General features: G+C 71.7%; 82 protein-coding genes (2 of these 82 cut by a window edge). 56 read left to right on the plus strand and 26 right to left on the minus strand.

The genetic code is table 11. The features are described from left to right. Positions 1–1,113: the 5' portion of an APC family permease gene (locus ABIA38_RS00760; RefSeq protein ID WP_424636356.1), read on the minus strand. The gene continues 303 nt to the left of window position 1, outside the view; the window shows 1,113 of its 1,416 coding nt (coding positions 1–1,113); its start codon is at positions 1,111–1,113; its stop codon lies beyond the left edge, outside the window. 237 nt (positions 1,114–1,350) lie between these two features. After that, positions 1,351–1,959, minus strand: a complete 609-nt coding sequence (locus ABIA38_RS00765) for a phosphatase PAP2 family protein (RefSeq protein WP_424636357.1) — start codon at positions 1,957–1,959, stop codon at positions 1,351–1,353. A 550-nt stretch (positions 1,960–2,509) separates the two neighbouring features. Between ABIA38_RS00765 and ABIA38_RS00770 the strand changes: the two genes are divergently transcribed. After that, on the plus strand, positions 2,510–2,956 hold the full coding sequence (locus tag ABIA38_RS00770; RefSeq protein ID WP_424636358.1) for an anti-sigma factor antagonist: 447 nt from the start codon (positions 2,510–2,512) through the stop codon (positions 2,954–2,956). Between the two features lie 151 nt (positions 2,957–3,107). On the opposite strand, the gene gabT is transcribed toward ABIA38_RS00770, so the two are convergent. Further along, positions 3,108–4,463 (minus strand): 4-aminobutyrate--2-oxoglutarate transaminase, encoded by a 1,356-nt coding sequence (gene gabT / locus ABIA38_RS00775; RefSeq protein ID WP_424636359.1) that lies wholly within the window; start codon positions 4,461–4,463, stop codon positions 3,108–3,110. 256 nt (positions 4,464–4,719) lie between these two features. On the opposite strand from gabT, the gene ABIA38_RS00780 reads away from it, so the two are divergent. From ABIA38_RS00780 to ABIA38_RS00830, 11 genes are all read left to right on the plus strand, one after another. Continuing rightward, positions 4,720–7,095, plus strand: a complete 2,376-nt coding sequence (locus tag ABIA38_RS00780) for a hypothetical protein (protein ID WP_424636360.1) — start codon at positions 4,720–4,722, stop codon at positions 7,093–7,095. Positions 7,096–7,139: 44 nt separating this feature from the next. After that, positions 7,140–8,660, plus strand: a complete 1,521-nt coding sequence (locus tag ABIA38_RS00785) for a PucR family transcriptional regulator (protein ID WP_424636361.1) — start codon at positions 7,140–7,142, stop codon at positions 8,658–8,660. Between the two features lie 107 nt (positions 8,661–8,767). Further along, on the plus strand, positions 8,768–10,210 hold the full coding sequence (locus ABIA38_RS00790; RefSeq protein ID WP_424636362.1) for an aldehyde dehydrogenase family protein: 1,443 nt from the start codon (positions 8,768–8,770) through the stop codon (positions 10,208–10,210). 177 nt (positions 10,211–10,387) lie between these two features. Next, positions 10,388–12,313: an acyl-CoA dehydrogenase family protein gene (locus ABIA38_RS00795; RefSeq protein ID WP_424636363.1), complete on the plus strand. Its 1,926-nt coding sequence runs from the start codon at positions 10,388–10,390 to the stop codon at positions 12,311–12,313. Between the two features lie 128 nt (positions 12,314–12,441). After that, positions 12,442–13,704 (plus strand): 1-deoxy-D-xylulose-5-phosphate reductoisomerase, encoded by a 1,263-nt coding sequence (gene dxr / locus ABIA38_RS00800; protein ID WP_424636364.1) that lies wholly within the window; start codon positions 12,442–12,444, stop codon positions 13,702–13,704. A gap of 8 nt (positions 13,705–13,712) precedes the next feature. Then, positions 13,713–15,002 (plus strand): M50 family metallopeptidase, encoded by a 1,290-nt coding sequence (locus tag ABIA38_RS00805; protein ID WP_424636748.1) that lies wholly within the window; start codon positions 13,713–13,715, stop codon positions 15,000–15,002. 151 nt (positions 15,003–15,153) lie between these two features. Further along, on the plus strand, positions 15,154–16,311 hold the full coding sequence (ispG, locus tag ABIA38_RS00810) for a flavodoxin-dependent (E)-4-hydroxy-3-methylbut-2-enyl-diphosphate synthase (protein WP_424636365.1): 1,158 nt from the start codon (positions 15,154–15,156) through the stop codon (positions 16,309–16,311). A 171-nt stretch (positions 16,312–16,482) separates the two neighbouring features. After that, positions 16,483–17,928, plus strand: a complete 1,446-nt coding sequence (locus ABIA38_RS00815) for an alpha/beta hydrolase (protein ID WP_424636366.1) — start codon at positions 16,483–16,485, stop codon at positions 17,926–17,928. Continuing rightward, a complete protein-coding gene (locus ABIA38_RS00820) occupies positions 17,925–19,418 on the plus strand; it encodes an alpha/beta hydrolase (protein ID WP_424636367.1) in 1,494 nt (497 codons plus the stop codon). Before ABIA38_RS00815 ends, ABIA38_RS00820 begins: the two co-directional genes overlap by 4 nt. A gap of 113 nt (positions 19,419–19,531) precedes the next feature. Beyond that, on the plus strand, positions 19,532–20,389 hold the full coding sequence (locus ABIA38_RS00825; protein ID WP_424636368.1) for a GNAT family N-acetyltransferase: 858 nt from the start codon (positions 19,532–19,534) through the stop codon (positions 20,387–20,389). Between the two features lie 37 nt (positions 20,390–20,426). After that, complete coding sequence (locus ABIA38_RS00830; protein WP_424636369.1) at positions 20,427–20,954, plus strand: GNAT family N-acetyltransferase; 528 nt, start codon at positions 20,427–20,429, stop codon at positions 20,952–20,954. A gap of 339 nt (positions 20,955–21,293) precedes the next feature. Here the strand turns inward: ABIA38_RS00830 and ABIA38_RS00835 are convergent, their stop codons facing one another. The 3 genes from ABIA38_RS00835 to ABIA38_RS00845 are packed head-to-tail and all read right to left on the minus strand — an operon-like array spanning position 21,294 to position 23,160. After that, a complete protein-coding gene (locus ABIA38_RS00835) occupies positions 21,294–22,211 on the minus strand; it encodes an aminoglycoside phosphotransferase family protein (protein ID WP_424636370.1) in 918 nt (305 codons plus the stop codon). After that, the gene (locus ABIA38_RS00840; RefSeq protein ID WP_424636371.1) at positions 22,208–22,693 is read right to left on the minus strand and encodes a ferritin-like domain-containing protein; all 486 of its coding nucleotides are present in this window, start codon (positions 22,691–22,693) and stop codon (positions 22,208–22,210) included. The genes ABIA38_RS00835 and ABIA38_RS00840 overlap by 4 nt, the downstream gene beginning before the upstream one ends. Continuing rightward, a complete protein-coding gene (locus ABIA38_RS00845; RefSeq protein WP_424636372.1) occupies positions 22,690–23,160 on the minus strand; it encodes a hypothetical protein in 471 nt (156 codons plus the stop codon). The genes ABIA38_RS00840 and ABIA38_RS00845 overlap by 4 nt, the downstream gene beginning before the upstream one ends. 222 nt (positions 23,161–23,382) lie before the next feature. Between ABIA38_RS00845 and rimP the strand changes: the two genes are divergently transcribed. The 9 genes from rimP (at position 23,383) to ABIA38_RS00890 (ending at position 32,839) form a co-directional block, all read left to right on the plus strand. After that, on the plus strand, positions 23,383–23,934 hold the full coding sequence (rimP, locus tag ABIA38_RS00850) for a ribosome maturation factor RimP (protein WP_424636373.1): 552 nt from the start codon (positions 23,383–23,385) through the stop codon (positions 23,932–23,934). Positions 23,935–23,937: 3 nt separating this feature from the next. Then, entirely contained in the window at positions 23,938–24,960 is a 1,023-nt protein-coding gene (gene nusA / locus ABIA38_RS00855; RefSeq protein WP_424636374.1) for a transcription termination factor NusA, read from the plus strand. 8 nt (positions 24,961–24,968) lie between these two features. After that, complete coding sequence (locus ABIA38_RS00860) at positions 24,969–25,337, plus strand: YlxR family protein (protein WP_424636749.1); 369 nt, start codon at positions 24,969–24,971, stop codon at positions 25,335–25,337. 98 nt (positions 25,338–25,435) lie between these two features. Then, the gene (gene infB, locus ABIA38_RS00865) at positions 25,436–28,624 is read left to right on the plus strand and encodes a translation initiation factor IF-2 (RefSeq protein WP_424636375.1); all 3,189 of its coding nucleotides are present in this window, start codon (positions 25,436–25,438) and stop codon (positions 28,622–28,624) included. A 222-nt stretch (positions 28,625–28,846) separates the two neighbouring features. Then, entirely contained in the window at positions 28,847–29,140 is a 294-nt protein-coding gene (locus ABIA38_RS00870) for a DUF503 domain-containing protein (RefSeq protein ID WP_424636376.1), read from the plus strand. A 124-nt stretch (positions 29,141–29,264) separates the two neighbouring features. Beyond that, on the plus strand, positions 29,265–29,756 hold the full coding sequence (gene rbfA, locus ABIA38_RS00875) for a 30S ribosome-binding factor RbfA (RefSeq protein ID WP_424636377.1): 492 nt from the start codon (positions 29,265–29,267) through the stop codon (positions 29,754–29,756). Next, positions 29,753–30,883 (plus strand): DHH family phosphoesterase, encoded by a 1,131-nt coding sequence (locus tag ABIA38_RS00880; RefSeq protein ID WP_424636378.1) that lies wholly within the window; start codon positions 29,753–29,755, stop codon positions 30,881–30,883. Before rbfA ends, ABIA38_RS00880 begins: the two co-directional genes overlap by 4 nt. Then, positions 30,880–31,773 (plus strand): tRNA pseudouridine(55) synthase TruB, encoded by an 894-nt coding sequence (truB, locus tag ABIA38_RS00885; RefSeq protein ID WP_424636379.1) that lies wholly within the window; start codon positions 30,880–30,882, stop codon positions 31,771–31,773. The genes ABIA38_RS00880 and truB overlap by 4 nt, the downstream gene beginning before the upstream one ends. A 115-nt stretch (positions 31,774–31,888) precedes the next feature. Next, positions 31,889–32,839 (plus strand): bifunctional riboflavin kinase/FAD synthetase, encoded by a 951-nt coding sequence (locus ABIA38_RS00890; protein WP_424636380.1) that lies wholly within the window; start codon positions 31,889–31,891, stop codon positions 32,837–32,839. A 73-nt stretch (positions 32,840–32,912) separates the two neighbouring features. Here ABIA38_RS00890 and ABIA38_RS00895 read toward each other — a convergent pair whose 3' ends face one another. The 3 genes from ABIA38_RS00895 to eccE form a co-directional block, all read right to left on the minus strand. Continuing rightward, complete coding sequence (locus ABIA38_RS00895; RefSeq protein ID WP_424636381.1) at positions 32,913–37,037, minus strand: AAA family ATPase; 4,125 nt, start codon at positions 37,035–37,037, stop codon at positions 32,913–32,915. A 181-nt stretch (positions 37,038–37,218) separates the two neighbouring features. Continuing rightward, complete coding sequence (locus tag ABIA38_RS00900; protein ID WP_424636382.1) at positions 37,219–38,058, minus strand: hypothetical protein; 840 nt, start codon at positions 38,056–38,058, stop codon at positions 37,219–37,221. A gap of 40 nt (positions 38,059–38,098) precedes the next feature. Beyond that, positions 38,099–39,379 (minus strand): type VII secretion protein EccE, encoded by a 1,281-nt coding sequence (gene eccE / locus ABIA38_RS00905; RefSeq protein ID WP_424636383.1) that lies wholly within the window; start codon positions 39,377–39,379, stop codon positions 38,099–38,101. Between the two features lie 168 nt (positions 39,380–39,547). Here eccE and eccB point away from each other — a divergent pair, with 168 nt between their 5' ends. The 7 genes from eccB (at position 39,548) to ABIA38_RS00940 (ending at position 47,450) form a co-directional block, all read left to right on the plus strand. Beyond that, on the plus strand, positions 39,548–41,026 hold the full coding sequence (gene eccB / locus ABIA38_RS00910; RefSeq protein WP_424636384.1) for a type VII secretion protein EccB: 1,479 nt from the start codon (positions 39,548–39,550) through the stop codon (positions 41,024–41,026). Positions 41,027–41,301: 275 nt separating this feature from the next. Next, on the plus strand, positions 41,302–41,607 hold the full coding sequence (locus ABIA38_RS00915; protein ID WP_424636385.1) for a WXG100 family type VII secretion target: 306 nt from the start codon (positions 41,302–41,304) through the stop codon (positions 41,605–41,607). A gap of 115 nt (positions 41,608–41,722) precedes the next feature. Continuing rightward, positions 41,723–42,010, plus strand: coding sequence for a WXG100 family type VII secretion target (locus ABIA38_RS00920; RefSeq protein ID WP_424636386.1), 288 nt, complete (start codon positions 41,723–41,725; stop codon positions 42,008–42,010). Between the two features lie 298 nt (positions 42,011–42,308). Beyond that, on the plus strand, positions 42,309–43,559 hold the full coding sequence (mycP, locus tag ABIA38_RS00925; protein WP_424636387.1) for a type VII secretion-associated serine protease mycosin: 1,251 nt from the start codon (positions 42,309–42,311) through the stop codon (positions 43,557–43,559). Positions 43,560–43,686: 127 nt separating this feature from the next. After that, complete coding sequence (locus tag ABIA38_RS00930) at positions 43,687–44,166, plus strand: hypothetical protein (protein WP_424636388.1); 480 nt, start codon at positions 43,687–43,689, stop codon at positions 44,164–44,166. After that, positions 44,163–46,304, plus strand: coding sequence for a hypothetical protein (locus ABIA38_RS00935; RefSeq protein ID WP_424636389.1), 2,142 nt, complete (start codon positions 44,163–44,165; stop codon positions 46,302–46,304). The genes ABIA38_RS00930 and ABIA38_RS00935 overlap by 4 nt, the downstream gene beginning before the upstream one ends. Positions 46,305–46,376: 72 nt before the next feature. Continuing rightward, positions 46,377–47,450, plus strand: coding sequence for a hypothetical protein (locus ABIA38_RS00940; protein ID WP_424636390.1), 1,074 nt, complete (start codon positions 46,377–46,379; stop codon positions 47,448–47,450). A gap of 4 nt (positions 47,451–47,454) precedes the next feature. On the opposite strand, the gene ABIA38_RS00945 is transcribed toward ABIA38_RS00940, so the two are convergent. From ABIA38_RS00945 to eccCa, 3 genes are all read right to left on the minus strand, one after another. Beyond that, complete coding sequence (locus ABIA38_RS00945; protein WP_424636391.1) at positions 47,455–48,690, minus strand: S8 family serine peptidase; 1,236 nt, start codon at positions 48,688–48,690, stop codon at positions 47,455–47,457. Between the two features lie 1,713 nt (positions 48,691–50,403). Further along, a complete protein-coding gene (locus tag ABIA38_RS00950; protein ID WP_424636392.1) occupies positions 50,404–50,799 on the minus strand; it encodes a hypothetical protein in 396 nt (131 codons plus the stop codon). A gap of 215 nt (positions 50,800–51,014) precedes the next feature. Then, positions 51,015–54,965 (minus strand): type VII secretion protein EccCa, encoded by a 3,951-nt coding sequence (gene eccCa / locus ABIA38_RS00955; RefSeq protein WP_424636393.1) that lies wholly within the window; start codon positions 54,963–54,965, stop codon positions 51,015–51,017. A 274-nt stretch (positions 54,966–55,239) separates the two neighbouring features. Here eccCa and eccD point away from each other — a divergent pair, with 274 nt between their 5' ends. The 6 genes from eccD (at position 55,240) to ABIA38_RS00985 (ending at position 62,223) form a co-directional block, all read left to right on the plus strand. Continuing rightward, complete coding sequence (eccD, locus tag ABIA38_RS00960) at positions 55,240–56,640, plus strand: type VII secretion integral membrane protein EccD (protein ID WP_424636394.1); 1,401 nt, start codon at positions 55,240–55,242, stop codon at positions 56,638–56,640. A 144-nt stretch (positions 56,641–56,784) separates the two neighbouring features. After that, entirely contained in the window at positions 56,785–57,072 is a 288-nt protein-coding gene (rpsO, locus tag ABIA38_RS00965) for a 30S ribosomal protein S15 (protein WP_424636395.1), read from the plus strand. A gap of 298 nt (positions 57,073–57,370) precedes the next feature. Beyond that, positions 57,371–59,593, plus strand: coding sequence for a polyribonucleotide nucleotidyltransferase (locus tag ABIA38_RS00970; protein WP_424636396.1), 2,223 nt, complete (start codon positions 57,371–57,373; stop codon positions 59,591–59,593). Next, entirely contained in the window at positions 59,590–60,951 is a 1,362-nt protein-coding gene (locus tag ABIA38_RS00975) for a M16 family metallopeptidase (protein ID WP_424636397.1), read from the plus strand. Before ABIA38_RS00970 ends, ABIA38_RS00975 begins: the two co-directional genes overlap by 4 nt. Positions 60,952–61,006: 55 nt before the next feature. Then, positions 61,007–61,759, plus strand: coding sequence for a 4-hydroxy-tetrahydrodipicolinate reductase (gene dapB, locus ABIA38_RS00980; protein ID WP_424636398.1), 753 nt, complete (start codon positions 61,007–61,009; stop codon positions 61,757–61,759). Positions 61,760–61,764: 5 nt separating this feature from the next. After that, positions 61,765–62,223, plus strand: a complete 459-nt coding sequence (locus ABIA38_RS00985; RefSeq protein ID WP_424636399.1) for a hypothetical protein — start codon at positions 61,765–61,767, stop codon at positions 62,221–62,223. A 27-nt stretch (positions 62,224–62,250) separates the two neighbouring features. On the opposite strand, the gene ABIA38_RS00990 is transcribed toward ABIA38_RS00985, so the two are convergent. Together ABIA38_RS00990 and ABIA38_RS00995 are read right to left on the minus strand one after the other, a co-directional pair. Next, positions 62,251–62,925, minus strand: coding sequence for a TetR/AcrR family transcriptional regulator (locus tag ABIA38_RS00990; RefSeq protein WP_424636400.1), 675 nt, complete (start codon positions 62,923–62,925; stop codon positions 62,251–62,253). 90 nt (positions 62,926–63,015) lie between these two features. Continuing rightward, positions 63,016–63,561, minus strand: coding sequence for an N-acetyltransferase family protein (locus tag ABIA38_RS00995; RefSeq protein WP_424636401.1), 546 nt, complete (start codon positions 63,559–63,561; stop codon positions 63,016–63,018). Between the two features lie 175 nt (positions 63,562–63,736). On the opposite strand from ABIA38_RS00995, the gene ABIA38_RS01000 reads away from it, so the two are divergent. From ABIA38_RS01000 to ABIA38_RS01030, 7 genes are all read left to right on the plus strand, one after another. Beyond that, positions 63,737–64,468 carry a hypothetical protein gene (locus tag ABIA38_RS01000; protein ID WP_424636402.1) on the plus strand — a complete coding sequence of 244 codons (732 nt, stop codon included), beginning with the start codon at positions 63,737–63,739 and terminating at the stop codon, positions 64,466–64,468. A gap of 49 nt (positions 64,469–64,517) precedes the next feature. Further along, positions 64,518–65,261 carry an FAD-dependent thymidylate synthase gene (gene thyX, locus ABIA38_RS01005; protein WP_424636403.1) on the plus strand — a complete coding sequence of 248 codons (744 nt, stop codon included), beginning with the start codon at positions 64,518–64,520 and terminating at the stop codon, positions 65,259–65,261. Between the two features lie 289 nt (positions 65,262–65,550). Then, on the plus strand, positions 65,551–66,450 hold the full coding sequence (gene dapA / locus ABIA38_RS01010) for a 4-hydroxy-tetrahydrodipicolinate synthase (RefSeq protein WP_424636404.1): 900 nt from the start codon (positions 65,551–65,553) through the stop codon (positions 66,448–66,450). A gap of 127 nt (positions 66,451–66,577) precedes the next feature. Next, positions 66,578–68,266 (plus strand): ribonuclease J, encoded by a 1,689-nt coding sequence (locus tag ABIA38_RS01015; protein ID WP_424636405.1) that lies wholly within the window; start codon positions 66,578–66,580, stop codon positions 68,264–68,266. Between the two features lie 626 nt (positions 68,267–68,892). Beyond that, a complete protein-coding gene (locus tag ABIA38_RS01020) occupies positions 68,893–69,210 on the plus strand; it encodes a peptidoglycan-binding domain-containing protein (protein WP_424636406.1) in 318 nt (105 codons plus the stop codon). Between the two features lie 194 nt (positions 69,211–69,404). Next, positions 69,405–70,325, plus strand: a complete 921-nt coding sequence (locus tag ABIA38_RS01025; protein WP_424636407.1) for a type IV toxin-antitoxin system AbiEi family antitoxin domain-containing protein — start codon at positions 69,405–69,407, stop codon at positions 70,323–70,325. An 18-nt stretch (positions 70,326–70,343) separates the two neighbouring features. After that, positions 70,344–70,862 carry a GNAT family N-acetyltransferase gene (locus ABIA38_RS01030; RefSeq protein WP_424636408.1) on the plus strand — a complete coding sequence of 173 codons (519 nt, stop codon included), beginning with the start codon at positions 70,344–70,346 and terminating at the stop codon, positions 70,860–70,862. 681 nt (positions 70,863–71,543) lie between these two features. Here the strand turns inward: ABIA38_RS01030 and ABIA38_RS01035 are convergent. After that, entirely contained in the window at positions 71,544–74,066 is a 2,523-nt protein-coding gene (locus ABIA38_RS01035; RefSeq protein WP_424636409.1) for a SpoIIE family protein phosphatase, read from the minus strand. A gap of 319 nt (positions 74,067–74,385) precedes the next feature. Here ABIA38_RS01035 and ABIA38_RS01040 point away from each other — a divergent pair, with 319 nt between their 5' ends. The 8 genes from ABIA38_RS01040 (at position 74,386) to ABIA38_RS01075 (ending at position 89,273) form a co-directional block, all read left to right on the plus strand. After that, positions 74,386–80,079 carry a HAMP domain-containing protein gene (locus ABIA38_RS01040; RefSeq protein ID WP_424636410.1) on the plus strand — a complete coding sequence of 1,898 codons (5,694 nt, stop codon included), beginning with the start codon at positions 74,386–74,388 and terminating at the stop codon, positions 80,077–80,079. Between the two features lie 374 nt (positions 80,080–80,453). Further along, positions 80,454–81,146, plus strand: coding sequence for a response regulator (locus ABIA38_RS01045; protein WP_424636411.1), 693 nt, complete (start codon positions 80,454–80,456; stop codon positions 81,144–81,146). A 554-nt stretch (positions 81,147–81,700) separates the two neighbouring features. Then, positions 81,701–84,223 (plus strand): DNA translocase FtsK, encoded by a 2,523-nt coding sequence (locus tag ABIA38_RS01050; protein ID WP_424636412.1) that lies wholly within the window; start codon positions 81,701–81,703, stop codon positions 84,221–84,223. A gap of 57 nt (positions 84,224–84,280) precedes the next feature. Further along, positions 84,281–85,072 (plus strand): helix-turn-helix domain-containing protein, encoded by a 792-nt coding sequence (locus tag ABIA38_RS01055; RefSeq protein WP_424636413.1) that lies wholly within the window; start codon positions 84,281–84,283, stop codon positions 85,070–85,072. Positions 85,073–85,153: 81 nt separating this feature from the next. Then, the gene (rimO, locus tag ABIA38_RS01060; protein ID WP_424636414.1) at positions 85,154–86,653 is read left to right on the plus strand and encodes a 30S ribosomal protein S12 methylthiotransferase RimO; all 1,500 of its coding nucleotides are present in this window, start codon (positions 85,154–85,156) and stop codon (positions 86,651–86,653) included. Then, positions 86,650–87,324, plus strand: coding sequence for a CDP-diacylglycerol--glycerol-3-phosphate 3-phosphatidyltransferase (gene pgsA / locus ABIA38_RS01065; protein WP_424636415.1), 675 nt, complete (start codon positions 86,650–86,652; stop codon positions 87,322–87,324). The genes rimO and pgsA overlap by 4 nt, the downstream gene beginning before the upstream one ends. Before the next feature lie 37 nt (positions 87,325–87,361). Then, positions 87,362–88,639 (plus strand): CinA family nicotinamide mononucleotide deamidase-related protein, encoded by a 1,278-nt coding sequence (locus ABIA38_RS01070; protein ID WP_424636416.1) that lies wholly within the window; start codon positions 87,362–87,364, stop codon positions 88,637–88,639. A 244-nt stretch (positions 88,640–88,883) separates the two neighbouring features. Continuing rightward, complete coding sequence (locus ABIA38_RS01075; RefSeq protein WP_424636417.1) at positions 88,884–89,273, plus strand: helix-turn-helix domain-containing protein; 390 nt, start codon at positions 88,884–88,886, stop codon at positions 89,271–89,273. Between the two features lie 222 nt (positions 89,274–89,495). Here the strand turns inward: ABIA38_RS01075 and ABIA38_RS01080 are convergent, their stop codons facing one another. From ABIA38_RS01080 to ABIA38_RS01095, 4 genes are all read right to left on the minus strand, one after another. Continuing rightward, entirely contained in the window at positions 89,496–90,293 is a 798-nt protein-coding gene (locus tag ABIA38_RS01080; protein ID WP_424636418.1) for an SDR family NAD(P)-dependent oxidoreductase, read from the minus strand. 93 nt (positions 90,294–90,386) lie between these two features. Next, the gene (locus ABIA38_RS01085) at positions 90,387–90,854 is read right to left on the minus strand and encodes a hypothetical protein (RefSeq protein ID WP_424636419.1); all 468 of its coding nucleotides are present in this window, start codon (positions 90,852–90,854) and stop codon (positions 90,387–90,389) included. 243 nt (positions 90,855–91,097) lie between these two features. After that, positions 91,098–91,919, minus strand: a complete 822-nt coding sequence (locus ABIA38_RS01090) for a DNA-formamidopyrimidine glycosylase family protein (RefSeq protein ID WP_424636420.1) — start codon at positions 91,917–91,919, stop codon at positions 91,098–91,100. Positions 91,920–92,265: 346 nt separating this feature from the next. After that, positions 92,266–96,870 (minus strand): ATP-dependent helicase, encoded by a 4,605-nt coding sequence (locus tag ABIA38_RS01095; RefSeq protein WP_424636421.1) that lies wholly within the window; start codon positions 96,868–96,870, stop codon positions 92,266–92,268. 92 nt (positions 96,871–96,962) lie between these two features. On the opposite strand from ABIA38_RS01095, the gene ABIA38_RS01100 reads away from it, so the two are divergent. Further along, a complete protein-coding gene (locus tag ABIA38_RS01100) occupies positions 96,963–97,160 on the plus strand; it encodes a DUF3046 domain-containing protein (RefSeq protein ID WP_424636422.1) in 198 nt (65 codons plus the stop codon). A 51-nt stretch (positions 97,161–97,211) separates the two neighbouring features. Here ABIA38_RS01100 and ABIA38_RS01105 read toward each other — a convergent pair whose 3' ends face one another. Together ABIA38_RS01105 and panB are read right to left on the minus strand one after the other, a co-directional pair. Next, positions 97,212–98,018, minus strand: coding sequence for a site-2 protease family protein (locus tag ABIA38_RS01105; RefSeq protein ID WP_424636423.1), 807 nt, complete (start codon positions 98,016–98,018; stop codon positions 97,212–97,214). Between the two features lie 67 nt (positions 98,019–98,085). After that, the gene (gene panB, locus ABIA38_RS01110; RefSeq protein WP_424636424.1) at positions 98,086–98,967 is read right to left on the minus strand and encodes a 3-methyl-2-oxobutanoate hydroxymethyltransferase; all 882 of its coding nucleotides are present in this window, start codon (positions 98,965–98,967) and stop codon (positions 98,086–98,088) included. Positions 98,968–99,173: 206 nt separating this feature from the next. On the opposite strand from panB, the gene ABIA38_RS01115 reads away from it, so the two are divergent. The 3 genes from ABIA38_RS01115 to ABIA38_RS01125 all read left to right on the plus strand — a co-directional run bounded on the left by ABIA38_RS01115 (position 99,174) and on the right by ABIA38_RS01125 (position 102,653). Beyond that, positions 99,174–100,802 carry an MFS transporter gene (locus ABIA38_RS01115; RefSeq protein WP_424636425.1) on the plus strand — a complete coding sequence of 543 codons (1,629 nt, stop codon included), beginning with the start codon at positions 99,174–99,176 and terminating at the stop codon, positions 100,800–100,802. A 2-nt stretch (positions 100,803–100,804) separates the two neighbouring features. Further along, positions 100,805–101,473 (plus strand): TetR/AcrR family transcriptional regulator, encoded by a 669-nt coding sequence (locus ABIA38_RS01120; protein ID WP_424636426.1) that lies wholly within the window; start codon positions 100,805–100,807, stop codon positions 101,471–101,473. 121 nt (positions 101,474–101,594) lie between these two features. Then, positions 101,595–102,653: an endonuclease/exonuclease/phosphatase family protein gene (locus tag ABIA38_RS01125; RefSeq protein WP_424636427.1), complete on the plus strand. Its 1,059-nt coding sequence runs from the start codon at positions 101,595–101,597 to the stop codon at positions 102,651–102,653. 61 nt (positions 102,654–102,714) lie between these two features. Here ABIA38_RS01125 and ABIA38_RS01130 read toward each other — a convergent pair whose 3' ends face one another. Then, complete coding sequence (locus tag ABIA38_RS01130) at positions 102,715–104,481, minus strand: NAD+ synthase (protein ID WP_424636428.1); 1,767 nt, start codon at positions 104,479–104,481, stop codon at positions 102,715–102,717. Between the two features lie 515 nt (positions 104,482–104,996). Between ABIA38_RS01130 and ABIA38_RS01135 the strand changes: the two genes are divergently transcribed. After that, positions 104,997–106,358, plus strand: coding sequence for a glutamine synthetase family protein (locus ABIA38_RS01135; RefSeq protein WP_424636429.1), 1,362 nt, complete (start codon positions 104,997–104,999; stop codon positions 106,356–106,358). Between the two features lie 97 nt (positions 106,359–106,455). Here ABIA38_RS01135 and ABIA38_RS01140 read toward each other — a convergent pair whose 3' ends face one another. After that, a complete protein-coding gene (locus ABIA38_RS01140) occupies positions 106,456–107,082 on the minus strand; it encodes a TetR/AcrR family transcriptional regulator (protein WP_424636430.1) in 627 nt (208 codons plus the stop codon). 251 nt (positions 107,083–107,333) lie between these two features. Here ABIA38_RS01140 and ABIA38_RS01145 point away from each other — a divergent pair, with 251 nt between their 5' ends. Further along, positions 107,334–110,342, plus strand: coding sequence for a bifunctional [glutamine synthetase] adenylyltransferase/[glutamine synthetase]-adenylyl-L-tyrosine phosphorylase (locus tag ABIA38_RS01145; protein ID WP_424636750.1), 3,009 nt, complete (start codon positions 107,334–107,336; stop codon positions 110,340–110,342). Here the strand turns inward: ABIA38_RS01145 and ABIA38_RS01150 are convergent. Together ABIA38_RS01150 and ABIA38_RS01155 are read right to left on the minus strand one after the other, a co-directional pair. Continuing rightward, a complete protein-coding gene (locus tag ABIA38_RS01150) occupies positions 110,306–111,205 on the minus strand; it encodes a phosphatase PAP2 family protein (protein WP_424636431.1) in 900 nt (299 codons plus the stop codon). The two genes, ABIA38_RS01145 and ABIA38_RS01150, sit on opposite strands and share 37 nt — an antisense overlap. 265 nt (positions 111,206–111,470) lie before the next feature. Then, positions 111,471–112,910: an MFS transporter gene (locus ABIA38_RS01155; protein ID WP_424636432.1), complete on the minus strand. Its 1,440-nt coding sequence runs from the start codon at positions 112,908–112,910 to the stop codon at positions 111,471–111,473. A gap of 266 nt (positions 112,911–113,176) precedes the next feature. Between ABIA38_RS01155 and ABIA38_RS01160 the strand changes: the two genes are divergently transcribed. Beyond that, positions 113,177–114,430: an NAD(P)/FAD-dependent oxidoreductase gene (locus tag ABIA38_RS01160; RefSeq protein WP_424636433.1), complete on the plus strand. Its 1,254-nt coding sequence runs from the start codon at positions 113,177–113,179 to the stop codon at positions 114,428–114,430. A 277-nt stretch (positions 114,431–114,707) separates the two neighbouring features. Here the strand turns inward: ABIA38_RS01160 and ABIA38_RS01165 are convergent, their stop codons facing one another. Beyond that, positions 114,708–115,343 carry the 3' portion of a regulator gene (locus tag ABIA38_RS01165; protein WP_424636434.1) on the minus strand. Its footprint extends 735 nt past the window's final position, so 636 of the gene's 1,371 nt are visible here — the last part of the coding sequence; the start codon falls outside the window, past its right edge — the gene reads right to left on this strand; the stop codon is at positions 114,708–114,710.

Raw genomic sequence — 115,343 nt, forward strand, 5'->3', positions numbered from 1 at the left:
GTTCACGAAGCAAAGGAGCGCGCCGGGCACGCCGACCACCAGCGTGGACACCCACGGCGAACCGAACCGGTTCACCTTGCCGAAGGCCCGGTTGATCGGCTCGGGCCAGGCCCGGTCGCGGGCCGAGGCGTAGACCACGCGCGAGTTCTGGATCACCATGACCACGCCCGCGTTGATGATCGCCAGCGCGATGCACAGGCCGATGAAGGTGGCCATGCCGTGGTTGGACCAGCCCTCGACCAGACCGAGGATGTCGCCGTTTGCCAGCGTCGCCTGGTCCGGGGCGCCCAGCGAGATGGCGATGGTCGGCACGATCAGGATCACGCCGCCCAGGCCCAGGGTCCACAACACCGTGCGGGAGACCGTGCGACGCGGGTTCTCCATCTCCTCGGCCAGGTAGACCGCGGTGGAGAAACCCTGGAGGGCGAACAGCGCGCCCGCCATGCCGGCGATCAGCACGCCCATCTTGAGTGGGTCGGTGGTGTTGGCGGCGGCGTCCGCGACCACTTCGGGCTTGATCAGCGTCGAGGTGGACTGGTGCACGTTGGCGAAGCCGAGGAAGGCGACGATCGCCGCGGCGACCACCTCCAGGGCCAGGAAGACGCCGGTCACCCAGGCGTTGGCGCGCAGGTCCAGCAGACCCATGACGGTGGCCAGGATCATCACCGCGGCGCCGGCCCACATGGTGTCGATCGTGGCGATCGAGGTCAGATACTCGGCGGTGCCAAGGGCGATGATCGGCGGCACGATCATCACCACGATGGTGGCGATGATGAAGACCAGCCAACCCATGAAGCGGCCCATCAGCGTGCCGACCATGGCGTATTCGCCGCCGGCGCTGGGGATCAGGGTGCCCAGTTCGGAGTAACAGAACGCCACGCCGACACACAGCACGGCGGCCACGACCAGGGCCAGCGCGGTACCGGACCCCAGGTCCTGGAACATCCCCGGCACGATCACGAACAGGGAGGACGCGGGGGTCAGACACGAGAGCGTGAGCAGCGTGCCGCCGACGACGCCGATGGATCGTTTGAGCGGTGCGGGCCCGCCGGCGGGGTCGAGGGTGACTGGAGTCAGGGTCCCGGACGGCGGTGGGGTGGTTTCTACAGCCATGTGCGCTACCTCTGCGGGACAGCGGGGTGCGGTTATCGCCTCCGGGACGGATGGTGAGCCGTTCGCACGTTCCGAACGGTGCGGCGTAATACAAACGCCCGTTTGATCACGCGTCAAGATCCCGTTAGCAACTGATTCCGTAGGTTGTGCGCCCAGATTTCACCGAATAACGCTTCAAGCTGGCATCTGATGGCGCGTAATCCGCAGACCGAGCTGCGGGAAAAGTTCTCCGGCCGTTCACCTGGCGAGCCGGCACCGGTCGGCGTCGTCGGACCGGTCGACCCAACCGCGCCGGCGGTGGTCCAGGACCCGGGCCGCCGCGCCCAGCACGATCCCGCACAGTGCCCATGCCGCCAGTACGTCGGCCAACCAGTGGTAGTCGCACCACATCAGCGCGAACCCGATCGCGGCGCACAGCACCACCGCGGTACGCGTACACAGCCGCCGGGTCCGAGCCGAGCCGACACGCCCGAGGAGGAGTGCGGCCATCCCGTAGCAGATCGTCGAGGTGGCGCTGTGGCCCGAGGGGAAGAAGCCCCACTGGTCGGCGGGCAGCGGTGACCCGCTCGGCCCGGTTCGGCCGATCAGGTCCTTCCCGGCGATCACCGCGATCATCACCACGAGCACCGCGCCGGCCGCGATCGCGAGCGGAGCCACGCGTCGCGCACGCCAGGCGGCGAACAGTGCGGCCGCGGTGAGCGCGAGCCCGGCGGGCAGCGGGCCGCCCAGGTCGGCGAGGAAGTGCATCGGCGCGTCCAGCCACGCCGTCGTGGACGCCCCGGCGAGCTCGCGCATCCCGTCCCGCACCGTCCGATCCAGCACGATCGACGGCCCGCTTTCGGCCACCACCTGGATGGTCAGTGTGATCAGCGCGATGGCGAGAATCAGCGGCGCTGCGAGGTTGCGCGTGTACTGTGAGTGAACAGACCACCGCCCCGGAACGGGGGGCGTTGTCCCGGGGCGGCCACCGGCTTGCTCAGGGCCGGTGTCGGAGGAAGGTCTGTGCATCTCACTCGAAGATACGTGGAGAGTGGGTCCACGAGTTCCCGACTCGCGACCTGTGCACAAACCCTGCACACGTTCTCCACGGTCTGGAAGGTGGGACATACACGCTGTACGTTGGAGCTTCGAAAGGTGTGAGCGGGGTCACAGCGGGTGTCGCGTGAGTCCGACCGCCCCCGAGGGTCCAACTGCGTGGAGAACATCCGTAAGCAGGGCAAATCGACGGCGGGCCGAGTGACGTGGCATTGACGCAATGTCGTCGATCGCCCCTCTGCTGTCAGCACGCAAAGGTAGGGTTGGCCAGGTGGTTGAAGAGTCCGATTACTCGACATACCGCGTGCCGTGCATCCCGGCCCCTGCGGGGAGCGGGCGCGTCCGCCGGAGCGCGACTCCGGTGGTTTCCAAGGGCGTCAAGGCGGGCGGTGCCGTGTTCGATTCCTCGGTGGAACCCCGGCCGGGTCGGGGCGCGGGTGCGATGGGCGTGGTCCTGACCAGCGACCGCCAGCTTCGCGTCGTGCGCACGACCCGACCGCGCGGCCTCCGGTTGGCGGGCGAGATCGACCTGGCCAACGTGGACCTGGTGCGCCGCGTGCTCGCCTCCGCCGCCCGTGACGGCGGCGACATCCGGGTGGACGTGAGCAAGCTCGTCTTCATCGACGTCGCCGGGCTGCGGGTGTTCGTCGACCAGGCCGGCACGCTGTCCCGGCGTGGCGGTCGGTTGATCCTGGTCGGCGCGAGCCGGCAGATGTCGCGCGTGCTCGCCCTGTGCGGGTGGGACGTGGTCCCGGGCCTGAGCCTGGTCGAGCGGATCGCCCCGGCACCGCGCCGCCCGCGGCTCTGAGCGTCGCGCCTGCGCCGTCGAACGGCGGCGCTTTTCGGCCGAACCCGCCGGCCGACCGGCCGAACTCGATGGATTCCGCAAAACGCCGAGCCCCGGCCGACGGAGTGATCCGTCGGCCGGGGCTCGTGGTGTCGCGGGTCTCGCGCGTGCGTCAGATCGAGGCGGTGAACGCCTGCTCGAGCACGTCGAGCCCCTCGACCAGCAGGTGCTCGGGGATCACCAGCGGCGGCAGGAAGCGCAGCACGTTGCCGTAGGTGCCGGCGGTCAGCACCAGCAGGCCCTGCGCGTGGCACGCCTTGGCCACCGCGCCGGCCAGCTCCGGGTTCGGCTCCTTGGAGCCGGGCTTGACCAGTTCGATCGCGATCATCGCGCCGCGCCCGCGGACCTCGCCGATCTCGGCGAACTTCTCGCTCATCGTGCCCAGTCGGCCGAGCATGATCTCGCCGATCCGGCGGGCCGCGCCGTTGAGGTCGAGCGCCCGCATCGTCTCGATCGCGCCGAGCGCCGCGGCGCACGCGACCGGGTTGCCGCCGTACGTGCCGCCCAGACCACCCGCGTGGGCGGCATCCATGATCTCGGCGCGCCCGGTGACCGCGGCCAGCGGCAGGCCGCCCGCGATGCCCTTGGCGGTGGTGATCAGGTCCGGCACGATGCCCTCGTCGTCGCACGCGAACCACTGGCCGGTGCGGCAGAAGCCGGTCTGGATCTCGTCCGCGACGAAGACGATGCCGTTCGCCTTGCAGAACTCCACGATCCTGGGCAGGAAGCCCTTGGCCGGCTCGATGAACCCGCCCTCGCCCAGGATCGGCTCGATCACCACGGCGGCCACGTTGTGCGCGCCGATCTGCTTGGTGATCATGTCGATCGCCTGCGCGGCGGCCTCCTCGGCGCAGTTGTCCGCACCGGTCAGCCAGCGGTAGGGGTAGGCGACCGGGACCCGGTAGACCTCGGGGGCGAACGGGCCGAACGACTCCTTGTACGGCATGTTCTTCGCGGTCAGCGCCATGGTCAGGTTGGTCCGACCGTGGTAGCCGTGGTCGAACACCACGACCGCGGGGCGCTTGGTGTGCGCGCGGGCGATCTTGACCGCGTTCTCCACCGCCTCGGCGCCCGAGTTGAACAGCGCGGTGCGCTTCTCGTGGTCGCCCGGGGTCAGCTCGTTGAGTTGCTCGGCGACGGCCACGTAGGACTCGTACGGGGTCACCATGAAGCAGGTGTGGGTGAACCGCTGAAGCTGCTCGGAGGCGCGGCGCACGACGCCCTCGGCCGAGTTGCCGACGCTGGTCACCGCGATGCCGGAGCCGAAGTCGATCAGCGAGTTGTCGTCCACGTCGACGACCACGCCGCCGCCCGCCTGGGTCACGAAGACCGGCAGGGTGGTGCTGACGCCGCGCGCGACCGCCGCGTTGCGACGCGTCATCAGCTCGGTCGACTTCGGGCCGGGGATGGCGGTGACGAGCCGGCGCTCCTGCGGGAGCGAGGGCCCACCGGGCTGCGAAGCGCCCATGCTGGTCTCCTGTGGGTCGAGGCGGGGGTTCGCGGTGGCACCGCGGTCCTATCGGCAGGCTAGGCGCCGGGCCGCCGGCCCCGCACGCGCCGCATCGGTTAATCACCCGGTTGCTTGTGTCCGGGATGGACAAATGCCGATCGGGCAGAACTTCTCCGAAACCGATCGCGGACTCGCGCCGAAATGATCATCACGACGGCCGGTCCGGCGCCTACATTGAGTGCGGTCGCAGGGCGTGGTTGCGGGAGGACGTGACGTGGACGTGGAACGGCCGGATTCCCCGGCGTCGCCGGCTGTCGAGGACGCGTACTACCCGCCCGATCCCCGGGATCGGGACGAGCCGTGGGCGGGGCGGGGCCGGGCCGCCGGGACCCGGGTGCCCGCGCCCGCCAAGGCCCGGCGCGGCGTCGACCCCGACGGCTTCGATCTGCGCGGCTGGCTGCGCGGCCCGCGCCACCGCGAGGCGCCCGGGGTGTACGGCTACGGCCGCGACGAGCGGGCGATCAAGCTGCTCGCGGCCGAGCGCGAGGCGCGCACCCGACCCGAGGCGGCGCTGGTGCGCCGCGCGGTGTTGTGGCTGCTGATCGGCGTGCTGAGCCTGAACTGGGTGATCATGGCCTACGTCTGGCTGGTCCGGCAGATCGTGCCGACGTTCCTGTGGCCGCTGCTGTTCAACAACCTGCTCTACGTGGTGCTGCTCGTACTGTTCGGCTACCTCGGCCGCTGGCACGAGATCGCCTGGCCGTTCCTGCGCCCGTGGTGGCATCGGCTGGACCGGCGGGCCGAGCTCAACGGCCGGCCGCGCCCCGAACAGTGGCGCCGGGCCGCGCTGTTCCTGGTGCTCGGCTTCGTCGCCTGGATCGTGCTGATGCGGCCGTTCGTCGCCCTGCTGCTGCTGATCTTCCCGCGCGGACTGCTGCACGACGGGCAGTGGCTGGTCCGGCTCGTCTACAACGGCGCCTTCCTCTACGGCGCCGCGGTGCTCGGCCGCTGGGACGCGGTGGTCCGGCCGTACGCCCGCACACCCGACGCACACGCGGTGCCCGAGGACGAGGAGATCCCGGTCGCCGACGCCGAGTTGTGGCCCGAACTGCGCGCGGCCGGGCAACACGAGGCCGCCGACCTGCTCGACGACGAGGTGGCCGCGGGTCGCCTGCGGGACGTGGACTACCTGCGGCTGCGCCGGGTCCTGGAGGCCGGCGACCGCGACCGCGAGTATCTGGCCGACGTCGCCGACGAGATCGCCGACCACGGCGCCGCCGCGTGTCGGCACGGCTCCGGGCAGCGCGACGTGCGGCCCCGGCGGGCCGAACACGACCTGCTGACCGGTCAGGTCCGGATCGGCACCGGCACCGACCATCCACGGAATCCGGCCCTCTACCGGGACACCGCGTTCGCGCTGGATCCGGACGTGCTGGGCGCCTCGATGCTGGTGGTCGGCGCGGCCCGGGCCGGCGAGCCCGGCCGACTGCTCGATCCGGTGGTCGAGGCGATGAGCCTGCGCGCGCTCACCGGCACCGCGTCGCTGGTGGTGATCGACGCCAAGGGCGACGAGTTCGTGCGGCCCGGCGGCTACGACCGCGAGGTGATCGTCGGCGACCCGAACTCGCCCTGGGGCCTGGACCTCTACGGCGGCGCCGGTTCGCCCGAGGACGCCGCCGACCGACTCGCCGCCGCCGCGCTGCCCCCGAACGCGATCGGCCTGGGCGAGGCGGCGGGCAACGCGCTGCGCCAGGTGCTCGGCGCCCACGTGGCCGGGCACGGCCGCTATCCCGAGGTCGGCACCCTGCTCGATCTGCTCGACGGTGCCGAACACGCGCTGGAGGCCCTGGCGGAGGCGCTGCGCGCCGCCGATCGGTACACCGAGCACGAGCGCGCGCTGCGCATGCTGGCCCGCGGCGACGACGACGCGCGGATGCTGGTACAGCGCCTCGCCGTGCTCGAACGACCCGGGGTGGCCGAGCTGTTCCGCGCCGACCGGGAACGCTTCGCGGCCGGCGACATCGACCGGCCGCTGCGGGTGCGGATCGCGCTCAACGAGGCCGCGCACCCCGAGGCGGCCCGGCTGATCGGCCGGCTTGTGCTGTCCCAGTTCGTCCAGGCGATGGCCACCCCCCGGCGCGAACGCGGCCCGCGCAAGGTGTTCGCCTGCCTGGTCGCCGACGACGCGGGGCGCCTGGTGGACGACTACGTGGCCAAGGGTCTGCAGTGGGCCCGCAACCGCCGGGCCGGTCTGGTGCTCTCGGTCCGCTCGCTGGACGACGTGCCCGCCGCGCTGCGGCACACCGTGTTCGCCGCGGCCGGTTGCAAGGCGGTGGTTCCGGGCGCGTCCCGGGCCGACGCCGAACTGTTCGCCGAACACTGGGGGATGACCAAGGAGCAGGAGCAGTCGATCACCATGGGCACGCCCGAGGGCGGCCTGGTCAAGCGGCTGCGCTACTCGGTGCTGGGCACGCTGTTCGGCGAGAAGGCCAGCGGGCGCTCCGAGCGGGTGACCACGCGTACCGTCGAGCGCTACCGCTGGTCTCCGGCGGAGATCACCGGCGACCTGCCCACCCACCACGCCGTGGTCAGCCTGACCACCCGAAAGGGCGAGCGGACCCGTCCCGTGCTGATCGATCTCGGCCACTGAGTCAGACTGGAGCCCTCTCCCACTCCAGTTTGGACAACGCCGACATGCCGCCCACCCTCGCCTCCCTGGTCCGCGCGCCCGCCCTCGACCTGCGGGTGCTCGCCGGCAAGGGCGGGCTCGACCGCGAGGTGCGGTGGGTGCACACCAGCGAACTCGCCGATCCCACGCCCTATCTGGAGGGCGGCGAACTGCTGCTGACCACCGGGATGAAGCTCGGCCGCAACAACGCCGAACGCCGCGCCTACGTCGAGCGGCTCGCCGCGGCCGAGGTGGCCGGACTCGGCATCGGGGTGGGGCTGACCCTGGACCGGGTGCCCGCGGTGATCGTCGAGACCGCCGAGGCGCACGGCTTCCCGGTGTTCGAGGTGCCGCGCCCGACGCCGTTCATCGCGATCAGCAAGGTGGTCTCCTCGGCGCTGGCGGCCGAGCAGTACGAGACGGTGACCACGGGCTTCGCGGTCCAGCAGGAGTTGACCCGGGCCGCCGCCGGGCGCGACGGCGCCGCGACGCTGATCCGCCGGCTGGCCGCCCGGCTCGACGGCTGGGCCGCGCTCTACGCCGCCGACGGCACGCTGCGCCAGGTGGCGCCGGCGGCGGCCAGGTCGCGCACCGACGCGCTGCGCGCCGACATCGACAAGCTGCGCGGGTTGCCCGCGCCGTCCTCGGCATCGCTGCAGGAGGACGAGGACGACGGGCGGATCGTGGTCCAGTCGCTCGGCGCCGAGCGGCGGATCAGCGGTTTCCTGGCGGTGGGCATCGACCGGCCGGCGCGCACCGCCGACCGGCAGACCCTGGCCACTGCGGCCTCGCTGCTCACCCTGGCCCTGGAGCAGTCCCGGGCCGGTGCCGACGCGGGTGCCCGGATGCGTACCGCGCTGTTGCGCCTGCTGCTCACCGGCGAACGGGCCACGCCCGCCGAACTGGCCCACGACATCGCGGCCGACCTGCCGCCGGGTCCGTGGCGGCTGGTGGTGGCCACCGGGCCCGAGCCGGTGGTGACCGCGTTCGCCGAGCGGCTGTGCGCGCGGGCGGTCCGGGCCGGCACCCCCGCGCTGGTCGGCGACCTCGGCGGGGCCACGGTCCTGGTGTTGCCGCAGTCGGTCGAGCCGGTCGAGCCGGTGGACCTGCCCGGACTGGTCGCGGGCGTGTCCGGTGCGGTCGAGCCGGCCGCCGCGGTGGCCGGCTACCGGCAGGCACTGGGCGCGCACGCGGTGGGGCTGCGCTCGGAGAAGACGCTGACCGTGCACGGGCGCGACGCCGGCGGGCTGCTGCCGCTCCTGGACGGGGACGCGGTGCACGCGTGGGCCGAGCAGTTGCTCGCGCCGCTGCGCGCGCACGACGCGGGCGGTCGGGGGGACCTGGTCGGCTCGCTGCGCGCGTGGTTGGCCCGACACGGGCAGTGGGACGCGGCGGCCGGCGACCTGGGGGTGCACCGACACACGCTGCGCTATCGGATTCGCCGGGCCGAGGAGATCCTCGGTCGTACCCTGGACGATCCGGACACCCGTGCGGAACTGTGGTTCGCACTGCGCGACCCGAACGACGCGGCCGAGGACAAGTCGTAGCGGCGGCGTGGGCCGATTGGCCGAGATGGACAAAAACGCGAACGGGCGATCGACGTACCGTTGAGTCACCGGGAACATCGGCGCCCGTTGACGGAGAAGGAGCAGCAGTGACCACCACCCACGCGTTCTGGCTGGCAGGCCGACAGGCCGGCGGCGAGACGTCCTTCGATGTCACCAACTCGTACGACGGCCGGCTCGTCGGCCGCGTCTTCGAGCCCACCGACGCGCAGATCGAGGAGGCCGTGGCCGCGGCGCACGCCGTCGCGCACGAGTTCGCCGGGCTGCCCGCCTACCGGCGCGCCGCCGCCCTGGACCACGTCGCCAAGCGGCTCGCCGAGCGGTCCGAGGAGATCGCCCGGCTGATCACCGCGGAGAACGGCAAGCCGATCAAGTGGGCGCGCGGCGAGGTCGGCCGCGCGGTATCGGTGTTCCGCTGGGCCGCCGAGGAGGCCCGCCGGTTCAACGGCGAGGGCATGCGGCTCGACACCGACGCGGGCGGCACCGGCCGCTACGCGCTGGTCCGCCGGATCCCCAAGGGTGTGGTGCTCGGCATCGCGCCGTTCAACTTCCCGCTCAACCTGGTCGCGCACAAGGTCGCCCCCGCGATCGCGGTCGGCGCGCCGATCATCCTCAAGCCCGCGCCCGCCACCCCGCTGTCCGCACTCGTGCTCGGCGAGATCCTGGCCGAGACCGACCTGCCGGCCGGCTCCTGGAGCGTGCTGCCGGTGCCCAACGACCGGATGCCGGCGCTGGTGAAGGACGAGCGGCTGCCGGTCATCTCGTTCACCGGCTCGGGCCCGGTGGGCTGGAGCATCATGGACTCGGTGCCGCGCAAGCACGTCACCCTCGAACTGGGCGGCAACGCCGCCGCGGTGGTGCTCGCCGACTGGTCCGCCGAGGCCGACCTGGAGTGGGCCGCGCAGCGGATCGCGACGTTCTCCAACTACCAGGGCGGCCAGTCCTGCATCTCGGTGCAGCGGGTGATCGCCGACGCGAGCGTGTACGACCGCCTGGTGGAGAAGATCGTGGCCAAGGTGGCCGCGCAGGTCACCGGCGACCCCGAGGACGACACGGTCGACGTCGGCCCGCTGGTCAGCGTGGCCGCCGCCGAGCGGGTGCAGTCGTGGGTGGACGAGGCGGTGCGGGCCGGCGCCAAGGTGCTCACCGGCGGCACCCGGGACGGGGCGAACTACGCGCCGACGGTGCTCAGCGAGGTCCCGGCCGGCGTCACCATCGCCTGCGAGGAGGTCTTCGGCCCGGTGCTCACGCTGACCCGGGTGGACGACACGGACGCCGCGTTCGCCGCGGTCAACGACTCCGAGTTCGGCCTCCAGGCGGGCGTGTTCACCCGCGACATCCAGACCGCCTTCCGGGCCCAGCGCGAACTGGAGGTGGGCGGCGTGATCATCGGCGACGCCCCGTCCTACCGCGCCGACCAGATGCCCTACGGCGGCGCCAAGAACTCCGGCGTCGGCCGCGAGGGCGTCACCTACGCGATGACCGACTTCACGTACGAGCGCGTGATGGTGCTCACGGGCCTCGACCTGTAGACACCCGTCAGACGAAGGGCCCGGCCGGCTGGGGTGATGCCGCCGGGCCCTTTCGTATGTGTGCGGTCGGGTTCTCTGGACAAATGGGTGTCACCCGGCATTCAGTGGACGTGCACGGGCAGGTAACACCGATCGGTAACAACGTCGGTTCCGCCGCGAGTCCGCGAGGAGTTCGTCATGCCCCCTGTCAGCGAACGCGAAGCGCGCAAGGTCGCCGAGGAAGCGCGCGAGCGGGACTGGGACAAGCCCAGTTTCGCCAAGGAGCTGTTCCTCGGGCGTTTTCGACTCGATCTGGTCCATCCGCACCCGGAGGCCGACGCCGAGGAGGTCCGGCGGGGCGAGGACTTCCTGGCGATCCTGCGCGAGTTCCTCGCCACCCGGGTGGACCCCGCCGTGATCGAGCGCGACGCCCGGATCCCGGACGAGGTGATCAAGGGGCTCGCCGAGATCGGCGCGCTGGGGATGAAGATCGACACCGAGTACGGCGGCCTGGGGCTCAGCCAGCTCTACTACAACAAGGCGCTCGTCCTGGTCGGTTCGGTGAACGCGGCGCTCGGCGCGCTGCTGTCCGCGCACCAGTCGATCGGCGTGCCGCAACCGGTCAAGATGTTCGGCACCGACGCGCAGAAGCGCGAGTTCCTGCCGCGCTGCGTGCGTGAGGTCAGCGCGTTCCTGCTCACCGAGCCGGACGTCGGCTCGGACCCGGCCCGACTGGCCACCGCCGCGGTACCCACCGAGGACGGCGAGGCGTACGTCCTGGACGGCGTCAAGTTGTGGACCACGAACGGTGTGGTGGCCGGGCTGCTCGTGGTGATGGCCCGGGTGCCAAAAGCCGAGGGCCGCCGTGGCGGGATCACCGCGTTCGTCGTGGACGCGGACAGCCCCGGGATCACCGTCGAACACCGCAACGCGTTCATGGGCCTGCGCGGCATCGAGAACGGCGTCACCCGCTTCCACCGGGTCCGGGTGCCCGTCGCGAACCGGATCGGCGCCGAGGGCGCGGGCCTGAAGATCGCGCTGACCACGCTCAACACCGGCCGGCTCTCGCTGCCCGCGATGTGCGTCGGCGCCGCCAAGTGGTCCCTGAAGATCGCCCGCGAATGGGCCGGCGAACGTGAGCAGTGGGGGCGGCCGATCGCCGGCCACGAGGCGGTCGCGGGCAAGGTCGCCTATATCGCGGCCAGTGCGTTCGCACTGGAGGCGGTCCTGGAACTGACCGCCCGGATGGCCGACGAGGACCGGCGCGACATCCGGATCGAGGCCGCGCTGGCGAAGCTGTACGCCTCGGAAGTGGGTTGGACGGTCAGCGACGAACTGGTCCAGATCCGGGGCGGTCGCGGCTACGAGACCGCCGCGTCGTTGCGCGCCCGCGGCGAACGTGGGGTGCCCGCCGAGCAGATGTTGCGGGACATGCGGATCAACCGGATCTTCGAGGGCTCGACCGAGATCATGCACCTGCTGATCGCGCGCGAGGCGGTGGACGCCCACCTGGCCGTGGCCGGCGACATCATCGACCCCGAGGCCGACCTCAAGGCCAAGGGCAAGGCCGCCGCCGACGCCGGCGTCTTCTATGCCAAGTGGCTGCCCAAGCTGGTCGCCGGCAAGGGCCAAGTGCCGACGTCCTACCGGGAGTTCGCCCCGGCCGGCGGGCCGAGCCTGGCCGCGCACCTGCGCTTCGTCGAGCGTTCCTCGCGTCGCCTGGCCCGCTCCACCTTCTACGGGATGGCCCGCTGGCAGGGCGCGATGGAGCGCAAGCAGGGCTTCCTCGGCCGGATCGTGGACATCGGCGCCGAGCTGTTCGCGATGAGCGCGGTGTGCGTGCGGGCCGACATGTTGCGCCGCCGCGAGGCGGAGCAGGGGCGGGCCGCGTACGAACTCGCCGACCTGTTCTGCCGGCAGGCCCAGATCCGGGTGGAGGAGTTGTTCGGCCGGTTGTGGACCAACACCGACACGTTGGACGTCAAGGCCGTGGCCGGCGTGCTGGCGGGCCGCTACCTGTGGCTGGAGGACGGCATCCTGGACCCGTCCACCGACGGCCCGTGGATCGCCGACGCGACCCCCGGCCCCTCCAAGCTGGACAACGTGCACCGACCGGTCGGCTGAGCGGCCCCGGGCCGGCGGGCGCACGTCCGCCGGCCCGGCCGCCGGCCCGCCCGGATCCGCGGCGAGATACCGCGGGCGATCGGTCGACCCGGGCTCGGGGCGTGGTCGGCGCGGGCCACAATGGAGGGATGGACTCCCTGGCCGATCCGTACGCGCCGTTCGCCGCCCCCGACCAGTCGACCACCCGGCGGGACATCATCCTGCTCGGCTCCACCGGGTCGATCGGCACCCAGACCGTCGACGTGGTGCGCGCCCACCCCGAGCTGTTCAAGATCGTCGGCCTGTCCGCCGGCGGCGGCCGGGTCGACGAACTCGCCCGGCAGGCGCTCGAACTGGCCGTCGAGACGGTCGCGGTGGCCAGGGCCTCCGTCGCGCAGGACCTGCAACTGGCCTTCTACGCCGAGGCGCAGCGACGCGGCTATGCCAAGGGGGAGTACAAGCTGCCGCGCATCCTGGCCGGCCCCACCGCGGCCACCGAGCTGGCCGCGTACCCGTGCGACGTGGTGCTCAACGGCATCACCGGCTCGATCGGCCTGGCCCCCACCCTCGCCGCGCTCACCGCCGGTCGCACCCTCGCGCTGGCCAACAAGGAGTCGCTGATCGTCGGCGGCCCGCTGGTCAAGGCGATCGCCGAACCCGGCCAGATCGTCCCGGTCGACTCCGAGCACTCCGCGCTGATCCAGGCGCTGCGCGGCGGCCGGGCCGATCAGGTCAAGCGCCTGGTGGTGACCGCCAGCGGCGGCCCGTTCCGCGGCCGCCGCCGCGCCGACCTGGTCGACGTCACGCCCAAGGAGGCTGCGGCCCACCCCACCTGGGACATGGGCCCGGTGATCACGATCAACTCGGCGACCCTGGTCAACAAGGGCCTGGAGGTGATCGAGGCACACCTGCTCTACGACATCCCCTTCGACCGGATCGACGTGGTGGTGCACCCGCAGTCGATCGTGCACTCGATGGTCGAGTTCGTCGACGGCTCGACCCTGGCCCAGGCCTCGCCGCCGGACATGCGGCTGCCGATCGCGCTCGGCCTGTCCTGGCCGGACCGGGTGCCGAACGTGGCGGCCGGCTGCGACTGGACCAAGGCGGCCACGTGGGAGTTCTTCCCGCTGGACCACGAAGCGTTCCCCGCGGTCGGGCTCGCGTGTGCCGCGGGCCGCGCCGGCGGCACCGCGCCGGCCGTGTTCAACGCGGCCAACGAGGAGTGTGTCGACGCGTTCATCGCGGGACACCTGAAGTTCAACGGCATCACCGACACGGTCGCCGCCGTCGTGAGCGAACATGATGTACGTGGGGACGGCAACCGGCTGACCCTGGAGGACGTCCTCGACGCGGAGGACTGGGCGCGCCGACGGGCACGCGAGATCATCGCCCACGGAGGAGAACCCCGTTGACCCTGTTCATGACGATCCTCGGCATCGTCGTCTTTGTCGTGGGCCTGCTGTTCTCCATCGCCTGGCACGAGGCGGGCCACCTGATCACGGGCAAGATGTTCGGCGTCCGGGTGCCGCAGTACATGGTCGGCTTCGGCAAGACGTTGTGGTCGAAGAAGATCGGTGAGACCGAATACGGCATCAAGGCCGTGCCCGCCGGCGGCTACTGCCGACTGATCGGGATGTTCCCGCCGGACGCGGACGGCCGGATCCAGGCGCGCAGCACCTCGCCCTGGCGCAGCATGATCGAGGACGCCCGGGAGGCCTCCTACGAGGAGGTCGGGCCGGGCGACGAGAACCGGCTGTTCTACCAGCGCAAGCCCTGGCAGCGGACCATCATCATGCTGGCCGGGCCGTTCATGAACCTGATCCTGGCGATCGTGCTGTTCGCGGTGTTCCTGATGGGCTTCGGGATCAGCCAGACCACCACGACCGTCTCCTCGGTGTCCGAGTGTGTGGTCCGGGCCGACGCCAAGACCGACAAGTGCGGGCCGGACAACCCGGCCGCCCCGGGCAAGGCGGCGGGCCTGCTGCCGGGCGACAAGATCGTGTCCTTCAACGGCACCGCGGTGCACGACTACGACAAGCTCCAGGACCTGATCCGCAAGTCGTCGGGCCAGGTCGCGCTCGTGGTCGAGCGGGCGGGCCGGGAACTCCCCCTCAACGCGGTGCTGGCCCGCAACCAGGTGGCCAAGCTGGACGCCAACCACGTGCCGATCAAGGGCGAATACGTGGAGACCGGCTTCCTCGGCATCTCGCCCGCGCGCGGCATCGAGCGGCAGAGCGCGTCCCAGTCGGTCGGCTACATGACCGACATGGTCGACAACGCGTTCCACAGTCTGCTGCGCATCCCGCAGAAGGTGCCCGCGCTGTGGGGCGCCGCCTTCCAGGGCGACAAGCGCGACCAGGACTCCCCGGTCGGCGTGGTCGGCGCGGCCCGGGTCGGTGGCGAGGTCGCCGCGCTCGACGTGCCCGCGTCGCAGCGGGTGGGCCTGATGGTCTTCATCATCGCCGGCTTCAACCTGTCGCTGTTCCTGTTCAACATGCTCCCGCTGCTCCCGCTGGACGGCGGGCACGTGGTCGGCGCGTGGTGGGAGTCGCTGCGCCGGATGTTCGCGAACCTGCGCAAGCGGCCGGACCCGGGTCCGTTCGACGTGGCCCGGCTGATGCCGGTCGCCTACGTGGTGGCCACGATCTTCATCGCCTTCACCGTCCTGGTGCTGATCGCCGACCTGTTCAACCCGGTCAAGATCAGCTGACACCGCGCCCGACGACGTGCCGTGCCGACCCGCCTTGTGTCGATCGGGCAACAGGTGGGTCGGCACGAGGGTACGGGCGCGTCCGCACCGGTGGGTGGTGGCGTAACTTTGAGGGCGACCTACCCGCCGAACCCACGGGACTCAAGCGAACATGACCGCGATCCAGCTCGGAATGCCGTCCGTACCTGCCCGGCTCCTCACGCCGCGCCGCAAGTCACGGCAGATCATGGTCGGCAACGTGGCCGTCGGCGGAGACGCCCCGGTGTCGGTGCAGTCCATGACCACCACCCTGACCTCCGACGTCAACGCCACGCTTCAGCAGATCGCCGAGCTGACCGCCTCCGGCTGTCAGATCGTCCGGGTCGCGGTGCCCTCCCAGGACGACGCCGACGCGCTGCCCGCGATCGCGCGCAAGTCGCAGATCCCGGTGATCGCGGACATCCACTTCCAGCCGAAGTACGTCTTCGCCGCGATCGACGCGGGCTGCGCCGCGGTCCGGGTCAACCCGGGCAACATCAAGCAGTTCGACGACAAGATCGCCGAGATCGCCAAGGCCGCCTCCGCCGCCGGCACCCCGATCCGGATCGGCGTCAACGCCGGCTCGCTGGACAAGCGACTGCTCGCCAAGCACGGCAAGGCCACCCCCGAGGCGCTGGTGGAGTCCGCGCTGTGGGAGTGCTCGCTGTTCGAGGAGCACGACTTCCGGGACATCAAGATCTCGGTCAAGCACAACGACCCCGTCGTGATGATCGAGGCGTACCGGCTGCTCGCCGAGCGCTGCGACTACCCGCTGCACCTGGGCGTCACCGAGGCCGGCCCTTCGTTCCAGGGCACGATCAAGTCCTCGGTCGCGTTCGGCGCGCTGCTTTCGCAGGGCATCGGCGACACCATCCGGGTCTCGCTCTCCGCCCCGCCGGTCGAGGAGATCAAGGTCGGCAACCAGATCCTGGAGTCGCTGGGGCTGCGGCAGCGCGGCCTGGAGATCGTCTCCTGCCCGTCCTGCGGCCGGGCCCAGGTGGACGTGTACAAGCTGGCCGAGCAGGTCACCGCGGGCCTGGACGGGCTCACGGTGCCGCTGCGGGTGGCGGTGATGGGCTGCGTCGTCAACGGTCCCGGCGAGGCCCGCGAGGCGGACCTGGGCGTGGCGTCCGGCAACGGCAAGGGCCAGATCTTCGTCAAGGGCGAGGTGATCAAGACCGTGCCCGAGTCGAAGATCGTCGAGACGCTGATCGAGGAAGCCCTCAAACTGGCCGAGCAGATGCAGGCGGACGGCGTGCTCAGCGGCGAGCCGATCGTCGACGTCTCCTGAACATCTCCCGAGCCTTTCCCCGGCTCGGCTCGGGCCCGGTCGGCGGCCGACCGGATCAATCCACTCGCCCACGCGGGTGACAATGTGTTGATGCGCCCCCACCCCGGGTGATCCGCCCCGATCATCGAGACACATGATCGGGGCATCGCCCCCGGGGGAGGGGCGCCGCACGTGGGACGCATCGTGGGGACCGCACTGGCCGTCATCGGCGTGATCTTGGGCACCGCAGCGGGACCCACGACCGGCCCTGATCCGGGCGATCGGCCGCCGGCCCGGGTGTCGCCGGGCATCGGATGGGGTGCCTGCCCCGCCGACGTGGCCGCCCCCGGACTGCGCTGCGGGACGCTGGCCGTGCCGGTCGACCAGGCCCGCCCCGACGGGCCCACCACCACGCTGGGCCTGTCGCTCGCGCGGGCGACCGGGCCCCGGCGCGGCACGATCGTGGTCAACCCGGGCGGCCCGGGCGGCGGTGGGATGTGGCTGGCCGACCAGGTCCACCGGGCGCTGCCGGAACAGGTGCGCCGGCAATACGACATCGTCGGCGTCGACCCGCGCGGCAACCACCACAGCGATCCCATCTCGTGCGTCGACCCGAGCTTCGACCGGGCGCCCAGGCCGGACCCGGTGCCCGCCACGCCGCAGGACGAACAACGCCTGGTCGAACGTGCCCGCGGTTACGCGCAGGGCTGCGCCGAGCGGGCCGGCGAACTGCTGCCGCACCTGGGCACGTTGGAGAACGCGCGCGACCTCGACCTGGTGCGCGCCGCGCTCGGCGAAACCCGGATCTCCTTCATCGGCTGGTCGTACGGCACCTATCTGGGCGCGGTCTACGGGCAGTTGTTCCCCGAGCGGGTCGACCGGATGATCCTGGACAGCATCGTCGACCCGAGCCCGGAGCAGGTCTGGTACGGGTCCAACCTGCGCCAGGACATCGCCTTCCAGGGCCGCTGGCGGGACTTCGTCGCGGCCTCGGGCGCGGACCTGGACGAGGTCTTCACCCGCGCGCTCGCCGGCGTCCGGGCGCATCCCGCCGGAGGTCGGGTGGGACCGGCCGAGTTGTCCGACATCGCCACCCGGGCGCTCTACAGCTCCTCGGGCTGGCCGCGCCTCGCCGACGCGCTGCGCGCCTACGACCGGCACGATCAGGACCCGCTGGTCGCGTTGTTCGCGCCGCCGACCGCGCGCGACGCCAACGGGGCGGCGATCTACACCGCGATCGAATGCCACGACGGGCCGTGGCCGCGCGACTGGTCGGTCTGGGACCGCGACACCCGGGCGACGGACCGGATCGCCCCGCTGACCACCTGGACCAACACGTGGCTCAACGCGCCCTGCGCGTTCTGGCCGGTGCCGGCCCGGGCACCGGTCCGGATCGACGGACACGAGCTGCCGCCCGTACTGCTGATCCAGGGCACCCGCGATCCCGCGACCCCGCCCGCCGGCGCGCACGCGCTGCATCGTGCGCTGCCCTCGTCACACCTGATCAGCGTGCTCGGCGAGGGTGACCACGGGATCCTCGCCTTCCAGCCCAACGCCTGCGTGCTGACCGCCGCAGCGGCCTACCTGACCGACGGCACGCTTCCGGCGGGCCGCGACACCACCTGCGAGGCAACGTGACCCGCACCGTCCGTGTCCTGCTGGCCGGGGTGTTGACCGCCGCCGTGCTCACCGCCGCCGCCCCCGCCCGCGCGGGCACCGAGGCGATCGGCTGGGGCACCTGTCCGAAGGGCACCGCGCCGGGGGAGCGGTGCGGCACGATCGACGCGCCGCTCGACCACGCCCGCCCGGCGGGCCCGCGGATTCGGGTCGGCGTCTCGAAGGTCGCCGCGACCGGGACCAGGGCCGAGTACCAGGGCCTGCTGATGGTCAACTTCGGCGGCCCCGGCGCCTCTTCGGTCGGCTCGATGGCGGCCCTTGCCGGCGGCCTGCCCGAGCGGGTGCGCCGGGCCTACGACGTGATCGGCTTCGACCTGCGCGGGCGCGGCACCAGTACGCGCGTGGTGTGCACCGACCCGGAGACCTTCGGCCGCGGGCCCAAGCCCGATCCGGCCCGGCCCGGCAGTCGGGCCGCGCACCTGGCCGCGACCCGCGCGTTCGCCGACGGCTGCCGGGCGTCCGCCGCCGAATTGTTGCCCCACCTGACCACCCGCGACATCGCGCGCGACCTCGACCTGGTCCGGGCCGCGTTCGGCGCGGATCGACTGAGCATCCTGGGCTACTCGTACGGCACCTACCTGGCCGCGGTCTACGGCCAACTCTTCCCGCATCGGGTGCACCGGATGCTCCTGGACAGCGTGGTCGACCCGACCCGGGTCTGGTACGGGACCGGCTTCCTACAGGCCCGCGCCTTCCACGCACGGCAACTCGACTGGGCGGGCTGGGCGGCGGACCGCGCCGAGCGCTACCACCTGGGCGGCACCGCGGCGCAGGTGCTGGCGACCTGGGACCGGGCGCGCGCCGCACTCGCCGCGACTCCGGCGGGCGGGGTGTTCGGCGGCGTCGAGTTGGATCAGTACACGATCGGCAAGCTCTACACCGAGCGGGACTGGCCGACCCTGTCCCGCGCGCTCGCCGACTATGTGTCGGGCGATCCGGCCGCGCTGCTCAAGGCCCGGCGGGTGGCGACCGCCGAGGAGGTCAACTTCGAGTCGGTGTTCCAGACCGTCTCCTGCGCGGACGCGCCGTTCCCGGCCGACGAGGCCGTCTTCGAGCGGGACATGATCGACCTGCGGCTGCGCTACGGCGCGCTCGGCGCGGCGATCGCCTCGCCCGGCGCGTGTCTGTACCTGCAGACCAACACCGCGCCGCCGACCCGGATCGACGGCGCCGGGCTGCCCGGCGTGCTGCTGATGCAGTCGGTCGGCGACCCGGCCACGCCCTACGACGGGGCACTGCGGATGCATGCCGCGCTGCCGTCCTCGCGGCTGCTGACGGTGCGCGGCAACGGGAACCACGGGCACTACCTGGTCGACGGGCCGTGTGTGGACGATTCGGGCACCGCGTACCTGGTCGACGGCACCCTGCCGGCGACCGACACGGAGTGCGCGGCCCGCCCGCCGGCGAACCCGGATCCGCGCCGCGAGCAGGTGATGCGCCCGGGGCGGTGAGCCGGCCGCGGCCCGCCCGGCGAACCGGTCGGCTCCCGGGCGGCGCGCGAGGCTTGGACCTGCATAGGGTGGTGCCGCGATAACTGGCATTTCCCCAAGGTCCGCCTGATGGCATGGTGAGGCACGTGCTGAGCTCGGTTTCCACCAAAGTCCTGGACGGGACCGACCTGTCCGCCGTCCAGGCGCTGCTCGACCGCGATCCGGTCACCAACGTCTTCGTCGCGTCCCGGGTCCGCCTCGCCGGCGTCGATCCGTGGCGACTGGGCGGCGAGCTGTGGGGCTATTACCGGGACGGCCTGCTCACGTCGCTGTGCTACGCGGGCGCCAACCTGGTCCCGGTCGAGGCCGGCCCCGACGCGATACGTTCCTTCGCCGAGCGGGCCCGGCGCCAGGGTCGGCGCTGCTCGTCGATCGTCGGCCCGGCCGAGGCGGCGGCCGATCTGTGGCGTCTGCTGGAGCCGGTGTGGGGGCCGGCCCGCGACATCCGGCCGGTCCAGCCGCTGATGGTGGCCACCGAGCCGGCCCGCGAGGTGCCGGCGGATCCGCTGGTGCGCCGGGTGCGGCCGGACGAACTGGATCTGGTGATGCCCGCGTGTGTGGCGATGTTCACCGAGGAGGTGGGCATCTCGCCGCTGATCGGCGACGGCGGCACGCTCTACCGCGCGAGGGTGGCCGAACTGATCGCGGGCGGGCGCGCGTTCGCCCGGATCGAGGACGGCAAGGTGGTGTTCAAGGCGGAGATCGGCGCGGTCACTCGGCATGCCTGTCAGATCCAGGGCGTGTGGGTGGCGCCGGAGCGGCGCGGCGAGGGGTTGTCCGAGATCGGCATGGCGGCGGTGTTGCGGCACGCGTTGACCGAGGTGGCGCCGGTGGCCAGCCTTTACGTGAACAGCTACAACAATCCCGCGCGGGCGGCCTATCGGCGGGTCGGGTTCGCCGAGACCGGCGCGTTCATGAGCGTGCTGTTCTGATGGGCGACGAGGACACCCCGATGGAGTGCGTGTGCTGATGGAGTGGACGTGCCGGGTCGTCGATCTCGCCGAGTACGCGGACGAGGCGGTCGAGGTCCAGGCGTATGCGTTCGGCCTCGCCGACGACGAGATCGCGGTCCGGCAGCGGATAATGCGCCGGCACGCGACCTTCGCCGGGGTGCGGTCGCTGGGCGCGTTCGACGGCGGTGGTCGGCTGGTCGGCTTCGGCTACGGCTATCCGAACCTGACCGACCAGTGGTGGAGCCTGGTGATCGAGCCGCACCTGGCCCGGGCGGGCCATCGGGCCTGGCTCGACGCGTCGTTCGTGGTCGGCGAACTGCATGTGCTGCCGCGCTGGCAGGGGCACGGGATCGGCCGCACGCTGATCAGGCTGCTGTGCCAGGGCCAGGACCGGGCGCACATCCTGCTGTCCGCCCTCGACGAACAGACCCCGGCCCGCCGCCTCTACCGCGGCCTGGGCTTCGTCGACCTGGCCCACCCGGTCCTGTTCCCCGGCAACGACCGCCCGTACACGGTGATGGGCGCCGTCCTGCCGTTCGCCTGAGCGACGGGCGGCCGGCCGGCCGGGGGCTCGGGACGGTGCTCGGCGCCGGACCCGGGACGGCGTAGGTCGGGGCGCCCACGGGCGGGGGTCCGGCCGAGTGCCGACGGAGTGTGTGCGCGGGTGGGGGATTGGTGGGTGGGGTGCGCGACGGCCGCTCCGCGAGGGACGCGGGTCCACTTCCGCCGGTTGCCCATCGGCGGCCGTGCATCGGCTCGATGCCGACGATCGGCGGGCGGCCGGGTTCGGGAGGATCGGCTTCCCCACGGGCGGCGGGTCCGTGCCGCTCGGGGTGCCCGTCGGCGGGCGGCAGGGGTGGGCGCGGCCGGTCCGCGTGGGGGTTCAGGTCAGCCATTCGGCAACGGACAGCAGGTCCGGGCCGGATGGGTCGTCGACGGACAGGCACCACAGGCCCAGGGACAGGGATTGGATCAGGGCCCAGCCGCGCACTCGTTCCGGGTCCAGGTCGAGGGCCTCGGCCAGCCACGTGACCCGGCGGCGGATCAGCGCCTGGGGGCGGGTTTCGGCCACCACCGTGGCCATCCGGTCGCGGACCAACGGGCCCAGGTCGAAGGCCCGTTCGCCGAGCATCGGCCTCGGGTCGATGGCCAGCCACTTGGCCCGGTCGCCGGCCAACACGTTGCCGTGGTGGCAGTCGGTGTGCAGGACCACCACCTCCGGCTGTGACGCGGCCAACTCGCGGCACAGCGCGACCGCCTCGTCCACCAGCGACTCGGCACACGGACCGGCCAGCTCGGCGTACCGGCGCGGGATCGATTCGCCCCAGTGTTCGGCGCGCTGGGCGACCGGCTCGATCGGGCAGTCGGCGGGCGGCGGCACCCACAACCGGCGGACCACCTCGGCGGCCTCCAGCATCGCCCGGTCCTCGGCCAACGAACGCAGCGAGACGTCCGGATGCAGCCGCTCCAACAACAGCGCGCCGTGCTCGGGATCCGCGTCGAGCAGCCGCACCGCCCCGGCGCCCCGCCACAGGTCGAGGGCGGTCGCCTCGTGCGCTGTGTAGCGGTCGATCCAGCCCAGCTTGAGCGTGGCCGGTGTCCCGTCCGCGCGCCGCACCAGGAAGGTCAGGCTCAGCGCGCCGCCGGGAATGATCGGCCGCTCCACGGTCAGCTCCCACCGCCGGACATACTCGCCGACCGCGTCCGGCAGCCCGGCCAGCCACCGGCGCGCGGGCTCCTCGCCGCACCAGCGCTGTGCGGTCCGGGTCAATCGCTCCGGTACCTCGACCCGATCGCTCACGTACGGCCCCCCGCCGTCGGTGTCCCCGAGGCGCCCGCCTCGGGCAGCCCCGGGAACGGCGTGCTGGCGCCCCGCCAGCGCACCGCCCACACCGCGCTCTCGCGCAGCCAGTTCGCCGCGTCCTCGCGCAGCGGCGCCCCGGCGGCGGCCACCAACGCGCCCAGGTGCAGCGCGACGCCCTCCTCCAGGAACACCGCGAGCCGCGTCGCGTCGGCCGGCGTGTCCACCGGGAACGGAATCGTGTACGCGGGCGCCGCCGCGGGCGCGATCGCGCCCCGATCGGCGATCAACCGGCCGATCGCATCGCGCCGGGCCCGATGTGTGTCCAGCGCGGTGCGCGCCTGGGTACGCGCCGCCCCGGTCAGCCGCCCGCCCGCGACGCCGTAGCCGTAGACGGCCGCGTGCTCCGCGTCCAACGCGTCGCGCAAAGCCTTGACCTCGGGGGTGGCCGGCCCGGACGGGGTCGGCCGGGACGTGCTCACGATGTGCTCCGAAACAGTTGGGCGTGACCGGCCAGACACGCCGCCGTGGCGGCCAGTCGGCGGGCCAGGTCGGGGGAGAGCAGCGGCAACCCGGTCAGTCGTTCGTCCGAGGCCTGCTGCGCCCAGTCGGCGATCGTGCCGGCCGCGGCGGCCGGGTCCTCCGGCGCGCTGCCCGGGGGCGGCGCGGGGTGCGTCGCGCCCCCGGCGAACGCGGTCAGGTGTTGGCGCAGTTCGACCCCCAACGGCCGGATCCGCTCGGCCAGTTGCGGGTGCCGTGCGGCGACCGCGTCATAGCGCGCCAACAACGCCCCGGTCGCCGCGTAGGCCCGTTCGCGGGCCGCGTCGTCCGCCTTGCGCCGCCCCTGGTCCGAGCCCCCGCCGTCGTCGCAACCGGCGACCGCGGCGCCGATCGTCGCCACGGCCACGGCGCCGAGGACGGCCCGTCGCGTCGGCCCCGCGTCGCGCATGCGTCCCGCTCCTGAACCTCGTCCGTGATGTCCGTTGCCGGCCTCTGGCCGTGTCGGACGCTATCGCATATGCGGGCGTGCGGACCTCGGCCGGACATCCGGCGTACGCCGGGCGGACGTGCGCGAGATGGGCTCCGGACCGGATACTGTTGTCCTTCCCCGACCCGCCCCGGCGGTCGACGCACCTGAGACAACAGCACACGCAGCCGAGGAGTCACCCGGATGAGCACCACCACGTTGGACCGGCTGCGGGACATGCTGGAGCCAGTGGTATCGACGGTGGGCGTGGATCTCGAGGATCTCTCCCTGACCCCCGCGGGCAAGCGGCGGGTGTTGCGCGTGATGGTGGCCGCCGACGACGGCGTCGACCTGGACAAGGTCGCCGAGGTCAGCCGGGCCGTCTCGGACGTGTTGGACCCGAGCGACGTACTGGGCGGCCTGCCCTATCTGCTGGAAGTCACCACCCCCGGTGTGGACCGCCCGCTCACCCACGAGCGGCACTGGCGCCGCGCCGCCGATCGGCTGGTGCTGGTGCAACTGCACGACGGCACCTCGGTGACCGGCCGGATCGGCGCGAGCGACGCCGAGGGCGTGGATCTGGACGTGGACGGCAAGCCGCTGCGGCTGGCCTACGACACGGTGGCCACGGCGGTGGTGCAGGTCGAGTTCAACCGCAAGAGCGCCGACCCGACGGCGGGCGCGGACCACGAGGACACCGGTGTCGAGCCCGACACCGACGACGAGAACGACGACACCATGGACGAGGAGGCGTAGGACGTGGACATCGACATGAGCGCCCTGCGCGGGCTCGAGCGCGAGAAAGAGATCAGGTTCGACCTCCTGGTCGAGGCCATCGAATCGGCCCTGTTGATCGCATACCACCGCACCGAGGGCAGCCTGCCCAAGGCGCGCGTGGAGCTGGACCGGTCCACCGGGCACGTCACCGTGTGGGCGACCGAGACCGACGAGGCCGGACAGCGCGTTCGCGAGTTCGACGACACCCCGGACGATTTCGGGCGGATCGCGGCGACCACCGCCAAGCAGGTGATTCTCCAGCGGCTGCGCGATGCCGAGGAGGAGATCACGTTCGGCGAGTTCGCCGGCCGTGAGGGCGAGATCGTCGCCGGTGTGGTCCAGCAGGGCAAGGACAACCGCAACGTCCTGGTGGACCTGGGCCGGATCGAGGCGATCCTGCCGCCCCAGGAGCAGGTACCGGGCGAGAAGTACGCGCACGGGATGCGGCTGCGCTGCTATGTCGTACAGGTGCGGCGTGGGCCCAAGGGGCCGTCCATCACGCTCTCGCGCACCCACCCCAACCTGGTGCGGAAGCTGTTCGCGCTGGAGGTCCCGGAGATCGCCGACGGCAGCGTCGAGATCGCCGCGATCGCCCGCGAGGCCGGCCACCGCTCCAAGATCGCCGTCTACTCCACGCGCGCCGGGCTCAACCCCAAGGGCGCGTGCATCGGGCCGATGGGCGCGCGCGTGCGGGCCGTGATGGCCGAGTTGAACGGCGAGAAGATCGACATCGTCGACTGGTCGGACGACCCCGCGCGGATGGTGGCCAACGCGCTGTCGCCGGCGCGGGTGAGCAAGGTCGAGGTCGTGGACCTGGCCGCGCGCTCCGCCCGGGTGACGGTGCCCGACTACCAGCTCTCGCTGGCGATCGGCAAGGAGGGGCAGAATGCCCGACTTGCCGCGCGATTGACCGGATGGCGCATCGACATCCGGCCGGACACCGAGACCGGTGAATCGGAGGACCGGGGACGGTCGGCCGAACCGGGTCGCGGTGAGGAGCGGTAGACTTGAACATGTCTGGTCGCAGGCGTGCCCGAGCATGCCCTCGTACAAGGTCGGAAAAGCGGGAAATCGCCGCTTCTCCGTGCCGGACCTGCGTGGGTTGTCGGCAACGTGCGGCCAAGGCCGACCTATTGCGGGTCGTGGCGGTGGGGGGCAGTTGTGTCCCCGACCCCCGCGGCCGAATGCCCGGGCGGGGAGCGCATCTGCATCCCGATCCGGAGTGCCTGGCCCAGGCGGAGCGTCGCAAGGCGTTCGTTCGGGCTTTGCGCGTGCCGGGGCCGCTGGACTCGGCACCACTGCGTGCTTTTTTGAGCGGTGATGGGTTGTCAGAGGTCGGTCGGACAGGTCCAGCGAAGCAGTACCTCGCGAGTCGGAAGTAGGTCGAGATTGCGATGAGCACTCGATGAGTACGCGATGAGTACAGACATGCGGTAGTGACGGTCCGGCGGACGACCAACCCCGGACCAGAAGGAGCGACGTGGCAAAGGTCCGGGTATACGAACTCGCCAAGGAGTTCGGAGTCGAGAGCAAGGTCGTCATGGCCAAGCTCCAAGAACTCGGTGAGTTCGTTCGTTCGGCGTCCTCGACGATCGAGGCGCCGGTTGTTCGCAAACTGACGGAAGCACTCAAGACGGAAGGCGGGCCCGCCCGCCGGCCCCAGCGTCCCGCGCCCACCGGCGCGCCGCAGGGTGCCACCCCCAACAACACGCAGGGCGCCACCGCGCGTCCCGCCCCCGCTCCGGGCCCGCGCCCGGCGGGTGCGCCGACTCCGGGCCCGCGCCCGGCGCCGCGCCCGGCCCCCCAGGGCAGCACCGCCCCGCCCGTGGTGCCGGCCGTGCCGGCCGCGGAGGCGGCTCCGGCCGCCCCGCGTCAGGCGGAGCGTCCCGCCGCGCAGTCGGGCCCGCGCCCGGCCGGCGCGCCGGCGCCCGGTCCGCGCCCGGCGGCGCGTCCCGGCGATCGTGGTCCGGCCGAGCGTGGCCAGGGCGACCGCGGTCCGGCCGAGCGCGGTCCGCGTGCGGACCGTCCGGCGGCGGCCTCCGGCGGTCCCTCGGCGGGCAGCCGTCCGGGTCCGCGTCCGGCCGGTGCCGGTCAGGGCGGCCCCGGTGGTCGTCCCGAGCGCGGCGACCGTCCCGAGCGGGGCGAGCGTCCGTCCGGTCCGCGTACCGGTGGTGCTCCCGCCGGTGGCGGCGCACGTCCCGGTGGTCCCGGTCAGGGTGGTGCCCCCCGTCCGGGTGGCCAGCGTCCGGCCGGCCCGCGTCCGGGCAACAACCCGTTCACCTCGGGCAGCACCGGCATGCCGCGGCCCCAGGCCGCCGGCGGCGCCGGTCGTCCCACCCCCGGCGGCATGCCGCCGCGTCCGCAGGGTCCGTCGGCCGGTGGCCCGCGTCCCGGCGGTTCGGGTGGCCCCGCAGGCCCCCGTCCGGGCGGTAGCGCAGGCCCCGGTGGCCCGCGTCCCAACCCGGGCATGATGCCCAACCGTCCGGCGCCCGCCCGTGGCCCGGGTGGTCCCGGTCGTCCCGGCGGTGCGCCCGGTCGTCCCGGCGGTCCCGGTGGCGGCGGCGGTCGTCCGGCGGGTGCCGGCGGCGGCGGTGGCGGTCGTCCCGGCGGTGGCGGTGGCGGCTTCGGCGGTCCCCGTCCCGGTGGCGGTGGCGGCGGCGCTCCGGGTCGTCCCGGTGGCGGCGGCGGCTTCGCCGGTCGTCCCGGCGGCGGCGGTCGTGGCGGCCCCGGTGGTCGCGGCGGCACGCAGGGCGCGTTCGGTCGTCCCGGTGGGCGTCCGGGCCGCGCGCGCAAGTCGAAGCGTCAGCGTCGTCAAGAGTTCGACAACATGCAGGCTCCGTCCGCCGGTGGCGTGATGGCTCCTCGCGGCAACGGGCGCGTCGTCCGGCTGTCGCGCGGTGCCTCGCTCACCGACTTCGCGGAGAAGATCAACGCGAACCCCGCGGCACTGGTCCAGATCATGTTCAACCTGGGCTCGCTGCTCACCTCGACCCAGTCGGTCAGTGACGCGGAACTGCAGATCCTGGCCGGCGAGCTCGACTTCGTGATCCAGATCGTCTCCCCCGAGGAGGAGGACCGCGAGCTGCTCGAGTCCTTCGACCTCGAATGGGGCGAGGACGAGGGCGACGAGGACGACCTCGAGGCCCGTCCGCCGGTGGTCACCGTCATGGGTCACGTCGACCACGGCAAGACCCGCCTGCTGGACGCGATCCGCAAGACGAACGTGATCGCGGGCGAGGCCGGTGGCATCACCCAGCACATCGGTGCCTACCAGGTCGCGACCACGGTCAACGACATCGACCGCAAGATCACCCTGATCGACACCCCCGGTCACGAGGCGTTCACCGCCATGCGTGCCCGCGGTGCCAAGTCGACGGACATCGCGATCCTCGTGGTCGCGGCGGACGACGGCGTGAAGCCGCAGACGATCGAGGCGCTCAACCACGCGCAGGCGGCCGGTGTGCCGATCGTGGTCGCGGTCAACAAGATCGACAAGGAAGGCGCGGACCCGACCAAGGTCCGCGGCCAGCTCACCGAATACGGGCTCGTGGCCGAGGAGTACGGCGGCGACACCATGTTCGTCGACATCTCGGCGAAGCAGGGCCTGGGCATCGACGAGCTGCTCGAGGCGGTCGTCCTGACCGCGGACGCGGCGCTGGAACTCACCGCCAACCCGCACCAGGAGGCCCAGGGCATCGCGATCGAGGGTCACCTCGACAAGGGCCGCGGCCCCGTCGCGACCGTCCTGGTCCAGCGCGGCACGCTGCGCATCGGCGACGCGATCGTGGTCGGCGAGGCGTACGGCCGGGTCCGCGCGATGATCGACGAGAACGGCAACAACCTCACCGAGGCCGCGCCGTCCCGTCCGGTCATGGTGCTGGGTCTGACCGCGGTCCCGGGTGCCGGTGACAACTTCCTCGTGGTCGAGGAGGAGCGCACCGCGCGCCAGATCGCCGAGAAGCGGGCGGCTCGGGAGCGCAACGCGCTGCTGGCCCGTCGCTCGAAGCGGATCTCGCTCGAGGACCTCGACCTGGCCCTCAAGGCCGGCGAGATGCAGCAGCTCAACCTCATCCTCAAGGGCGACGGCTCCGGTTCGGTGGAGGCGTTGGAGGACGCGCTGCTCAACCTGGACGTCGGCGACGAGGTCGAGCTGCGGATCATCGACCGCGGTGTCGGTGCGATCACCGAGTCCAACGTCAACCTGGCGATGGCCTCGGACGCGATCATCATCGGCTTCAACGTGCGGCCCGAGGGTCGCGCGCGGACGATGGCGGACCGCGAGGGCGTCGACATTCGCTTCTACTCGGTGATCTACCAGGCCATCGAGGAGATCGAAGCCGCGCTCAAGGGCATGCTCAAGCCCGAGTTCGAAGAGGTCCAGCTGGGCACGGCGCAGATCCGCGCGGTGTTCCGCTCCTCCAAGCTCGGCAACATCGCGGGCTGCATGGTCACCGGCGGGACGATCAAGCGCAACACCAAGGCGCGGATCATCCGGCAGGGGTCGGTCGTCGCCGACAACCTCAACGTCGAGGGCCTGCGTCGGGAGAAGGACGATGTCACCGAGGTCCGCGAGGGCTTCGAGTGCGGTATCAACCTCGGTTCGTTCAACGACATCAAGGTCGAGGACATCATCGAGACGTTCGAGATGCGGGAGAAGCCGCGAGGCTGACCCGATGGGTCGAACGGTTCGAACCGCTCGAATCGCGAGATGACGCGACGGATCCGCCCGGTGCACACCGGGCGGATCCGCCGTCTCGCAGTTGGTGGAAACTGTTCGGATTTTCGGTGGGACCAGTGGTATCCGGGCCGCGACGTGTGAGCCCGGCTCTTTTCGTCGGCGGCCCCGGTGGCCCCGACCCGAGGCCTCCCGGGCCGGCCAGGCCCGTCGCCTATGTTTGTGGGAACCATCAGCCTCGATGTGCTGTTCGGCGATGTGCACTCGTTGAAGGAAAAACGATCGTTGATCCGCCCCATCCTGGCGGACCTTCAGCGCAAGAATGCCGTTGCCGCCGCCGAGGTGGAGCATCAGGATTTGCATCGGCGCAGCGTGATCGGCATCGCGGTGGTCTCCGCGACCGTCGAGCGGTGCGCCGAGGTATTGGACAGCTGTGAACGGCTGGTCGCCGGCCGGCCCGAGTTGGAACTGCTCTCCACACGCCGCAGGGTGTACGGGGACGACGACTGACCGGGTGCCGAACGGCGACCCGTCGCGCAGCCGAGGAAACATCAAGAACGAGAGCGGCTCCCGCGTCCGGTGCTCCCGGGCACGGGGGATCCCGCCGAAATGCCGAGCAATCGCAGGAGGATCAGTGGCCGACACCGCGCGGGCGCGCAAACTCGCGGACCGTATCCAGGTTGTGGTCGCGGAGACCTTGGAGCGCCGGATCAAGGACCCGCGTCTGGGGTTCGTGACGATCACCGCCGCACGAGTGACCGGTGACCTCCGTGAGGCGACCGTGTTCTACACGGTCTACGGCGACGAGACCGAGCGCGCGGCGACCGCCGCCGCGCTGGAGAGCGCCAAGGGCGTGCTCCGCAGTGAGGTGGGCCGCCAGACCGGCGTGCGACACACGCCGTCGCTGACGTTCATCGCCGACGCCCTTCCGGACAACGCCAAACTCATCGACGATCTCCTCGCCCGGGCGCAGCAGGCCGATGCGGCGGTACGCTCAACCGCCGCGGGCGCCGGCTACGCCGGTGACGCGGACCCCTATCGGACCCCGGCCGCGGCCTCCGACGACTCCGACGACGAGCCGGAGGCGGAGACCGGGGCGGACACACAGGAGGGCGGCCGACCTTGACACCAGGCGTGGCGGCGGACCGGGAGCCCGACCCGGCCGCGGGAGTGCGCGCGCGGGCCGGTGCCGGCCGCGACGCGCGGGCAGGGTCGCCGACCGCGCCGGGTGCGGCCGACTGGGACGAGGCGGTGCGCCTGCTCCTCGCGGCCGAGGACATCACCTTGCTGGCGCACGTCAGCCCCGACGGCGACGCGCTCGGTTCGGCGCTCGCCGTCGGGTTGGCGCTGCGCGAACTGGGCCGCACGGTCCGGGTCTCCTACGGCGACGACCCCCTGGTGGTGCCGTCCTCGCTGGAGTTCCTGCCCGGCCAGGAACTGCTCGTGGCGCACACCGAGGTGCCCGAGGAGCCGGAACTGGTGGCCGTCTTCGACGCGGCCGGCGCCGCTCGGCTGGGCCTGCTCGAGGCTAGGGCCAGGGCGGCCCGGACCCTGCTGGTGGTCGACCACCACGCCTCCAACACGCGCTTCGGCACACACCACCTGATCGACGTACTGGCGCCGGCGACCGCGGTGCTCGCCGACGAGCTGATCACCCGGCTCGGCGCGACGCTGACCGCCGACATCGCCACCGCGCTGTACACCGGCCTGGTCACCGACACCGGTTCGTTCAAGTACGTGGGGACCACCCCCGAGACGCACACCTTCGCGGCCCGGCTGATGGCCACCGGGATACGCCACGATCTGATCCAGCGGGCGATCTGGGACACCTGCCGGTTCGGCTACCTCAAGGTGCTCGCCGGGGCGCTGGCCGGGGCCCGGCTCGACGCCGACGCGGCGGGCGGCCTGGGGCTGGTGTCCACCGTGGTCACCCGCGCCGAGCGGGCCGCGCACGGGATCCGCCTGGACGAGATCGAGGGCGTGATCGACGTGGTCCGCAAGAGCGGCGAGGCCGAGGTCGCGCTGGTGCTCAAGGAGGACGACGACGGCGCGCTGCGCGCCTCCGCGCGTTCCAAGGGCGCGGTGGACCTGGGTCGCGTCTGTGCGGCCTTCGGCGGCGGCGGACACGCCTTCGCGGCCGGATTCACCGCATACGATCCACCGGCCGAGGTGGTGGCCCGATTCCGGGACCTCCTCGCCGACGCACTACTGCCGGTCGCTCCGGCGCACGCAACCCCGGGAGACGACGCGTGAAGCGCCGCAACGCAGGACCCCCACCGCCCGACGGCCTGGTCATCGTGGACAAGCCGGCCGGACTCACCTCGCACGACGTGGTCGGCCGGCTGCGCCGGATCGCGGGCACCCGCCGGGTGGGCCACGCCGGCACGCTGGACCCGATGGCCACCGGCGTGCTGGTGATCGGCATCGAGAAGGCCACCCGTCTGCTGGGTCATCTCGCGCTCACCGAGAAGGAGTACGAGGGGACCATCCGCCTCGGGCAGCGCACCGTCACCGACGACGCCGAGGGCGAGATCACCGAGAGCGGGCCGGCCGGGCAGGTGACCGACGCGGCCATCGCGGCGGGCGTCGCCGAGCTGACCGGGCCGATCCTGCAGGTGCCCTCGAAGGTGTCGGCGATCAAGATCGACGGCAAGCGCTCCTACTCGCGCGTGCGCGCCGGCGAGGAGTTCGAGCTGGCCGCCCGCCCGGTCACCGTCTCCACGTTCGAGGTACTCGCCACGCGGCGCGCGGGCGAGCTGATCGACCTGGACGTACGGGTGACCTGTTCGTCCGGCACCTACATCCGCGCGCTGGCCCGGGACCTGGGCGCCGGGCTCGGCGTCGGCGGTCACCTGACCGCGCTGCGGCGCACCCGGGTGGGGCCGTACGCGCTGGATCGGGCGCACACGCTCGAACAACTGGAGGAGTCCTTCGGCGTGCTGCCGATCGCCGAGGCGGCCGAGGCGGCCTTCCCGCGCCGCGAGGTCACCGAGGACCAGGCCCGCGCGGTCTCGCACGGCGGCCGGCTGCCGGCCGACGACAGCGAGGGGCCGGTGGGCGTGTTCGGCCCGGACGGGACCTTCCTGGCCCTGGTGGAGAACCGGCAGGGTGTGGCCCGACCGCTCGCGGTGTTCGTGGGCTGAGCCCGGGCGCGGCACGCGGGGGTGATCGTCGCCACGGCGGGGTCGCGGTCGAGGGAGCGCCCGTACGTGGGAGGCTGGACCCGCGACACGTCACGAAGAACGAGGAGCGGTTACGGTGCAGCGTTGGCGGGGCTTGGAGGACGTCCCCAGCGATTGGGGACGCTCCGTCGTCACGATCGGGTCCTATGACGGTGTGCACCGCGGGCACCAGCGGACGATCGGCCGGGCGGTCGAGCTCGGTCGCGAGCGTGGTCTGCCGGTGGTCGTGGTCACGTTCGACCCGCACCCCAGCGAGGTGGTCCGCCCGGGCAGCCATCCGCCCCTGCTCACGCCGCACCATCGGCGCGCGCAGCTGATGGCGGAACTGGGCGTGGACGCGGTCCTGGTCCTGCCGTTCACGCTGGAATTCTCCCGACAGAGCGCGGCGGACTTCGTTCGGCAGGTCCTGGTGGACACGCTGCGCGCGGCCGTCGTGGTCGAGGGGCGCAATTTCCGATTCGGCCACAAGGCGACGGGCAACGTCGCGCTCTTGGAGGAGTTGGGCGTGGCGAACGACTTCACCGTCGTCGAGCCGGAGCTGTTCGTCTCCGGCGAGGTGACCTTCTCGTCCACGGTGGTCCGGGCCCGGGTCGCCGAGGGCGCGGTCGCGGGCGCGGCCGAACTGCTCGGCCGGCCGCACCGGGTCGAGGGCGTGGTGGTGCGCGGCGATCAGCGCGGGCGCGAACTCGGCTATCCGACGGCCAATCTGGAGGTGCTCCCGTACACGGCGGTTCCGGCCGACGGGGTGTACGCGGGTTGGCTGGTGATCGAGGGCGAGCGGCTGCCGGCGGCGATCTCGATCGGGACCAACCCGACCTTCGACGGCACCGAGCGGCGGGTCGAGGCATACGCCCTTGACCGCACGGATCTGGATCTGTACGGGATGCACGTCGCGGTGGACTTCCTGGAATACCTGCGCGGGACCGAGCGGTTCGACTCGATCGACGGTCTGCTCGACCAGATGGCGCGTGATGTGAAGCGGGCTCGGGAGCTGATCGACGCGGCGGAGGCCGAGGCCAGGGGCTGACGCTGCCGAGTTTTTTTGGACGGAACTGCCAAGGGCCGCCCCGGAATTGCTTCCGGGGCGGCCCTTCGGCGGGTCAGCCCTGGTGCGGGGGCTGCCAGTCGCCCGGTGGGGGCTGCTGGTAGTAGGGCTGTTGGGGCTGGGGTTGTTGCGGGTGTTGTGGCTGCTGCGGCTGCGGCTGCGGTTGGTGTGGCTGCTGCGGCTGCTGTGGGTTCGGTTGGTATTGCGGTGGCTGTTGTTGGTGTTGCTGTTGTTGCTGTTGCTGGGGGTACGGCTGCTGTTGCGGGTAGGGCTGCGGTTGGCCCTGGGCGGGTCCGCCGTAGTACGGCTGTTGTGGCTGCTGTTGGTATTGCGGCTGCCACTGCTGCTGTTGGTCGGCCGGCTGGGTGCGGTGGAAGTCCTCGGCGACCAGGGCGGCCAGTTCGAAGTACGCCTCGCGGGTCTTGGGGCGCATCATGTCCAGGTCCAACTCGGCACCCGCGGACAGGTGTTCGTCGAACGGGACGACCACGACCGCGCGGCAGCGGGTTTCGAAGTGGGCCACGATGTCCTCGGTCTTGACCATCTTGCCGGTCTCCCGGACACCGGAGATCACCGTGATGCTGTTCGCCACCAGGTCGGCGTAGCCGTGTGCGACCAGCCAGTCGAGGGTGGTGCTCGCGCTGGTCGCGCCGTCCACGCTGGGCGTGCTGATCACGATCAACTGGTGGGCCAGGTCCAGCACTCCGCGCATCGCGCTGTAGAGCAGGCCGGTGCCCGAGTCGGTCAGGATGATCGGGTATTGCTTGCCCAGCAGGTCGATCACCGAGCGGTAGTCGTCGTCGTTGAACGTGGTCGACACCGCCGGGTCCACGTCGTTGGCCAGGATCTCCAGGCCGCTGGAGGACTGTGAGGTGAATCGCCGGATGTCCATGTAACTGTGCACGTGGGCCATCGAGTTGACCAGGTCGCGGATGGTCGCGCCGGTCTCCCGACGCACCCGGCGGCCGAGCGTGCCGGCGTCCGGGTTGGCGTCGATCGCGATCACCCGGTCCTGCCGCTCGATGGCCAGGGTGGAACCGAGCGCGGTGGTGGTCGTGGTCTTGCCGACGCCGCCCTTGAGGCTGATCACCGCGATCCGGTAGCAGCCCAGGACGGGTGTGCGGATCCGGTCCAGGCGTTCGGCCCGACGGGCGTCGGCGGACTTGCCGCCGAGTCGGAAGCGCGGGGTCTGCCGGCGCGGCTGCGGTTGTTTGCGCAGCAGCCGGTCGCTGGTCAGTTCGACGGCGGCGGTGTAGCCGAGCGGGGCGCCGCCGACGGTACGGGCGGGGGCGCCGCCGTCGGGGGACCAGGCCTGCTGCGGCTGGGGGTTGCCCTGGGGCGGGGTGCCCGGGTGGTAGTGCGGGGCGGCCTGGTCGGGTGCGGCCGCGGGCGCCTGGGCCGCGTAGGGGTTGGCGGGGTCGGCGGGTGCGGGTTGGCCCGGCTGCCCGGGTTGGCCTGCCTGGTGTTGGGGGCCGGGGGCGCCGTGTGGGGGCGTGCCTTGGCGGTACGGCTGCTGTGGCTGTGGCTGTGGCTGTGGCTGTGGCTGCGGCTGCGGCTGTGGTTGTGGGTCGTGGGGCTGGGCGGCGGCGGGGGGTTGGCCGTATGGGTTTTGCGGTGGGGCGGACTGGGCGTAGGGGGGCTGTGGTTGGCCCGCGGGGTCCTGGGGGCCGTACTGGGCCGCCTGCGGGTAGGGCTGTGCAGCGTCCCGGCCGTAGGGCGGCTGTCCCGGGGCGGCTTGGGGATACGGCTGCCGGCCCTGGTTCGGGTCGGGCTGCTGCTGTGGCTGCGGGTACGGGGCGTGGGCGCCGTGGGGCGGGGTGCCTTGGGCGTACGGGCCGGGGGCCTGTTGGTACGGGCCGGGGGCCTGGCCGTATGGGGGCGGTCCGGGCTGCTGCTGCTCCGGCGGTCCGGCCGGGGCGTTGCCGCCGCCGCCGAACGCGCGGCGCATCCACGAACGTTCGCCGCGCTGCTGCGGTGGGGCCGCCGGTCCGCCGCTCGGCGGCGGCAGCGGGGCTCCGGTGGGCGGCGGTGCGTTGCCGCCCCACGCCTCGCCGGTGCCGGGCGCGGGCGCGCCGGCGGCCCAGGCCGGCGGCGGCATGGGGGAGCCCTGCGGCGGCGTCATCGGGCGCGGTGGACCGCCGACGGGACCCTGCGGGGGCATGCCGGGCGGTGCGGCCATGTCGTCGGTGATCGGCGGGATCAGCCGGGTCGCCGGATCGACCGTCGGGGCGCCTTGGGCCTGGCCGGGGTACGGCTGCTGGTGGGCGGCGTCCGGGTATTGGTATTGAGGGGCGTGCTGGGGTGCCTGGCCCGGTAGTTGTTGCTGCGGGTAGGGCAGCGGGGCGCCCTGAGGTGGGGCGGGTTGCCGGGCGTAGGGCGGGTAGCCGGTGGGGGGCGGTTGGTGGTCCGCCGGTGGTGTGGGTGCGTGGGGCTGCTGCGGGTGGGCGTCGGCGTCCTGCGGCCGTGCGGCGTCCGGGGCCTGGGACGGTTGGGCGGGCTGCTGCGGGTCGGCGGCGTGGGCCTCGGGGCGGTGGGCGGCGTAGGGGGCGGCGGGGTCGGCGGTGGGCGGGTAGGGCCCTTGCTCGGGTGCCGGGCGTTGGTCGGCGGCCGGTGGGTGGGGCTGGTGCTCCGGGGCCGGCGGCGCGGCGGCGGGCCGGGTTGCGTAGCCCTGGTCGGGCCCGGCCTCGGTGGGCTCGGCGTGGGCGGTTCCGGGGGTCGGTTCGGCGGCCGGAAGCCCGGGGATCGCGGTGCCGCCGGCGGGCGTGGTGGGGACGTCGCGCGGGTCGAACGGGGCGTCCGGGCGGGCGTCCTGCGGGATGGCCTCGGCGCGGTCGGGGAGCGGCTCGGAGCCACCCGGGTCGCCGGCCGGCGGCTGGGGAGCCGTGGGCGCGGCGCCGTCCGGGTCGGCGGCCGGTGGGGTTTGCCCGGTCGGCTCCGGGTGGTTCGCATCGCCGTGGGTGGGATCCGGGTGATCCACGGGCCGGTGGTCGGACTCGGCCGTCGGGTCGGTGGGCTCTGCGGCGGGGTGTTCCGGGGCCAACGACGACAGCGGTACGACCACGGTCGGGTCGCCCGGCGCGAAGGCCGGTCCGGAACGTTCCGGTTCGGTGTCGTGCGACTGCCCGACCGGCGGCGTGCCGTACGGGAGCGGGGCCGGCGGCTCGTGCGGGGCGTCCTGCGGCGGTACGACGGCGGTCGGCTCGGCCGGGGACGGTGTGCCGGGTTGTCCGGTGGTGCTCGGGGCGGCGCCGTACGGGAGCGGGTTCGCAGGCTCTTGTACGGCGTATTGGGGCGGCCCGACGGTCGTCGGCTCGGCCGGGGACGGCGCGCCCGGGTGCTCGGCGGCGCCTGGGGCGGCGCCGTACGGGAGTGGTGTCGTGGGTTCGGCCGCAGGGGCGCCGAACCCGGGTGTCTCGGCGGTGGGCGGCGCGCTCGGCTGCCCTGCGGTGCCGGGAGCGGTGCCGTACGGGAGCGGGGCCGTGGGCACGTGTGGGGTGTATTGGGGTGGTACCGCGGTGGTCGGCTCGGCGGTGGGCGGTGTGCCCGGTTGTCCCGAGGCGCCGGGGGTGGTGCCGGGTGCGGTCGGCGGGGCGTGGTGCGGGGCCGCGGGGCCCGGCGCGCCGTGGTCGACGCCGTACGGCCGGTCCGGCGGCGCGGGCTCGGCGGTCCGGGGGGCGGTGGCCGGTGGTTGCGGGGTCCGGGGGTCGGGCAGCCGGGACTCCGGTGCCGGTGGCCGGGGCGCGGACGGCTGGGGCGCGGACGGGTCGCCGGCCGAGGGGGTGCCGAGGCCGGGTGCGTCGGCGGGGCGGACCGGCGCGCCGGCGGGCGGGCCGTACGGACCCGGCGCGGCTGCGCTGGCCGTACCCGCGGTCGGCGCGCCGGCCGGCGGTGCGCTCGGTCGGGCCGTGCCGTGGTCGGCTCCGTACGGCAGCGGCGTGGGTTGGTCGGGGAGTCGGGCCGGCGGTACCAGCGTCGCGTCGTCGCTGCCGTAGCGCGGCGCCGGCGGCACCCCGTCGCCCGCTCCGGCCAGCGCGGGTACGCCGACGCCGGACGGAGGCGGCGCGGGCGCGCCGCCGTTCTGGTGCGTGTACCACGAGGGCATGGTGAAGTCGGGTCCCGACCACTCCTCTTCCTCGTCGGTCCCCGGCTCGATGGGTGCGCCGTCCTGCTCGCTGCTCACGGTGTGGTCCTTCCGATCGTCCGGAGGCGGCTCGGCATCGGATCACACGGCGCCGCCGTCCGCCGTACCCCGACCCGGGTCGAGGTTGCCCCCTGCACGAGCCTCACAGCGTAGTCAGCGCTTCCGGCAGCCGTCGCGGGTCCGTCCACTGTTCATCCGGAGCGGGGCCGCGCGCGCCGGGTCAGTCCATCCGGCGCGGCGGCCCGAGCAGGTCGACTTCGGCCCGAGTGGGCGTCGACATCACGTACTTGCGCGACTTCCTGGTGCTCCACAGGGTCAGTTCGTCGGCCAGCGTGGGCAACGCGGCCTCGTCCTCGCCGGGCAGGGCCAACACCGACGAGGCCGCCTGGGCCTCGATCGGGGAGACTCGCTGGATGCCGACCAGACCCGCGCCCACGCCGATCCGCTGCCGGGCCTGCGCCGGGTCCAGGTACGGCAGCAGGGTCAGCGTGCTCTGCCACGCGGCGGGCGCGAGCCGGTTGCGCGGGGGGCGTGCGCCGCAGTCGCGGATGACCAGGACCGGGCTGCCCGCGGTGGGCCCCTGCGGCCCGAGTCGGCCCACCTGATGCACCGTCACGCACGGCTGCGCGCCGCCCGCGGCCTGGGCCATCGCGGACCACAGTTGCGGACGGCCGGACTCGATCGCGACCCGCGCGCCGATCGCCGCCGCGCGCAACGCGATGATCTGCACCACATAGGCGCCGCCGACGAACGCGACCTCCAGCGCCTCGGGTCGGAACAGACCGAGTACCGCCGGGTTGCGCTCGGCGTCGACGCCGATCACCACGCCGTCGTCGCCCACCGGCAGGCCGAGCGCGGGCAACTGAGCCGTGGTCAGCACATGCCGCTCGTGCCGGGGACCGACCAGGCGGGCCAGGCCCTTGCGCCGTGTGGGCCGCGGTACGGGGGTCCCGGCGCCCGGGGTCGGATCGGGTGCCGGCGGCATCGGGGCCGGATTGCGGTTGTTGCCGCGCCCGTTGCCGGCCCGGCGCCGGCCGCGTCCCGCGTTGGTCGTGCTCACTGGTGGATCCTCCCCGTACGTGTGCACATGTGACGCTTCGTCACGACAGGCCGCCGAGCGGCAGGGTGGCGAGCAGGGCGGGCTGCTGCTCCCAGTCGAGCCGGGTCAGGCCGATCTTCTCGCTCCGCGCCCGCCGCTCCAACTGCCTTGTCACCTCGCCCAGCTCACTGCCGGACCGGGCGGCGATCCGCACGTGTGCGCGGATCGCGGTGGTGCCGCCCACGCCATGCGTCGCGGTCAGCGCGAAGGTGGTGGCGATCGCGGGTGTCGCGGTCAGCGCGCCGATCAGGTCGGAGGTATGGCCCTGGGTCAGCTGCGGCCAGCGGCTGACCCAATACGTGCTGTGCCAACGGTCGTCGCAGCGCCAGGCCCGCCTGGATTCGGTGGTGCGCCGGCCGCCGCGCCCGTATTGGCGGGTGGTGCGGTTGACACTGCACGACGTGGCCAACGCCTGGATCAGCTCGGCCTCGTCGAGTGCCCGGGCCTCGAAGCCGGCGCCGGTCAGATTGCCCGCGAGCTGGTTGACCGCGCGCAACAGCGCCCGCTGGGCGCCCTCCTCGCCACCGCCGCGCGCGGCGACTGCGCCCGCGCACAGCTCGGGTTCGAAGCGCAGTGCGATCCAGGTCAGCCGCAGTGCCGGTACGTCGTGCAGGCCCTGCTCGACCAGTTGCCGATACGACCGGGTGGCCAGCGCCTCCTCGGGCAGGTGGGTGGCGGGCGCGGGCTGGGTGTGTTGGACCACCTGTACGGAGGCCAGCGTCACGTCGTCGACCTCGAGCGTGCTCACGATCGCGGGCAGCGGCAACGGCCGTTGGGCCCGCGAGGGGCGCAGCGGTTCGTCGCGCGAGGTGACCAGGAGCACGGCGGTGAGGAAGGTGCCGTCCCCGATCAGGCCGATCGAGCGACGATCGCGATCGGTGACCGAACTGGTGGTCAGCTGCGGGGCGCACTCCAACACCGGGACCAGGACCGGGTCCGCGTCGTCCGGGACGGCGGGCATCCGGTGCCGGCGGCGGAAGTCGAAGACGATCGGGAGCCATTGCGCGAGCCAGCGCCCGCGCAGCCGGACGATCGCGGGCAGGATCAGGAGCAACGCGACGGCGCCCAGGCCGATCAGCGCCACCGGGTTGCCGGCCAGTCCGATGGCGACCAGCACGGCCGCGAGTTGGATCAGCACGATCTGCTGGACCAGCACGCCGCCGATCCGACCGGCGCGCGGATGTACGCGCGGCACGGCGCGCCGCGGCGGTGCGGGCGAGGTCCCGTCGGGTGTGGGCGGCTGGGTCTGCCGATGCGTGCCTACCGGCGCGGGTGCGGCCACGTTTGTAGATCCCCCATGCTCACGACTTGTCCCCGTATGCCGTCGCCCGACTGTCACGGCGGGTGCGGCACACCGTACGGTACGGGCCCGGGGGATTGCCCGCGACCCTGTGGCCGCGTCGGTGATAGAACCTTCAGCCGGAGCGTTCGGTCGATCACGGGGAGAACGATGGCATCGCGCCGCGAGCAACTTGAGGCGTACATCTTCGCGCGCCGCCGCATGGTGGCCGCGTTCCTGCAACCCGCTCCGGGCGGCGGTACCGAGGAGAACGCGCCCAAGCCGATGCGGCTGGTCACCCCCAGCATCGTGGTCGCGATGCTCGTCCTGGCCGGGTTCGGCGTGGTCGGGCTGATCAAGCCCGGTACGCCGCCGGGTTGGAAGGACAAGAGCAGCCTGATCGTCGGGCGCGACTCGGCCAGCCGGTATGTCTTCCTGGACGGCAAGCTGCACCCGGTGCTCAACATCGCCTCCGGCCGACTGCTCCTGGACCCGGGCAACTTCAAGGTCAACATGGTCCCGGAGAAGCAGCTCAACAGCGTGAATCACGGTGCGCCGCTGGGGATTCCGAATGCGCCGGACCGGCTGCCGACGGCCAAGGAGGTCGCCGCCCGCAAGTCCTGGACGGTGTGCGAACGGCCGGCCCTCGGCAAGGACGGCAAGCCCGACCCGGCCGGCGAGCCGCAGCGCAGCGTGTTCATCGGAGCGGGAGCGGCGGACGGGGCGTTGGCCCCCGGGCAGGCGTTGTTCGTCCAGGACCGCAACCAGCACAAGTACCTCGTCTACCAGGGCAAGCGCTTCGTGGTGGACGCCTCCAGCGTGATCATCGCGCTCAACCTGGTCGGTTCGTCGCCGCAGCCGGTCAGCGACGCGTGGCTGGCCACGCTGATCGACGGGGGGACCATCGACCACCCGATGCCGGCCGACTACGGCAAGCAGACCTCGTTGCCACTGCCCAAGGAGTACAACCGGGTCGGCATCGTGCTGCGCGCCGAGGGCAGTGCCCAGCGGCAGAACTACGTGGTGACCAAGGAGGGCGTGATGCCGATCAGTGAGCTGACCGCCGTCCTGTTCACCAACAACCCGCGGGCGCGCGAGGCGTACGGGTCCACGCCGCCCACCGCGTTCCCGGTCAACATAGGCACGCTCGGCGGGGCCGTCGTCCAGGACCGCACCTATGCGGCGGAGAAGGGCTGGCCGGAGAGCCCGCCCACCCCGGTGAACCGGATGTCGCGCAACGACCTGGAACTGCCGCGCAGCGTGGTGTGCAACACCTTCTCGGGCGAGTGGCGCGGCAATCAGCCGGTGACCGCGCAGTCCGCCGGGACCCGGCCGCCGGAGCAACTCGTCGACGGGATGGGCGGCGTGTGGGTCAAGCCCGGCGCGGGGGCGCTGTATCGCGAGGTGACCGGGACGCCGGAGGAGGGCGGTCCGATGTTCCTGGTCGCCGACTCGGGGTTGCGCTACGCGGTGCCGGAGGAGGCGCAGTCCGGTGCGGCGGCGGCCGGACCGGCGCCGGAGAGCGAGGCGAAGCAGCGGCTGGGCTACAAGGGCGTGGAGGCCAAGCCGTTGCCCCGGGCGTGGTCCGAACTGGTCTCGCGCGGGCCGCAATTGAGTACGGCCGATGCCAAAAAGCCGCAGGGTTCCTGAGCCTGGGGACGGGAGTTGGGGTAGCGTCGACAGGGTCGTGAGTGGCGCCGGCGCGACCCGAAGGCACCACCGAAAACCTGCGCATTGCACAAGGCCGCAGTGGTATCGGCCGGGTCAAGGTTCCGTAACCATGCGTAGGGCGTCGCTTGGGTGGCGTCCTCGGTTGCGGTTAGAGTTCCCACGACGTCGCAACGGTGACGTTGGTGCGGGGGCACCCGACACGGGTGACACGAACCTTCCCTCGCGCACGTCTGTCTCATGGGGGATGGTGAAACATGGCAGGTGAAGCGTTCAAGATCACTCCGCAGATGTTGGCGGAGTTGTCGAAGAAGGTTCAGGGCGTCGCGACCGACCTCGAAGCGGCCATCCAGGAGATGAACCGCAAGGTCGACGCGATCGAGGGCCAGTGGCAGGGTGCGGCCAGGACCCAGTTCAACCCGCTTCAGGAGCAGGCCGTGCAGAAGGCGCTCGGCGTCAAGCGCGCGCTCGACGCGATCTCCGGGGCCATGGGTCACAACGCGAACTCGTACGACCAGACCGAGACGACCGTGTCCGGCAACATCTCGAAGTTGATGTTCTGACCGGGAAACACCACTCGATCGGCCTTGGTCGAACCCGCTCTCGGGCTGCTCGGGGCGCTGCCCCGGTCGCAAGCCGGTCATCCGACACTGGGTCATCCGACACTGGGGAGAAAGCATGTCGCAGGTAGTTGTCACTTTCGCTGCGCTCGAACAGGCCGCAGCCGATATTCGCGCCCTCAACGCTCGCCTCGCCGACATGCAGTCGGGTCTGAAGCGGGACATCGGGCCGGTCACCGAGTCGTGGTCCGGTGACGCGCGCGAGGGTTACCTCGTCCAGCAGGCGAGCTGGGACCAGAACGCGCAGGGTCTGCAGGAGGCGCTCAACGGCATCGCCGACGGGCTGATGCGGGCGGCCGAGGCGTACCGCCAGACCGAGGCGTCCAACGCCAAGATGTGGCACTAGTCGTCGGATCGGTCGATCGTCGATGGATCATTCGATTGTCGATCTCGACGCACGGTGGCCGGGGTCGGTATCGGCATCGGCATCGTCGGTCCGGTGCGTGGTGCCGACGCGGTGACGCGGTGACGCGATGAGAGGAGGCGGGCCGATGCCCGCCTCCTCCCGCGTGCGTCGTCGGCGTGGCCGATCAGTCTTGTCATCGGTCTTACCGGGGCCGGGGATGCCGGCACCGACACGACAGGTTCGGCCGACTCGGGAGATCGGGGCGGCCGGATGGTGATCCGGAAGGCGAACGAACCGCATGCGACCCCTGCGACCCCTGCGGCGACGGTGGGCGGCACCTTTTCTCGCGCTCGGCCTGCTGGTACTGCCCGCGTGGTCGCCGGCGGGGGGCGAAGTCCCGGTGGATACCGGGCTGCTCGCGGGCAGTGACTGCCAGTTCCCGGCCAAGCCGATGCCCGGCAAGCCGTGGCCGCTCCAGCGGGTGCTCCTCGACGAGTTGTGGCAGAAGTCGACCGGCAAGGGCGTCACGGTCGCGGTGATCGACAGCGGGATCGACGCGGCCAATCCGCAGTTGGCTCCCGCGCTCGCCACCGGCGGCAAGGACTTCTTCAACGACAAGTCCAACGGCACCGACGACACCAACGGGCACGGCACCATGGCCGCGGGCATCATCGCGGCCCGGCCCGGCGATCGGCTCACCCCCAAGCTGGACACCGGGTTCGTGGGGATCGCGCCCGACGCGATGTTGCTGCCGATCCGGCAGAACGGCGGCGACGACGCGACCAAGGGCAACGAGGACACGCTGGCCCAGGCGATCGACTTCGCGGTCGCGGCGGGTGCCTCGGTGATCAACATCTCGCAGGACACCGTGGGCGGGCAGGCGCCGGGCGCGAAGCTGCGGGATTCGGTGCAGCGCGCTATCGCCAAGCAGGTGGTCGTGGTCGCCGCGGCGGGCAACTCGGGCGACAAGGACAACCTCGACTCGTGGCCGGCGGCGTACCCCGGCGTGTTGGGCGTCGGCGCCTCCGACCGCAACAACGAGCGCGCGCCCTTCTCGCAGAACAAGCCGTACGTGGGGGTGATGGCCCCCGGGGTGGACATGTGGTCGACGGTGCCCAAGGGCGGCCACTGCCGCAGCGACGGCACCTCCTTCGCCGCGCCCTACGTGGCCGGGGTCGCGGCGCTGATCCGCGCGGCGCACCCGACCTACACCGCGGCCCAGGTGATCACCCTGATCGAACAGACCGCCCAGCGCGCCGCCCCGGGCCACGTGGACGGCGTCGGCTGGGGCGTGATCGACCCCCTGCGCGCCGTCGCCTCGTCGACGGTCCCCGGATCGACGCCGATGCCCGACCCGAAAATCGACCGCAGCACCGAACTGGTCAACGTGTCCCCACTGGCCCACGGCCCCACCAGAGCCGACCGCGACCGCCGCCAGGCCTCGGTGATCCTCTTCCTGGCCATCGGGTTGACCATTTTGGTCATCTGCACGGCGGTCGTCCTACGGGACGCCCGCAAGCGCGGTAGGGGCACCCCGGGCGCGGCCTGATTCCGGGCGAGTCGGATGGGTGAATTGTGCCCGCGCCGGATTCTGCTTGTTGCGTTTCGCTTCTTTTCGTTGTGCTGACGATCGTGATCGCCGGGCAGGGCCGGTATCCGAACACAAAGGGGAGATCATGGCAGGACACGAAATTCCGGATACCCCGATCTACCGCGCGCTGATACCCGAATACTTCCTGGCCGACCCGAACGCCACTGCCCCGGCTGTTTCGAAGCCCTTGTTGGCGCCACCGCCACCACCGCCCGGCGATCGCTCGCCCGGGAACCCCGGTGGTCCAGGCGGTGCGTCCGGTCGTACGCACGTGGAGGCGGACGAGCTGACCCGATTGGCCGGAACGGCCGACGGTTTCCACGGCGAGATCATGAAGGTCAACCAGGACGCGGATGCGACCGCCCAGGCCGCCGCCGGTGGTCTCGAGGGGCACGCGATGCAGGCGGCCCTGCGTGAATTGGCGCACGACTGGCCACTGCAAGTCGCCTCGGCGGCCAAGGAGTTCACCTTGGCCGCGACCGCGCTACGCGACAACGCGGACCTGTATCGGCGAACCGAGGCCGGCAACGCCGAACTGTTCAAGTCGCCGGGCGGTTGCTCATGAATCTCACCCAGTTTCGGCAAGCCAATCTCGATGGTTTGTCGGCTGCGGTTTCCTATTGGGACACGCTGTCCGGACAGATGCAAGGCGTCGAACTCCGCGTGGGACCCGAGCTCTTGATGCCGGTCAAGGGTCCGAAGTGGCAGGGATTCTCCGCCCAGCTGGCCGGAGTTCGGATCGGCGCAGTGAATAAGCAACTGGAGAACGCGGTGGTCGAATGCCGCGCGATTGCCACGATCCTGAGCCACGTCAACCTCGACTTCCGCAAGCTGCGGGAGGAGTTGCGCGGGATCGACGCGGACGCGGTCGCGAAAAAGCTCGTCATCGCCCCGGACGGGTCGGTTACCTGGCCGCCCATGTCGGCGCCGCCCGGGCAGGAGGCGACGAAGGAGGCGGGTGAGCGCTATACCGCCGAACAACGGGCGCACGCCGAGGAGATCGGTCGGCGGATCGCGGATCTGCTCCGGCGGGCCAACGATGCCGACGAGCGCGGCGCGGCGGCGCTGCGGGCCACGCGCGGCAAGGACCCGACTACCTTTGACTCGCCGGATGCCCTGGGCGGCGGCGCCGAGGCGGATGCCAAACGCTGCTCGGACCTGTTCACGCGGCTGTCCTCGCTCGACGCGGGCGAACTGGACCTGCTGCGTAACCTCATGCAGGCGAACTCGGGTGATCCCAACTTCGCCGAGGCGCTGACCCGGACGATGAAGCCCACGGGCCTCTACGCCGCCACCGGGCTGCTTGCCCAGCTGAACGCACGGATAGCCGCTGGGGACAAGAAGGACCCGAGGCTCGCCGATCTGAAGCAACTCCAGACCGACCTGGGCAACTCGCTTGCCACGGCCAGTCCCCGCCTGGTGAAGGACCCGGCGTGGATGGCCGAGATGACGAAGGCGGGCCGGCAATTCGTCCGCGTCGGCGACGGCGATGCCTATCCGGGCCGCGCCACGGTCTACGGCTACCAGCTCCTGGGCACGCTGCTGAGCCACGGGACCTACGACACCACGTTCCTGCGGCAGACCGCGGACGAGGTCGTCGCGTTCGAGAAGGGCGCCGGCAAGCCCTCGATCTGGAGCACGACCCTGATACCGCCGCCCCACTTCGGCCTCGACCTCTCCCGACCCGGCAGCGGATACGACCCGATGACCGGTGTGCTGACCGGGATGAGCCGGAACCCGGAAGCCGCGAAGGGCTTCTTCGGCGACGGCGGCCCGACCCGACTCGACTACCTCTTCAAGGGCCGGGATCCGATTTCGGACCACATCGGCGGCCAGGGCGAGCCGACGAGCTTCGACGCCCTGGGCAACGCCCTTCAGGCGGCCACCACCGGCCGAATCCCGACCGGCGGGGTGGGGCTTCCGGATTCTCCGATGCTGCCGCATGACGACGTGATGCGGCGGATCGCAAAGGATACGGTCGCGTATCTTGGGGGGCGATCCGGTCTGCATGGCGCGGTCCCCGGGAGCATGAGCGACAGCGTTTCGAACATCCTTTCCGAGTACGTGGACGATACTCATCGAAACCTGGCCAATGATGGCCGCGGAGTCAGGCTTTTCGATGATTACGATCTGGTGCACACCGTCAAGGGCATGTCCGAGAACCCCGAGGCATTCAAGGCTCTTTACAACCGGGAGCTCAATTACCTGGCGGCAAATCTGGTGACCGCCCCTTCGTGGGATGGGGCCCGCCTGGAAGCCGAGGCCGGATCTGGTGCATTGGGTTCCCTGGACGAGATTCGAGCCCAGGTCATCATGGGGCACGGCAGCGACTCGGCCGCCGCGAAGAACTGGGAGAGTAAGTACCTTTATCACGGCCTTGGTGGCGCTGCCAATGCAGTGGTTGGCGTGGCCCTGCCTGGACAGCTTGCCTTTCTGGGGGATTTCGCCCAGCGCCGCGTGAATCTTTTCACCGACGGTTGGTATGAGGATCGGGCTGCGGAAATAGCGGACCAGACTTCGATTGACTTGGAAGGGTTGCGCAGGGAGAATTCTGGGCGCTTGAACGCGGCCCTACGGAAATGGTACGAAAGTTCTCCACAGCACGGGCAGCCGGATTTCGAAATCAATCGCGAGCTTGAAATGCGCGCATCAATGACCAATTACGAAGTCGGTGGCGAACGAGTGCGCAAAATGCTGGGGTGACAGCCGTGGGTCGGCCGAGATCGGCGACATCGGCCCATTTCGAAAAGCGCGTAGATGTGGGGTGGGTGGTCAGTGTTGTTTCGACGTCGTGGGTTTGTCGTGGTGTCGGCGATTTGCCTTTCGTTGGTGGTGGCGGGTTGGCTGCTGGGGCGTAACGGTGATTTGCCTTGGCAGGAAGAAAGCTTCGCTGCGCCGAAGCGTGTGTGTTCCGATGCGCTTTCGGGAGCAGAGGTTGTGCGCTTCGTCAGCGGGTCGGCCACCGGAAAGCATGGAAACATCCGGAGCACCGAGCGCCTCAAGCCGCTGGACGCGGGCTACGGCAGTCAAGTCGCGTGCTATGTGATCGTGCCCACGGCGGACGGGGCGGTGCGCCCGCAGTACAGGTTCTTCAGTCTCCCGATTCAAAACGACCGCGCGACTCTCGATTTCGTGATGCCGGCGATCACTTCGGACGAAGGTATGACCTGGCAGAACTTCCCGAGTGGCGCGACCCCGCTCGGGGGCGGCATCAGTGGCGCGGTCTCGGACAACGGTGCGTGGGTTCGGGTGCCAAGATGCGAGAAGGCTCCGGCGACTTGGCGGGACGCGCCGCAGTTCGCCATGCTGAGCGTGGTGCGGTCCGCGGGTGCCCCGACAAACGATGTACGGCCTGTGATGGCCTCGCTGCTGACTCGGTTGGTGAACCGTTCGCTCGAGGCCATTGGTTGTCAGGAGCGGATTCCGGATCTCGACGTATCGGCTGGGCCTGCGCCCAGGACCCCACTTGCGGGTGCCGGAGGTTGTCTGCCGATTTCCGCCTCGGCTCTCGGAGTCGCGGATACGAACGGCTGGACGCAGGAGAGCTTCGCGACCGGTCCGGATATTGTGTCCTGGTGCGATGTCTTCAATGAGAAGGGCGAACAGGCACTTCGCTATACGAAGGTGCGCCATCTTCTTGCCGGAGCATTTCTGCCGCCGAGTCGGACGTTTGCCGACGGGAGAATCGTCGAGTGGGGTTGCGAATCGTATTCGCAGCTGGACTACGACGCTCCGGTCCGCGCTCTCGAACGTTTGGACGGCCGACTGCGCCCGCTGGACGATCTGCGGACAGCCATCGTGGCCGCTGCGCCTGACCCGGCGGTTTGCGCGGCGGATCCGGCGAAGTAGTCGTTCAGCGGCGGTCGTAGGGATTGCCGCCCTGGTGGTGGATCGGCGGCCATGGGAGTGCGGTGGCGGCTTGGCGGTGGGCGAGTTCGCGGGCTCGGCGGCGGCGGATGGTGATGAGGGCGGCGCCGGCGAGGAGGGCGGCTGCGGTGATCGTGCCGATCAGGATGGGGACGAGGAGGCCGTTGCCGCCGCCTTCGTCGGATTTGGCGGCGGTGGTGGGGGGTGTGGCGGCGGCGGGGGTCGCGCGTGTGGTCGGTGCGGCGGTCGTGGGTGCCGTGCTCGGTTTGTCGCCGCGGACGCCGACGAGCGGGTTGACGTCGGCCGGGCCGGGGGTGTCGGTGGCGGCGAGGGCCTTGCGGGGGCTGACCACGCCGTAGCCGAAGGTGTCCGAGGGGACGGGCTCGTTGGGGCGGCTGGCGGTGTCGAGCAGGCGACGGATGACCTGGTTGGCGGTCCAGTCGGGGTGGACGGACCAGACCAGGGCGGCTACGCCGGAGGTTAGGGCGGTGGCGTCGCTGGAGCCGGTGTCAAGGCAGTAGCGGGTCTGGGTGACGCAGGCACTGGGGATGTCTTGCCCGGGAGCTGACAGTGAAATCCACGACCCGCGCACGCTGTTGTCGGCGGGCTTCCCTTCACGATTCACCGCGCTGACCGCGAGGACACCGGGGTTCGCAGCGGGATACACCGGAACGCCATCACGACTTTCCGGCGTGTTTCCCGCGCCGGCAACGACCAGTTTTCCCTTGCTCAGCGCGTAGGCCACAGCCGCGTCTTCGGCTGGAACATTGTTGCGCCCGGCGAGAGAGATGCTGAGGATTCGGGCGTCGGAGTCTGCGGCCAGACGGATGCCCTCCGCAACAGAGTTCGGATCTTGCCCGCCGACCAAACCATCGAGCGCTCTGAACGGCAGAATCCTGGCCTCTGGAGCCACGCCATAGACCCCTTGTCCGCCACCGGCCTTGCCGTGACCGGCAATGAGGCTCGCCATACCGGTGCCGTGGCCTTTGTCGTCCCCGGGCGTGCTCAGGCTGGGCAACACCTGCCCGACCAGATCCGGGTGAGTGGCGTCGACACCCGAGTCGATCACCGCCACGGTAATGCCGTTACCGCGAGTCGTCTTCCACACGTCGTCGATCTTCCACGCGTCCAGGTACCACTGCTTGGCGCGCAGCGAATCCGCCCGCGCTGGTGCTGCGAGCGATCCGCTGCCGATCAGAAGCACCAGGAGCATGCCGAGCATGACAGACGATTGGTGCACTCGTGTGGGTCGTCCGCTCATGCGGTGTGAACGTCCTTCCTGGAACAGCGACAGAGCGCCATCTACTCGATCACGGGCGGGACCACACCTGGCCGACGGGGGCCATCCCAGATGTTGTCGTCTTCATCTTCCACGCGCGGTGTGCGTCGACGAACCTGTTCCGAGCGGGTGCCTCCCGTGAATGGGGTGCGCTCCCCAGGGGCCGAAGCCCGGCGCTGTATGCCCGGGTCGCCGGATCCGGCTGCACCGGGTTCGGCTGGAAGTGCTTGCAGTCTGGGGGAGCTGCGATTCGAGGCAGCACCCGATGCGTTGCCGACGGATCCACCCTGCGACGCGGCGAGCCGGCGACCGGGTGCGCCGGCCGGTCGACCGGTGGGGGAGCCAGGTGCACCTGCGACGCCCGGCATTCCCCCCGTACGTGCTGCGGGCCCTGACCCGGTCGTGCCGCCAAGGGCGTTCGACGCGGGGCCGCGAGTTTCGGGTAGAGCGCTGAACGCGCCTCGCCCGCCTCCGACGCCGGGGACACCGCCGCCACGAGGCGTCGACCCGGGAACACCACTTCTGCTTGGGGCCGGACCCGGGCCAACGCCGCCACCGCGTGGCGATGTGTTCCCCGGGCCTCCGCCGGAGCGCCTGCCTCCACTGTTGGGGGTGATGGCGGGTTCGGATCCCTTGGGAATGATCGGAACACCTGCCGGGAGCGCGCCGGGCGGATTCGTGCCAGGCGGCGCTACGGTCCCGGGACCGTCTCCGGAGATCTGAGGCATCCAAGGACGATCGAGCGTGGACGGAGCGGTCAGCGAACCGTTGCCCTGTAGATCCGTCGACTGTGGGACGTAAGGGGGCGCCCCGCCGGGAGTTGCCGACCCTGGCTGGCTACTCCCGCTCGGCTGACCCAGAGGCGCCGAGTAGATTCCGGTACCTGAGCCGCCGGATCCCGAGCGAGCGTTCGAAGTGTTGCGGCCGTGTCCGTTGGCACTACTACTACCGCCTCCGCCGGAGCCGTTAACTCCGTCGAGTGATGTCGTTCGGTTGATTGGAATGCTGGCGGGTGGATCCGGAAACACCGGCGCAGGCAACGCCTTCAAGTCCGTCGCCGCCACCCGATACGTCGAAGCCAACGTCCGCATCTGCGTTACCGCTTCGCGGTGGGCCGCGTCGACCTGGGCCTTGGCGTCCTGCTGGGCCTTGATCGGATCGACGCCACCCGGGTTGCCGCCGGTGGCCTGATTCGTGACGGCTTTCGAGACCACCGCCACCGGGCCCTGGTTCGCCGTGGCCAGGACTGTCGGGGCCACCCGGGGCATTCGCGACTGGGCCGTGACGAGTTGCTGGCCGACGTGGTTGATGTGTGTACCGGCTGCCGAGACGTAGTCGCCCAGACCCGTCGCGGCGGCGGTCAGACCGCCCGCCCAGGTCCGGAAACTCTCCGCGCTCGGGCCCTCCCAGACGCCGCTCAGGGCCTGGACGGACTGGCTCAGCCCGAGCGTCGCGGTCTGGATTCGCTGCGCCGTACCGTGCAGCTTCTCCGCATACGCGCCCAGAGCCGAAGGCTTCGCCTGCGCGATCATCGCCTGCAACTGCTCCAGCGTGAAGCCCTCGAAGTCCGTCCCCCCGCCGCCCGGTCCCCCGGAAGGTGCCCCGTCCGCATGCACCATCAGATTCCTCCCATGACGCCGACCACGCACACCCGCGTCATTCCACAGCCGCCTTGCGGTCGCTCGGCCGCGATCCCGCCGCGGGCGCCGGTGCGTTGCCGCCGATTCGGGTCAGGATCTCGTTCAGCTTTCGGCGCGTCTCGTCGTCCACGTCGGCCGTGTTCGCGCCCGTGACCTTGACCGACAGCTTCATCGCGGTGATCTGGTCGCGCAGCGTGTCGATCAACTGCCGCAATCTGGTGGCCGTTTCCGTGATGACCCCACCGATCATGGGGGCCTCCGAAAACGACACCCCCAGGTCGTTCGCGCCGATTCCGTGCTCCGCGGGGTTCGCCCCCGGATCCTGCCCGACCAGGTCGGCCAGTACACCCTCCAACGCGCTTTGAAACTTCTCCAGCATCTCCAGGCTGATCTGAAAACCGGATCCCGCCATCGTCAACGCTTCCCCCGAGCTTGGTGACCTTCGACCGCGACCCTCCCCGGCGCACGTCGAACACGCCCACGTGTCGCGGCGTCGTCCATTGATCCATGAATCATCAGCGGATCGCAAGAGGAACCTGACGTTCCGTGATAACTATTCGGATGGTTGTCGACGGGAAGCGGGCCCGGCCGACATCGACCGGGTCTCGCCCGTCTCGCCCCGCCGGCTCAGTCGTCCGGGAGCCAGGCGGTCTGGATCAGTTCCACGCCGCGCCGCCTGGTGATGAACTGCCCACGTCCCGGCGGGAGTTGGGCCGGTTTCACGTTGGCCATCAGGGCGCCCTCGTCGCGGTTGCCGGACAGGATCAGGCCGGATGTACCCAGGTCCAACAGTTTCTGCAGGACCGGTTCGTACAGCGCCCGGCCCGCGCCGCCGCTGCTGCGGGCGATGATCAGGTGCAGGCCGACGTCGCGGGCCAGTGGCAGGAACTCGGCGAGCTGGCCCACCGGGTTGCCGCTGGAGGAGGCCACCAGGTCGTAGTCGTCGATCAGCAGGAACAGCTCCGGGCCGCTCCACCAGCTCCGGTTGCGCAGCTGATCCTGGGTCACCTCCGGGCCGGGCAGCCGCCGTTCGATGCCGCCGCGGATCTCGGCCATGAACGAGGTGAGCGCCGGCGCCGCCGCCGCGTACTCCAGCAGGTGCGACTCCGGGACCACGTCCAGGAGGGTGCGCCGGTAGTCGGACACGATGATCCGGGCCTCGGCCGGGGTGTACCGCTCGCAGATCCCGCGCGACAGCAGCCGCAGGAAGTTGGTCTTGCCCGACTCGCTCTCACCGAACAGCACGAAGTTGGTGTCGACGTTGAAGTCCAGGTACACCGGGCTCAGCGTCGCCTCGTCCACCCCGATCGGGATCGCCCGACCGGCCACCTGCGCGGGCGTCGGCAACTGCTCGTACGGCAGCAACATCGGCAACACCCGCACCGGGGGAGCCGGCGGCCCCGCCCACGCGCTCTTGACCGCGTTCACCATCGCCGCCATGCCCTCGCCCAGGTCCTCCGCCGTCGAGGCGCCGTCGATCCGCGGCAGCGCGGCCAGGAAGTGCAACTTGTCCGGGGACAACCCGCGTCCGGGCGCGCCGGTGGGCACGTTGGCTGCGAGCCGCCGGTCGACCTCGGACTCCATCGTCTCGCCGAGCCGCAGCTCCAACCGGGTCTGGATCTGGTCCTTGAGCGCGGGCCGGATCTCCGGATGCCGGGACGCGGTGAGCACCACATGCACGCCGAAGCCCAGGCCGCGCGTGGCGATGTCGGTGACCTCGGGCTCCAGCGCGTCGAAGTCGTTCTTCAGGGTCAACCAGCCGTCGACGAACAGGAATACGTCGCCCCACGCCTCGTCCGGCAGCGTCCCGGCGGCGCGGCGCCGACGGAACGTGTCGATCGAGTCGATGTTGTTGACCCGGAACATCTCCTCGCGCCGGTCCAGGATGCCCTTGACCTCGCTGACGATGCGCCGCACCCGCTCCGCGTCGAGCCGGCCCGCGACCCCGCCCACGTGCGGCAGGTCGTTCAGCGCGACCATTCCGCCGCCGCCGAAGTCCAGCACGTAGAACTGCACTTCGGCCGGCGTGTGGGTGAGCGCGAAGGAGGTGATCATGGTGCGCAGGAGCGTGCTCTTGCCGCTGCGCGGGCCGCCCACCACCAGTGCGTGGCCGGCCGCGCCGGACAGGTCCGCGTACATCACGTCCCGGCGCTGCTCGAACGGCTTGTCGACCAGGCCGAGCGGCACCACCAGGCGCCCGTTGGCGCCCCAGTCGGGCGAGCACAAGCCGCGATCCGCGGTGACCTGAAGCGGTGGCAACATCGTGTCGACCGAGTTCGACTCGGCCAGCGGCGGCAGCCACACCTGGTGCGCGGGCGGGCCCTGGTTGACCATCCGGCGCACGATCACGTCGAGCACGGTGTCCGCGAGCGCGCTGTCGACGTCCGGCTCCGGCTCCGGCTCGGGCGGCAGGTCGGGCCGCCGGTTCCACATGTTCGCGGCCGTCCACCGGCTCCCGAACAACACCGGCATCGGCGCGCCCGACTGGTTGCGCCGGACCCGGTCCGAGGCCCGGTAGGTACCGGACACGTACGCGGCCTTGAACTGCACCATCGACTCGGTGTCGAACTTGAGGTAGCCCGCGCCGGGCACCGACGGCAGGTGGTACGCGTCCGGCACGCCGATCGCCGCGCGCGACTCGGCGGCGGAGAAGGTACGCAGCCCGATGCGGTACGACAGGTAGGTGTCCAGGCCGCGCAGCCGGCCCTCCTCCAGGCGCTGCGACGCGAGCAGCAGGTGTACGCCCAGCGATCGGCCGATGCGGCCGATCTGGATGAACATGTCGATGAAGTCCGGCTTGGCGGTCAGCAGTTCGCTGAACTCGTCGATGATGATCACCAGCGAGGGCAGCGGTTCCAAGGCCGCGCCCGCGACCCGGGCCCGCTCGTAGTCGTGCATGTTGGCGTAGTTGCCGGCCGAACGCAGCAGCTCCTGCCGCCGGTTCAGCTCGCCGGTGATCGAGTCGCGCATGCGGTCGACCAGGGTCAGGTCGTCGGAGAGGTTGGTGATCACCGCCGCGACGTGCGGCATGTCGGACATCCCGGAGAAGGTCGCGCCACCCTTGAAGTCGGCGAGTACGAAGTTGAGGATCTCCGAGCTGTGCGTGGTGGCCAGGCCAAGGACCAGCGTGCGCAGCAGCTCCGACTTGCCGGAACCGGTCGCGCCGACACACAGGCCGTGCGGGCCCATGCCCTCCATCGCCGCTTCCTTGATGTCCAGCATGATCGGCTCGCCGTTCTGGCCGATCCCGATCGGCACCCGCAGCCGGTCGTTCGGCGGCCTCGGCCGCCAGGTCTGCGACACATCCACCCGGGCCGCGTCGCCGATGCCCATCAGGTCGGTGAAGTCCAGGTTGGCGAGCAGCGGTTCGTCGTCGTCGTGCGCCGACAGGCGCAGCGGGGCCAGCTTGCGGGCGAGCGCCTCCGCGTCGCCCGCCGACAGGAAGTCGGGCACCCCCTCGTACGCCCCGGCCGTCGACTCCAGGGTCAGCCGGTCCTCCTCGGCGATGATCGCCAGGCCGCCGCGCAACTCGTCCAGCGGACCGGGGACCACCTCGACGATGGTCACGCCCTGCAGGCCGTCCGCGCCCGCGAGCAGCGAATTGGCCGGCACCCCGCCGCCGTCCAGGACCACCACCAGATGCGGCTGGTCCAGTACGGGCTGCGCGCCGGTGGCGAACCGCGACCGCCCGGACAGGTCCTCGGCCAACCACTCCTCGATCTCGCCCAGATCGCCCGCGATCATCCGGACCGAGCCCGCGCCGTCCGACAGGGACGGGTGTTGCACGTGTGGCAGCCACTTGAGCCAGTCCCAGCGCGGCAGCGAGGTCGCGTCCGTGGCCACCACGATGCGCACGTCGTCCGGCGAGTGCAGCACCGCGAGTTGGCCCAACATCGCCCGGGTCAGCCCGTACACCCGCTCCGGATCGCCGGAGACCGTCAGGTGATAGAAGGAGCGCAGCGAGATCGCCATCGGCAGGTCGTCCAGCGTCGCCTGGGTGCGCAGGAAGCGCCGCATGGCGTCGGCGCACAGGGGTTCCAACTCCTCCAACGGCGCGGTGCTCGGCGCCACCAGCGGGGTGGACAACTGCTGCTGGCCCACCCCCACCCGGACCTGCCCGAAGTCCGCGTCCCCGGCCCGCCGCTCCCAGATCCGCCGCTCACCCGCGGCCACCGACCACAGCTGCGCCGGGTCCGGGTGCGTCCACAACTGCGCGTCGCGCTGCTTGCGGGCGGTCCGGCGGACCTCCTTGCGCTGCTGCGCCAGGTATTTGAGGTAGTCGCGGCGGGCGTCGAGCATCTGGATCCGGTTGCCGCCGCGCGCCTTGAGGATGTTGGCGACGACCATGACCAGCGACGAGATCATCATCATGCCGCCCATGACGGCCATCATCTTGGGCGCGCCCGGCATGAAGAAGAAGCCCGCCGACCCGAGCATGCCCATCATCGGGAGCACGCTCATGATCCAGTTCTGCTCGGTGGGGCGCTCCAGTTCGGGCGGCGCCTGGAGCTGGATCTCCTCCGCCGGCACAGGAGAAGGCAGCACCCTGGGCGGGCGCTTGACGATGACCACGGTCAAGGTGAATCAGCCTCATCCGTCGCGAGGATCCTTGGACACGGATCGAGCCCGCCGCAGAACACGGAAAAGGAGCAGGTGATGTGAGTCAACCCACCCCGTCAGGGTCGTCTCCAGGCACACATGGGCCGGTTGAGCCGTGCGTGTGTGCGCCGATACTACTGGCCGACCCTTTCCGCGCCAGTGGCAAGCCGGGGCACGGCGTATAGAGTTCGTCGTCATCGCGGGCCCTTCGGGGTCGGGTACGGGGCGGCTACAAGCAGGGGGATCTGCACAGGTGAACTCCACGACCACGACGGTCACCACCGGGTTCGCCCGGATCACCGTCATCGCGCCGGATTGCCGCGTCGATCTCGCGCTCCCGGAAGAGGTCCCGCTCGCCGAGTTGTACCCGGAGATACTGCGGCTGTCGGGACAGACCCAGCGCAACGGCACGGTGACCGGGTTCCAGCTCACCCGGCTCGACGGTGAGGCCCTGGACAGCGCGCTCACCCTGGCCGCGCAGCACGTGCGCGACGGGGAGCTGTTGCGCTTCACCGCGCTCGCGGACGCGCCGCCGCCGCCGGTCTACGACGACGTCGCCGACTCGGTGGCCACCTCCGTGGCCGGCGACAACCGGTTGTGGACGCCGGAGATGTTGCGGATCGCCGGCCTGTCCGGCGCGGCCGTCTTCTTCACCCTCGGCGCGCTCGTGTTGTGGCGGATGACCCCCCTGCCGCACGGCCTGCCCGCCATCGTCGGCGGCTCGCTCGCCCTGGTGCTCACCGTGGTCGCCGGCGTGCGGGCCCGGGTCTACGGGGACAGCGTCGGCGGCGCGGTGCTGGGTCTGGGCGCGCTGCCCAACGCGTTCCTGGCCGGTCTGGGCACCATCGAACCGCCGGTGCGCGAGGGCCCGGGCCGGGTCCAGTTCCTGGCCGGCTGCGTCGCCGTACTCGTGGTCGCGACCCTGATCGCCGCACTGCTCCCGGAGAAGGGCGCCGTCTATATCGCCGGCGCCGGCGCCGGCGCGCTCGGCACCCTCGCCACCTTCGGCCTGATCACCTTCGACACCGGCCCCCGCCAGGCCGCCGCCGTCACCGGCACCGTCGCAATCGCGATGATCGCGTTCCTGCCCTCGTGGGCGGCCCGCCTGGCCCGCCTGCCGATCGGCTTCCTGCCCTCCGACGCGCCCACCGCCCGGCAGTCCGACACGCTCGACCACGCCGACGTGGCCGCCCGCGCGCGCAGCGGCCACGAGGTGCTCAGCGGCCTCACCGGCGCCTGTGCGACCACGATCGTCGCCGCGTGTGTCGTGCTCGGCAACGTGAACACGCTGTGGACCCAGATCCTCACCGCGGTGCTGGCCCTGGTCACCGTCGCCCGCGCCCGCCTGTTCCGGCACACCACGCAGGTCACCGTGCTGTACACGGCCGGCCTGCTCGGTCTGGCGATGCTCTTCGTCGGCCTGGCGCTGAACACCGGAATGCTGGAGAAGGAGCGCCAGGGCTGGATCTTCGCGCTCGTCTGCGCGGCCGGCGCGCTGCTCGCGATCATCGCCACCACGGTGCCCTCGCGCGGCCTGTCCCCGTTCTGGGGACGACTGATGGACGTGCTCGAAGGCATGCTGATGATCTCGGTCGTGCCGCTGTGCCTGGCGGTACTGGATCTGTACGACAAGCTGCGGAACATCACGGCCTGATCCGCTCCTGCTAGGGTTGTCCGTATCCCGGAGCCGCGTGCCCGGGATGCGCGCTGTCCGTGGGCCGCGCGTCCGCACCATGTGAGCCAAGTTGCCTCCGTGAGTCAGACCGGGGGCGCTCACCACCTTGCAGAGGGAGAACACGTGTCGCTCGACACCGCAACGAAGAAGCAGATCATGGCCGACTACGCCACCAAGGAAGGCGACACCGGCTCCCCCGAGGTGCAGGTCGCGATCCTGAGCTACCGGATCAACGAGCTCACCGGCCACCTCAAGGAGCACAAGCACGACCACCACAGCCGCCGGGGCCTGCTGCTCCTGGTCGGCCAGCGTCGTCGCCTGCTCGGCTACCTCGCCAAGAAGGACATCGAGCGCTACCGCACGCTCACGGACCGGCTGAGCATCCGCCGCAGCGGTGTCGGCATCCGCTAATCACGCACGACGGGGGAGCGGCTTTCGCAAGCCGCTCCTTCGCCGTATCCGGACGCGGCCTTTGTAGGCTGTGTTCCGCGACACCCGAAAGCCGCACCCGCGGCGACGAGCAACAACGAAACAAAGACGAACAAAGACTGGGAGCGCCGCGTCGCGACCAAGGCGCCGACCTACAGCGCCGGTCCTCGGTAGTGGCCCCCGGGTAACGCACCCGGGTGCTTCGATCGAAGACCGGCTCGGCCGGCCCTCAGGCGTCATGCGCCGCGGACCTCCCTCGAAACGAACGAGGAGGGCACCCGTGGAGGGTCCCGACATCAGCTTCGCCGAAGCAGTCATCGAGAACGGCACGTTCGGCAACCGCACCATCCGCTTCGAGACCGGCCGGCTGGCCCGGCAGGCCGCCGGCTCCGCCGTGGTCTACCTGGACGACGACACCATGGTGCTCTCGGCCACCACCGCCTCGAAGCGCCCGAAGGACCAGCTCGACTTCTTCCCGCTGACGGTGGACGTCGAGGAGCGGATGTACGCCGCGGGCAAGATCCCCGGCTCGTTCTTCCGCCGCGAGGGCCGCCCGTCCGAGGACGCGGTGCTCACCTGTCGGCTGATCGACCGTCCGCTGCGCCCGTCCTTCAAGAAGGGCCTGCGCAACGAGATCCAGATCGTCGAGACGATCATGGCGCTCAACCCGGACCACCTCTACGACGTCGTGGCGATCAACGCGGCCTCGATGTCCACCCAGCTCGCCGGGCTGCCGTTCTCCGGCCCGATCGGCGGCGTCCGGGTGGCGCTCATCGACGGCACCTGGGTCGGCTTCCCCACGCACACCGAGCTCGAGCGCGCCGTGTTCGACATGGTCGTCGCGGGCCGCGTGCTCGAGGACGGCGACGTGGCGATCATGATGGTCGAGGCCGAGGCCACGACCGGCACGATCGAACTGGTCAAGGGCGGCGCCGACGCGCCGACCGAGGAGGTCGTCGCGGACGGCCTCGAGGCGGCCAAGAAGTTCATCAAGGCGCTGTGCGCCGCGCAGGTCCAGGTGGCCGAGAAGGCCGCCAAGGAGACCGGCGAGTTCCCGGTCTACCTGGACTACCAGGACGACGTCTTCGAGGCGCTGGCCGCCGCGGTGACCGACGAGCTGTCCGCCGCGCTGACCATCGCCGGCAAGCAGGCCCGCGAGAGCGAGCTGGACCGGGTCAAGGACCTGGCCGCGGAGAAGCTGCTCCCGGCGTTCGAGGGTCGCGAGAAGGAGATCGGCGGCGCGTTCCGCGCGCTGACCAAGAAGCTGGTCCGGCAGCGCGTGCTGCGCGACAAGGTGCGCATCGACGGTCGCGGGCTGACCGACATCCGCACCCTGTCGGCCGAGGTCGAGGTCATCCCGCGCGTGCACGGCTCGGCCCTGTTCGAGCGCGGCGAGACCCAGATCCTGGGCATCACCACGCTGAACATGCTGCGCATGGAGCAGATGCTCGACACGCTCTCGCCCGAGACGCGCAAGCGCTACATGCACAACTACAACTTCCCGCCGTACTCGGTCGGCGAGACCGGCCGGGTGGGCTCGCCCAAGCGCCGCGAGATCGGCCACGGCGCGCTCGCCGAGCGGGCCCTGCTGCCGGTGCTGCCGGCCCGCGAGGACTTCCCGTACGCGATCCGTCAGGTGTCCGAGGCGCTCGGCTCCAACGGCTCGACCTCGATGGGCTCGGTCTGCGCGTCCACGATGTCGCTGCTCAACGCCGGCGTGCCGCTCAAGGCGCCGGTCGCGGGCATCGCGATGGGCCTGATCTCGGACGAGGTCGACGGCAAGACCGAGTACGTGTGCCTGACCGACATCCTCGGTGCCGAGGACGCGTACGGCGACATGGACTTCAAGGTGGCCGGCACCAAGGAGTTCGTCACCGCGCTCCAGCTCGACACCAAGCTCGACGGCATCCCCGCGTCGGTGCTCGCCGGCGCGCTCAAGCAGGCCAAGGACGCCCGCCTGCACATCCTCGACGTGATGATGGAGGCCATCGACACGCCGGACGAGATGTCGCAGTTCGCGCCGCGCATCATCACCGTCAAGATCCCGGTGGACAAGATCGGCGAGGTCATCGGCCCGAAGGGCAAGATGATCAACCAGATCCAGGACGACACCGGTGCCGAGATCACCATCGAGGACGATGGCACGATCTACATCGGTGCCTCGGACGGCACCTCGGCCGAGGCCGCGCGGGCGACGATCAACGCGATCGCCAACCCGACGATGCCCGAGGTCGGGGAGCGTTACCTGGGTACGGTTGTCAAGACCACCACGTTCGGCGCGTTCGTGTCGCTGATGCCCGGCAAGGACGGCCTGCTGCACATCTCGCAGCTGCGCAAGATCGCCGGCGGCAAGCGGGTCGAGAACGTCGACGACGTGATCAAGGTCGGCGACAAGGTGCAGGTCGAGATCGCCGAGATCGACCAGCGCGGCAAGCTGTCGCTCGTCCCGGTCATCGAGGGCGAAGCCGACGCCGAGGTCTCCGAGGACGCTGCCGCCAAGTGACGTCCTCCTCGTCGAAGAACCAGGCCGCTGCGTCCGCGCAGCGGCCTGGTTCCACGAAGACCCTGCTGCGTGACGCGGACGGCACCGGTGCCGTCCGCCGCACGGTCCTGCCCGGCGGGCTCCGGGTGATCACCGAGAGCATGCCGTCCGTGCGCTCCGCGACGTTCGGCATCTGGGTCGGGGTCGGCTCGCGCGACGAGACCCCCGCCCTGGCCGGCACCTCGCACTATCTCGAACACCTGCTGTTCAAGGGCACCGAGAAGCGCGACGCGCTGGAGATCTCCGCGGAACTGGACGCGGTCGGTGGTGAGATGAACGCCTTCACCACCAAGGAGTACACGTGCTACTACGCACGCGTCCTCGACACCGACCTCCCGCTCGCCATCGACGTGATCTGCGACATGGTGACCGGCTCGCTGATCGACGCCGAGGACGTGGACGCCGAACGCGGCGTGATCCTCGAGGAGATCGCGATGAACGAGGACGAGCCCGGCGACCTGGTGCACGAACTCTTCTACGACGCGATGCTCGGCGACGCTCCGCTCGGCCGCCCGGTGCTCGGCACCGTCGAGTCGATCAACGCGCTCACCCGGACCCAGATCAACGGCTACTACAAGCGCCGGTACAAGGCGCCCAACATGGTGGTCACCGCGGCCGGCAACGTCGACCACGCCAAGGTGGTGCGGCTGGTCAAGAAGGCGTTCGCACACGTACGCGTGGACGAGGACGCGGTGGCCGCCGGGCCGCGCGCCGGTGGGCGCGCAGTGCGTTCGGCCGGCCGGGTACGGCTGCTCAACCGGCCCACCGAGCAGGCCCATCTGGTGCTCGGCATGCCGGGGTTGGCCCGGGACGACGACCGGCGGTTCGCGCTGAGCGTGCTCAACACCGCGCTCGGCGGCGGGATGAGCTCGCGGCTGTTCCAGGAGATCCGGGAGAAGCGCGGGCTGGCCTACTCGGTCTACTCGTTCCACTCCGGCTACGCCGACCTGGGCGTGTTCGGCATCTATGCCGGCTGCCAGCCCAAGAAGGCCCGCCAGGTGATCGAGATCTGCCGGACCGAACTGGACAAGGTGGTCCGCGAGGGCCTGCCGCAGGACGAGATCGACCGGGCCATCGGGCAGTTGCGCGGCTCGACCGTACTCGGCCTGGAGGACACCGGGTCGCGGATGAGCCGGATCGGCAAGAGCGAACTCGTCTACGGCGAACATCTCTCCGTCGACGAGGTGCTCGCCCGGATCGCCGCGGTCACCGCGGCCGAGGTGCACGAGGTGGCCGGGCAACTGCTCGGCGCCCGACCGACCCTGGCCGTGGTCGGACCGTTCGCCGACGACGCGGACTTCGTCGCGGCGTCCGGCTGATCGAGCTTCGCAGTGCCATCGCTGACATATCGCTGACTGGAGAGTGCGCGACATCATGACTGCAATCCGGGTGGGTGTGATCGGTGCGGCCGGCCGTATGGGGTCGGAGGCGTGCCGGGCCATCGAGGACGCGGCCGACCTCGAACTGGTGGCCCGGATCGACGACGGCGACGACCTCGCCGGCCTGGCGCAGGCCGGCGCGCAGGTCGCCGTCGACTTCACCCACCCGGGTGTGGTGATGGCCAATCTCGAATACTGCGTCGGCGCCGGGATCCACGCCGTGGTCGGCACCAGCGGATTCACCCCCGACCGCCTGGCGCGGCTGCGCGAGTGGCTCGCGAAGAGCCCGGAGACCGGCGTCCTGATCGCGCCCAACTTCGGCATCGGCGCGGTGCTGATGATGCGGTTCGCCGCGCAGGCGGCCCGGTTCTACGAGTCGGTCGAGATCGTCGAGCTGCACCACCCGAACAAGGTCGACGCGCCCAGCGGCACCGCCCGCCGGACCGCCGAACTGATCGCCGAGGCCCGGGCCGAGGCCGCGCTCGGCGAGTTGCCGGACGCGACGGTGGACGACCCGGACGGCGCGCGCGGCGCCAAGGTGGACGGCATTCCGGTACACGCGGTCCGGCTGCGTGGCCTGGTCGCCCACCAGGAGGTGCTGCTCGGCGACGCGGGCGAGATGCTGACCATCCGGCACGACTCGTTCCAGCGCACGTCGTTCATGCCGGGCGTGCTGCTCGGGGTGCGCCGGGTGGTCTCCGCGCCGGGTCTGACCGTGGGCCTGGAACACTTCCTCGACCTGGGCTGAGCATCGTGAAGCAACGTGTCACCGCGCTCGTGCTGATCGCGGTCCTGGTGTTCTACGTGTTCCTCGTCGGGAGTCGCGGCCTGATCGCGATTCGCGACGGGGAACCGGTCACCATCGTGCTCGGCTTGGCCATCCTGCTCGTGCCGGTCGTCGGCGCCTGGTACATCTGGCGCGAGGTGCGCTTCGGCTTCGCCATGCAGCGGTTGGCCCGCGAACTCGAGGCCGAGGGCGGGCTGCCGCCGGACGAACTGGGCCGCACCCCCGGCGGCCGGGTCGACCGGGACAGCGCGGACCGGGTGTTCGAACGCCGCAAGGCCGAGGTCGAGGCCGCGCCCGAGGACTGGCGGGTCTGGTACCGACTGGCCGTGGCGTACGGCGACGCGCGCGACAACGCACGCGGCCGGCGGGCCATGCTCACCGCGATCCGGCTGCACGCGGGCAAGACGCCGGCCGCCTCGGTCTGACGCCCGGGCGCCGGGGCGTCGGGGCGCCTACCCGGCGCGGGCCGGCCGCTGCGGTGGCACCTCCAGCGCGGCGAGCACCTGCGGCGACACCGGTGCGGCCAGGATGCCGACCACCGCGTCCACCAGATCCGCGACGAACGCGGCCGGGGGCAATACGTCGTGCGCCTGCCCCTCGTGGACCCGCTGTTCGCGATCGGCCGTCGCGTGTACCGCCAGACTGCCGCCCAGGCGCAGCCGGTTGCGCCGCACCGCGGTCGGCAGGTGTCCGAGGGCGAGGTCGATCAATCGGGCGAACTCCGGGGTGCTGCCCTCCAGACCCATGGCCGGCAGCGCGTACGCGGACGCGCCCGCGTGCTGGTGCACCCGGGCCAGAAAACGCAGATAGCAGCTGCCGCCGACGTCGATCTGTTCGGCCAGCGGACGTACCATCGCCTCGGCCAGTGCCCTGGGTTCGCGATCCAGGCCGGCCCGGACCAGGTCGCGGACCAGATCCTCGCGCCGCCCGTTGATGGTCACCAGGCGGAAGCCGAAGATCGCCCGGATCAACTCCTCCTTGCTGCCGAAGTGGTATTGCGCGGCGGAATTGTTGCGCTGACTCGCCGCGACCGAGATCTGTCGCAGCGAGACCGCGTCGATTCCGTGCACGGCGAACAGCCGCTCGGCGGTGAGCAGAAGGCGCTCGCGGGTCGGAGTTCGGCTCACGGCGCCCACGTTAAGACGGCTGACTTACCTTGTTCAATGGCACGTCGGTGTGGCGTTCACCGTGTTCGTCGGCCGTTTCGCCGGCGGGGTTCACGATTCGGCGCGCACCGCCGTATGCAGCCGGATCTGCCGGATCACCGCGCCGCCCGGCTCGTCCACCCACAGTTCGCGGGCCGCGCCGTCGGGTGCCCAGCCGGTACCGGTCAGGAAGTCGTAGAGCGGCTTGTCGCTTTCCAGCACCCAGGTCACCAGCGTGCCCACACCGTCGGTCACGGCGTCCGCGACCACCGCGGTCAGCAGCCGGGAGGCGTGGCCCTCGCGCTGTCGTGGCGGGTCGATCACCAGGATCGCCAACTCGCCCGCCTCGGCCGGGTCGAGGTCCTCGTCGGAGCCCGGGACCAGCGCCGCGAAGCCGGCCACGGTGGGGCCCGCGCAGGCCACCAGGAGGTGGTGTCGGGCCGAGGGCGGCGAGATGGCCGCGTCCTCCCATTCGGCGGCCAGCGCCTCGGGTGTCGCCGCGGCCAGGGCCGCGCTCGGCAGGACACCCGTGTAGGCGTCGTGCCAGGCCCGGGCGTGCGCGGCGCCCAGGGCGGGGCCGTCGCCGGCGTGGGCCGGCCGTACGTACGGATCGGTCATGTTGGCGCCCCCATCGTCGAGTTCGGCCGATTGTCGCGCGCGCGGGTGGTCCGTGTCCGGCGCTCGCCGAACGCGCACCCGGGCGGGCGACACGCGCCGGAGGCGATGCCGACCTCGCGTGCGGCGTGCGACGCTGTCGGCCAAGGATTGGTGGGCGCGGCAGCGGAGGATGGTCATGGGGGTCCGGATCCGGCGAATCGCCCCGGCGTGTGCGGTGGTCGTGCTGCTCGCGACCGGCTGCATGGTGGGTCCCACGATCGACGACGAGAAGCCGAAGGCGGTTGCCGCCGACGCCACCGGCAATCCGCCGGACCTGCCGGACAAGAACCCGATCGGCGGTTCGGCGCCGGGCCCCGCGGCCACGGGCGGGCCGAGCACGGCCGGTCAGGTGCCCGCCAAGCAGGGCTCGCACACGTACTCGAACGGGCTGACGGTGGCCACGCTGCCGCTCACGATCACCCGCACGGTGGGCGTCCCGGGCGAGAAGCGGGACACGGTCGACGTCGCGGTGCCGATCAGCTACGTCAACCGGACCGGCTCGAACCTGCTCGCCGACCTGTTCGCGGTGACCCTGTACGCCGGGCCGGACGCGCTGCCGTGCGCCGATGCCAAGGTCGGACCCGCCCGCAGCGGTCCCCAGGAGGCGGCGCGCGGCGCCAATACGGTGATCACCTACAACTTCGCGGTGCCCCGGGAGCTGGTCGGCAAGCTGGTGATCCAGGTGCAGCCGTTCATGTCCCGCCTGGACAAGACCTCCTTCGACACGTCCGTGGCGCTGCCCGCGGGCGGGCCGACCCGGCCCGCCGAGGGGCCGTCGACCCAGCCGAGCACGGTGGTGGTGCCCCGGTCCACGCCGGCGTCCGGCGCCCCGGGCACGCCGTCGAGTGATGTCGGTGGGCGTAGTTAGGCTGGAGGGCCCCAACGCAGCAGAACCCATCGACGAGGAGCCACCCCGCGTGACCGAGACACCCCAGGAGAACCCGGCCGACATCCGCTTTCGCAGCGACGTCACCGTCGAGCTGGTCAAACACAGCGCCGGCGATCAGGACGTGCTGTGGGCGGCTCGGGTCTCCACGGCCGGGGAGAAGTCCCTCGACGAGCTCGCCAAGGACCCCACCCGGTCCCGGGGACTGATCAACTTCCTGATGCGGGACAAGCACGGCAGCCCGTTCGAGCACAACTCGATGACCTTCTTCGTCAGCGCGCCGATCTTCGTCTTCCGCGAGTTCCACCGGCACCGCGTGGGCTGGTCGTACAACGAGGAGAGCGGGCGCTACCGCGAGCTCGAGCCGGTGTTCTACGTGCCCGCCGAGGACCGCAAGCTGGTCCAGCAGGGCAAGCCCGGGGCCTATGTCTTCGTGGACGGCACCCCCGAGCAGTACAAGACGGTGGACAGCGCGACGCGCGAGTCCTACGAGGCGGCCTACGCGGGCTATCGGAAGATGCTGGCGGCGGGGGTGGCGCGCGAGGTGGCGCGGACCACGCTGCCGGTGGGCCTCTACTCGTCGATGTACGCGACCTGCAACGCACGTTCGCTGATGCACTTCCTCGGCCTGCGGACCCGGCGCGACGACGCGACGTTCCCCTCGTTCCCGCAGCGCGAGATCGAGATGGTCGCGGAGCGGATGGAGGCCGCGTGGGCCGAGCTGATGCCGCTGACCTACGCGGCGTTCAACGCGAACGGACGAGTCGCGCCGTAGGGGTGTGACCCGGGTTGCGCCGTCTGAGTGGTCAAATCGGCACATAGGGTGACATTCGAAATTTTTCGGCGGAATACCTAAGGTTCCGCACTCGGTGGTCGATACTGAAAGAGATCAGGCGCTGCTCGAACCCCCGAGCGGGCAGCGTCTGGTCCCTTCTTTTGTCCGCCCGAGGGATGGGTCCCGGATCCCGTTCCGGGGCCGGCCCGCAGGTCCGGCCGGGGGTGTCGACGGCGGTTAGGGCGGGTGCTACCCGCAGGTCAGGTGCCCGCCCGGTACCGTTTGGGCCATGGCTCCGACGTCTACTCCCCACACCCCCTTCGGCCGGGTCCTCACCGCGATGGTGACCCCCTTCACGGCCGACGGCGCGCTCGACCTCCCCGGCGCGCAGCGCCTGGCCTCCCACCTCGTCGACGCCGGCAACGACGGACTCGTCGTCAGCGGCACCACCGGTGAGTCGCCGACCACGAGCGACGCGGAGAAAGAGCAGCTGGTCCGGGCGGTCGTGGAGGCCGTGGGCGATCGTGCGTTCGTGCTCGCCGGCGTCGGCACCAACGACACCCGGCACTCGGTCGAGCTGGCCCGGCAGGCCCAGGCCGCCGGCGCGCACGGTCTGCTCGTGGTCACCCCGTACTACAACAAGCCCCCGCAGGAGGGCCTGTACCGGCACTTCACCACCGTCGCCGACGCCACCGAGCTGCCGGTACTGCTGTACGACATCCCCGGTCGCAGCGCCGTGCCGGTCGAGACCGAGACCCTGGTCCGGCTCGCCGAGCACCCCCGGATCGTGGCGAACAAGGACGCCAAGGGCGACCTCACGTCGGCGAGCTGGGTGATGGCGCGCACCGACATGGTGTACTACAGCGGTGAGGACATGCTGAACCTGCCGCTCCTGTCCATCGGCGCGGTCGGTGTGGTGAGCGTGGTCGGCCATCTCGTGTCGGCGGAGCTCCGCGCGATGATCGACGCCTACACGGGCGGCGACGTGGCCAAGGCGCGCGAGATCCACCAGCGTCTTCTTCCGGTTTACACCGGCATTTTTCGTACCCAGGGCGTGATCCTCACCAAGGCCGCCCTGGGATTGCAGGGCCTGCCCGCCGGGCCGCTGCGGCTGCCGCTGATCGAGGCCACTGCGGCCCAGATCGCGCAGCTGAGGCAGGATCTCTCGGCAGGTGGGGTAGAGCTGTAAACAGGAATATCTGTAAGTAGTGCCCCGGGCGGGTACCACATCCGCCCGGACCGAACACGAGCTTTTGCGCGTCCCCGTCCGGCCGGTCGTCCAACGGCCGGGCGGCGGCACGTGGCGAGGAGAGAACTTGAGCCATCCCCATCCCGAATTCGGTCCGCCGCCGGTGCTGCCCAAGGGCGGTCTTCGGATCACCCCGCTGGGTGGTCTCGGCGAGATCGGCCGGAACATGACCGTCTTCGAGTTCGACGGCCGACTGCTGATCGTCGACTGCGGGGTGCTGTTCCCCGAGGAGGAGCAGCCCGGAGTCGACCTCATCCTGCCGGACTTCAGCTCGATCCGGGATCGCCTCGACGACATCGAGGCGATCATCCTGACGCACGGGCACGAGGACCACATCGGCGCGGTCCCCTACCTGCTGCGGGAGAAGGCCGACATCCCGCTGATCGGGTCGAAGCTGACCCTGGCGTTCATCGAGGCCAAGCTCACCGAGCACCGCATCCGGCCGTACACGCTGGAGGTCAAGGAGGGCGACGTCGAGCGGCTCGGCCCGTTCGAGTGCGAGTTCATCTCGGTGAACCACTCGATCCCGGACGCGCTCGCGCTGGCCATCCGTACCGAGGCCGGCACCGTCGTGCACACCGGCGACTTCAAGATGGACCAGTTGCCGCTGGACAATCGGCTGACCGACCTGCCCGCGTTCGCGCGGCTCGGCACCGAGGGCATCGACCTGCTGCTCGTGGACTCCACGAACGCCGAGGTCCCGGGCTTCATCCCGGCCGAGCGGGACATCGCCGGTGTGCTCGACCGGGTGTTCGCGGACGCCGACCAGCGGATCATCGTGGCCAGCTTCGCCAGCCACGTGCACCGCATCCAGCAGGTGCTGGACACCGCGTACGCCTACGAGCGCAAGGTCGCCTTCGTCGGCCGCTCGATGGTGCGCAACATGAAGATCGCCGGGGATCTGGGCTATCTGAAGATTCCCGCTGGCCTGGTCGTGGACGTCAAGACGCTGGACGACCTGCCGCCGGACGAGGTCGTGCTGGTCTGTACCGGTTCGCAGGGCGAGCCGATGGCCGCGCTGTCCCGGATGGCCAACCGTTCGCATCAGCAGATCCGGATCGTCGAGGGCGACACCGTGGTGCTCGCGTCCTCGCTGATCCCGGGCAACGAGACCTCGGTCTACCGGGTGATCAACGGGCTGACCCGCTGGGGCGCCAAGGTGGTGCACAAGGGCAATGCCAAGGTGCACGTCTCGGGCCACGCCTCGGCCGGTGAGCTGCTGTACTTCTTCAACCTCACCCGTCCGCGCAACCTGATGCCGGTGCACGGCGAATGGCGGCATCTGCGCGCCGCCGCCGACCTGGGCATCAAGACCGGGGTGCGCAAGGACCGGGTGGTGCTCGCCGAGGACGGGCTCACCGTCGACCTGGTCGACGGGGTCGCCAAGATCACCGGCAAGGTGCAGGCCGGCTATGTCTACGTGGACGGTTTGTCCGTGGGCGACGTGACCGAGTCCGCGCTCAAGGATCGGCGGATCCTGGGCGAGGAGGGCTTCGTGTCCGTGTTCCTCGCCGTGGACTCCTCCTCCGGCAAGGTGGTCGGCGGACCGACCATCACCGCGCGTGGCGCGGGCATCGACGATGCCCGGTTCGACGCGGTCGTCCCGAAGATCGAGGAGATGTTGCAGAAGGCGGCGGCCGACGGGGTGGCCGAGCCGTATCAGCTGCAGCAGCAGGTGCGCCGGATCGTGGGCAAGTGGGTGTCCGACACCTATCGGCGCCGGCCGATGATCCTGCCGGTGGTGGTGGAGGTCTGAGACCTCGTCGATCGTTCGTTTTGCACCCGGCCCGCTACGAATTCTTCGTAGCGGGCCGGGTGTCGTTCGGGGGCGGTGGGGACGGGTTGTCGCTTGTGGTCGGTGGTGGCGGCGTGTTCTCGACCGGTTGTGCGAGGTGATCGGGGGTGGGAGCGGGCGCCGGCGTCGCGGGTGGGGCGCGGGCGTCGAGGGTGTGCGGCGTCGAGGTGGCTGTCTCGGTGGGTTTTGGTGCTTATTTGCGGTGAATTTTGGGCGTGATGATCGGGTTGTCGGACTTCTCGGGAGGTGGGGGCGCCGGCTCTTAGCGTCGGTCGTGTTCGGAGGGCGATCCGCCTTCCGGGCGCTGGACAGGTCGACACGGACACGGTCGACACGATCGGCAGTCGGGAGCACAGGTGAAGGCACAGCAGAGGGCGGTACAGCGGAACGCGGTACAGCGGGGGAGGGGTTGCGGCGGGCCGCGACGGGGCGCACCGCCGTCGATCGCGCCGACTGGGCCGACCGCGCCGATCCCGGCGCCTCGGCCGGCCGGGGACCGGGTCGGGGCGCGGCTCGGGGCGCGGGGTCGGCGGCGGGGCGCGGCGATCGTGCTGACCTCGTGCGCGGCACTGGGTCTGGGCGCGGGGATGACGGGCCCCGTGACGCCGGCGGCGGCTGCTCCGCGCTGCGACCACGTGGCCAAGGACAACCGGCCGGAGCTGCGGGAAGGGGATCGGGACGATGCGGTCGCCCAGGTGCAGTGCCTGGTCGACACGCGCTCCGGTGCCCCCGGTGAGCTGCCGGAGGACGGGGTGTTCGACGCGGCCACCTCGGACGGGGTCCGCTGGGTGCAGACGTGCAACGGCCTCGATCCGTCGGGGGTCACGGACGCGGCCACCTGGAAGGTGCTCTACCGGGCGAAGAAGGGATGTGGGAAGAAGGCGGAGCAGGCCGGCGGCGGCTGAGCGGGTGCCGGCGGGTGTGGGCGGGGCGACGGTGTGGGAGGGCGTCGGCGGGTCGGCCGAGGGCCGGGCACCGGACCGGAGGGGGCGGTTCGGGCCACGTGGTATCCACAGGCCGGGTGTGATGGTCACACCCATCCCGGGGGTTGTGGACGACGGGCGGCACGCGCGGAGGGGACGCGCGCACACTGACCCGCATGACGTCGACCGACCTCTCCGCACTGTTGTCCCGGCCCTTCACCCTCGCCGTCGCGGCCCGTCACGGGGTCGGCCGGTCGGTCGTCCGACGCCTGGTCCGCGACGGCGACGTGCGTCGGGTCATACACGGGGTCTACGTCGGTGCGCAGGTCGGTGACACGCCGCAGGTGCGGGCCGGGGCCGCGGTCATGGTGATGCCCCGCGGGGCCGTGGTCTGCGGGCGTACCGCGGCGTGGTTGCACGGCGTGCGGGTCCCGGCGGATCCCCGGGACGCGGCACGGCGCACGGCACCGGTCGAGGTGGTCGTGCCGGTGGGGGCGGTGTTGCCCCGCCGGCACGGCTGCCGGGCCCGGACCATGGCACTGGCCCCGGGGGAGGTGGTGCGGCTGGCCGGGATCCCGGTCACCTCGCCGCTGCGGACGGCGGCGGACCTGGCCCGGACCTCGGACCGGGACACCGGGGTGGTGGTGTTGGACGGCTTCCTGCGGGCCGGGCTGATCCCGCCGGCCGCGTTGGCGGGGCTGGTCGGGCGTTATGCGGGTCATCCCGGGTGCCGGCGGCTCGCCGAGGTGGTGCGGTTGGCCGATTCGCGCAGCGCGGGTGCGGAGGAGACCCGACTGCGGCTCGCATTGCCGGGGGCGGGGTTGCCGGCGGCGGAGGTCGGTTGGGAGATCCGGTCGGCCTTCGGTCGGGTGCTGCATCGCTTCGCGCTGGCCTGGCCGGGGGCGCTGGTCGGCGTGCGGATGACCGAGGATCGGCACTGGGTCAGGGCCCGGCAACGGAGCATCGCCGGACAGGGCTGGCTGGTGCTGGACTGCCCGAGGGCGCAGGCGGGCACGGATCCGGCGGCCACGGCCGCGCGGATCGGGTCCGAGCTGCGGCTGCGCGAGCGGCGAAATGCCGGCGACCTGGCCGCGTGAGGCCGGCATGCTGCGGCGATGAACGTGAACGTGAACGAGACGGAACCGGTGCGCACCGATCGGCTCGACCTGATCCCGGTCGAGGTCGGGCACGCCGAGGAGATGGTCGAGGTGCTCGGCGACCCGGCGCTGCACACCTTCACCGGCGGCGAGCCGGAGGATCTGGCCGCCCTGCGGGCCCGCTACGCGCGCTGGGCGAAGGGCGCACCCGACCCGGAGGTGACCTGGCTGAACCGGGTGATCCGACTTCGTGCCGACGACCGCCTGGTGGGCACGGTGCAGGCCACGATCGGCCCGGGCCCGGTCGCCGAGGTGGCGTGGGTCGTCGGCACCCCCTGGCAGGGCCGAGGCATCGCCAAGGAGGCGGCGATCGGGTGGGTGGCCTGGCTGCGCGCCCAGGGCATCGAGGAGGTCCGAGCACACATCCATCCGAACAACCTCGCCTCGGCGGGCACCGCGAAGGCCGCCGGCATGCACTCCACGGAGCTCTACGAGGACGACGAACTCCGCTGGACGACGGCCCAGCCGACGGACTGACCGGAAGCCTTCGACCGCAGCCTGCCGGGGGCGGCGCCGGGTGGTGTGGGCTGGGATGGGCCGGGCCGGGCCGGGCTGGGATGGCGCGGCGCGGGCCGGGCTGGGCCGGGATGGTGCGGTGCGGTGCGGGGCCGGGTGGTGTGGGCCGGGATGGTGCGGTGCGGTGCGGGGCCGGGTGGTGTGGGCCGGGCTGGGATGGCGCGGGCGCGGTGCGGGGTCGGGGAAACCGGGTTGCCGAGTTGCCGGGCCGACCGGCCGCCCCGGGCGAGGGCTTCGGATGCGGGTCGGCCGGCTTCCCGAGCCGGTGTCGGCCGGATGGGCGGTCTTCGGGTGCCGGGCGTGGGGTGGCCGAGGGGTCGGGTGCTCGGGGCGTGGGGTTCGAGAGCGGGCCCGCCTGGCATGCGCCCGGGTCGCCGGGCCGACGCCTCCGTGCCATCCCGACGGGTTTCGGGCCGGCGTCCACCGCCGTCGTGACGGTGCCAGGGTCGCCGGGGTGCGGCACCGAGCCATCCTGGACCGCGCTCGGGGCGCCCGACGGCGACGCACCGTGCCACCCCGGACGGCGCCCCGGGTGTGGGTCGGCCGCTTTCCGAGCAGCCAGGGCCTGGCGTGGCCGAGCCGCCGGGGCGGGTGCTGCCGGCGGGTGGGCTTGAGGTCCGCGGTTGCCGGGTCTTCCCTCCGTCAGTCCTCGGCGGAGACCCGCATGACCAGGATCGCCATGTCGTCTCGGGCCTGTTCCTCGGCGAACTGTTCGACCGCGCGGTGGATTCGGGCGGCCACCGCGCCCGCCGTCAGGCCCGTGCAGCCGGAGAGGACCTCGGCGAGGCCGTCGTCGCCCAACATGCGGGTGCCCTCGCGGCGTTCGGTGACGCCGTCGGTGACGCAGACCAGGACGTCGCCCGGGTCCAGGTCGACCGTCTCGAGTACCAGGTCGACCTCGTCCAGGACGCCGAGCAGGGGTTGCGGGGTGGCCACCGAGGTGACCGTGCCGTCGGGGCGCAGGCGCAGCGGGAGGGGGTGACCGGCGGAGACCAGGCTCAGCCGCACGCCGCCGCCGTCGCGGTGGGTCAGGTGGCCGTGCAGCAGGGTCAGGAAGCGGCTGCGCGGGCCCTCCTCCAGGATCGCGGTGTTCAGCCGTTGCAGGACGGCGGGTACCGACAGGCCCTCGCGGGTCAGCAGCCGCAGGGCCTGGCGGGCCAGGCCGGTGACCGCGGCGGCCTCGGGGCCGGTGCCGCACACGTCGCCGATCGCGAAGCCCCACTTGTCCGCACCGATGGTGAACAGGTCGTAGAAGTCGCCGCCGACCTCGTTGCCCTCGCCGGAGGCCTGGTAGACCACCTCCACGTCGACCCCCGGCACCTTGGGCAACTCGGGTGGCAGCAGGCTGCGTTGCAGGGCCTGGCTGGTCGAGTTGCGCTCGGAGTAGAGCCGGGCGTTGTCCATCGCAAGCGCGGCGCGCCGGGAGAGGTCCTCGGCCAGCTCCAGGGTGTCCCGACGGAATCGGTCGCCGGCCAGGATGCCGAAGGTCAGCATGCCGATCCCGCGCCCCCGGGCGACCAGGGGCAGGGTGACCGCCTCGCCGGTGACCAGGTCGGCGTGCTCGCGCACCACCTCCGGGTCCAGGTGCCGCAGACCCAGCCAGCGGCGCGCGCCGGGGGTGGGCTGGGCGCGCGGCGGCTCGGCCCGATCCAGGAGCGCGCGCAGGTCGTCGATCCGCATCTCGTCGGCGTGCCACACCACGCTGAGTACGGGCGCGTGCGATTCGCCGGTGTGTACCGCGCACCACGTGCCCAGTCGCGGCACCACGATCTGCGCGATCATGGCCAGCGTCATCTCCGGGTCCAGGGTGCCGGCGAGCAGGTCGGACGCCTCGGCCAGGAAGGACAGCGAGCCCCGGCGTACCCGTTCCAGCTCGGACAACCGCGCGCTCTCCACGGTCAGCGAGACCCGGTCGGCGGCCCGCTGGAGCCGGGCCGCGTCGTCGTTGTCGAAGCGCGCGGCGGACTCGGAGGCGACGCCGAGCGTGCCGGTGAGCCGGCCCTCGACCTTGAGCGGCACGGTCACCGCCGAGCGCATCCGGGTGTCCTGGAGGATCGGCACCGCCTCGGGCCCGGCCTCCAGGTCCTCGTGCACGGCCGGCATCCGGGCCGAGCCGTAGCGGTTCACCGAGGTCTCCACCGGCACCCGGGACAACCGGTGCGCGGCGCCGGCCAGGCCGGTGGTCGCGCGCACCTCCATCTCGCTCTCGTCGTCGGTGGCGAGCAGGACGAACGCGGCGTCCGCGTCGAGCAGATCGCGGGCCCGCTCGACCGCGCGTTGCAGCAGGTCCTCCAGGCCCAGCCGGCTGAGCCCGTCGATCCCGTCCCATTCGCTGTCCGCCGGCACCGGGCCACCGGCCCGACTTCGGCTCGCGTCCCGGTTCTCCAGTACGGCGCGTGCCTGTGCGGGCACCAGCAGGCCGACCAGGGCCGGATCGCCGCTCGCGTCGCGCAGCCGGACATGCGACGCGAAGACCCGATGGGAGACCCCGTCGGCGGCGCGGATGTCGTAGCCGCCCTGCCAGCGGGACAACTCCAGCATCTCGTCCAGGGTCAGTTCGGTGCCGGGCGTCTGCGGCCAGGCGATCAGGTCGTTCAGCGCCATGCCGACCGCCTCGTCGTCGGTCAGCCCGAACAGCAGCCGTGCCTCGGGGCTCCAGTGCGTGACCTTGCGCGCGGCGTCCGCGTGCAGCACCGCGACGTGCACCGGCACCGCGGCGTCCGGCAGCGCGTTGGCGGGCAGCAGCGGCCCCGCCGAGCTGGTCGCCGAGATCGGGTCGGGCAATTCCAGGCGAAACCACACCCGCTTGACGTTCTTGGCGTACTCGACGCCCCACGCGGAGGCCAGCGACGCGGACAGGAACAATCCCCGGCCGCTCTCGTCCCCGTCGTCGAACCCGGTCGCGGGCTCCGGCAGTTCCCGGCTGGGGTAGTGGTCGGTGACCTCGATCTGCACGCCGCCGTCGTAGCGCACACAGGAGACCTCGGCCGAGGTGCCCGCGTGCACGATCGCGTTGGTGACCAACTCGCTGGTCAACAACACCGCGTCGTCGACGATGTCGCCCGCGTCCCAGTCGCCGAGCGTCTTGCGGACGAAGGAGCGCGCGGCGGCCACGGATCTGCCCTCGGGTGCGAAGGCAGCACTCATCCGGGCAGTGATGAGCATGCTCGTTCCCTGATCCATACACTCCCGCATCTGCGACGAACGGCGGCTGCGGTGACGAATCCGGCTCCACAGTCCGGCAGATTCGCACCCTATCGGTTTCGGACGATCGGGCGGACCCCTTCCAAACAGTGACGCATCGATCACGTTCCCGACAGATTCTCCGTCCGAGCGCGCCTTTCGAGCCCACACTTTCCGGATGACAAGCACCATCCTCCCGGACCGCCTCTGCTCTCAACCCTGTGAGTGAAAGACTGTCGATGGCAAGCGGCCGGAGGCACGAGCGGTCGCGGCGAATCGGGTCCGGCGGAGGAAATGCGAGATGGCGAAGGCTTCCCCAGGGCAGGCGCGGACTACGGCCGTCCGGCGGGTCCGGCACGACGAGCAGGATCTGCGTCGGTTGCTGGTCGCCCTGACCGGGGTCCGGGACGGCAACTTCCGCAAGCGCCTGACCGTTTCCGGCGACGGGATCATGTCCGAGATCGCCGTCGTGTTCAACGACATGGTCGAGCGCAACCAGCACCTGGCCGGTGAGCTGGCCCGGGTACGCCGGGTGGTCGGCCGCGAGGGCAAGCTGACCGAGCGGCTGGACCCGGGACCGGGCGAGGGTGCCTGGGCGACCAGCATCGACGCGGCCAACGCACTCGTCGAGGACCTGGTCCGGCCCACCGTCGAGGTCGGCCGGGTGCTGGCCGCGGTCGCCGAGGGTGACCTGTCCCAGCGGATGGACCTGCGGATCGCCGAGCAGCCGCTGCGTGGCGAATTCCTGCGGATGGGCCGCACCGCCAACGGCCTGGTGGACCAGCTCAGCGCGTTCGCCGACGAGGTCACCCGGGTGGCCCGCGAGGTGGGCACCGAGGGCAAGCTGGGCGGCCAGGCCCGGGTGCGCGGAGTGTCCGGCAGCTGGAAGGACCTGACCGACTCGGTCAATACGATGGCCAGCCGGTTGACCCTCCAGGTGCGCGACATCGCCCTGGTGACCACCGCGGTGGCCAAGGGCGACCTGTCCCGCACGGTCACCGTCGAGGTGGCCGGCGAGATGCTGGAGCTCAAGGAGACCGTCAATACGATGGTCGACCAGCTCTCCGGCTTCGCCCAGGAGGTCACCCGGGTCGCCCGCGAGGTGGGCACCGAGGGCCGCCTGGGTGGGCAGGCCCGGGTCGAGGGGGTGTCCGGGACCTGGAAGGACCTCACCGACTCGGTCAACATCATGGCGGGCAACCTGACCGCCCAGGTCCGCGACATCGCGCAGGTGACCAAGGCGGTCGCGTACGGCGACCTGTCGCAGACCATCACGGTGTCCGCGCGCGGCGAGATGGCCCAGCTCGCCGAGACGATCAACGCGATGACCGGCACGCTGCGCACCTTCGCGTCCGAGGTGACCCGGGTCGCGCGCGAGGTCGGCTTCGAGGGCCGGCTCGGCGGCCAGGCCCAGGTCCCGGGCGGCGCGGGGATCTGGAAGGACCTGACCGACTCGGTCAACACCGCCTTCTTCAACCTCACCGCGCAGGTCCGCGACATCGCCGGGGTGACCACGGCGGTGGCCCAGGGCGACCTGTCGCAGAAGATCACCGTGGACGTCTCCGGCGAGATGCTGGAACTCAAGAACACCGTCAACACCATGGTCGGCCAGCTGTCCGCGTTCGCCTCGGAGGTGACCCGGGTGGCCCGCGAGGTGGGCAGCGAGGGCATCCTGGGCGGCCAGGCGCAGGTCTCCGGCGTGGCCGGCACCTGGAAGGACCTGACCGACTCGGTCAACGTGATGGCCGGCAATCTGACCGGCCAGGTGCGCAACATCGCCCAGGTCTCCACCGCGGTGGCCCGGGGCGACCTGTCGCAGAAGATCACCGTCGATGTCTCCGGCGAGATGCTGGAACTCAAGAACACCGTCAACACGATGGTGGACCAGCTGTCCGCGTTCGCCTCCGAGGTCACCCGGGTCGCCCGCGAGGTCGGGGGTGAGGGGCGCCTGGGCGGACAGGCCCGGGTCGTCCCGGGCGTCGCCGGCGTCTGGCTCGACCTGACCGACTCGGTGAACTTCATGGCGGGCAACCTCACCGCCCAGGTGCGCAACATCGCCGAGGTGACCACGGCGGTCGCGCGCGGCGACCTGTCCAAGAAGATCGACGTGGACGCCCGCGGCGAGATCCTCGAGGTCAAGAACACCGTCAACACCATGGTCGACCAACTCTCCGCGTTCGCCGACGAGGTCACGCGCGTGGCCCGCGAGGTGGGCACCGAGGGCCGCCTCGGCGGTCAGGCCCAGGTGCTCGGCGTGGCCGGGGTCTGGCGCGACCTCACCTACTCGGTCAACTCGATGGCCGGAAACCTCACCGAACAGGTGCGCAGCCTGGGCCAGGTGACCACCGCGGTGGCCCGGGGCGACCTGTCGCAGAAGATCACCGTGGACGCGCGCGGCGAGATCCTCGAACTCAAGAACACCGTGAACACCATGGTCGACCAGCTCTCCGGCTTCGCCGACGAGGTGACCCGGGTGGCGCGCGAGGTGGGCACCGAAGGTCGCCTGGGCGGCCAGGCCGACGTCAAGGGCGTCTCCGGCACCTGGAAGGACCTCACCGAGTCGGTCAACGTGATGGCCGGCAACCTCACCGGCCAGGTGCGCAGCATTGCCGACGTGACCACGGCGGTGGCCACCGGCGACCTGTCCAAGAAGATCACCGTGGATGCCCGGGGCGAGATCCTGGAGCTGAAGGAGACCGTCAACACGATGGTCGACCAGCTCTCCGCGTTCGCCGACGAGGTGACCCGGGTGGCGCGCGAGGTGGGTACCGAGGGCCGGTTGGGCGGCCAGGCCCGGGTGCGCGGGGTGTCCGGCATCTGGAAGGACCTGACCGACAACGTCAACGTGATGGCCAACAACCTGACCTCCCAGGTGCGCAACATCGCCCAGGTGGCCACGGCGGTGGCCGACGGCGACCTGTCGCAGAAGAGCACGGTCGAGGCCAAGGGCGAGATGGCCGGTCTCGCGGGCACGATCAACACCATGGTCGACACGCTGCGCGCGTTCGCCGACGAGGTCACCCGGGTGGCCCGCGAGGTGGGCACCGAGGGCATCCTGGGCGGTCAGGCACACGTGCCCGGCGTCTCGGGTACCTGGAAGGACCTGACCGACAACGTCAACTCGATGGCGGACAACCTCACCGGCCAGGTCCGCAACATCGCCAAGGTGACCACCGCGATCGCCGGCGGCGACCTGTCGCAGAAGATCGACGTGGACGCGCGCGGCGAGATGCTCGAACTCAAGACCACGATCAACACCATGGTCGACCAGTTGTCCGCGTTCGCCGGCGAGGTCACCCGAGTGGCCCGCGAGGTCGGTACCGAGGGCATGCTCGGCGGTCAGGCCGAGGTCGAGGGCGTCTCCGGGACCTGGAAGCAACTCACCGAGAACGTCAACGAGTTGGCCGGCAATCTGACCCGCCAGGTGCGGGCGATCGCCGAGGTGGCCACCGCGGTCACCCGCGGCGACCTGTCGCTGCAGATCGCGGTGGACGCGTCCGGAGAGCTCGACGAGCTCAAGGACAACATCAACCAGATGATCTACAACCTGCGCGAGACCACCCGGGCCAACCGCGAACAGGACTGGCTCAAGACCAACCTGGCCCGGATCTCCGGCCTGATGCAGGGCCGCCGCGACCTGATGGCGGTCGCCGCGTTGATCATGAGCGAACTGACCCCCGTGGTGGACGCCCAGCACGGCGCCTTCTTCCTGGCCGAGTTGACCCAGGAGGACGTGGTCGAGCTGCGGCTGATCGCCTCCTACGGCTACCAGGACGGCGGCGGCGTGCCCACCCGTTTCCGACTCGGCCAGTCGCTGGTCGGCCAGGCCGCCCTGGAGAAGCGCTCGATCCTGATCCTGGACGCGCCGCCCGGCTACATCAAGATCGCCTCGGGCCTGGGCGAGGCCGCGCCGGCCAACGTGATCGTGCTGCCCGTGTTGTTCGAGGACCAGTTGCTCGGCGTCCTCGAACTCGCCTCGTTCCGCCCGTTCACCAAGGTGCACCGCAACTTCCTGGAGCAGCTCAACGAGCAGATCGGGGTCACGGTCAACACGATCATGGCCAACTCGCGCACCGAGATGTTGCTGGCCGAGTCCCAGCGGCTGACCGAGGAGCTCCAGGAACGCTCCGAGGAGTTGCAGCGCCAGCAGGGCGAACTGCGACACTCCAACGCCGAGTTGGAGGACAAGGCGGCGCTGCTCGCCCGGCAGAACCGGGACATCGAGATCAAGAACCGGGAGATCGAACAGGCCCGGCAGGCGCTCGAGGAGCGGGCCGAGCAACTCGCGCTGTCCTCCAAGTACAAGTCCGAGTTCCTCGCCAACATGTCGCACGAGCTGCGCACCCCGCTGAACAGCCTGCTGATCCTGGCCAAGCTGCTCGCGGACAACGTCGAGGGCAATCTGACCCGCAAGCAGGTCGAGTTCGCCGAGACCATCCACGGCGCGGGCTCCGACCTGTTGCAGCTGATCAACGACATCCTGGACCTGTCCAAGGTGCAGGCCGGGAAGATGGACGTGCGGCCCGCGCGGATCGCGCTGGCCCAGCTGATGGACTACGTCGAGGCCACCATCCGGCCGCTCACCTCGGAGAAGAACCTCGACTTCACCGTGCACGTCTCGCCCGCCGTGCCGGGGATCCTGTTCACCGACGAGCAGCGCCTGCAGCAGGTGTTGCGCAATCTGCTCTCCAACGCGGTCAAGTTCACCGACTCCGGTTCGGTGGAGGTGCTGATCACCCTCACCGACGACATCCCGCTGACCAACACCGAACTCGACAACGCGGAGCACGCGGTGGCGTTCTCGGTGATCGACACCGGCATCGGCATCGCGGTGGACAAGCTCAAGGTGATCTTCGAGGCGTTCCAGCAGGCCGACGGCACCACCAGCCGCCGCTACGGCGGCACCGGACTGGGCCTGTCGATCAGCCGGGAGATCGCCTGGCTGCTCGGCGGCGAGATCCACGCCGAGTCGATGCCGGGCCGGGGCAGCACCTTCACCCTCTACCTGCCGCTGGACAGCGTGCTGGTGCCCGGCGACGAGGGCGGCCAGGACCGGCACACCGAGCTGCCGCCGACGCCGTACCGCAGCGCGCTGCCCGCCGCCGCGCCGAGCACGCCGCTGCTCAGCGACGCCCCCGAACACCTCTCGGACGGCGAGCCGGTGGGCGAGGACGCGGGCGAGGCGGTGCCGCGCCGGGTCCTGGTGGTGGAGACGCCGCAGTCCGACGGCGCGCCGCTGGCCACCGCGCTGGCCGCGATGGACGGGGCGATCGAACTGACCACCGCGGCCGACGAGGGCGAGGCGGTCCGGCTGCTCGCCGAGGCGCCGCCCGCGTGCCTGGTGGTGGACCTGCGTCTGGCCGACGAGGGGGCCTGGCAGATCCTGGACGCGGTGGCGGCCCGGGTCGAGTTGCACCACCTGCCGGTCGTGGTGCACGTCCCGCAGCGGCCGACCCGCTCCGAGTCGGGCCGGCTGCGCGGCTATCGGCGCCGGATCGTGCTGCTCCAGCGGGTCTCCACGCCCGACGCGCTGACCCGGGCGGTGCTCGGGGCCACCGCGCCGGCGCGGGCCGAGCACGCCGGTCCGGCCAAGCCGGTGGTCGAGCCGTTCGAGGGCACCTTCGACGGCGAGCGGGTACTGATCGTCGACGACGACGTACGCAACGTGTTCGCCCTCACCAGCGTGCTGGAGCAGTACGGACTCAGCGTGTTGTACGCGGAGAACGGCCGCGAGGGCATCGAGGTGCTCCAGGGGCACGACGACATCGCGATCGTGCTGATGGACGTGATGATGCCGGAGATGGATGGCTATGCCACCACTTCGGCGATTCGCCGGATGCCGCAGTACGCGGGTCTGCCGATCATCGCGCTGACCGCGAAGGCGATGAAGGGTGATCAGGAGAAGAGCATCGACTCCGGGGCGTCCGACTACGTGGCCAAGCCGGTCGATACGCGGCACTTGTTGGGACTCATCCGGACCTGGCTCGACCACTAGTTCGCTTCCCGGGTGTGCTGCACCACATGATGGAACCCGTACGGGCCGAACGGCGTTGAAGGTGTGGAGGGGTCGATGTGGTGTTGTCGCGACCGTGGGTCGGGGCGTGGTGACACCATGCGGTCGTCTGTTTCGGAATACCTGCCGAGCCGATCGCCTGGCCACTACCATGACCGGGACGAGCACCACCCGGAACGTGTGCTCGACGGGCGTGGTGTGCGCCGGGGAGATCCCGGTCGAGGCCGTGTCGAGCGAAACCGTGTCGATCGAGGCTGTGTCATTCAGGGCCGCGTAAACCGAAAACATGCACAAGGACGAGTGGAGCCGACCGATACGCGGGGTCACCCACCGTGTCGGATCGAAGAGGGTGGGCCATGACGGAGAAGGCCAAGATCCTCCTGGTCGATGACCGTCAGGAGAATCTGCTCGCCCTGGAGGCGATCCTGTCCGCGCTGGACCAGACCCTGGTTCGGGCGCATTCGGGCGAGGAAGCCCTCAAGGCGCTGCTCACGGACGAGTTCGCGGTGATCCTGCTCGACGTCCAGATGCCCGGGATGGACGGTTTCGAGACGGCGGCGCACATCAAGCGCAGGGAGAAGACCCGGGACATCCCGATCATCTTCCTGACCGCCATCAATCACGGTCCGCACCACACCTTCCGCGGCTACGCGGCCGGGGCCGTCGACTACATCTCCAAGCCGTTCGACCCGTGGGTGTTGCGGGCGAAGGTCTCCGTGTTCGTCGATCTGTACAAGAAGAACTGCCAGTTGCGCGAGCAGGCCGCGTTGTTGCGCGGGCGACTCGAGGGCGTGGCCGGCGGCGGCCGGGCCGGGGCGGACGTGATCGCGGAGTTGTCCGCGCGGCTGGCCGCGGTCGAGGAGCAGGCCGACGACATGGCCAAGCAGGTCGAGTCGGCCGACGATCCGATCCTGGCCGCCTCGGCGACTCGGCTGCGCCGCCGGGTGAACCGGATGCGCGCGGCGCTGGACGCCTTGGCACCGGCCACCGCCGGGCACGGCGGGCCGCCACTGGTCCCGGCCCCGGACAAGGGCGGGCAGGCGGGCTGAGCCCGGGGCGGGTCCGCGAACGCCGGGAGGTCCGCTGCGCCGCCGGGCATCCGGCCCATGAGTTCCGCGCCGTGCTCACCGCGGGCCGGCAATGGGCGGCTGTTGGCTTCGGCGTGCCGCCGCACGGCACCGGACGCCGCGGCCCGGGTCCGGTCCGACGGATCTCGGCGGGTCGGGCCGCGCCGCCGGGTTGTTCGTCCTGCGCGCCTCCCGCCGCGCCCGCCGTGCGCCGGCGGTGGGCTGCTCTTTCTTCGGTGCGCCGATCTACGGCACCGGAACGCGCGGCCTGATTCGCCGGGATCCGCCGGACGGGACAAGGCCGGCGGGGCCGAGACATGCTCCGGTGCCTGTCCGGCCCGGTGCGGCGGCGGGCCCGGTCGGGGTTACCGGCTCGGCCGGACTCACGTGCACTCCGGCCGGGACGTATGCGGACACTGCTGCTCATCCGGCCTGGGCGCGCAGGCGCATCCCGGCGTTCGTGCGTTCGGGCCGACACGCGCGGTCTCGGTGGCGGGACGCGTGGGACGGGAAGGGTCCACCGGTAACCTCGGAACATGGCCACACGTGCGTCCGGCGGCGGAGCGCAACCGCGCACGGCCGCGAAGAAGAAGGCTCCCGCCAAGAAGGCCGCGCCGCCTCCACCGCCCCCGCCGAAACTGCTCGGGGGCGCGCCCGCGTTGCTGGGCAAGGGGCTCAGGCGGCTGTGGTTGGGGCTGGCCCACACGTTCGGTTCGGCCGCCCGCGGCATCGGCTCGGGCGCGCGCGGCCTCGACCCCGCGCATCGCCGCGACGGGGTCGGCCTGGCGCTGCTCGGTCTGGCCATAGTGATCGCCGCCGGCGCGTGGGGGACCATCGACGGCGCGGTCGGTGAAGGGGTGAACGCGGTCGTCGCGGGCCTGGTCGGCCGGCTCGATCTGCTGGTGCCGTTCCTGGTCGGCGCGTTGGGCGTGCGGGTGATGCGCCATCCCGACCAGAAGGACGCCACCGGGCGGATCATGATCGGCTGGACCGCGCTGGTGTGCGCGGTGCTCGGGCTGATCCACGTCGGCTGCGGCACCCCGCAACCGGGCGACGGCGCGGAGGCGATGCGCGACGCGGGCGGTCTGGTCGGCTGGGCGTTCGCGACCCCGCCGGTGCACCTGGTCACCCGGTGGGTCGCGGTACCGCTCCTGGTGCTGCTGATCGTGTTCGGGGTGCTGGTGGTCACCGCGACGCCGATCAACGCGGCACCCGAGCGGCTGGGCGTCTTCCTCGGCTTCATCGAGGGCCCCGAGCCGCTGCCCTACGACGAGTACGAGGACGAGGACGAACACCCGAGCCGATTCGCCGGGTTCGACAAGGACGACGACCCGGCGCCCGCGCCGGTGCGCAAGACCCGACCGCGCCGCCGCGCGAGCCCCGCGGCGAAAAGCGGCCATCCGGACGCGATCGACGTGGCCGCGGCCGCCGCCGCGGCGCTGGACGCAGGCGACGCGGGCCTGGTCGTACCGCCCGCCCGAGGACGCAAGGCCGCCGCCGCGCGCGTGGTCACCGACCTGCGCGCGCGGGCCGCCGAAGCGCCCGCGCACAGCCCCGCGCCGCCGCGCAGCGAACAGCTCAAGCTCTCCGGCGACATCACCTACCACCTGCCCGGCCCGGCGCTGCTGAAGAAGGGCCCACCGGCCAAGGCGCGCAGCAAGGCCAACGACGACATAGTCGCCGCGCTGTCCAAGGTGTTCGAGCAGTTCAACGTGGACGCGCAGGTCACCGGCTTCTCCCGGGGCCCGACGGTGACCCGGTACGTGATCGAGCTGGGTCCGGCGGTCAAGGTGGAGCGGATCACCGCGCTGGCCAAGAACATCGCGTACGCGGTGGCCAGCGCCGATGTGCGGATCATCAGCCCGATCCCGGGCAAGTCGGCGGTGGGCATCGAGATCCCCAACACCGACCGCGAGATGGTCAGCCTGGGCGACATCCTGTCCTCGGACACCGCCGCCGGCGACGCGCATCCGATGATCGCCGCGCTCGGCAAGGACGTCGAGGGCAACGACGTGGTGGCCAACCTGGCCAAGATGCCGCACCTGCTGGTCGCCGGGGCCACCGGCGCGGGCAAGTCGAGCTGCATCAACGGTCTGATCACCTCGATCATGATGCGCGCCACCCCGGAGGAGGTGCGGATGGTGCTGGTCGACCCCAAACGGGTCGAACTGACCACCTACGAGGGCATTCCGCACCTGATCACGCCGATCATCACCAACCCGAAGAAGGCCGCCGAGGCGCTGCAGTGGGTCGTGCGCGAGATGGACATGCGCTACGACGACCTGGCCAACTTCGGCTTCCGGCACGTGGACGACTTCAACGCGGCGGTCCGCGCGGGCAAGCTCAAGATGCCGCCCGGCAGCGAGCGCGAGGCGCGGCCCTATCCCTATCTGCTGGTGATCGTGGACGAGTTGGCCGACCTGATGATGGTCGCCCCGCGCGACGTCGAGGACTCGATCGTGCGGATCACCCAGCTCGCCCGGGCGGCGGGGATCCACCTGGTGCTGGCCACCCAGCGGCCCAGCGTGGACGTGGTGACCGGGCTGATCAAGGCCAACGTGCCCTCCCGGCTGGCCTTCGCCACCTCGTCGCTCGCGGACAGCCGGGTCATCCTGGACCAGCCCGGCGCGGAGAAGCTGATCGGCAAGGGCGACGCGCTGTTCCTGCCGATGGGCGCGAGCAAACCGATCCGGATGCAGGGCGCCTACGTCACCGAGGAAGAGATCGACGCGGTCGCCCGGCACTGCAAGGACCAGTTGCAGCCGGAGTATCGCGACGAGGTCACCGCCGCGCCGGATCGCAAGAAGCAGGCGGACGAGGACGTCGGCGACGACCTCGACCTGCTGTGCCAGGCGGTCGAACTGGTGGTGTCCACCCAGTTCGGCTCGACCTCGATGCTCCAGCGCAAGCTGCGGGTGGGCTTCGCGAAGGCGGGCCGGCTGATGGACCTGATGGAGAGTCGGGACATCGTCGGACCGAGCGAGGGGTCCAAGGCCCGCGAGGTGTTGATCAAACCGGATGAAATCGAGCAGGTTATGGCCACGTTGCGCGGAGAATGATCTGACTTAAGTGATGATTGGTATCAATCGCGAAATATGAGGCATAAGGGGCGAATCGTGTCGATCGGTCAGAGCCTCGCCGAGGCACGAGTGCGGGCCGGTCTCACTGTGGAACGGCTCAGTGAGGTCACCCGCATCCGGCAGGTCATCATCGAGGGCGTCGAAAGTGACGATTTCGAACCGTGCGGCGGCGACTTCTACGCCCGCGGCCACATCCGCACCCTGGCCCGCGCCACCGGCCTCGAACCGGAGCCGCTGGTCGCCGAGTACGACCACACGGTGGGCGGCACCGGCACCCCGCGGCCGGCCCAGATCTTCGACTCGCCGCGCAAGTCGATCGAATACCGGCGGCCGAACTGGACCCTGGCGATGGGCGTCGCCGTGGTCATCGTGCTGATCTTCGCGTTCGTGCAACTCGCCGGCGGGCGGGCCGACGACCAGAAGGAGACCGCGTCGCGGGTCACCCCGACCGGACCCGCCCCCGTCCCGCCGCCCGCCCAGGCCCCGCCGCCGGTCCCGGTCGCGCCGGTGGCCAAGAGCCCCGAGTTCCCCGCCGACGTGGAGGTCACGGTCACCGCGGTCGACGGGCGCAGCTGGGTCCGCGCGTTCGACTCCAAGAGCACGCAGCTCTTCGAGGCGATCCTGGACCGGGGCGAGGCCAAGACGTTCGCCGACCCCGAGCAGATCCGGATCCAGATCGGCAACTCCGGCGCCGCGCGACTGACCGTCAACGGCAAGGACCTGGGCCCGGCGGGCGAGGAGGGCACGGTGGTCAAGCGTACGTTCGTGCCCGGCGACCCCGTCCCGCAGCTGCAGAGCGCCGCGTCGACGAGCCCCGCGCCGCGTTGACGCGGCATCGTGACCTCCCCGGAACCATTCGACGCTTCCCTGCGTCCGGTCCACGTCCGCGCCTGACGTAGGCTTTCCGGCATGTCCGCCCGCGATACCACCAGCCCCGCCGCCCCGGCGAAGAGCCCCACCGCCCTGCGCACCGTCGCCCTGGTCACCCTCGGCTGCGCCCGCAACGAGGTGGACTCCGAGGAACTCGCCGGCCGGCTGGAGGCCGACGGCTGGTCCCTCGTCGAGGACGCCGCGGACGCCTCCGTCGTCATGGTCAACACCTGCGGATTCGTCGAGTCCGCCAAGAAGGACTCGATCGACACCGTCCTGGAGGCCGCCGACCTCAAGGGCGAGGGCCGCACCCGGGCCGTCGTCGCGGTCGGTTGTCTGGCCGAACGCTACGGCGACCAGCTCGCGGGCGCCCTGCCCGAGGCCGACGCGGTGCTCGGCTTCGACGACTACGGCGACATCTCCGCGCGCCTGCGCTCGATCCTGGCGGGCGACGCGCACACCTCGCATGTCCCGCGCGACCGCCGCGCATTGTTGCCGATCACCCCGGTCGAGCGGCAGGCCGCCACCGTCGCGGTGCCCGGCCACGGCGCCCCCGAGGACCTCCCCGAAGGCGTCGCCCCCGCCTCCGGGCCGCGCGCGCTGCGCCGCCGGCTCGGCTCGGGCCCGGTGGCCTCGCTCAAGCTCGCCTCCGGCTGCGACCGGCGCTGCTCGTTCTGCGCGATCCCCTCCTTCCGCGGCTCGTTCCTCTCCCGCCGCCCCTCCGACGTGCTCGCCGAGGCCCGCTGGCTGGCCGAGCAGGGGGTCCGCGAGATCGTCCTGGTCAGCGAGAACTCCACGTCCTACGGCAAGGACCTGGGCGATCTGCGGCTCCTGGAGACGCTGCTGCCGGAGCTGGCCGCCATCGCGGGCATCGAGCGGGTCCGGGTCAACTACCTCCAGCCCGCCGAGATGCGCCCGACGTTGATCGAGGTGCTCACCGGCACGCCCGGCGTCGCGCCCTACTTCGACCTGTCCTTCCAGCACGCGTCCGAGCCGGTGCTGCGCAAGATGCGCCGGTTCGGCTCGCGCGAGGCGTTCACCGCGCTGCTCGACCAGGCCCGGGCCAAGGCCCCCGAGGCCGGCGCCCGGTCCAACTTCATCGTCGGCTTCCCCGGCGAGACCGAGGCGGACGTCGACGAGCTGGAGCGTTTCCTGATCGCCGCCCGGCTGGACGCGATCGGCGTGTTCGGCTACTCCGACGAGGACGGCACCGAGGCGGCCGGCTACCCCGACAAGCTGCCGGCCGACGTGGTCGAGGCCCGCGTACAGCGGATCTCCCGGCTCGCCGAGGAACTGGTCGCGCAGCGCGCCGAGGACCGGATCGGCACCGAGGTGATCGTGCTGATCGAGGAACTCGGCGAGGACGGCACCGCCGAGGGCCACGCGGACCACCAGGCCCCCGAGACCGACGGTTCGACCACGGTGGTCGGCGAGGGCCTGCGGGTCGGCGACTTCGTCCGGGTCCGGATCACCGACAGCGAGGGCGCCGACCTGCACGGCGAGGCGATCGACGTGGTCGTGCCCGGGGGCGATCGGTGACGGCCGAACCGGCACCACAGCGCCGGCGTCCGGCCGAGGCCGTCCGGGCCGCCGCCGCCAACCATCCGCCCAAGCCGGACCGGCTGGGTGACCCCACCACCTCGGTGAGCGCGTGGAACGCGGCCAACGCGCTGACCATGATGCGGGTGGCCCTGGTGCCGGTCTTCGTGGTCCTGCTGCTCCAGGACGGCGGCCACGATCCCAAGTGGCGGGCCTGGGCCTGGGCCGCGTTCACCGTGGCCAGCATCAGCGACCTGTTCGACGGCAAGCTGGCCCGGATGCACAACCTGGTCACCGACTTCGGCAAACTGGTCGACCCGATCGCCGACAAGGCGCTGATGGGCGCCGCGCTGATCAGCCTGTCCGCGCTCGGCGAACTGCCGTGGTGGGTCACCCTGCTGGTGCTTGCCCGGGAGATCGGCATCACCCTGCTGCGGTTCTGGGTGATCCGGCACGGGGTGATCCCGGCCAGCCGCGGCGGCAAGGCCAAGACCATGCTCCAAGGCGTCGCGATCGGGATGTACACCCTGGTTCTGACCGGCCCGCTGGCCAGTACGCGGGCCTGGATCATGGCGGCTGCGGTGATCGTCACCGTGGTGACCGGTCTGGACTACGTCGTCAAGGCCGTACGACTGCGACGCGGCACCGCGGTGCCCGCCGGACAGGTTTGACGTCGGGACGGATCCCGACCACGGGGGGAGCGGTGCCATGCGCGAATTGAAGATCGAACTGGTCGCGGTGGGCGACGAGTTGCTCGTCGGCGACGTGGCGAACACGAACGCGGTCACCCTCGGCCGTCGGCTCACCGCCGCCGGCCTGCGGGTCACCGGCGTGTCCACGGTGGGCGACGGCCTCGACGAGATGATCGACGTACTGACCCAGGCCGTGCGGCGCGCCGACGCGGTGCTCGTCTCCGGTGGCCTCGGCCCCACCTCCGACGACCGCACCCGCGAGGCGATCGCCGCGGTGGCCGGGGTGGCGCTGCGCCGCGACCCGGATCTGGAGGACTGGCTGCGCCGCCGCTACCGGGGCCTGAACCGCACGCTGACCGCACTCGGCCTGCAACAGGCGGACGTTCCCGAGGGCGGCCGCAGTCTGCCCAACGCGAACGGCAGCGCGCCCGGCTTCGCGCTCACCATCGGCGACGTGCCGGTCTACGCGGTGCCCGGCCCGCCGCACGAGATGCTCGCGATGACCGAGGAGCGGGTACTGCCCGACCTGCTGCGCCGCGCGGGCGATCCGCCGATCCGCGCCCAGCGCCAACTGCTCACCGCCTCGGTCGGCGAGGGCGTGATCGCCGCGATGCTCGAACCGCTCGAGCGGGAACTGGCGCACGCCGGCCGGGTCGAGGTCGCCTACCTCGCCACCGCCGGGCAGACCCGGGTCAAGCTCACCGCGACCGCCCCCGGTGGCGCGGCCGAGGTGGCCGCCGCCGCCGAACGGGCCCGCGAACTGCTCGGCGGTTGTGTGTACGGCGAGGCGGGCGACACGCTCGCCGGCGTCGTGCTGACCCTGCTGCGCGAGCAAGGTGCCACCGTCGCGGTGGCCGAGTCGCTCACCGGCGGCCTGATCGCCGCCGAACTGACCGCCGTACCCGGCGCGTCCGCGGTCGTGCGCGGCTCGGTCACCGCGTATGCCACCGACCTCAAGGCCGCGGTGCTCGGCGTGGACGGCGAACTGCTCGCCGCCGAGGGCGCGGTTCACCCGGACGTGGCGGCCGGGATGGCCGAGGGTGTGCGGCGCGTCATGTCGGGTACCTACGGGGTGGCCACGACGGGGGTCGCCGGTCCGGACCCCCAGGACGGCAAGCCCGTGGGCACCGTATACATCGCGGTGGCCGGTCCCGAGGGAACAATCGTGCTTTCGCTGCTGTTCTCGGGCAGTCGGGCCAGGATTCGGGAGATGACCACGGTCCGCGCGCTGGACCTGCTCCGGTGCGTGGTGGCGGGCCTGCCGGCCGAGCAGGACCCGGCGTGTACGGGGTGACCGGGCGCGCCGGCCGGCCGGGGAGCGAACTTTGGTCGGGAAGGCGCGGGACACGCGGAAGGCTGTGCAACGACGTGCTGCGAATCGAGGCGGGAGTGCGCCGGAAACCCCATGGACCCTGGACACCCCCGCCGTCAAGGTTCCACGCCCTGAGTGAACAGGACGGTAAGGCGGGCCCGCCCGCGCGGTCGGGCAGGTACGGTGGGGCTGTGACCCCCCGAGCCGCCCTAGGAGGGAGCGACCGATGATCCTGCTCCGTCGCCTGCTGGGTGACGTGCTGCGGCGCCAGCGCCAGCGTCAGGGTCGCACCCTGCGCGAGGTGTCGTCCTCAGCCCGGGTATCCCTTGGCTATCTGTCCGAGGTCGAGCGCGGCCAAAAGGAAGCCTCGTCCGAACTGCTCGCCGCGATCTGCGACGCGCTGGACGTACGCATGTCCGTGCTCATGCGAGAGGTCAGCGACGAGCTGGCGCTCGCCGAGCTGGCCTCGGCAGAGGCGATGCGTCCGGTCCTGGAGCCGGTCGGTGCCGGCTTCACCCCGAACGAGCGCGCCGCCGCGGAACGCCAGAACAACGACCGGTCGTCGGCCGCCCCGATCTCCGCCGACAACGCGGTGAGCGTGGTGGTGGCCGCCTGACCCGACGCCCACCGGTGTGGTTTTGCCCACTCGGCACGACGGTGCGACGACTCGCGACGCGGGTCGGCCGGCCGCCGGGCCGGCGGGCCGGCATCGTGGGCGCCTGCCGACACGGCTTGCGAAGCCCCGTCCCCGGTTCTCGAGTTCCGGGGACGGGGCTTCGGTGTCGCGGGACCTGTGGACCCGTGGATCCCTAGCCCCGGTCCGGTCCGGTCGGGCGAGCTACCAGGGCATTGCGACGCCGCCGTTGGGGCGGAGGATTTGGCCGGTGACGAACTTGGCGGCGTCGGAGGCCAGGTAGGCGACTGCGTAGGAGATGTCGGTGGGTTCGCCGACGGTGCGCAGCGGGGACATCCCGGCCATCGGCGCGGTGACGGCGGCCTTGCGCTCCGCGTCCTCGTTGCCGTCCGCGTCGGTCCAGTGCCGGCCGGTCATCCCGGTGACGATCCAGCCCGGCGCGACCGCGTTGACCCGCACCCCGCGCGGACCGACCTCGGTGGCCAGCGTCTTGGTCAGTTGCACCACGGCGGCCTTGGCCGCGCCGTAGCAGAGCAGGCCGGAGGTCGCGGTGTCCACCGCGCCGGAGGCCATGTTGACGATGCTGCCGAAGCCCTGCGCGGACATCACGCGCGCGGCGGCGCGGCAGCCGAAGAAGACGCCCTTGAAGTTGATCGCGAGGACCCGGTCCAGATCGGCCTCCTCGGTCTCGATCACCGTGCTCAGGTGCATCACCCCGGCGATGTTGGCGAGCACGTCGAGCCGGCCGTGCGCGGCGACCGCGTCTGCGATCAGCGCGTCGACCTGGGCCGCGCTGGAGGTGTCCACGGTCGCGGCGGTCGCGGCGCCGCCGCCGGCCACGATCGTTCGGGCGGTCTCCCGGGCGCCGGCCTCGTGGATGTCCGCGCAGACCACGGTCGCGCCCAACTCGGCGAGCACCTCGGCGCTGGACCGGCCGATGCCCGAGGCCGCGCCGGTGACCACGGCGACTCGTCCGCTCAGATCGAGGGCGTCACGAAACACGGTTGGCCTCCCGGCGCTAGGCGAGCACAGCGGGCCGACCGTACGAGCCATCTGACGAACAGTCAATAAAGGCGCGGGGCAAGGAGATCGGCGTCACCGCAGGCCGGCCCGGGGGCGGCACCAGCGGTGCTTGCCGGCGGGGAACACCCCGCCCGCCGCCAGTGCGCCGCACGGGTCGGCGAGGATGGCGCCCACGGATCCGGCGGACCCGATCGTGCGCGTCGGCCGGTGCCACCCGCCGTCGGCGGCCCCGGCCCGAGGACGCGGGCGTCCGGTCCGAGTCGTCGGCGCGGAATCCGCCGTCGGCTCGTCCCCGGTCGGCCCGGGCCCCTCGACCGCCTCGGGGTCCGCCGACCCACCCGCCGATTCGACGACCGGCGGCGCGGGCTCCTGCGCGCCGGGCGCCGGTTCCGCCTCCGGCCGGGGCGCCGCCTCGACCGTCACCCGGCCCGACGGACGCTCCGTCGACCCCGAAGTCGGCCCGGACACCGCGGTACAACCGGCGGCGGCCAGGATCAGTACGGGCAATACCAGGGCAGGCGGGATCCGAGGCGAGATCATGCCCTGTAGGACGAACCGCCCCGCCGTCGGTCACGGCCGTCCTTCGAACGAGTGACACCGACAATTCGTCCGAGACGTGTGGCGGGCCACCGGGCGCGGCCGTGGACCCAATGCCGAGCCGGGACCGGGTCGGGTCCGAGACGACGAGCCGCGCGGGCGGCGGATACCGGGCGTCCTCCCGGCCGGCGGCGTGGGCACGGGCGAACGGCGCGCCCGTGGACCCCGTTCCGGATCCGGACCGCGTCACGTCCGGTACGGCGTACCGCCCGCTCGTCCGGCGTCCTGGACCTCCGGCTGGCAGCGCGGGCACCAGAAGGTCACGCGTGGGGGATCGCCGAGGTCGGCGCGGCGGATCGGGGTGCCGCAGCGGGCGCATGGGCGACCGCCGCGCCCGTAGACCCAGTTGCGCCGCCCCGGGCGGGTGTCGCCGGTGGTGACGTGCCCGATCAGGTCGCGGTTGGCGTCCAGAAGTCGGTGGGCCAGGTTCGCCCAGGCCAACGGGTCGCCGGCGGCCGCGACCGGGGTCCACGGGGGCACCCCGCGCAGAAAGCACAGCTCGGCCCGGTAGACGTTGCCGATCCCGGCCAGGTTGCGCTGATCGAGCAGCGCGTCGCCGATCGGCCGGTTCGGGCGCGCGGCCAACCGGCGGGCCGCCTCGGCCGGTTGCCAGTCCGGGCCGAGCAGGTCCGGGCCGAGATGACCCACCACGGTCGACTCGTCGGCGGTGCGCAGCAGTTCGACCACCGGCATCCGCATGCCGACCACGGTGTGCGCCGCGTTCGCCAGGATCAGCCGGATCCCGTGCCACGGGCGCGGCAGCGGGCCCGCGCCGGTGCGCTGGATCTCCCACCGGCCGTCCATCCGCAGGTGTGTGTGCAACGTCAGGTCGCCCTCGAACCGGGTCAGCAGATGTTTGCCGCGCGGGATCACCGCCAGCACCGAGCGCCCGGTCAGATCCACCGTCGCCAATCGGGGCACCCGGAAATCGGTCACCGTCAACGGGCGCCCGACCAGCGCCGCGCGCAGTTGCCGGGCCGCCTGGTACACACTGTCGCCTTCGGGCATGGGCCCATTCTTCCGGGCCGGACCGACACGATCGACGGCCCCGGACCGAGCCCGGGGCCGGCCCGCCGAGTCCCCCCGGACCCGTCGGTGCGGCCGAACCCCGGGGGTCACGGCGCCGCGGTGATCACGGCACGGGAACCGGCGTCGCGAGCGTGTGGCCAGGAACACGTTCGCGACGCCGGATCCGGGTGCGTCCGACCGTGACGCGTGCAGGGTCGCCACGGGCGGGTGGTGCCGGTCGACTCCGCCGGGACCGTCCCCGGCGTCGCCTTCCGTGACCACGATCCTGCGGGACGTACATGACCGTGGTGTTTCGCCCACCCGGCGCTCGTGTAACGAAATGGTGTCACCCTCGCAGGCGCAGCCCCTTCGGGGTGGCATGGAACCCGGCCGCCTCCAGCGCCTTGCCGAGCGAGGAGGTGAGCACCTCGGCGCCGTCGGCCTTCTCCACCGTCAACTTGCCCAGCGCCCCCGCGCGCACCGCGGCGGCCAGCGCCTCGGCCGCCGGGCCGACCCGGTCCGGGTCGTCGGTCCAGGACAGCAGCGTGCGGCCACCCCGCTCGACATAGAGCACCGGCTCGCCGTCGAGCAGGATCACCAGCGCGCCCGCCTTGCGCCCGGGCCGGTGGCCGCCCGCGGTCTCGCCCGGCCGGTCCGGCCACGCCAGCGCGGCGCCGTAGGGGTTGGCCGGGTCGGCGGCGGCGAGCACGACGGCGCCCGGCAACTCGTGCGGCTCCCGGCGCTCGCTCGCGCCCTGCAGCGCGCGCAGTCGGTCCACCGCGCCGTCGGCGGCGAACTGGGCGGCGCCCAGGCCCTCCACGAAGTAGCCCCGGCGTACCCGACCGCCCTCCTCGAACACGCTCAGCACCTTGTAGGCCGCCGCGAAGCCGCCGGGGCTGCCCTCGGCGACCACCGCACCGCGGGTGACCACGCCGTGTCGATCGAGCAGCGTCTCGGCCAGCGCGTGGGCGCGCCGGGTCGGGTCCGGCTCGGCGACGGGGGCCAGCGACCAGCGCCCGGCCACGGTCGGCGGCCCGGTGCGCGCCGCCACCACCGGACGGCCGCGACTCAGGCCCGCGTACCGCCCGCGCGGCGTGGCCCGCCGGGACCGGTGCGCGGTCGAGCCCGAGGTGCGTCCGGAGCCGAGCAGTGCGCGCAGTGGGGTCAGCGTGTCGCCGGTGACCTGCCCGGACCACACCAGGTCCCACAACGCCTCGGCGATCGCCGCCTCGGCCGCCGGCGCATCGGTGACCACCCGTTCGACCAACTGCCGGAAGAACAGCGCGTAGCCGCCCGCGAGCGCGGCCAGGATCGCCCGATGCAGCTCACCCGCGTCCAGCGGCACCGGCGGTGGCAGCAGGTAGGGCGCCGCGTCGGCGAGGTAGAGCGAGAGCCACCCGTCCTTGCCGGGCAGTGCGCCGTGTCCGGCCCAGAGCACCTCGCCCGCCGCGCACAACTCGTCCAGCATCGCCGGCGTGTAGTCGACCACCCGCGAGGGCAGCACCAGCTTCTCGAGCGCCGAGGCCGGCACACTCGCGCCCTGCAACTGCTCGATCACCCGGACCAGTGCGTCCGGGCCGCGCACCCCGCTCGCGCCCACGCCCTGCCACGTGGTCAGGAACCGGGCCAGCGCGACCGGGGGCACCGGTTCCACCTCGTGCCGCAGCGCCGCGAGCGAGCGCCGGCGCAACATCCGCAACACCTCGGCGCCGCACCACTCCAGGCCCGACCCGCCGGGCCGGAACTCCCCGGAGACCACCTGCCCGTTCGCCGCCAGCCGCTCCAGCGTGCCGGTGGTCACCGCGACGCCGAGCCCGAGCCGCGCGGCGGCCTCGCCCGCGCGGAAGGGTCCGTGCGTACGGGCGTGCCGGGCCAGCAGATCGCCCAGCGGATCCTTGACCGGCTCGGTGAACGCCTCCGGGACGCCGACCGGCAGCGGTGTGCCCAGCGCGTCGCGCAATCGGCCCGCGTCCTCGATGCCGGCCCAGCGCTCCTCGCCCGCGATCCGCACCCGGATCACCCGACGCGCCCGCTCCAGTGCGCTCAGCCACCCTGCCTGAAACGCGTCCGTCGACCGGGCCGCCACCTCGGCCGTGCCCAGCGGTCCGAGCAGCCGCAGCAGATCCGCAACCCCCTCGGCGTCGCGTACCCGCCGATCCTCGGCCAGCCGTTGCAACTCGCCCTCGGTCCGGGCCAGTACGTCCGGGTCGAGCAGTTCGCGCAACTCGGCCTGACCGAGCAGTTCGGCCAGCAGCCGGGAGTCAAGCGCGAGTGCCGCCGCCCGGCGCTCGGCGAGCGGCGAGTCGCCCTCGTACATGAACTGCGCGACGTAGCCGAACAGCAGCGAGCGGGCGAACGGGGACGGCTCGGTGGTGGTCACCTCGACGATCCGCACCGCCCGGGTGGCGATGTCGCGCATCAGGCCGGTCAGCCCGGGGACGTCGAACACGTCCTGGAGGCACTCCCGCATCGTCTCCAACACGATCGGGAACGAGCCGTACTCACTGGCCACCGCGAGCAGTTGGGCCGAGCGTTGGCGCTGCTGCCACAGTGGCGTGCGCCGCCCGGGCATCCGGCGCGGCAACAACAGCGCCCGGGCCGCGCATTCGCGGAAGCGGGACGCGAACAGCGCCGAGCCGCCCACCTCGGCGGTCACCAGCGGTTCGATCTCGGCCTCCTCGAACACCGCGAAGTCCGGCGGCAGCGCGCCGGCCGCCAGATCCTCCGGGGCATCCCCGAACGGGTCGCCCGTGTCCGGGAGCCGCAGTACGATCCCGTCGTCGCCGTGCATCGTCTGTACGTCGAGGCCGGTCCGCTCGCGCAGCCGAGCCGAGATGGCCAGCGCCCAGGGCGCGTGCACCTGTGCGCCGAACGGCGAATGCACCACCACCCGCCAGTCGCCCAGCTCGTCGCGGAACCGCTCGACCACGATGGTCCGGTCGTCCGGGATGTGCCCGCACGCCTCGCGTTGCTCGCCCAGATAGCCCAGCAGGTTGTCCACCGCCCAGGGATCCAACCCCGCGGCGGCGACCCGCGCACGTGCCTCGTCCGCGGACAGTGCGCCCACCTCGCGGACGAACGCGCCCAGCGCGCGGCCCAGTTCCACCGGCCGGCCGAGCGCGTCGCCGTGCCAGAACGGCAGCTTGCCCGGCACCCCGGGGGCGGGCGAGACGAGCACCTTGTCGTGGGTGATGTCCTCGATCCGCCACGACGAGGTGCCCAGCGTGAACACGTCGCCCACCCGCGACTCGTAGACCATCTCCTCGTCCAACTCGCCGACTCGCGACTTGGCCTCGCCGGAGACCAGGAACACGCCGAACAGCCCGCGGTCGGGGATGGTGCCGCCGGAGGTGACCGCGAGCCGCTGTGCGCCGGGCCGGGCGGACAACACGCCGCCCACCCGGTCCCACACGATCCGCGGGCGCAACTCGGCGAACGCGTCCGAGGGGTAGCGGCCGGCCAGCATGTCCAGCGTCGCCTCGTAGGCGGACGCGGGCAGCGCGGTGAACGGCGCGGCCCGACGGATCAGCGCGAGCAGCGCGTCCACGTCGCGGTCCTCGATCGACACGATCGAGACGATCTGCTGGGCCAGCACGTCCAGTGGATTGCGCGGCCCGCGCACCGACTCGATCGCACCCTCGCGCATCCGCTCGGTGACCACGGCGGTCTGCACCAGGTCGCCGCGGAACTTGGGGAAGACCACGCCTTTGGAGACCGCGCCCACCTGGTGCCCGGCCCGGCCCACCCGCTGCAGCCCGGACGCCACCGAGGGCGGCGACTCGACCTGGACGACCAGGTCGACCGCGCCCATGTCGATGCCCAACTCCAGACTGGAGGTGGCCACCACGGCGGGCAGCCGGCCGGCCTTGAGGTCCTCCTCGACCTGGGCCCGCTGCTCCTTGGACACCGAGCCGTGGTGGGCGCGGGCGAGCAGCGCGGGGGCGCCCCTGCTGCTGCCCGCCTGGGCCATCAGCTCGGCCGGCGAGGTGCCCTCGGGCAGTTCCTCGCCGCCGGCCCGCGCGTAGGCGATCTCGTTGAGCCGGCCGCACAGCCGCTCGGCCAGGCGGCGCGAGTTGGCGAACACGATGGTCGAGCGGTGCGCCTGGATCAGGTCGACGATGCGCTCCTCGACGTGCGGCCACACCGAGGCCTTGCGCTCGTTGCCGGCCTCGTCGAAGTCGCCGGTGCCGGTGCCGAGTTCGCCCATGTCCTCGACCGGGACCACGACCGAGAGCTCGAACGTCTTGGCGGCCGGCGGCTGGACCACGGTGACCTCGCCGGTGGAGCGCAACCAGCGGGCCACCTCGTCGACCGGCCGCACCGTCGCCGAGAGGCCGATCCGGCGGGCGGGCCGCTCCAGGAGTTCGTCCAGCCGCTCCAGGCTCAGCGCCAGATGCGCGCCGCGCTTGGTGCCGGCGACCGCGTGCACCTCGTCCACGATCACCGTGTCCACCCCGCGCAGTGCCTCGCGGGCCTGCGAGGTCAGCAGCAGGAACAACGACTCGGGGGTGGTGATCAGGATGTCCGGCGGCTTCGTGGCGAAGCGGCGCCGATCGGCCGCCGGGGTGTCCCCGGAGCGCACCCCCACGGTGACCTCGGGCTCGGGCAGGCCCAGCCGCACCGACGCCTGCCGGATGCCGGCGAGCGGGCCGCGCAGGTTGCGCTCGATGTCGACCGCGAGCGCCTTGAGCGGTGAGATGTACAACACGCGACAGCGCCGGCGCGGTTCGGCCGGCACCGGTTCGGCGGCGAGCCGGTCGAGTGCGGACAGGAACGCCGCGAGCGTCTTGCCGGATCCGGTGGGCGCGACCACCAGCGCGTCCTTGCCCTCGGCGATCGCCCGCCAGGCACCCTCCTGGGCCCGGGTGGGCGTGTGGAAGGCGCCGGTGAACCACTCCCGGGTGGCGGGGGAGAAGCCGGCGAGGGCCGAGGCGGTGTCGTCGTGGGGCATGACTATCCATGGTGCCGGGTGGCCCCGACATTCGCCTCGGTCGACCGGCGGGCATCGGGGGGAGCGGTCGGTCGGACCGGGATACTGGTCGCATGGGACTCACCGACTTCTGGCGACGCATGCGCGCCCACTTCGGCGACTCGTACGCCGAGTCCTTCGCCCGCGACCACGTGATGTCCGAACTGGGCGGGCGCACCGTGCACGAGGCGCTGGCCGCGGGCGTCGAGGCCAGGGACGTGTGGCGCGGGGTGTGCGTGTCGCTGGACCTGCCGACCGCGAAACGCGCGTGAGCGCGGCCCGGCGCCCGCCCGAGCGCCGGGTCCCTCGGCTCCTCGGGCCGCTCAGGTCCAGAAGCGGAACAGCCGGTAGCCGTCGCCGGCCAGATACGGCGACACGTCCAGCGTGTCGGTGATGTGGTCGATCACGTCGTAGAAGTAGTGGTTGACCGACGGCGACCACAACAGCGCGAACAGGAACAGGATCGCGTAGGGCGCGTACGGCGCGATCGCCCTGCGGAAGTCGTACGGCAGCCAGGGTTCCAGGATCCCGTAGCCGTCCAGGCCGGGCACCGGCAGCAGGTTGAGCACCGCCGCGATCACCTGGAGCTGGATCAGGAAGGACAGCGCGGCCGTGAACGTCGCACTGCCCCCGTCCAGCGCACCGGAGGACAGCAGCCCGGCGAGCACGATCGCCAGCGCCGCGTTGGTCAGCGGTCCGACCGCGGACACCAGGCTGTTCCGGGCCCGGCCGCGAATCGCCGAGCGGTCCAGGTAGACCGCGCCGCCGCTGAGCGGGATGCCGCCGAGCAGCACGAAGATCGTCGGCAGGATGAAGGACAACAGCGGATCGCTGTACTTGAGCGGGTCCAGGGTCAGATAGCCCTTGCCCACCACACTGTGGTCGCCCGAGCGCAGCGCGGCGAACGCGTGCGCGAACTCGTGCAGGCACAACGACACCAGCCAGCCCGACATGACCAGGAGGAACACCCCGGTACGGGTGGCCGCCTCGGAACTGCCGTCGTCGTGCCAGGTGTACCAGGTCGACGCGGCGCAGACCGCGACGATGGCGAGGAAGACCGGGCTCGGGCGCACGTGGCGCAGCGAGCCGGCCGCGGGGCGGCGGCCGAAGTCTCGGTAGGGGTGCGTCACGAACTGCTCCTGAGGCGCGAAAGGGGCCGTACGACCGGGAGTTCGATCGTACGGCCCCGCCGTGACGTCAGTGGAACGCGTGCTCCGGGCCCGGGTAGGCGCCGCCGACCACGTCGCCCGCGAACGCCTTGGCCGCGTCGCCGAGCGCGCCGCGCAGGTCGACGTACTGCTTGACGAACTTGGGCGTGTGACCGGTGGTCATGCCGGCCATGTCGGTCCACACCAACACCTGCGCGTCACAGCGCGCGCCCGCGCCGATGCCGATGGTGGGGATCTCCAGGAGGTCGGTCACACGCGCGGCCAACTCCTCCGGCACACACTCCAGGACCACCGCGAACGCGCCCGCGGCCTGCATCGTCTTGGCGTCCGCGATCAGTTGCTCGGCGCTTTCCTCGTCCCGACCCTGCACCCGGTAGCCGCCGAAGGTGTGCACGGACTGCGGGGTCAGCCCGAGGTGGGCCATCACCGGGACACCGGCCGCGACCAGCGCCTCGACCTGATGCGCGGAGCGCTGCCCGCCCTCGAGCTTGACCGCGCCCACGCCCGCCTCCTTGAGGAAGCGGGTGCCGTTGCGCAGCGCCTGCTCGGGGGACTCCTGATACGCGCCGAACGGCAGGTCGGCCACGATCAGCGCGCGCCTGGTGCCGCGCACGACCGCGCCCGCGAGCATCACCAGCTGGTCCATGGTGACCGGCACGGTGTTCTCGTAGCCGAGGTGGTTGTTGCCCGCCGAGTCGCCGACCAGGAGCACCGGGATGCCCGCGTCGTCGAATACGGAGGCGATCATCGCGTCGTAGGCGGTGAGCATCGGCCACCGCTCGCCCGCCTGCTTGGCGCGGGCCAGGTCGCGCACGGTGACCCGGCGCCCGGTCCCGTCGCCGCCGTAGAGAGTCAGCCCCGGGCCCTCGCCGGCAGCGGCTATCGGGTGCGCGGAAGTGTTGCTCGACATGGTGTTCTCCCGACTCGAGGCGCTCGGACGGCGTCCCCGGACAACGCCATGGTGACACGCGCCGCAACAGGACAACAGGGGAGCCCGGCGCCGGATTCCGGGTGTTCGGAGCGGGCCGCGTTTGCCGAGGCTTTGCAATACGAGACGGTCTCGTTTCGTAAATTGGGTTAGCCTGTACGACGTATCGCACAGTTCTCAAGCGTCGTATGAAACGAGCCACACCCGTGACTTCAGCGAACGTTCCCCCGGTGCGCACGGTCGACGAGCACATACACCGCCGGCGCTGGGCCATCCTCGGCGTCCTGGTGATCAGCCTGCTGGTCGTCGTGCTCGACAACTCGATCCTCAACGTGGCGATCAAGACCATCGCCGACCCGGACAAGGGCCTGGGCGCGACCCAGAGCGAGCTCCAGTGGGCGATCAACTCCTACACGCTGGTCTTCGCCGGCCTGCTGTTCACCGCCGGCATCCTGGGCGACCGCTTCGGCCGCAAGCGCACGCTGGTCTTCGGCATGGTGATCTTCGGCCTCGCGTCGTTGTTGTCCGCCTACTCGCAAAGTCCCGGGCAACTGATCGCGGCGCGCGCGGTGATGGGCTTCGGCGGGGCGTTCGTGATGCCCGCCACGCTGTCCATCATCAGCAACGTGTTCGAACCCCAGGAGCGGCCCAAGGCGATCGGCATCTGGTCCGGCGCGGTGGGCCTGGCGATCGCGATCGGCCCGATCACCGGCGGCGCGCTGCTCGACCACTTCTGGTGGGGCTCGGTCTTCCTGATCAACGTACCGATAGTGATCGTCGGCATCGTGGCGATGTTGCTCCTGGTGCCCGACTCGCGCGACCCGCGGCCGGGCCGGCTGGACCCGGTCGGCGTCGTACTGTCCATCGCGGGCCTGGTCTCGCTGGTCTACGGCATCATCCGCGGCGGCGACGCGGGCTGGGGCAGCGTCGAGGTGCTCGGCACGATCGTGCTCGGCCTGCTGATCCTGGGCTTCTTCATCTGGTTCGAGAAGCGCAGCGACCACCCCGCGCTGGATGTGAAGTTCTTCCGCGACCCGGCCTTCTCCGCCGCGGCGGCCGCGATCGGCCTGATCTTCTTCGCGCTCCTGGGCGTGACCTTCTTCATGGCCTTCTACCTGCAGAGCGTGCGCGGCTACACCCCGCTGCAGACCGGCCTGCTGCTGCTCCCGCTGGCGATCGCGCAACTGCTGTTCTCCGCGCGCAGTTCGGGGATGGTCAAGCGATTCGGGGTGCGCGCGGTCACCACCGGCGGCATGCTCGTGGTCGGCCTGAGCTTCCTGGCCTTCCTGGGCATGGACCGCACCTCGCCGATCTGGATCCTGTGTGTGGTCTTCTTCTTCCAGGGCCTGGGCATGGCGCACGTGATGCCGCCCGCCACCAACTCGATCATGTCCTCGCTGCCGCGCGAGAAGGCCGGCGCCGGCTCCGCGGTCAGCAACACCGTGCGTCAGGTCGGCGGCGCGCTCGGCGTGGCGATCCTGGGTTCGGTACTGTCCTCGGTCTACCGGGACCGGATCTCCGCCGACCTGGACAAGACGCTGCCGCCGAACATGCCCAAGGGCCCGGCCGGCGACTCGGTCGAGGCGACGCTCGCGGTGGCCGGCCGACTCGGCGAGCGCGGCACGGCGCTCGTGGACCCGGCCAAGGACGGCTTTATCGACGCGATGCACGCTGCCTCGATCGGGTCGGCCGTGGTCGGCCTGATCGGTGCGGTCGTGGTCTTCCTGTGGATGCCGCGTCGCGCGGCGGGGCAGACTGCCCCCCGAGCGGGCCGCCCCGAGGTACCCGCCGAGGAACAGCGCTCCGCGAAGGTCTAGACATGCAGCCTGCGACATCCCCATCGGCGGCCGAACCCCAGGCCGCCCCCACCACCCACACCCCGGTCGACCCCGGCGCGGCCGACAAGCCGCGCCGGGGTCGACCGCGCAGCGAGGAAGCCGAACGGGCGATCCTGGACGCGACGTTGCGCCTGCTCGGCCGATATCGCAGCATCGCGGCCATCTCCGTCGAGGCGGTCGCCCAGGAGGCCGGGGTGGGCAAGGCCACCATCTACCGCCGCTGGCCCGGCAAGGAGGCGCTGATCGTGGCCGCGGTGGAGGACGCCGAGGCGTTGCCCGCGGTGCTCCCGGGCCACTCGTTGCGCGAGGACCTGATCGTGGTCCTGGAGCACCTGCGCCTGCAGGCCCTGGACAAGCGCGGCGACGGGCTGATGGGGATGGTCGCCGGCGAGATGCGCAGCCATCCGGAACTGCACCGGCGCTATCACGAGGTGGTCGTGGAGAAGCGCCGGGCGCTGCTGCGCGACCTGCTGCAACGCGGCGTGGACTCCGGCGAACTGCTCGCGGACCTGCCGATCGACGTCCTGATGGACCTCGTCACGGGGCCCATACTGGTGCGCAAGCTCGTACGGGAGAACGCCAGCCTGGATCCGGAGTTGCCGGTCCAGATCGTGGACGCGCTGCTCGGTGGAATTCGCGCCCGCTCCTGAGCCCATAGGGAACCTATCGGGCCCTTTCCGGCGTCCGTTTCGACGTAGGCGACGTTTTGTTCGTACGTTGACACGGACAGTCGGACAGTCGGGACTCGTACCTGGGACTTCAGGAGGCAGCATGACGTGGCCCACCACCGCGGACGCCGGAGCCGAGCCGCAGCCGGCCGGCGCCGGGGATCCGCAGCGAGGGTCACGGATGTCGTGGCAACGCCTGCGCGACGGCGCGATCCGGCGCTGGCGCACCCCGCCGTGGCGCCGGGGCCGGGTGATCGCGGTCTTCGCCGTGTTGGCCACCCTCCCGATGCTCTGCCACGGGCTCGTGCCCAACACCCCGGGCAACTGGGGCAGCTTCGTGGAGACCTTCCTGCCCTGGGCGGGTCTGGTCGTCCCGGTGCTGCTGGTCTGCGCGGGGATCCGCCGCTCGTGGACCGCGGTGGCCGCGACCATGTTGCCGGTGCTGGTCTGGGTGACCATGTTCGGCGGCTTCTTCATGCCCGGCCGGGGCGGCGGCGGCCCGCACGACCTGCGGGTGGTCAGCCACAACGTGAACGCGGGCAACCCCGACCCGGCCGGCACCGCCCGCTCGCTGCTGAACGCAAACGCGGACGTGATCGCCCTGGAGGAACTGCCCGAGGGCGCCTGGAAGCTCTACAACTCGGTGCTCAAGGAGCGCTACCCCAACGTGCAGCACGAGGGCACCGTCGCGGTCTGGACGCTGCCCGCCTTCCCGATGAGCAAGGCCGAGGCGGTCGACGTCGGGATGGGCTTCACCCGGGCGCTGCGCACGATGATCAAGTCGCCCAAGGGCGACGTGGCGTTCTACGCGGTGCACCTGGCGTCGGTGCGCTTCGGCGCGAGCGGGTTCTCGGTCGGCGACCGCAATCACACGATCGGCCGGCTCGCCCAGTCGCTCGCCGTCGAGTCGGCGCCGCACGTGGTGCTGGCCGGCGACCTGAACGGGACCACCGACGACCGGGCGCTGCGCCCGATCACCCGCTACCTGCGCGACAGCCAGGACGCGGCGGGCACCGGGATGGGCTTCAGCTGGCCCGAGTCGTTCCCGATGGCGGCGATCGACCACATCATGACGCGCGGGATGACCGCCACCGGCGCGAAGGTGCTGGGCAGCACGACCAGCGACCACCTGCCGGTCCAGGCGGATCTGCGGCTGCGCTGAGGCCCGGTCACGGCGAAGGGCCCGACCGTCTCGGTCGGGCCCTTCGGCATACGTTTCGTGCTCAGCCGCTCTCGCGCCACCGGTTGGTGATCGGCAGTCGCCGGTCCCGGCCGAACGCCTTGAGCGAGATCTTGGTGCCCGGCGGGTATTGCCGGCGCTTGTACTCGGCGGTGTCCACCAGCTTGAGGATCCGGTCCACCAGCTCCGGCTCGAAGCCCGCCGCGACGATCGTGTCCCGGCCCATGTCCCGCTCGACGTAGTCGTCCAGGATGTCGTCGAGCAGTTCGTAGGGCGGCAGCGAGTCGGTGTCCATCTGGCCCGGGCGCAGCTCGGCGCTCGGCGGCTTGGTGATCGAGTTCACCGGGATCGGCGCCACCTCGCCGCGCCGCTCGGCCTCGGCGTTGCGCCACCGGGACAGTCGCCACACCACGGTCTTGGGCACGTCCTTGATCGGCGCGAAGCCGCCCACCGCGTCGCCGTACAGGGTCGAGTAGCCGCAGGCCAGTTCGCTCTTGTTGCCGGTGGCCAGGACCAGGTGGCCCTCCTGGTTGGACAGGCCCATCAAGGTGGTGCCGCGCACCCGCGCCTGGAGGTTCTCCTCGGCCAGGCCGGTCAGCCCGAGCGCGCCCAGGTAGGCGTCCACCATCGGGGCGATCGGTACCTGGCGGTAGTTGAGCCCGATCCGCTCGGCGGTGTCCGCCGCGTCGTCCTTGGAGTGCTCGGACGAGTAGCCGGAGGGCATCGAGACGCCGTAGACGTTGCCCCCGCCCACCGCGTCCGCCGCGATCGCCGCCACCAGCGCCGAGTCGATCCCGCCGGACAGGCCGAGCAGTACCGACTTGAAGCCGTTCTTGACCACGTAGTCGCGCAGCCCGGTGACCAGCGCCCGGTAGATCTCCGCGTCGTCGGACAGGGCCGGCGCGATCGAGTGCGTGGCGGCGGGCGCGGGCGGCGGCGCGGCCTGCTCGGTGACGATCACCTGGTGGATGGTCAGCCCGTCGGCGACCACGTCGCCGGTGCTGTAGACGCTGTCGTCCACCGTGCGCTCGGGCAGGTCCAGGTCGGCGACCAGCAGTTCCTCGCGGAACTGCGCGGCGCGCGAGAGCACCCGGCCCTCGGCGTCGACGATCAACGAGTCGCCGTCGAAGACCAGTTCGTCCTGCCCGCCGAAGGCGTTGACGTAGGCCAGCGCGCAGCCGGCCTCGCGGGCCCGACGGCGGACCAGGTCCAGGCGCGAGTCGTCCTTGCTGACCTCGTACGGCGAGGCGTTGATCGACAGCAGCAGGCCGACCTCGGCGGCGCGCGCGGCGGCCACCGGGCCGCCCTCCTGCCACAGGTCCTCGCAGACCGCGATCGCGATGTCGACCCCGCCGACCCGGGTGATCAGGAGCCGGTCACCGGGCACGAAGTAGCGGTATTCGTCGAAGACGCCGTAGTTGGGCAGGTGATGCTTGGCCGAACGGGCCACCACCTTGCCGTCGTACAGCACCGCGACCGCGTTCTGCGGGGCGCCGGCCGGTCGGCCCAGGCGCGGGGTGGACACCTCGCACCGGTCCAGGTAGCCCAGCACGACCGCGACCTCGCCCAGCCCCTCGGCGGCGAGCCGGACCGCGAGCGCCTCCAGGGCGCGTCGGGACGCCTCGACGAAGGACGCGCGCAGCGCCAGGTCCTCGACCGGGTAGCCGGTCAGGGCCATCTCCGGGAAGGCCACGAGCGAGGCGCCGCGCTCGGCGGCCTGCCGGGTGCGGCCGACGACCAGCTCGGCGTTGCCGTCGAGGTCGCCGACCGTGGGATTGATCTGGCTGAGGGCGATGCGAATCCGGGTCACACGATCCAATGTACCCGACCCTTGGCGTCAGAGTGACGAATAGTGGCGGAGGTAACGGCGACGCGCCGTGCGGACCACCGCCGGCACCCGATGGCGTTCGCTCGGCCGGCCGGAAAACCGCAGGCGAACGCCGGACGAAAGGCGTTGGATCGGGCCCACCCGGGGCTCGGCGCCGAACCGTGCGGGCGATACCCTTGGCACGGTTCACCACCGGCCCCGACGGCTCGCCCGACCGCATTTCGAGAGGGTGCGACGCCGCGGCGGAGAAGGTTGCGCGGGTCGCCCGCGAGCGGTTCTCCGGGCGCCGGACCACGGGACGTACGCGAGCACGGCGCTACCCGAGCCAGACCCGAGCGACCCGCGACTGCGACACCCGACCACAAGATCCATGTGTGGGCAGGGGCGCAACGCAAAGAGCACGTAATGTGCTCGAAACCCTGTGGCGGGATACTCGGATGCCCCGCAGTGCCCTGCCGATCGCTCACAGGCCGTCCGACCTGCAAGGATAGGGAATTATGGATAAGCAGCAGGAGTTCGTGCTCCGCACCCTGGAGGAGCGCGACATCCGGTTCGTGCGGCTGTGGTTCACCGATGTGCTCGGCTTCCTGAAGTCGGTCGCGGTGGCGCCGGCCGAACTCGAGCAGGCGTTCGCGGAGGGCATCGGGTTCGACGGCTCGGCGATCGAGGGCTTCGCGCGCGTGCACGAGTCGGACATGCTCGCCAAGCCGGACCCGGCCACCTTCCAGATCCTGCCGTGGCGGGCCGAGGCGCCCGGCACCGCGCGGATGTTCTGCGACATCCTGATGCCCGACGGATCGCCGTCCTTCGCGGATCCGCGCTATGTGCTCAAGCGCACCCTGGAGCGCGCGTCGGAGAAGGGCTTCACCTTCTACACGCATCCCGAGATCGAGTTCTTCCTGTTCAAGGAGAAGCCGGTGGACGGGACCCCGCCGACCCCGGTGGACCACAGCGGCTACTTCGACCACACCCCGCAGCCGGTCGGCCAGGACTTCCGCCGACAGGCGATCACGATGCTCGAGAACATGGGCATCTCGGTCGAGTTCAGCCACCACGAGGGTGCGCCGGGCCAGCAGGAGATCGACCTGCGCTACGCCGACGCGCTCAGCACGGCGGACAACATCATGACCTTCCGCCTGGTGGTCAAGGAGGTGGCGCTGGAGCAGGGCGTGCACGCGTCCTTCATGCCCAAGCCGTTCTCCGAGCACCCGGGCTCGGGCATGCACACCCACCTGTCCCTGTTCGAGGGCGACCGCAACGCGTTCTACGAGGCCGGCGCCGAGTACCAACTCTCCAAGGTCGGCCGCTCGTTCATCGCCGGCCTGCTGATGCACGCGGGCGAGATGGCGGCGATCACCAACCAGTGGGTGAACTCGTACAAGCGCCTGTGGGGCGCGTCGGCACGCACCGCCGGCATGGGCGGCGAGGCCCCCTCGTACATCTGCTGGGGCCACAACAACCGCTCCGCCCTGGTGCGCGTGCCGATGTACAAGCCGACCAAGGGGCAGTCCACCCGGATCGAGGTGCGCCAGATCGACTCGGCGTGCAACCCCTACCTGGCCTACGCGGTGCTGCTCGGCGCCGGGCTCAAGGGCGTCGAGGAGGGCTACGAACTGCCTCCCGGCGCCGAGGACGACGTGTGGGCGCTGACCGACGCCGAGCGTCGCGCGCTGGGCATCGCGCCGCTGCCGCAGAACCTGGCCGAGGCGATCGCGCTGATGGAGCGCAGCGAGTTGCTCCCGGAGATCCTCGGCGAGCACGTCTTCGAGTTCTTCCTGCGCAACAAGCGGCACGAGTGGGAGGAATACCGCCAGCAGGTGACCCCCTTCGAACTGCGGCGCTACCTGCCGGTGTTGTGATCCACCGGTGACGCACCGGTGCGCACCGGTGATTCACCCACCCGCGTGAACGGCCCGCCCCGGATTCGGGGCGGGCCGTGCGTCGTCGTGGGCCCGCTCAGGTCATCGGCGGGCCGAGCAGCTCGATGATGTAGCGGATGTACGCGTCCTTGTCCTCGCCCTGCGGGAGCAGTTGCGGGGCGCCCCGGCGGATCAGCGCGATGCCGACGGTCATGGTCAGCGCGGTCAGCGCGTGCCGGTAGGCGGCGTCGGCGGGCAGGCCGAGTTCCTCGGTCAGGCGCGCGCCGAACTCGAGCCGGCGGCGGGTGACCTGCTCCAGGATCGGGCCGACCACCGGATGCCGGGCGTGGATCAGCAGCGTCGTGGTGATGTCCGCGCCGCTGGGCGCGGTGAACGCGAACTCGGTGAGCCGGCGCCCGCGTTCGGCCGGATCCTCGATCCGCTCGGCGGCCGCCATCAGTTCCTCGGACTCGGCCACCCAGCGCTCGAGGGCGGCCTGGATGAGCGAGTCGCGATCCTTGAAGTGCCAGTAGAAGCTGCCCTTGGTGGTGCCGAGGCGTTCCGCGAGGGGTTCCACCGCGACCGCGCCCAGGCCGCCCTCTCGCATCGCCTCCAGGGCCGCCCGAGCCCAGTCCTCTCGGCTGAGGGTGCGGCGGCCGGGGCGAGCGGGCCGTTCCGGTTCGTCGTCTGATTGAACCCTCTCCGAGGGAACACCGTTGCGCATGGCACCTACGCTAACGTAGGGTGACGTTCCGTACGGTGGCGTATGGCAGCTCGTTGCTACGGAGGCCTCTTCGGGCCGTGGGACGGACGGCTCGCAGGGTGGAGCTGTCGTCCGCCACCGGGCAAGGGCGCGCCGCATTCGAGTTCGTCGCGGTCGGGGGGCTCGGCGAACCCCGTGCGGCGCGTCCACATTCCCAGTTCGGCGCTTGATCGGTCAGCCGTTTGACCGGATACGCTCGGCCGGTGACCTCTGTGGATCAGCCTCGTGAGCCGGCGGCCACCGATGGGCGACTGGTTCGGCTCGGCTTCACCGACATCGCGAGCGCCGCGCGCGATCTGCGTGCTCCCGCCCTGCTCGGCGCCGCCGACGACCCGCTGTTCCTGGACGCGCTGGCCGCCACCGCCGACCCCGACCTCGCGCTGCACGGCCTGGTCCGACTCGCCGAGGCCGCCGCCGACCGCTCGGTACTGCTGTCCACCCTCGCCTCCGCGAAGCCGTTCCGGGACCGGATACTGGGCGTACTCGGGATAAGCGCGGCACTGGGCGACCACCTCGCCCGACACCCCGACGACTGGCGCACGCTGGTCACCTACGACGTCCAGGACGCCCGGCCCACCCCGGCCTACTTCCACGCCGTCCTCGCCGGCGCCACGTCGGGCCTGCGCGGCGACCCGGCCCTCGACGCACTGCGCATCGGCTACCGGCGCTGCCTGCTGTCCATCGCCGCCCGGGACGTATGCGGCTCGGCGGACGAGCCGACCGTGGCCGCCGAACTCGCCGACCTGGCCGGCGCCACCCTGGACGCCGCACTCGACCTGGTCCGCCGCGAGCACCCGAGCGAGGCCGAACAGTGCCGGCTCGCGGTGATCGGCATGGGCAAGTGCGGCGGACGCGAACTCAACTACATCAGCGACGTGGACGTGGTCTTCGTCGCCGAGGCCCCACCCGGGGTCGCCGAGCAGATCGCGGTCGCCGCCGCCAACCGCCTCGCGGGCGCGCTGATGCGGGCCTGCTCGGCGACCACCGCCGAGGGCTCGATCTGGGAGGTGGACGCCAACCTGCGCCCGGAGGGCCGCAACGGCCCGCTCACCCGCACCCTGGCCAGCCACCTCGCCTACTACGAACGCTGGGCCAAGACCTGGGAGTTCCAGGCCCTGCTCAAGGCCCGCCCGGTGGCCGGCGATCCGGCCCTCGGCAAGAAGTACCTGGACAGCGTGTCCCCGCTGGTGTGGACCGCCGCCCGCCGGGAGAACTTCGTCGCCGACGTCCAGGCGATGCGCCGCCGCGTGGTGGCCGGCATCCCGGCGCGCGAGGTGGAGCGCGAGGTCAAACTCGGCCCCGGCGGCCTGCGGGACATCGAATTCGCGGTCCAGCTCCTGCAGTTGGTGCACGGCAAATCCGACCCCGGGCTGCGCAGCGGGTCGACCCTGGACGCGCTCGCCGCGCTGTCCGCGGCCGGCTATGTGGGCCGCGACGACGGCGCCGCACTGGACACCGCGTACCGCTTCCTGCGCACCCTGGAACACCGGATCCAACTCTTCCGGCTGCGCCGCACCCACCTGTTGCCCACCGACCCCGACGCACTGCGCCGGATCGCCCGCTCGATGGGCATGCGCTCGAACCCGGTCGGCGAACTGGAGAAGGCCTGGAAGCAGCAGACCCTGGAGGTACGCCGGCTGCACGAGAAGTTGTTCTACCGCCCGCTCCTGGACGCGGTGGCCCGACTCAAGGCCGGCGAGCAACGGCTGACCCCCGAGGCCGCGCGGGCCCGCTTCGAGGCACTGGGCTACGCCGACCCGGCCGCCGCGCTGCGCCACCTGGAGGCGCTCGCCTCCGGGGTCAGCCGCCGCGCCTCGATCCAGCGCACGCTGCTTCCGGTGATGCTGAGCTGGTTCGCCGACTCGGCCGATCCGGACGCCGGGCTGCTCGCCTTCCGGCAGGTCTCCGAGGCGCTCGGCAACACGCACTGGTATCTGCGGCTCCTGCGCGACTCGGGGGCGGGCTCGTCGGGGGCCGCGGCCGAGTACATGGCGCGCGTGCTCGCGTCCGGGCGGCTGGCGCCGGATCTGCTGCTGCGCGCGCCCGAGGCGGTGGCGATGCTCGGCGACGGGGACGGGCTGCGGCCTCGCTCGCGGGCGGCGCTGGAGACCGAGATCCTGGCCGCGGTGGGGCGGGCGCCGGGTCCGGAGAGCGCGGTACAGGCGGCGCGCAGCGTGCGGCGGCGCGAGTTGTTCCGGATCGTGGCCGCCGACGTGCTGGGCGGGCCGGACGTGGACGCCGTCGGGAAGGCGCTCACAGACGTCAACGCGGCGACGTTGACCGGCGCGCTGCAGGCGGCGATCGACGCGGGCGAGCGGGACCTGGGGCCGCTGCCGACCCGGATCGCGATCATCGCGATGGGCCGGTTCGGCGGCTACGAGCAGGGTTACGGCAGCGACGCGGACGTGATGTTCGTGCACGAGCCGGTCGAGGGCGCGACGGAGGGGGAGGCGACCAAGGCCGCCCAGCGGGTGTGCAACGAGATGCGCCGACTGCTGCAGATCCCCTCCACCGATCCGCCGCTGCTGATCGACGCCGACCTGCGACCGGAGGGGCGGCAGGGGCCGCTGGTGCGCACGTTGGCGTCGTACCGCGCCTACTACGAGCGCTGGTCCAAGCTGTGGGAGAGCCAGGCCCTGCTGCGCGCCGACTTCACCTCGGGCGACGCCGACCTGGGCCGGCGGTTCCTGGCGATGGTCGAGCCGCTGCGCTACCCGTCGGGCGGGATCGACGACACCCAGGTCCGGGAGATCCGCCGGATGAAGGCCCGGATCGAGGCCGAGCGGCTGCCGCGCGGGGCCGATCCGACCATGCACACCAAGCTCGGGCGGGGCGGGCTGGCCGATGTGGAATGGGTGGTGCAACTGCTCCAGCTGCGGCACGCGCACGCGGTGCCCGCGCTGCGGGTGACCGGCACCCGACAGGGGTTGGCGGCGGCCCGGGACGCGGGGCTGCTGGACGCGCACGACGCACGGATCCTGGACGACGCGTGGGTCGAGGCGACCCGGGTGCGCAACGCGGTGATGATCGTGCGCGGTCGACCTGCGGACAGCTTCCCCTCGGATGTGCGCGAGTTGGGCGGGGTGGCCCGGTTGCTCGGCCACGCGCCGGACGAGACGGGCAGCCTGCTGGAGGAGTACCGGCGGGTGACCCGGCTGGCCCGGGCGGTGGTGGACCGGGTCTTCTACGGCGAGGACGAGACTTCGACGGGCTCACGCTGAGGCTGCTCGGCCCGGTCGTCTCCGTGGTCCTGGTCGCCTGCGCGGTCCCGGCCGTCCCGGGCCGGCTCGACGGCGGCTCGCGGGTCGTCCGGCGGATATTGCGGGAAGCGGTACGCCGAGCGCCCGTTGAGCAGCACCTGGAGCGCGAAGGCCGCGGCCAGGGTGAGCCAGCCGCCGACCGCGTCGAGGACGAAGTGGTTCCCGGTGGCCACGATCACGAACAGGGTCGCGATCGGGTACAGCACGCCGAGCACCTTGACCCACAGCGGCCGGGCGAACATCACGATCGCGATCGCGCACCACGTCGACCAGCCGATGTGCATCGACGGCATCGCGGCGTATTGGTTGGACACGTTCTTCATGTCGCCGGACGCCATCGAGCCCCACGTGTGGTGGACCAGGACGGTGTCGATGTAGCCGCCGCCGGGCAGCAGTCGGGGCGGCGCGAGGGCGTAGCAGAAGTAGCCGAACAGGGCCAGGCCGGTGGTCAGGAACAACACCGTGCGCACGGCTCGATAGCGGCCGGGATGTTTGTGGAAGAGCCACACCAGGACGCCGATCGTGACCACGAAGTGCAGCGTCGCGTAGTAGTAGTTCATCGACACGATCAGCCAGGTGACGCCGTTGACGGCGTGGTTGACACTGTGCTCGAAGTCGATGTGCAGCGTCTGCTCGAAGTCGAGCAGTTGCCGGGCCCGGTCCACGGCCAGATGCCGGCGCTCGGGCACCGCGTTGCGAATCAGCGAGTAGACCCAGTAGCTCAGCGCGATCAACGCGAGCTCGACCACGAAACGCGGCCGACGCGGCGTGCCCAGATACACCCGCAATCGGGTTTTCCGGGTCTTCGTGGGGATCTGCAGCATGGTTGTCCGTCCGGCTTCGTCGGTCACCCGTCGCCCCGACGGCGGCATGGTCTCTCGGCTCGGAATGCCCCCCATGGGTCAAGTCTGCCAGAGCCAATCCTGGTCCCGATCACCCCGTAGGGCCATTCGGGGGCGATCTTCTCCTTCCGACGAGGGAGGTTTCGGGCGGGCCGGCGGACGTGCCGGCGCCGCCCTCCGGGAGGCGGAGGGCGGCGCTCGGGCGTGTTGTGGGTGGTACGGGTGGGGTTGGTCGGCCGGTGCCCGGTCAGTGCGCCGGGACGGAGTCGGGGGAGGCCTGGCTCCCGTCGGTCGTGTTCGCCGGCTTGCGCAACGTGACGGCGGCGAGTATTGCGCCGACGGCGGCGATCGCGGCGGCGCCGAGGAACGCGGCGGAGAACCCGTCGGTCAGGGCGCCGGCGTCGCCGAGCTCGCGGGAGCCGTGCGCGGCGGCGACCGCGGTCATCGCGGCCAGGCCGAGCGCGGAGCCGATCTGGTAGCTGGTGTTGACGATGCCCGAGGCGAGGCCGCCCTCCTCGGGTCGGGCGCCGGCGATGGCGGTGCCCAGGGACGGGATGAACGCGAGGGCCATGCCGATCGCGGCGAGCAGGGAGGCGGGCAGCACGTCGACCCAGTAGTTGCCGTCGGGGCGGGCGAAGGACAACCAGAGCATGCCGGCCGCGAGCGCGGCGAGCCCGGCGACCACGAGCGGGTCGGGCCCGAAGCGGGCGATCAGCCGCGGGGCGAGGGCGATCATCATGATCATGATGGCCACGGTCATCGGGAGCAGTGCGGAGCCGGAGGCGAAGGCGCCGAGGCCGAGCACCTGCTGAAGGTAGAGGTTGAGGAAGAACCACATCGGGATCCACGCGGCGGCCATCGACAACTGGGCGAGGTTGGCGCCGGCCAGGTTGGGCGTACGCAGGATGCGCAGCGGCATCAGCGGCTGGGCCGTCTTCGACTGGAGCACCAGGAACAGCACGATCAGCCCGACGCCGGCGGCGAGTACGAGCAGCGTCTCGGCCGAGCCCCACCCGGTCTCGGGGGCCCGAACGACGGCGTAGACGGCAGCCCCGAGCCCACCGGTGGCCAGGATCGCCCCGAGCACGTCGACCGAGCCGCGGCGCGCGGGAGCAGCCGGCATCAGCGCGGGCGTGGCGACGAGCGCGAGCACGGCGACGGGGATGTTGATGTAGAACACCCACGGCCAGCCGGCGTATTGGGTGATCAACCCACCGAGAAACACCCCGGCGGTCCCACCGGCCGGCGCCGCGGCCCCATACAGCGCGAACGCCTTGGTCAACTCCTTGGGATTGCCGCCGAACAACATCATCAGCAGCGTCAGGGCGGACGGCGCGATCAACGCGGCCCCGACGCCCTGCACGGCCCGCCCGGCAAGCTCCACCCACACCGCACCGGCCAGCCCCGCGGCGAGCGACCCGAGGCCCAGGACCGCCCACCCGAGCGAGAACACCCGCTTGGCCCCGAACAGATCCGACAGCCGCCCACCCAGCAGCAACAGCCCGCCGAACGCGACCACGTAGGCATTGAAGACCCACGACAGATTCTCCTGCGAGAACCCGAGATCGGTGCGCATCTCGGGCAAAGCCACACCGATGATCGAGGTATCCATGATCACCATGAACTGGGCCAGCGCGATCAACGCCAGCGCCACCCAGCGGCGTGGGTCGGCCTGCGACTGAGACATCACGATCACTCCAAAAATACGGGGGAGGGGTATCCGGCGACTGGGAACATACCCTAGAGGGGTATGTGAGTCCAGTGGTCGGCTGTGGCGTCGAGGGCGTCGGATTGGTCGACGCGGCGTTCGGCTCGGCCGAGGGCTCGTCGCCGGGCTCGGCCAACTCCCTTGCCTTGTCGGGCTCTTTCGGGTTTTTGCTGGGTATGACCTGTAGGCGACGAAACCGACTCCGCGGCGCCTGCGGCCGTGGGCAGGGGGACGGGAGGACGACCGTGGTCGACGTGCGCCGTACCGAGGTGATCGTGGTGGGGGCCGGGTTGGCCGGGTTGAGTGCGGCCCGGACCGTTGCCGAGGCGGGGGTGCCGGTGACCGTGCTCGAGGCCGCGGATCGACCCGGGGGCCGGGTGCGTACGGACCTCGTGGACGGGTTCCGGGTCGACCACGGCTTCCAGTCGCTGACCACGTCGTGGCCCCAGGTACGCCGGCAACTGGACGTGGCCGCACTCGGGTTGCGGGTGTTCCAGCCCGGCGTACTGCTGTTCGAGGACGGGCACACGTACCGGATCGGCGACGTGCATCGGGTGCGCGATGCGATCGGCGGTCTGCGCAACGGCAGCGGGACCGACCGGACCCGGGTCGCCGCGTTGCTCGCACGCAGCGCCGCCGCGCCGGTGGCGCGGGTGTTGCACGGTCCCGAGCTGGCCACCGCCGACGCGCCGACGATGCGGGCGCTGCCGCCCGAGTTGGCCCGGCGGATGTTGCGGCCGTTGCTGGCCACGCTGTTGCACGATCCGGCGCTGCGGTCGTCGAGCCGGTTCGCCGAGTTGTTGTTGCGGTCGTTCCTGCGGGGCCGGCCGGCGCTGCCCGCGGGCGGGATGGCGGCGGTGCCCGATCAGCTCGCGGCGGGGCTGCCGGCCGGCGTCGTGCACTACGGCGTACGGGTGTCGTCCATCGCGGCGGATCGGGTGGTGACCGATTCGGCGGGCGAGATCCGGGCCCGCGCGGTGATCGTGGCGACCGATCCGAGCACGGCGGTGGCGCTGTTGCCGGGGCTGCGGATGCCCGAGTTCCACGCGGTGACCACGCTCTACCACGTGGCGCGCGTGGCCCCCCGGCCCGAGCCCACGCTGCTCGTCGAGGCGGACGCCCGCAGCCCGTTCACGCATACCGCGGTGGTCAGCCAGGTCGCGTCCACGTACTCCCCGGACCGACGCGCGCTGGTCGCCACCACGGTGCTCGGCCACGACGGTTCGGAGCCGGCCAAGCTCGAACTACGGGTCCGCGAACGGCTCGCGGTCGTGTACGACACGCCCACCAGCACGTGGGCGCACCTGACCACCTGTCACATCCCGCGCGCCGTACCGGTGGTCGAGCCCGGCCACAACTTCCGCCGCCCGGTCCGCCTGATCGGCGGCCTGTACGTATGCGGCGACCACCGCGACTCCAGCTCCATCCAGGGCGCCCTCGCCTCCGGCCGCCGAGCCGCCCGCTCCGCGCTCGCCGACCTGGGCGCCCTCGCGGCATAGCCGCAACGGAACGACATCACCCACCGACCCCACCACGCCCACCCCGAGGCCCGAATCCCGCAGTCCTCCCACCCGGCGCAACGGGCGGGCGGGCCACAAGCACCCAGACCAACCGAACCGCCCCCGCCGCCATCCCGGCCCCGGAAAGGCCATCGGCCTCAAGGCCCCACCACGCCCACCCCGAGGCCCGAATTTCGTAGCGTTCGAACATGGGCAACGGGTGGGCGGGCGGGTACGAGAAGCCCAGGCCGACCAAAACGCGCCCGCAGCCCCGCGCTCAAGCGGTCCGCACGAAGCACCCCGACCGCGCCTCGAACTCGCGCACCGCCGGTACGTCCCGATACGGCGCCAGCCGATGCGTGAACTCGCGTACGTAGTCCACCGCCCGCGACGACCGCAGGCCCTCCGCCTGCTCCGTCGCCTCCGCCTCCACCCGGCATGCCTGCTCGACCTCGCCCAGCTCGAGCAGCGCGGTGGCCAGGATCGTCTGGCAGAACAACCGGCTGCGGGTGTACTCGCTCCCGCGCAACCGCAACGACCGCTCGGCGTACTCGCGGGCCTTGTCGTAGTCCTCCAAGTCCCGGTAGCAGTGCGCGTGATCGTCGGTCAGCTGGGCCTCGTTCATGAACGCCACCCACTCCGGCTCGACGTCCCCCGGCGCCACACATTCCAGCGCCTGCTCGGCCCGCAGCAGCGCCGCCCCGCACGCCCGCGCGTCGCCGAGCAGGCCGTGCCCGCGGGCCTCCACCGCGTGGAACAACGCGCGAACCCGGGGCGTGGCCACCGCCGACGCGCCCTGCTGGGCGACCCGGGCCAGCTGTACCGCCTCGCGCCCGTGTCCGAGGTAGACCGCCTGGCGGCTCATCGTGGACAGCACGAACCCGCCCAGCGCCCGATCCCCCGACGCCTGGGC

This window comes from Embleya sp. AB8 (genome assembly GCF_049739465.1).
Lineage (GTDB): Bacteria > Actinomycetota > Actinomycetes > Streptomycetales > Streptomycetaceae > Embleya.

Coding starts and splice junctions, on each gene's coding strand:
- ABIA38_RS00920 (WP_424636386.1), top strand. CDS start 41,723: ATGTCGCAGGTAGTTGTCACTTTCGCTGCGCTCGAACAGGCCGCAGCC.
- ABIA38_RS00950 (WP_424636392.1), bottom strand. CDS start 50,799: ATGGCGGGATCCGGTTTTCAGATCAGCCTGGAGATGCTGGAGAAGTTT.
- ABIA38_RS00785 (WP_424636361.1), top strand. CDS start 7,140: ATGCCGCCCACCCTCGCCTCCCTGGTCCGCGCGCCCGCCCTCGACCTG.
- ABIA38_RS00830 (WP_424636369.1), top strand. CDS start 20,427: ATGGAGTGGACGTGCCGGGTCGTCGATCTCGCCGAGTACGCGGACGAG.
- ABIA38_RS01030 (WP_424636408.1), top strand. CDS start 70,344: ATGAACGTGAACGTGAACGAGACGGAACCGGTGCGCACCGATCGGCTC.
- gabT (WP_424636359.1), bottom strand. CDS start 4,463: ATGGGCGCTTCGCAGCCCGGTGGGCCCTCGCTCCCGCAGGAGCGCCGG.
- ABIA38_RS01135 (WP_424636429.1), top strand. CDS start 104,997: ATGGATAAGCAGCAGGAGTTCGTGCTCCGCACCCTGGAGGAGCGCGAC.
- ABIA38_RS01050 (WP_424636412.1), top strand. CDS start 81,701: ATGGCCACACGTGCGTCCGGCGGCGGAGCGCAACCGCGCACGGCCGCG.
- mycP (WP_424636387.1), top strand. CDS start 42,309: ATGCGACCCCTGCGACCCCTGCGGCGACGGTGGGCGGCACCTTTTCTC.
- dapA (WP_424636404.1), top strand. CDS start 65,551: ATGGCTCCGACGTCTACTCCCCACACCCCCTTCGGCCGGGTCCTCACC.
- rimP (WP_424636373.1), top strand. CDS start 23,383: ATGAGCACCACCACGTTGGACCGGCTGCGGGACATGCTGGAGCCAGTG.
- ABIA38_RS01115 (WP_424636425.1), top strand. CDS start 99,174: ATGAAACGAGCCACACCCGTGACTTCAGCGAACGTTCCCCCGGTGCGC.
- ABIA38_RS01045 (WP_424636411.1), top strand. CDS start 80,454: ATGACGGAGAAGGCCAAGATCCTCCTGGTCGATGACCGTCAGGAGAAT.
- panB (WP_424636424.1), bottom strand. CDS start 98,967: ATGTCGAGCAACACTTCCGCGCACCCGATAGCCGCTGCCGGCGAGGGC.
- ABIA38_RS00795 (WP_424636363.1), top strand. CDS start 10,388: ATGCCCCCTGTCAGCGAACGCGAAGCGCGCAAGGTCGCCGAGGAAGCG.
- ABIA38_RS00930 (WP_424636388.1), top strand. CDS start 43,687: ATGGCAGGACACGAAATTCCGGATACCCCGATCTACCGCGCGCTGATA.
- ABIA38_RS01125 (WP_424636427.1), top strand. CDS start 101,595: ATGACGTGGCCCACCACCGCGGACGCCGGAGCCGAGCCGCAGCCGGCC.
- ABIA38_RS00870 (WP_424636376.1), top strand. CDS start 28,847: ATGTTTGTGGGAACCATCAGCCTCGATGTGCTGTTCGGCGATGTGCAC.
- ABIA38_RS01000 (WP_424636402.1), top strand. CDS start 63,737: ATGGGGGTCCGGATCCGGCGAATCGCCCCGGCGTGTGCGGTGGTCGTG.
- ABIA38_RS01140 (WP_424636430.1), bottom strand. CDS start 107,082: ATGCGCAACGGTGTTCCCTCGGAGAGGGTTCAATCAGACGACGAACCG.
- rimO (WP_424636414.1), top strand. CDS start 85,154: ATGTCCGCCCGCGATACCACCAGCCCCGCCGCCCCGGCGAAGAGCCCC.
- ABIA38_RS01040 (WP_424636410.1), top strand. CDS start 74,386: ATGGCGAAGGCTTCCCCAGGGCAGGCGCGGACTACGGCCGTCCGGCGG.
- ABIA38_RS00845 (WP_424636372.1), bottom strand. CDS start 23,160: ATGCGCGACGCGGGGCCGACGCGACGGGCCGTCCTCGGCGCCGTGGCC.
- ABIA38_RS01095 (WP_424636421.1), bottom strand. CDS start 96,870: ATGCCCCACGACGACACCGCCTCGGCCCTCGCCGGCTTCTCCCCCGCC.
- ABIA38_RS01070 (WP_424636416.1), top strand. CDS start 87,362: ATGCGCGAATTGAAGATCGAACTGGTCGCGGTGGGCGACGAGTTGCTC.
- ABIA38_RS01155 (WP_424636432.1), bottom strand. CDS start 112,910: ATGTCTCAGTCGCAGGCCGACCCACGCCGCTGGGTGGCGCTGGCGTTG.
- eccB (WP_424636384.1), top strand. CDS start 39,548: ATGGCATCGCGCCGCGAGCAACTTGAGGCGTACATCTTCGCGCGCCGC.
- ABIA38_RS00860 (WP_424636749.1), top strand. CDS start 24,969: ATGTCTGGTCGCAGGCGTGCCCGAGCATGCCCTCGTACAAGGTCGGAA.
- ispG (WP_424636365.1), top strand. CDS start 15,154: ATGACCGCGATCCAGCTCGGAATGCCGTCCGTACCTGCCCGGCTCCTC.
- ABIA38_RS01020 (WP_424636406.1), top strand. CDS start 68,893: ATGACGGGCCCCGTGACGCCGGCGGCGGCTGCTCCGCGCTGCGACCAC.
- ABIA38_RS01075 (WP_424636417.1), top strand. CDS start 88,884: ATGATCCTGCTCCGTCGCCTGCTGGGTGACGTGCTGCGGCGCCAGCGC.
- ABIA38_RS01090 (WP_424636420.1), bottom strand. CDS start 91,919: ATGCCCGAAGGCGACAGTGTGTACCAGGCGGCCCGGCAACTGCGCGCG.
- ABIA38_RS01150 (WP_424636431.1), bottom strand. CDS start 111,205: ATGCTGCAGATCCCCACGAAGACCCGGAAAACCCGATTGCGGGTGTAT.
- ABIA38_RS00995 (WP_424636401.1), bottom strand. CDS start 63,561: ATGACCGATCCGTACGTACGGCCGGCCCACGCCGGCGACGGCCCCGCC.
- ABIA38_RS00945 (WP_424636391.1), bottom strand. CDS start 48,690: ATGCTCGGCATGCTCCTGGTGCTTCTGATCGGCAGCGGATCGCTCGCA.
- ABIA38_RS00915 (WP_424636385.1), top strand. CDS start 41,302: ATGGCAGGTGAAGCGTTCAAGATCACTCCGCAGATGTTGGCGGAGTTG.
- ABIA38_RS01100 (WP_424636422.1), top strand. CDS start 96,963: ATGGGACTCACCGACTTCTGGCGACGCATGCGCGCCCACTTCGGCGAC.
- ABIA38_RS00805 (WP_424636748.1), top strand. CDS start 13,713: ATGACGATCCTCGGCATCGTCGTCTTTGTCGTGGGCCTGCTGTTCTCC.
- ABIA38_RS01025 (WP_424636407.1), top strand. CDS start 69,405: ATGACGTCGACCGACCTCTCCGCACTGTTGTCCCGGCCCTTCACCCTC.
- ABIA38_RS00935 (WP_424636389.1), top strand. CDS start 44,163: ATGAATCTCACCCAGTTTCGGCAAGCCAATCTCGATGGTTTGTCGGCT.
- ABIA38_RS01120 (WP_424636426.1), top strand. CDS start 100,805: ATGCAGCCTGCGACATCCCCATCGGCGGCCGAACCCCAGGCCGCCCCC.
- ABIA38_RS01085 (WP_424636419.1), bottom strand. CDS start 90,854: ATGATCTCGCCTCGGATCCCGCCTGCCCTGGTATTGCCCGTACTGATC.
- dapB (WP_424636398.1), top strand. CDS start 61,007: ATGACTGCAATCCGGGTGGGTGTGATCGGTGCGGCCGGCCGTATGGGG.
- dxr (WP_424636364.1), top strand. CDS start 12,442: ATGGACTCCCTGGCCGATCCGTACGCGCCGTTCGCCGCCCCCGACCAG.
- ABIA38_RS00825 (WP_424636368.1), top strand. CDS start 19,532: ATGGTGAGGCACGTGCTGAGCTCGGTTTCCACCAAAGTCCTGGACGGG.
- ABIA38_RS01035 (WP_424636409.1), bottom strand. CDS start 74,066: ATGCTCATCACTGCCCGGATGAGTGCTGCCTTCGCACCCGAGGGCAGA.